Origin of the sequence: Wolbachia endosymbiont of Drosophila ananassae (genome assembly GCF_008033215.1) — a bacterium.
Taxonomy (GTDB): Bacteria; Pseudomonadota; Alphaproteobacteria; order Rickettsiales; family Anaplasmataceae; genus Wolbachia; species Wolbachia pipientis.
In genome coordinates this window covers 922,746-1,038,088 of the sequence record NZ_CP042904.1, presented here as the reverse complement: position 1 = coordinate 1,038,088, position 115,343 = coordinate 922,746, and the positions used below count along the sequence as shown (strand labels likewise).

Below are 115,343 nucleotides of genomic sequence, written 5' to 3'. Positions count from 1 at the left end.
TCTCTGCCTGATGACATATAAGAAAAGCAACATATGAATTTCCAGGAGACAAGTCAAGGTCAATATCTATTGTGTAGAGATGAATAAAATTTGCCAACAAACCTAAGAAAAATCCGTGACTCTCAAACTTTTGACTGCGATTTTGAATGTCATTTTGTAGGCTGCCTAGGTAACTACGATAGATTCGAGTTATGTATGGCAAAATTCCTTCATTTATTCCACGTTCTATATTTATTCTTTGGTTACTTGCTAGCACTTCCATAAAACTGAAAATCCCTTGCTGACCCGGTGCAACTTGCACAAAATTGACCAAATGACCAAGCTGTACTCTCTGATCTTGATTGAGTCATATACTTCCTATTTCCTTAACTGTCAACAAACTGCGTGGCGCAGGCGCATTAATCCCATTAAGCCTATTGCGTTCTATATGCCTAAGAAGGCTAATCTCAGACGCTGAATATTTAGCAAATCTATCTCTACCTTGAGAATCTTTTTCACGAATCACCTCGAATACTGTTGCAATCGCCTCTCCCTGACTCTTGCCCTTTCCATGCATGCATACTTTGTATTGCTCAAAATTTAGGTCTTCTTCCCTTAAATTTGGATTTTGCCCTCTAATCTCTCGCACTAGAGCATTTCTTTCCCTTGTACTGAACCTTAACCCATCACTATTAAGACGATCAGAAATACTGTAGCATCTGACAACTTGCTGTCCGTCACGATAAACAGCGACTTTTAGGTTCCCTGTATTTCTATTTCTACCACCTGTATCAATACCATGATTATCAAAACGAAAATACACTCTCTCATTTGCTTTTAAGATATTAGCATCATGAGCAGTAGCAAACATACTGAAAAAGAATACAGGAAGGAAACGTCCTGTACTTACATGATACAAGAAAAATGGACATTGATCTAAAAAGGATTCAAACTCTTGTCTAAAACCATCAAGATCTCCATCCACTAAACTTCTTATTAAAGACACAAAGCACCTCTCTATTTGCTAAGACCAGAAAAACCACTCACATTAATGAGTAGACTAGATTCTTCTTTTCTTATGAGAACCAGAAATACCACTCACACTAGGAGCTTCAAACTCAGACTGTGGGCCATCACCAGAACCATCAAGTGGCAAAGATACCTTAGATTGAGACCGCAAATTATTCCAAGGACCATCACCTACAGAAGGTAAAGTTACTTTCTCTAACTGAAGAAATAACTCTTCTGCAAACTTGCCGTAATCTACACCTTTCCTCTTTCCTTCCCTACCACATATTCTAAGATTTTCTATCATGACTTCTTTAAAAAGGTCAAACTTTTCAGGAAAGCAACCTTTGGCAAATGAAATCATATCTAATATTTCTTCTTTCTCTATTTTCCTATCGGGCTTACAAACATCTTCTCGTTTCCAATTAATGATTAATCCCCCAAGTACACTCTTTATAGGAACTGTATAATTAGAAGTATTAACAGAGGTCTCTCTGTATTCAGCAAAGCGTTCACATTTCCAAATCTCCATAATAAGGGATCTAGCTTGAACACTTAACTCAGGATTTTTCAACATCACATTTGAAAGTGAATAAAGAAAAAGTTCATAGTCTTGCTGTGAGAATATCTTGTCCGAACAGTCTCCTCCTGCTGAAACGCCTTTATAACACCAGCACTGTACCAAATCATGAACCGTATCAAAAAAACATGACTCTATTAATTCAGCAAGAAGGGAATATACTCCCTTATCTTTCTGCAATAATTTCTGTAAAAGAGTATCTTTATCGCCTATATTCCTTACACAAAAATCTAAAATAGGAGCGTCTTTCTTAACAGATTGAGGACGAGAAAGAGCAACAATAGCTTCTGTAAGCTTCTTCTCCTTATCTTTTTCCTCTAACTGATTATAAAAATACTCTACCCCTTCGCTCCACTTAAGTTTTACAGCACTGTCAAAACCTTCTACTGCATCATACTTCTTTAATTCCCCAGATTCTCTATCGATCCAGAAATCAAACACAGGACCATTTCTCTTCATGGATGATAGCAGAATGTTTCTTACATATTGATCACTGATCGGATTACCTTGACTATCTACCTCTTCTGAAGTAAATTGACCTCTAGAGAGTACAAACTGTTTGTTGAAAAAATCACCTATCTTGCCCGTTATACAGTACCTAGATGCCATACCATACCTTGGTAGTGGGTTATCGATTTCTCCTATTTTCTCTTCAGTCAATTTCTGACCTAAAACAGTATTATTTAACCTTGTACCTAACCAACAACCTTCATCTCGAAAAACATTATATAAGAATTCCAGCTTATCATCCTTAAAAAGTTTGATATACTCTATATAGGTCTCGACCCACCTTTTAATAGCTAACTTTCTTCCAGCCGCAATGTCACGATCTGTATGTTTTATCACATCTTGTAGCTTTTTAAGCACTTCAGCCTGACGTTTTGTTTCTATTGGCATTTAAACCTCCCTATATCATGAAAACAACGCTATGGTACTAAATTTGTAACTAAGTTACAACACCTAATTACTCCAGAAAGACCTATTTGATACCCAAACGTTCTGGTCAGGCCTAGAGAAATCTGTCTGGAATTATTGAGTATTTTCTAGAAATCTTAATTTGACAGCTAACACCAGGTTTTCTGGAGACTATAGGTGATGCACTTTTTCTATTTATATTCCCAAGAATAAGGTCAGTAGATATGTTGTTTTCCAGAAGAATATTAGTAAGATTAATTGGAGAAGTGCTTATGACTTTAACTAAGTGTGTTTTAACTTCGCCCTTAAGTTCTGTTCAGCAGTATCTGTTAGTGTTAGGTAAGGTTATGGTTGTAAATACAAAATCCGATCAGCAGAGGGCTGAAGATGATCTATATACTGTTTTGAGATTCAAAGAAAAAGGAGATTTTGAAAGACGGATAAGAGAACTGCTTGTTAACGATTATAAGAAACTTAAAAAACCACTGAGCAAACTCCTTGGTAAGTTAGAAAGTAAAATAAGGACTGATAAAGAGAATAACCAAGCAGCCAGAAACGTTTATGATCAAATCAAAAAATCTAAAACTAATGAAGATAAATTAAGTAATTTATTGAACTTTAAAAAACAGCTAAAAGCTTTCCTAAAAAATCAAGATGATTGTAGTATTGTGTTAAATGCGATTGACTCTGCAAGTGTTATCCCTGTTATTGAAGTTAATGGTGTGCATCCAAAAGATAGTGAGATCAAAAAGTTAAAAAAAGCTCAACCTCTCACCTCTAACAGACAAGACTTTGAAGAAGCTCTAGGATACATAGAATCACAAGAAAAAGTTATGGGAATTACATTAGAGGAAATTATGGAATACAAGCAACACTCTGTTAAGATTTTTCTACTGAACCGTGTTCATTCATGCAAAAATGGGCATTCTCAATTGCATCCTGATGTAAAAGAAGCTATAGCAATATTATCAAATGATAAGCTGAGAGCTTTCTACGATGAAGAAGTAAAGAAGAAGACGCTACAACCAATATTGTCCTACAAAGAATGTGAACAATTATATGATAAAATTAACTATGAAAAAAATGAATCTCGTATTATAATCGAAAGAGAAGAACTTGGAGAGAATGTTAGGAGGGTAATGGGAGTGAAGCGCTTTACGAATGAAAGCAGTAGAGAAGATCAGAAAAATGGTACTAGTCCAACAGGAACTTCTACAAATTATAGACAAGAGCAAGTTGCCTCTAGTGGTGATAGAACACTTTATAATAGTGATATACCTTCACTAGGTAGATCGATTAAGAGCAGCCGAAGTGCACTGTTTATGCCATTTGGAGCTTCTGTTGATACGAGTACCCCGATTAAACCTGCCAATCCATCTAACCTAGTTACCACTGGTGAGAATTATACTAGTAATGCAGATCTGAGTGATGAATTGAACGTAAGTGAAGTAACTAAAATTGTTGAACGAATGGAGCTATTATCCAATAGTTTAAAAAAAATCCAAGAAATTGTGGAAAAGCTGGGTAATACTACACTAAGTGAAGAAGTGATAGTTCATGAGAGACATTTCAAAAAGTTTATGGATTTTGTAGGAGAAATTCTCGTAAATATTGGTACAAGATTACCACAAAGTGATTCTAAAAGCATGTATCTTGAACAAAAATTGAAGGGATTGGAAAAGATGAATGAATCCTTAAATAACAGTGTTCAAGAGTTAGAGAAAAAAGTAGATAAACTTGAAAAAGAGAATAAAGATTTTCTAGCAGAAAATGATGAACTTAAGGAAAAACTTGCTACAGCGAAAGAAGAAAAGGAATTGCTATTTAATAAAAAAGAAAAGATGCAGGAAGTTATAAATGGGCTGAATGAGAACAATCAACGATTAATGCAAAAAATAAATGGGTTAGAAGATGATTATGAGTATTTGTTAAGAGCGGAAAAGACAAAAAGAGAAACCGAAGATTCGTGTATACAAGTGGAGGATGCAGATATACCGGAAGGAAAAGCTGAGTTATGTAAAGACTATGAAATTAAACTAGTAAAGCTGGAACAAGAGATAGATGCAAAAGGGAAACAATGTGAGGAATTGCTATTAGAAAATAGTATATTACGAGGAAATATAGAACGATTAAAGGAAGAGAATAAACGATTAGAAGGCATTGAAGAAAGCTTTAGTATCGATCCCTCACATTTTTGCTCTGTAAAAAATTTGCATGATGAGCTTATTCTAGCTAATGAACAGCCGGAAAATATTGATATATCAATCCAGGATGAGATGGATTCAAAAGTTGCCACTGAGTCTGTGGGTGTTAATGTAAAACAAGGTTATAGTAAAAGGACTAGCAACCTATCTCGAGTCTCTGAACAAAGTTCAGCAGTAAAATCTCAATTCTCAGAAGCAAGAGCTCAGAGTAGAAAGCAAATAATTTATGCCTCTGCTTCTCTTATATTATCTGGAGTATTTGCTGTTGGCACAAGTTTAACAATGTCTCATTTAGGAATATCTATTTCACTTGCTTTGACTGCATTAACTTTCCTTACATTGGGATGTTATTGTTCATATAAGGCAAGTACAACGCTTAGGAATATTGAACTTGATCGAACTTTTAAAATGGCTGATCATGAAGCTGTTTTTATGGTTCCCAGCTTATAACTATGTGGAAAAATATATTGTTTTACTCACCCCAAGAAAAGAGATAATGGGAAAGATAAAAAGGTCTATCAGTTCTCGGTGCGGCAGATTAATTTCTGACGGTGATATAGAGCATTACTTATTTCTCTAGAGAATAGGGAATTGGCGAATAGAGTTCTAGGTGTAGAAGGAGATATAGATGAAGAAAAGACCAGATTTAGTAGAAAAATATAAGGGCTTCTTTGTAAATGATAGTAAGGGAACAGCAAAGTAGTTATATTAAGGGACTGGTTTTATGTTCTGAACTCAGATTTTCGTTAGGTTATAAAAGAAGTAATATCGAGACCTTACTTTGAAATTCCAGATTATCAGAGTACTTTGCTCTTCTGAAGTGAGTGATGTTGGAATACCTCTGGATCGCAGTACTAATAACCAAAATTAAAGAGTAAATAGTTTATAATTTAAGTATTTATAATAGAGAAATTAGCATGTATCTAAATTTGAGCAGCAAATACCTTGAAATTACCATCAATTCAGTAAAATTGAAGAGTTTTAATGGTTTAATCATGTAAAGTATTCAATAAACTGCCGTTTTTAAATTTTATCAGACTCAGTTAAAAGAGTGGAGATTTTAATGATTTACCTCAAATCTAATTAAGAGTTAAAGTGAGAAGATGTTTTAGTTTTTTTGCACCTTCCTCTCTACTAATTAAGGCGTTCTTTTTATTTGCGGCTTTTCAGACGTACGATTCTGCTTAGCAACCAATCCGGTACTTCTCTACCCTTTTCCCACTTAGCAAACCTCATCTTTTCTTTTAGGTAGTACTCTCTGTAAGCTTTTACTGAATGACTAGACTTATATTGATCTGGTAACGCCTGTACAAAAGGCTTTATATCGGTTGATTGAAAAACAAGCAAATTCTTATTACTATCACACCAATCTATAACTTCTTCTGATCTATGTTTTCTTTTATATCGCCAAGTATACTCTTTGCACAGCTCCCTTCCGTATTTTATTAACCAGAAAAAGTTCCCTTTGGATTGTCTAGCCCATAGAGAACAAGGGTGGTTTTTGTGAGTAAGTTTATATGGAACTTCTATATTCTGGTCTGTGATGCTGACTAAAGGATTTGGCACTTTTAATGCTATTGAAAAAACATTACTCAGTAACTGAGCAGTTTCTAATAGCATTTTTACTATATGCTTATCACATAACATTTTTGCCGCAATCTCTGGGTTTTCATCTAGTACAAAGATGTTCATCTAAACATCCAAAGAGCTTAAGTCTTTAATTTCATTAGCTGTAAGACCAGTAGTTTGAGCTATGATATCAATAGAAACTCCTGCTTTAAGTAGATTCTTTGCAACTTCAATTTCCCTCTCTTTTCTGCCTTTTTCATGTCCGATGAGGATGCCTTTTGCAGTAGCATCATCAAGTTTTTGAGCAAGGACAGCCTGTTCATCAAGAATACGTTTTATTTCCTGTTCATAGGCAATAAATTCTTTTTCTGACCAGTTGAACCTATTTAGTTCTTCATAGGCCTTTTTAATTATTAGATCACTACCTATTATTTTTTCCAGCTCTTCTTCACTAGTCTCATCTGCATATTTAAAGAAGTAGACCCATTTCTCAACAATACTTGAAAGCTGATCTTCTTTGGTTTTTGGAAATTTAGGCAACTCAATAAATATAAAGTAAAAATCTTTTAGATCATGTTCATTAGTATCTTCATCGCGAATGGTATGCTTTGACTTATACTCAGACTTATCAGGAAATAAAATACAGTCTGCTATAGCAATAAAGATAATTTCCTTAAGGTCATGATATTGATCGCCTTTGTCAGCCTGTCTTGAATAGGCTTTAGCAGCATAGTATTGAGCACGTTTTTCAAAGCCCTTAGTTTTAGCGAGCTGGTTAGGTAAGGAAGTAGTATTGCTACTACTCCCTCCCTTAGAAACGCAGCATGCAGGTTTCCCCACACTACGCTTGAGCCCCTTATCTAAGTCCTTCTTTTCTCGAACCGGCTTGTCCTTCATGATTCCTCAGAAAACATCATTCTTAATGGTGACACCAACAGTAGAGAACCTTCTCTTGAGAAAGAGCTTGCTAACATTTTTGTTTGTTTCACTCTTTCATCAAAATACTTTTTCCATTTTAAGTCAAGTGGATTTGCATCCGCCCTGATTTTAACATGTCGTCTGATAGGTATATCAATCAACCTAAGCAGTCTTAAATACCTTATCTCTTTCGGTTTGTTCTTGCATATGGGTGCAGCAAAGACCCATTGGCGTTGTTTCATTACCTTGAAGTAACGATTCTTTATCCAACGTAATCCTTTACGAGGATGTCTTTTCTTTGCCCATTTCCATAGAGCACACATAATTTCATGGTCTATTTTGTTAAAAGCTCTTTTCGCACACACATGGCTGTAGTAATTTCCCCATCCCCTTAATAGGGAATTGAGCAACTTGATTAGTACGGCCTGAGTGTTCGCTATGTTTGCCTTTATCAATGTACGTGCTTTATTAAGAAGTTTCTTAATACTTTCTTTTGAAGGTTTTATAATTAACTTCTTATTATACCTGCGTACATTACAACCAAGAAAGTCAAACCCTGTTGTAATAGATGTAATTTTTGTTTTCTCTTCGGAAAGGATAAGACCTCTCTCCTGAAGAAAGGACGATACTAGAGGTTTTACTTCATTTTCCAGTACTTCACGTGTGATTCCTGAAATGATAAAGTCATCTGCGTACCTGATTACATTTACTCCACTTCTGATTTTGCTTCTTCTTTTACTGCCAAGTTTACCAAATTGACTTTCCAATGATTTTTCAAGTCCATTTAGGGCTAGATTTGCTAGTATTGGAGAGATGATACTACCTTGTGGGGTACCTGCAGTTGTGGAATACAGAGTTTTTGATTCTAGGAAGCCAGCTTTTAACCAGCTATGAAGAATTTTCTTCTCCATAGGAATATGCTTCATGAGCCATTCATGGTTAATGTTATCAAAACACCCTTTAATATCACCTTCGAGTATCCATTGTAGTTGGTTACGGCTTGCCAGTAACAAGTGACAAGCCACAGTAGCGTCTGCGCAGGATCTTTTTGGTCTAAAACCATAAGAGTGACGATCACTGATCGTTTCAGCTATCGGTTCCAAAGCAAACAAGTATAATGCTTGCATGGCTCTATCTTTTATCGTAGGGATTCCAAGAGGTCTTCTTTTGCCATTAGACTTACTGATGTATATCCGTTTTAGCGGAGAAGGTTTGTATCCTCTTTGTTTTAATAGCTTTATTCCTTGAAATTTTGTGTTGCAAGTTGACCATATTTGACGATCTACACCTGCTGTGTTTTTTCCTTGGTTTTCAGTTACTCTCTTAACCGCCAAAGCTTTGCCGCTAAAAGAGCGTGTGAGAAGGTGTTGTAAAGTTTTCACCTTACCCCATCTGCCTTGTTGGACAGCCTTAACAATACGCCTCTGTAGCCTCATAACAACTTTTTGGCATTTCTTCCAGGGTAACTGGTTCCATGCTTCGGAGTTATTGGTAGGTGCACTTACAGTTGTACTTGTAATCATCTGCTTTCCTACCTTAAGTGGTTAACAAAGTTTCTTGTCATGAGGGACCAAATGGAAGTCTGCTCGTTTTCACGCGAATTAATGTTACAAATTCTATCCATTTCGTTACAAAATGGCATTCGCTTTCTCCATTATCCTTTACCTGCACATCCATCAGCATTCCTTGCGGGTTGCCTGCCATATAGGCGAAAATACAGGCTTATCCTGTTCCTTTTGTCATACAATAGTGGGTTAGGTGGCTTCTCTATACCGGTGGAATTATTATTTGCGTACATCCAGAAATGAAAAATGTAACTCATCCACATTACCTTTTGGTCGGAGCTTATCAGCATCTTTAGCTCTTTAATCGTTACGATACTTATGAAGCTTCACTTACGTTCACCATACCACTAAGCCTAGCCCTCCAACCACATGATGCTTGTAGTTTATGCTTTCTCTCACGATTGAGCATCTTCTTTATCAAGAGGAGGTTCATTGTCCGCGTCGCTCGGCACCAACTGGTTACCCAATTCGCACTGATGCGTAGACTCAGATGGCAAAACATCTGGTTCAATAAGCTTTAGAATCCTTTCAGTTTCTTTCTGAATGAATTCCTCTCCTTTTAAACAATATGACCGAAGGCTTTCAGGTCGCACCATTTCTGCTATATATCTATTTCCGTGAGAATCCTTGCAGAGAACATCAACAATACTTTGTTTATCAGAGGCAACTTCGGGATCCATAATAGTGCTAAGAAACTCAACTTCTTGTATTGCATTTATCTCAGTAAACCCTAAAATATCGTTCAAAAAGTGGATCAGGATATTCTTATTTTTTTCCGTTCCAAAGATTTTTTTGAAACACAAATCATTGCGAGGATCGAGAAATTTTGAAAGAGCCATGGCAAAAATGCTTGAAAATATTAATAATTATACACTATTATTAACAATTATTCAACCATATTTTTGAAGATAGCTATAGCTAACACGTCATAACCGCCACGAACCGTCATACCGCGATTCATTCGCGGTATCTTAGCATAGATCCCGCTAACAAGTAGCGGGATGACGATTGTGTATCGTGCTTTGCTAAAAATCACAGAATGCAGTCTGGTTACAAATAAACTATTTTGACAGTTAATGGGGTCTAGTTTTGATGTATGGACTATCCAAAGAAAAGGGTGGTATCATAACTTCAAAAACTTTTATGCTTTCTTCATTCAGAAATTCATACTTACCCTGCATTATTCCTGACGGTACATTTAAGTATGTTCCACTTGTGTATTTAAATACCTCTCCAGATTTTATCACAGGTTGTTCTCCGATAACACCAACTCCGGCAATTTCATTTACTTTTCCCTTATAATCTATTATTTGCCAATGACGACTTAACAATTGAATAGTTGATTGGCTTTTGTTTTTTATCTTAACGTTATACATCCATACATAGCAATTTTCATAAGGAATGGATTGCTCTTCAATATAAATTGGTAAAACTGTAACTTCAACAAAGTTGGTAGTTAGTGTGTATTCTATCATTATAAAATATTCATGATAAGAAAATAGTATCTTAATTATATACTTTTTTCATAGATTTTTCAAGTATACTTTAATTAGGAAGTATCAATTTATAGTATGAATGAACCAGATGCGCTTAGCAAAAAAGTAATAGGAATAATAGGTGGTGGACAATTAGGTAAAATGACTGCTATCGCTGCAACAAAACTTGGACAAAAAACACATGTTTTTGCCAGTGCTAAAGACGATCCGGCTTGCTCTGTTGCTGATGATTTCACAATAGCAGATTTCTCTGATAAGAAAGCTCTTGAATCTTTTGCACAGAGTGTGGATTTAGTTACTATTGAGTCTGAAAATATTCCATGTAGTGCAATTGATATCGATGTAAATTTTTATCCGGGTAAAAAAGCGTTACACATTTCGCAGAACAGACTGAGAGAAAAGGATTTTATTAAAAACTTGGGTATAAAAACTGCTAACTATAAGAGTATACAAAATTATAATGAGCTACTGAAAAGCAGTAGAGCTTTTGGCTATCCAACAAGGCTGAAAACAACAGAAATGGGTTATGATGGAAAAGGGCAATATGTGCTTGAGAATGATTCTGAAGTGAAGCAATTTGCTTCCTTTGATTGGAATACAGAGTACATTCTTGAAGCAAGTGTTGATTTACTGAAAGAGGTTTCAATAGTCGTTGCAAGAGATAAAAACGGTAAAGTAGCTTTTTTTCCTATAGCAGAAAATTACCACGTTGATGGAATACTTGATACTTCAACAGTGCCAGCTAAAATAGATAGTAAATTAACTCAAGAGGTACAACGAGCTGCAAAGAAAATAGCAAATGCGCTTGATGTAATAGGAATTCTGGCTATTGAATTTTTTGTTACTAAGGATAACGAATTGTTAGTTAATGAACTAGCTCCCAGACCTCACAATTCTTGCCACTGGAGCTTGGATGCATGTAACGTTAGTCAATTTGAACAACTGGTTAGGATAATATGCGGGCTACCTATGCAGGAAGTAGTATTACGCTTTCCTTGTATGACGAAAAATATAATAGGTAATGATATATATGATTCTCATAAGTATTTGAGCAACGAAAAAGCTAGTTTAACCATATATGGGAAAAAAGAGGTTAGGGATAAGCGTAAAATGGGACATGTCAATATAGATTTAAGTTAACAGTTTTTCTACGTCATACCGCCACAACTGTACGAACATTGTGATATGATGAGATGTTACATAGTAAACGGTGTCATTCTAGCACCTCTTTTCCCGTCATCCCGCTGCTTGTTAGCGGGATCTCATTTCACTTTGTGAAGGTGTCATCCCAGCACCTCTTTTCCCGTCATTCCGCTGCTTGTTAGCGGGATCTCATTTTACTTTATGAGGGTGTCATCCGAGTAGCCCCTTTCTCGTCATCCCGCTGCTTGTTAGCGGGATCTCATTTCACTTTATGAAGGTGTCATCCGAGTAGCCTGACTACTTGGATCCAGGAATTTTATTAAGTTGGTAAGCATAAAAGTGGCTGATCTTATGTTAAAACACAACGTTCTTGATGAGATTACAGCAAGGCTGGATTCCAGCGTCAGCTACTTGAATGACAGCAGTCCTACGTCATGCCGCCGCGGTATCTCTAGATCCCGCTAACACGTAGCGGGATGACGGTTGTCGTTTAGCCATAAATGTTTAAGAAATTTACCAAACGAAAAAAAAGGCAAAAGAAGCCCCGTGGTTGGCTAGTTACTTACATTATACTTTCAAGTATGGCGTTTTTTTATTCTAAACGTTTAATAACCGCGATTCATCTGCTTTTAAGCCGCAACTAATCTAAATTATAAACATTAAGAAATTTACTAAACAGAAAAAAAGGCAAAGAAAACCTAGGGTAGCTAATTACTCACTATCCATTTTTTAAGTTGGCGTTTTTTGATGTTTTAAATGCTTTATAAGCGCATTTTAGCTTGTATAGCTAGAAATTTGATAAAGACATAAGGTGCACATAGTGCAAAAAATTAAACATGAGACGCCAAATACGTTGAGTTTTTTTGTCATTTAATCTGTACAGAGAAGATAAATAAATAGCTTCAGTTTCATGATAAGGGGGCTGGCGAAGGGTGTCAAGTAAGTTTTTTCGTTTCTATTTCCAATAAAAGTTTGTATGCAATAACACAGAAGCATGCACTGCTATTCCTTCATTTCTTCCAATATAACCTAATTTCTCTGCAGTGGTTGCTTTGATATTTACAAATTCATCATCAATTTCTAATGCTTTTGATATGAATTTCTTCATTTCTACTTTGTAAGGCGATATTTTAGGCTCTTCACAAACTATAGTAATATCTAAATTAGACACGCTGTACCCTTTTTCTTTTGCTTTTTTAGCAGCAAAGTCAAGAAAGTGAGATGAATTGCAATCTTTCCATTCAGAGGAACTAGGAGGAAAGTGCTCTCCTATGTCGCCATATCCCAGTGCTCCGAGTATTGCATCAACGATTGCATGTATTGCAACATCACCATCAGAGTGCGCTTCTATTGCCATGTTGTGTTCAATTTTCACACCGCAAATTTTTATAAAGCTTTCAGCACCATTTTGAACTTTAATGAACTTATGTATATCATAACCGGTTCCGACACGAAATTTTGGCTCTTCAAAAAGGAGTTTTGCCATATTGATATCTTCTTTTGTGGTTAACTTAAAATTGCTTTTTTCACCTTTAATAATCACAACGCGCTTTTTGTGCTCTATCATTAGCGATGAATCATCAGTAAATTCTTTGGTTGATTGGTGACATGATAATAGTTCTTTAAAGTTAAAAATTTGAGGAGTTTGTATGGCTCTAAGTTTTTCCCTTGAAATTGTAGATTCAATGAAATTATTACTTACCAATGACATAGTATCTTCAACATCTATTGCTGGAACTACTCCTGTATATTGATCATTAATCATGGACTGAGCCAAATTATCTATCAGAACATTTGACACAAAAGGCCTACAAGCATCGTGTATAACTACAAAATCTGGGTTAACTTTTTGTAAGCTTTCAAGCCCTAGTTTAACTGAACTTTGCCTGTTTTCTCCTCCATATATTGGACTTAGTAATTTAGTGTCTGTAATTAGTGATATAGCTTTCTCATAGAAGTTTTCATGGTCTCTATTAATTGCTATTCTTATGTGATCTATATATTGGTTAGTCAGAAATCTTTTAATTGTATGAAATAAAACAGATTTACCTACAAGTTCTGTATACTGCTTAGGAATCGTAGAACTGCATCTACTGCCTACTCCTGCTGCAACTATTAATGCTGCTATTTTGTATTTCTTAAGTCTGTTAGTGTGCATATTTATCATTTTCAGCGTAAGTGTATAGTAACAGGTTATTTACAGTTTTAAAAAAAGAGTGTATTATTTTAATTAAGATATAATATGATGCTAGAATGCACATTACTAAGTGTAATAAGGAAAATGAGATACACCTTATATTCTTTCATGGAATAGGGGATAACTATAAAAGTGCTCACAATTATGTACAAGGTTTAAATGGATCAAATAATAACCATGCACATAAATATCCAAGCGCATTTCAGAACTACATAACTTATGCTGCAGTTAGCTTTTTGTTCCTCGTGGCATCTGTATCAGCGCCCATTGCAATATTACTACTTATAAGCCCCATAACAGCTGGAGTAGTTGGTTTAGCAAGCTTAGCTGCTCTAACTTGCATTTTTTTATCCTTAATGCTTATTTTTATTCCCTTTATAAATAGAGATCAAAGTTTGCTTAAGCCCTCGATAGAAGAAATCAATAAATTAATGGACAAGGGTGTGAGGCCTGAAAACATTATACTTTTTGGCCATTCCTTTGGAGGAGCAGTTGCATCGGCAGTTTTGAAGCACTTTGCAGACAAAAACGTTAAACTTGGAGGTGTTATTTTTACTAGCACTTTCAGCTCTTTTCATACAGCAATAGAGCATTTTCCGATCCCTCAAGCAAAAATTTTAAGTATGTTGCCCCCATCCATTTTTAAAAAATTGCTAAAGGCTTTAGATCTAGATTTTGATTTAGTAAACGATATACGAAAGTTGCGAGATGAAGGAAAATTGAATACGCCAATAATAGTTATTAATAGCAAAGAAGATTACTTAGTACCACAGCCTGCACAATTGGCGCACGCAATAGAAAATGATGTATTGCTACGTGGAAAATTGATCAAGACTGTTAATTCGAAAAGGTGTGAAGATGATCCACATAACGGAGTTTTATCTAGTTGGGAATTGGGTGAAAATTTGACTGATCTAATACTTAATAAAATTGATAAAACAATGAATAGACAGTATTTACAATAAACTGTATATTTTTCAGTAAATTAGCTATGCTAAAAGCATGCAAAAACGTCATATAACTATTTGTTTTATACTGCTTTTTATAATAGGGATGTTATTCCTGATGCGTCCTATGATTTTTCCATGTTTAATATCTGTTGTTATTGCATATTTGTTTAATCCGCTAGTAGTTAAGTTTGAAAAGTATAGAATACCGCGTTCATGTTCTGTAATTTTTATAATACTTATTTTATTAATAGCTTTTATACTAGTCATAACATTTGTTTTACCTATTATATATGTTCAAATTACTTCAATATTAAATTTCTTAGTGAGTAAAGTGCCTTCATTAAAGCTTAAAGTAATCCCCTCTGTATTAGAATTTCTTAATATAAAAATCGAGGATAGCTTATTTGATCATTTATCTAAAAATCTAGCAGAAAATTACAGCAACTATGTATCTTATTTCATGAATGCTCTTGATATTGCTAGTAACTTTATAATCCAAGTGTTAAGTTCAAGCTTTAACACGGTATCATTAATGGTGATTACTCCTGTAGTGTTTTTCTATATATTACGTGATTGGCCTTTAATTATAGAAAAAGCTAGTAAATTAATCCCTATTCCTTACAGAGGAAAAATTGCAGATTATTTTTCCAAAGTGGATTTCATTATATCTAATTATCTAAAGGGGCAGGTAAATGTATGTATTGTCATGATGGTCTTTTACTCTGTGAGTCTGAGCATAATCGGATTGGAACACTCTATTGTTATTGGAATTTTATCAGGAATGTTAACGTTCATACCTTACGTAGGGCCATTATTATATACCATTATTGGGTTTTTGAGCGCCATCACTCAATTTAGTGGATGGTTTGAAAGTGCTGCCGTTTTGCTATTATTTGGTGTTGGACAATTAATAGATTCAAATATATTAGTTCCTTTATTAATAGGAAAAAAAGTTCATATACATCCAACTGTAATTATTCTGGGAATTACTATATGCGCTTCATATTTTGGATTTACAGGTATATTACTTTTTATTCCAATAATAGCAATGTTCAATGTATCAGTAGAATATGCAATCAATAAATATTTTAAAAGTGAGCTTTATAAAAACGGCTAACAGACCTTTTGCATAATCAATTTATGGTAAGAGGAGAAATGAGCCCAGAATACCTGACACATTTGAGGAGCGTAAGTAAATTTCTGCGCAAAAATTACTACCAGAAAGAGGTTACGTAAGAGGTTCAACGTGCAATTAAATTTATTTAACAACAATCAAGCTGATTATAGCCGGCAAAATTACATCATCTTAGATGAAAATAAGCACGTATATAATTCGGTAGTTAATGATTTATCTTGGAAATGTCTGATTCTTTTTGGACCTAAAAGCTCCGGTAAAACTCATCTTGCTCATATTTGGCAATCAATAAACGATGCAATCTTTATCAATGTGAATAACTTCGTAAGCGAGATTAGGTATAGCGATGCTTTTATTTTAGAAGACGTACAAAACATTAAAGATGAAGCAATGTTATTACATTGTTACAATTACATGAAAGAAAACGACAAGAGGCTGCTAATCACTTCTTCAATTTCACCAAAAAAGCTTAACTTCAAACTAAGAGATTTAAGTTCTCGAATATTATCAACTATCAGCGTAAAAATTTTGCCTGCAAGCGAGGAATTATTAAGAATTATGCTAATAAAACGATTTTCAGATAAACAGTTAAAAATTGATTTAAAAGTGATTAATTATATTTTAGCAAGAATAGAACGTTCTTTCTATAGCATTGATAAAATTATAGAAAAGATAGATAATGAATCTATAGGGTCAAATGTGACCGTTCCTTTTATTAGCACTTTATTAAAAAAAGATGCCATTTGATTTCTTCTTTTGTAAAGGTGTATATTAAAAATTTATTAACACCCATAACACTAACGTAATTGGAATCTCTATCTGTCCATGTTAGAATTATAATCAATGTTATGTTATAATAAATATAGATAGATACAGCTAAGAAGTATTCTATATTTATAGTAGAGCTCACTTTATAAGGTGTTTTTTATAGATTTAACGTTATAATTTAACTATGATAAGAGTAAGATTAAATTTAAGAAAAAGGTTAAAGCAAAAGTTTGTGATGTTCACTCTATTGATAAATGCTTTATTTGTCTCATATTTTCTCATAAGAAACACAGGGAACACTTCTAATCAAATTATAGCCAAAGAAATAAATATAGGAACTGATAATGAAAAATAAACAGTCGCAAAATAAAAAAGAAAATCTTTACATAACATATTACATAGATGCTTTAGCTTCAGAGAGGTTCGCTGCACAAAATACTCTGGAAAGTTATCGTTCGGATTTACACCAGTTTGAAGAATTTTTATTGGAAAGCGGCACTACCTTGGTTGGTGTAAACAAAACCAATATTAAAGATTATGTGAAATCTTTATGTACACAAAAAAAATATAAAAGTAGCTCTATATCAAGAAAAATATCCGCTATGAAAAATTTTTACAAGTGTCTATTTAATGACGGAATAATAGATTTTAATCCAGCGCCGGCTAATGATGCTGAATTAAAGAATCCAAAAGTTTCTCGTCCTTTGCCTAAGTATTTAAGTGTCGAAGAAATATTTTTGCTAATGGACACAGTGAGAAAATCAGCAAGCGAATCGAATAAAGAGATAAGCAGTAAAAGGCTATGTGCGATTTTAGATATCCTTTACTCTTCTGGAATGCGTGTTTCTGAACTAATTAGTATGAAATTATGTGAAGTGTCACATTTAATAAACAGTAATAACAAAGAATGCTATATAATAATAAAAGGAAAAAGTGGTAGAGAGAGGCAAATTCTTTTTAATGAACAAGCATTGCAGAGCCTTAGAAATTATTTATCAGTTCGTGATAATCTGATCTCTAAAGAAAAGGAATCCGATTGGCTATTCCCAGGTGATAAACCTAATAAACCAATTACAAGGCAGAGGGTCGGTCAATTAATGAAGGAGTTGGCAAGAAAATGCAATATTGATGAAAATAAGATCTCTCCACACGTGATTAGGCATTCTTTTGCTACCCATCTACTAAATAGCGGAGCAAATATTGTGTTGATACAGAAAGTTCTTGGCCATACTAACCTTTCTACAACACAAATATATACTCATATTGCTAACGAAAAGTTAAAGGACAAATTAGCTGATTCGCATCCTATTACTCAGATGATCAATAATTAAATTTATTGTTTTTAATTTGTAATAAAGTTAAATTTAAATAAATTTATGTGAGTTTGTGATTTCAAGTTTATTGTTTAATTTCTTTCTTATATTATGGGAGGTATTCTATACTTTCATTACTCTCCCTGTAATTTTCTTTTCTGAGTGTGTAATAACCATTTTCCTCGTCTGTTCGGTGAGAGTTGTATTATTCATGCTGCGTTTATTATGTGGCATTAAATATGAAGTGAGGGGAATGGAAAACATCCCTAAGCAACCTTTTATCATTGCATCTAAACACCAATCTCCATTTGAAACATTTATTTTTATACTACTATTTAGAAAAGCGGTTTTTATTTTAAAACGTGAATTGAAATGGATTCCATTCATTGGTTTGCATCTTATAGCGCTGAAAATGATTTTTATTAACCGTTCAGATGGTATCAGTTCTATACGCCATATAGTCAAACTAGCAAAAATGCGTATAAAAGAAAATAGAAGCATAATAATATTTCCTGAAGGTACAAGAACAACTATAAACCAAAATATAAAATATCAACCAGGTATTGCTGCTTTATATAGCGTATTATCTGTTCCTGTGTTACCGGTTGCTTTAAACACTGGTTTGTTTTGGCCAAAAAGCATACTTTCTCTGAGAAAGAATCCCGGAAAGGCAGTAATAGAAATATTGCCCCCAATATATCCTGGGTTAAACAAAAATGAATTCTTGCAAAGTTTAGAAAAAATTATTGAAGAGAGAAGCAGTAGATTAACCATAGGAAAAACTGATATTGCAAATTAACAAAAAAACTTTATAATTAAAAGAAAAGTACAGTATTTTAGGTATTAATATATGGCAAATCATAAGAGTGCTAAAAAAATGATAAAGGTAATAGCAAAGCGCACTTTAATAAATAAGATGCGGAAAAGTAAAACTCGCACCTCTATTAGAAAATTGGTTGATATAATCAAGTCTGGCGACAAAGAAAATGTTGTTCTGGCATTTCGGAATGCTGAATCTAATTTACACAAGTGTGTGAATAAAGGTGTTATTCATAGGAATACTGCTGCGCGTAAAATAAGTCGCTTAAATGCAAAAGTAAAAGCATTGATGACCGCTTAATACGGTTAATGTAAAGTTAACTGTATGAATATATACTCCTCAGTTTGTATATTCTGTATAAAATTTAAGTAGCTTAAGTGATGGATAAAAAAGTGCTATTAGAACTAAGTAATGGATTAAAAATCGAGCTACCTGTATTAAGCGGAACAACAGGTCCTGATGTGTTAAATATCAAGGATTTATATAAGATGACAGGATTATTCACTTACGATCCAGGGTTTGTTTCTACAGCTTCATGCTCTTCTACAATTACATTCATTGATGGAGATGAAGGAGTTCTTAAATATAGGGGACATAATATAGCTGATTTGGCAGAGAATAATAATTTTACTGCTGTGATTTATTTATTGCTCTATGGTGAATTACCCAGTTCAGAGCAACACAAAAAATTTCTTCTCAAAATACAAGAATCATCCAAAGTATCAGAGCAAGTTACAAATGTAATTAAAGCATTTCCAAAAACTGCTCACCCTATGTCAATCTTAGTTGCATGTTTTGCAAGTTTGTCAGCATCTTATCATGAAAAGCATGGCAACAATGTCAATGGTGAAGACCTAGATTTTGGAATTTCTGCAATAGCGCAAGTTTCCACAATTATTGCAATGATTTGTAGGCATAACAACAATCAGGAATTCATAAATGCTAACAATGAATTAAGTTACAGTGAAAATTTCTTAAAGATGATATTTGGCGATGCTGTTGATAATGATAAAAGCGCCCTTTTTGCAAAAGCTCTGGATAAAATATTTACTCTCCATGCTGATCATGAACAGAATGCTTCTACGGCGGCTGTCAGATTGGTGGGATCGGCTGGTTCTAATCTGTTTGCAAGCCTCTCTGCAGGAGTTGCTACACTTTGGGGACCAGCACATGGTGGAGCTAATGAGGCAGTTATAAATATGCTAAAAGAGATAGAGCAAAGTGGAGATATAGATAAATTCATCGAAAAAGCTAAAGATGATAAAGATCCATTTAAATTGATGGGATTTGGACATCGTGTTTATAAAAATTATGATCCGCGCGCGCGTATATTGAAAGGCGCTTGCCATGAGGTTCTAAGTAAACTAGAACAAAATAATGAACTGCTTAAAATTGCAAAAAAACTTGAAGAAATAGCTTTAAAGGATGAATATTTTATTGTGCGTAAGTTATATCCAAATGTTGATTTTTACTCAGGTATAATAATGAATGCTATCGATATTCCCTCAAATATGTTCACACCTATTTTTGCACTTGCAAGAACCACTGGTTGGGTTACTCAGTGGTATGAAATGATAAATGATAAAGAAACTAAGATCTGTAGACCAAGGCAACTCTATTTTGGTAAATAAATTTATTTTCACTTCATTAGACTTCTTGCATAACCCAAACTAAGTAGAAAAAAGATACCGTCTTGTTAGTCAACAAAAAAGTCATAAAAATTCTCCAAATTGCATAATAAAATCAAAAAATACTTCCAACTGTGTAGCAGTATACAGATTATAGTTAGTGGATATGTTGATAAGTAAATTAGTTACATATAAAACAGCAGAAATTTACTTATCAACATATCCACTAACCAACAACATTCAATAAATTTGTGTAAGATGCCATTTTACATAAGATGAATTAGAAGCATTTTTTGATTTTAAAGTACTAAACCTTCAGTTAACCTTTTAGCCCTATAGTTCTTGATATGATCTGGATCAAAGGCCTTTTTTGAACTTAAAACACCAAAAACTATATGAAGTAACTTACGCATTGCAGCACCAACTATGGCCATAGCATGCTTGCCTTTCTCTTTTAATCTTTCGCAAGAAGCCATAATGATAGGATTATGCTTTTTAGCTGCTATAGCAGGAAAGTACATTGCTTTACGTAATGTTCGTGAACCGGTTTTACTTAATCTGGGCTTGGCATGTACGGATGAGCCTGATGTTATATTTTGTGGTATAGTTCCAGCATATGCTGCCAATTGCCTAGCATTTATAAAGGCTTTTATACCAGGAATTTCAGCTAAAATAGCTATTGCTGTTTCCTCTCCTATTCCTGGAATAGTTAATAGGAGTTGAAAATCTTCCAACAATTCTTTGTGTTGTTTTAATAGTTCGCGTATGGAGTTTTTTATTGTTTCTATTTTTTGCTCTATGTTCATTGCAAGGTCTTCCCAAGCATTTGCAACTTCTTTAGGCAGTCTCTCTTTCTTTTCTAAATGATTATTTGCTAATGTTAACTCATCCTTTAACGCATTTGAGCAACGATAAAGATGTTTTAATTTTTTCTTTTCAGGAGAAGGTGGTGTCCAACGAGAAGGTTCCTGTCTTTGACAATAATCTGCAATAATCTCTGCATCAGTCTGGTCATTCTTTTGTCGTGTAAGCTTACTTTTTGCATAAAATCTTATGCAAGCTGGGTTTACAACACTAACGAAATATCCAGCGTTGTGGAGGAACTCAGCCAAAGCTTCGCTATAACAACCAGTGGATTCCATGCAAGCTTTTACTTCTTCTACGTTATGTTTTTGTAGAAAGTTCAGTAGACCTTGAAACCCAGTATCATCATTTTTAAATTTCCTTTTCCTAGTTTCACGCTTTCCTTTTTTACTTATGAATGAGAGAGAAACATCAAAGCGTTCTTTTGAAACATCTATACCTAAAAAGTTGTTGATCATATATAACTCCATATACTACTATTAAAAATGAAAAGTAAGGCTTACCTTGTGAATACAGAATTAGAACCATTTAGGCCTTTCTACGATACCGTCCAGCCTCTACTTTTGAGAAGGGAACTCTTTTCTTTTCTACAGATTTTATATCTAAGGAATCTTCCAGAGTTCTTCCCTTCTCCACCTAATGCTTAAGCTTAAAAACACTAGATGCTTTTTTCAAGATACAAGAAATTGTTGCAGAATTTTACAATGAACATCACATTAACGAAAGTGATTTAAAGACTCTGGAAAAGGGGAAAGATTTAGTAAATAAAATAAATAACATTAACTTACTGCAACAAAATGAAAAAAATGAGGAATTCAATATTAGAAAGACACTTGCTCAATCAATAAAAATGCCTTCCATAGAAAAACACAAGTTAGAACATTCAAAATAACCTTGGCGAAGTATGGCAAAATATACAACTTATGGATAGTCTATTTCATTTTAACTCCTGGCACGCTTTAGTAATACTATCACATCCAATTTCTAATTGTTCCTGAGAGGTTGCATAAGAAATTCTGATAAAATTTTCTAGACCAAATGCAATTCCTGGAACCACAGCAACCAAATGATCTCCCAGTAAGTATTCAGTAAAATCTAAATCATTATTTATTATCTTACCACTTTTTGTGCTTTTACTGAGCAATCCTTCACATGAGACAAATAAATAAAACGCACCTTGTGGAACAGACGCTGATAATCCCGGGGCAGAATTTAGCTCTTTCACCATAAAATCTCTACGACTCTTAAAAATCCTTGTTCTTTCTTTCAAAAAACTATGATCACCGTTTAATGCTGCTGCTGCTGCTGCTTGTGCTATCGAATTTGGATTAGAAGTGCTTTGAGACTGCAGCGTAGAGATAGCTTTTACCACATCACTTCTACCTGCAATATACCCTATTCTCCAGCCTGTCATTGCATAGGCTTTTGATACTCCATTGACTACAAAAACTCTATCATAAAGCTTCGGCTCAACCTGAGCGATAGTAAAAAACTTTTCGTCGTATATTATATGCTCATAAATATCATCTGTAACGACATTCATATGTGGATATTCAAGCAATATTTGTGCTATGTCTTTCAATTCATCACATGTGTACACAGCTCCTGCAGGGTTGTTCGGTGAGTTAAGAATTAACCATTTAGTTTTTTTAGTTATCCTGCTTTTCAATAATTCCGCTGTCAGTTTAAAATTTTGTTTGCATTCTACTACAACTGGCAAGCCGCCAAAAAGACTTACCATATCAACATATGAAACCCAATAAGGAGCTGGAATAATAACTTCATCTCCAGAGTTAATTGTTGCCATGAACAAATTGAATAACACCTGCTTAGCACCTGTACCAACACAGATTTGGTTAAGCGTGTACTCGAGGTTATTATCCTTTCTTAACTTATTAATTATTGCTTCTTTCAGCTCACGCGTTCCATCAACAGCAGTATATTTAGTCTTACCTTCACTTATTGCTTGAATAGCTGCTTTTTTTATATGATCTGGAGTATCAAAATCCGGTTCTCCTGCAGCTAAAACACAGATCTTTTTTCCTTCATTTTTCAACTTATTTGCCTTATCAGTTACAGCAATCGTAGGTGATGGTTTTATTAGGAACATTCTTTTTGCAAGGTCTGACATATTTTACTGAAGCTAAATTTAAATGATAAACCCCGTACAACAAAAAAGCTAGGAATTTTGTGTATTGTATTAGTAGCTTTTTACCAGGTTTACCAACGCAGCAATATTTTCAACTGGAGTATCAGGGAGTACTCCATGTCCGAGATTAAATATGAAGGGTAAATCTCTAAAGCAATCTATTATACGTTTTGCTTCTTTGATTGCTTCCGTTTTATTATAGGCTAAAAGATTAGGATCAAGGTTTCCTTGTAGAGGGATGTTTAGATTCGCTTTCGCCCATTTTATTGGAACATTATAATCTATACTTACTGCAGATACACCTGTTTGTTCGCAGTAATCTTTATAAAGATTTCCAGCAGACCTTGGAAAACCTATTATTGGAAAATCAGAAAATCTATCCTTTATTGCCAAGATAATTCTCTTTGTTGGTTCGATAACATATTCTTTAAACAATGGTTCCGATAACGCACCAGCATTACTGTCAAATAGCTGAATAACATCTGCTCCAAATTCTATCTGTTTAATTAGATAAATAATCGTTACTTCCGTTATTCGTTCAATTATTTCCTTCAAACACGAAGGATAAAAATTTAATACTTTGGAAAAAGTTTTGCTGCTCCCACCTTCTATGATGTATGAGGCTACTGTCCATGGTCCACCAGCAAATCCTATGAGAGATTTTTCTTTTGGTAATTGGCTTCTGACTTTTTTTATAGCGTTTAGAATTGGTAAGGTTTTAGTTTCAATTTCTTGTGGACCCTTCAATTCCTTAGGACTTTCCACGGGTTTTATTATTGGACCTACACCGCGTACGAAATTCACGTCACAACCCAAAACATCAGCTATTATTAAAATGTCTGAAAAAATTATCGCCGCATCCATGTCAAATCTTGTCACCGGCTGTAACGTCAATTCTGTCACTAAATCTGTGTTGTAGCATATCTCCATAAAATTATTCATATTTTCTACTGCTTTGCGGTACTCAGGAAGAGACCTGCCAGCCTGACGCATTAGCCAGATAGGCACTCTTCCACCCGGCTCATTTCTCTTAATAATTTTCGCTATTGTTGTTTTGCCGCTTTCCAATCTATTCTATTTATTCTTTTGTATATTAAAGTATAGTAATAATAATAGTTCTATCAATAACTTGTTACTAACTTAAAATTCAGTAAAAATTGGCGTTGTTCAACTTGTGGATAAATATGTGAGTAACTTTCGTATATTATTGATTTTCTGTTATGATTTATGTGTATAAGTAAGGTGTTTAGAGTGTCAGTAATTTTCTTTTATGGAAAATACTTTACCATCATGCATTGTTACACAACTATGTATATGTTGTTGAAAAAGTTGTTGATCAATTGTTGGTATTTTATATCAACAAATAATTCACAAATTAATTTGACATTATTCACATGCTTATTAAACATTTAATAACAGTTTTCTTGATAAATCTAATCTGAAAACGTTTTTGCCATTACAGGGAATAAATTGAGTAAAAAAAGAACCTTAGTAGAAAAAATAGCATATAGAATTTTTCTCTTCCTTTTCAAAAAAGCTTCTGTGTTGAAAAAGTGTGCGACTGAGGCATTAATGAAAGATCTGCCAGACCTTAATATATTTAATGGTCTATTAAAATTCCGCGATTGTGGTATAATGGATATAATGACTCCACGTACAGAGATATGCGCAGTAGACATTGAGTCAAGCGAGCGTGAAATAATAAAGAAGATAAAAAACACTTGCCACACTAAAATACCAATTTATAAAAATAACTTTGATAACGTAATAGGCTTTTTTTATGTAAAAGATGTTATTTTTAATAGGGATAAAAATTTTAATCTGAAACATATTATACAAAGCGTAATATTTGTTCCACCCTCGATGAAGACAACTAATCTTTTTGTTAGGATGAACTCTTCTAAATCATGCTTAGCTATCGTATTGGATGAATATGGTGGAACTGATGGTTTAATTTCAATGACTGATCTTATAGAGGAACTAATACCAAACATTGATAGTGAAAACGAAATAAATTCAGAATATACCATTACTGAATTGTCTCAAAATAAGTTTGAAGTATCAGCAAGGGCTCTTATAAAAGATATAGAAGAGGATCTAAAAATAGAATTACGTGACCCTGAAGAAGACTATGTTACACTTGGTGGTTTGATTCTTTCGATTGCTGGTAAAGTGCCTTCTGTAGATGAAGTCATTAAATATAAAAATGGTATGAAGTTTATCATCAAAGATGCAAATGAGCGCTACATTAATAAAATAGTACTAGACTTAAGTGATTACAAAAATTAGATTTGGTACCCCTTGTCGGGGAATGCCTTGACACGAAGAAAAAGTTGTAATAACCAAATATGCAACTCAAGTTATAGTTAAACCTATTTCCAGCAAATTATTTTCGCAAGTATAATGCATTTCAGTGTTATAGTACTCTAATAATAAAGAGGTCATATAGATATTAATATCTTTTGTATTTAAATTAGTGTCATTTTTTTTGATTAATTTGTCTACTAATGATTTGCTTATTGGTTTGTGTTCATTTAGAATTTTTATAGTTAATAGCATTTTATCTTCTGTTTGACTCAGTAAAACAGATACTAGTTCAACTTCCGCCACTGCACTGGCTATAGTTAGCACCATATTAGAAATTATCTTATTTATCTTTTCAATTAAATCTTCCTTATTTTTTGCAGAGTATACGTCTATTTTCCACGTAAGCTTTACTTTTTTTTTAATAAATAATTTTCGATATTAGATTTGGTCTTATCAAAGCTATAATTATCCATTGAAGAAGAATATGCCTGCTTCATAACTTTATGTTTATATATTAAATCATCGGAGCTTTCTTTAAGAAACAACAACGCTTCCTTCTGCGCATCAGCATCATTCTTATCTATTACTTCAAGCTCTTCTACGCCAAACGTTATTCCATTCATAGAGTTAGCAAAGTCATGAAGCAGCCGTCCTGATAGCAGTTCCGTTATTAACAGTATGTTTTTGGTATTTTCGTTCATTGGATAATTATAAATGATTTAAGTTACCCTATATTGGTAAGTATATAATAGTCAATTAAGAGAAAGTTTCGTTGCACTTTTTATATCAAGGCATTAATATAGTATTAACAATTTTAAAATTTATAAAAGGATTATGAATACTTATACCAGATCAGGAATAGATATTGAACTATATAATAAGTTAATAAAAGAAGTCAAGCCTATTGCTCAAGAAACTACTAGAGAAGAAGTAATCAGCGAAATAGGTTCATTTTCTGCGTTATTTGATTTTGCTGCACTAAGTAAGAAGTATGACCATCCAGTACTCGTTTCCTCAACTGATGGAGTAGGTACGAAACTGTTGATAGCTCAAGAAGTGAATAAACATGATACTATAGGTATAGATTTAGTTGCAATGTGTGTAAATGACTTACTTGCACAAGGAGCAACGCCTTTGTTTTTCCTTGATTACTTTGCAACAGGCGTTTTGACCAAAGATGTTTTATTATCTGTGGTTAAGGGCATTGCAGAGGGGTGCAAGCAAGCTAAAATAGCATTGGTTGGTGGGGAAACTGCAGAAATGCCTGGAATGTATGGTAATAATCACTATGACCTTGCAGGGTTTGTGGTTGGTGTAGTTGATCGAAAGCAAATTCTTCCAAACTGTAGTATGATGAAAGCAGGTGATTATATAGTTGGCTTAGAGTCAAGTGGAATTCACTCAAATGGGTTTTCTTTAGTGCGCCATGTTTTCAAAAGCTTAGGTATAAATTATAACGATACATCTCTATGGAATAATAAATCTTGGAGTGAAATACTACTTGAACCAACAAAAATATATGTTGATTCTTTGCTGCCTATCATGTCACAAGTAAAAGGTATTGCGCACATCACGGGTGGTGGTTTGGTAGACAATATTCCGCGAATTCTTCCAAAAAACTTATTTGCAAACATAGACATTAATTCCTGGAAATGGCCAGATATATTTTTATGGCTAACAAAGGAGGGTAAAATAGAGAAGAAAGAAATGCTAAAAACATTTAATTGTGGTATTGGTATGGTATTGATCGTAAGTTCTGAGAATATGCAAAACGTGAAAAATCATTTCCAAAAACGTGGAGAAAAAATTGAAATTATTGGAAAACTTGATGAGGCATGTAACCCTCCACTTGATAGAGTAGTATTTAGTTAACCTAACTTTACTGACAGTCTTTTTGCAACTTCTAGGTATGCTTCCTTTAAATCTCCTAAATTCAAACGAAAGACATCTTTATCTAGCTTTTTATAAGTATTTTTATCCCATAATCTGCAGTTATCAGGGCTAATTTCATCAGCTAAAACGATTTTAGTACTGTCATTTATTAATCTGCCAAATTCTAACTTGAGATCAACTAAATATATACTTGCATTTGAAAATAGGTGAACTAATATTTCGTTGATTTTTAAAGTTGTAGTTTTAACTTCATCCATTTCTTTGCTAGATAGCCAATCAAAATACAGTATGTGATTTTCACTTACCATTGGGTCGGCTAGGTCATCATTTTTGTAAAAAAAATCGATTATAGGAGATGCAAGCCTCTCACCTTCTTTGATATTAAAACGTTTGCAAAAGCTGCCAGCTGCGACATTTCTAACTACTACCTCAAGAGGTATTATCTTGAGTTTTTTGACTAGCTGTTCTCTTTCGTTTAGAGTTTTTATAAAGTGTGTGCTAATTTCTGCTTTCTCAAGCTTTTCCATGATAAAAGCACTAATATGATTATTAATTATTCCTTTGCTCTCAATAATTTCATATTTTTCCTTATTGAATGCTGTAACATCATCTTTAAAGTGCTGTATAACAGTTGATGAGTCTTCAGTTTCAATAATGGCTTTCGCTTTACCTTCGTATATCGTTTTATTCAGTGACATGTTTAATTTAACTATATATTATATCAATTTACTATTCTTAGAGTATAGCCCCAAATAACTTAAAATAAACCTTAATGGCATTCAATGTTACAATATTAACCATATTCCCAGAAATGTTCCCGGGGTTTTTGAACTATTCTCTTGCCGGAAAAGCGTTAGAAAAAAAAATATGGAACCTTGAAGTAATAAATATTCGTTCTTTTGCGAAAGATAAACATTCAACTGTGGATGATGTTCCATATGGAGGTGGAGCAGGAATGGTTATGCGTTCTGATGTAGTTGGTGATGCAGTAGATAGTATGCTCTCTGTTCATAAAAACACTAAGTTTATTTACATGACTCCATCTGGAACTAAGTTTAATCAGAATATTGCCAGAGAATTATTAGAGTTTCCTCATATAACAATATTGTGTGGTCGATTTGAAGGTATTGACCAAAGGATAATTGATGCGTATACTCCTTATGAGTTAAGTATTGGAGATTATATACTTTCAGGAGGTGAGCCAGCTGCAATGGTGGTTCTTGATGCATGCATTAGACTTCTTCCAGGTGTAGTAAATAATACCGATAGTATTACTGAAGAAAGTTTTAATTATGGTGGTGGTGTACTTGAATATCCTCAATATACTAGACCTGAGCAGTGGAAGGGATATAAAGTACCTGAGGTTTTGTTATCTGGCAATCACAAAAAAATAAGTGATTGGAGGCAGAAGCAGTCTCATGTTATAACAAAAAAGCGTAGGCCTGAATTATTGAGTGGAGAGATAAATGACAAATTTACTTAAAAAATTTAACGAACAGCAAATGCAAGTGTTAGCTAAAGAAATACCAGAATTTCGTCCTGGCGATGATTTGAAGGTCACTTTTAAAGTAGTTGACGGTACAAGTGAACGTATACAGATATTTGAAGGTGTATGTATATCAAAAAGGAACCGCGGGTTACATTCTTCTTTTGCAGTCAGAAAAGTGAGCCATGGAGAAAGTATAGTGTCTCAGTTTTTTGTTTATTCTCCTGCACTGGTTTCAGTGCAAGTGACAAGAAAAGGAAAGGTTCGTAGAGCAAAACTGTATTATCTGTGCAAACTATTTGGAAAAGCTGCAAGGATCAAAGAGCGTACTACTTATGTTAAAAAGAAATCTAAGTAGATACAATAGGGAGTGATGTCAATTGTGTCATCTCAGAACTCTCTCTTGTCATCTCAGTGCGTGACACACAACTGTACGAACATTGTGTTTGCCTCCCGCTGTGGTGTCATCCCAATGCTCCGACACTGGGATCCAGCATTCATTATTCTCCTTTTGGTTTGTGCTTTCATGGAAAATGTAAAAATTATTTGCAGGCAAAGCCTGCTGGATCCCAGTGTCAGCTACTTGCATGACAAAAAAGGGGAAAGTTTTTTCAAATCCTCGTGTAAAGAAAAGTAAATGAGTATAAAGAAAAAATTCCTTAAATTACTTCAGTCAAGGCGTGTACATGCTCGTATAAAAAGGAAAAATAAAAAGAACAGAGCGCTACGCTTTTGTTCTTTCACGGCACTAGTTATCTCACTTGGCTGTCCTGTGTGTATATTGTTGAGTATATTAGTTAACTCTTACAGTGCCTTAACAGTAACGAAAATTTTATTGCCAGTTGAAATAAATGCTGATCTTGCTTTGGCGAGTAATCCTAGTGACTTGCGGTATAAGTCCATTGGCTTACTCAACGATTCTTTACGTAAGGTGTTTGGAGGAACTGATTTTAAAGACGGTGACGAAATTTTAAGTCGTAATTCTTACAAAGAACTAGAGAAATTTTTTCGTAAGAAAGTAAAAGATAGTGGTGAATATGAGATCTGGTTTACCGCGTCAAGTATAATTAATTCAATAAATAAAGATAAATATTTGAATGATCGTTATGCTAAATTACTTGATTGGCTAAAAGAAAAGAGGAGAGTGAAAAAATTTTTTAATAAGTCTTTATTCCTTAAATCTGACTCTCGTGAACCTGAAAATGCAGGGATTTTAGGAGCGTTTATCGGTTCATTAATGACAATTATAGTGTGCCTAGCATTAGCATTACCAATAGGAATTATGTCGGGCATCTGTCTTTACGAATTTATGCCTAAAAATAGGCTAATGACTAATATTGTAGAAATTAGCATAAATAATCTTGCTGCAGTGCCTTCAATAATATTTGGTGTAGTGGGCTTAACTCTCTATCTTGGCATATTTGGGCTACCACGCTCTTCACCACTTGTTGGTGGAATGACTCTTTCATTTATGATGTTACCTAATATTATAATTGCAACAAAAAATGCCTTTGCGAATGTTCCTATTACGATAAAAGATGCAGCGTTTGCGCTCGGTGCACCTCACATCAAGGTGATATTAGATCACTCTTTACCGATTGCGTTACCAAGAATAATACATGGTACTGTGCTTGCAATTGCAAGGATTTTAGGTGAATCTTCTCCTTTACTTATGATGGGTATGGTGGCATTTATTGCTGATACACCTACGTCCTTTTTCGATCCGGCGACTGTTCTACCTGTGCAAATATACATATGGTCAAGCAATCCTGAAATTGCATTTGTTGAACTTGCTGCTATCGCAATTATAGCTTTATTATTGGTGTTATTTGCGTTAAATTTAGTAGCAAATTTTGTAAAAAGGAAATTCGAATTTTTTAATTTTTAGCAATTCATGAAAATCACAGTCCTATCTGGTTATGGCTTAAATTGCGAAAAAGAAACTGCATTTGCATTTATGGAATGCAGCAGAAAACTTGGTATTGGTAATATTGAAGTAAAAATCGTTCACATTAACGATATCATAGATAATCCAGGTGAACTGAAATTAAGCAATATACTTGCAATTCCAGGGGGTTTTTCCTATGGTGATGACACTGGTGCTGGTAATGCGTTTGCTTTACGTATTAAAAACAACTTGTTGGATGAGTTTCAAGAGTTTTTATCTCAGGACAAGCTGATTATAGGAATATGTAATGGTTGTCAGATATTAGTAAAATTAATTCCAGAGTTCTCTAATCTAGCTTTAATCCATAATGATATAGGCAATTACCAATGCCGCTGGATTAGAGTGAGAGTTAATCCGCAGAGTAATTCTGTTTGGCTACGGGGTCTGAGTGAACTATATCTCCCTATTGCTCATGGGGAAGGCAAATTTTTTATGGATCAAGATATTTTGAACCAATTGATTGAGAGCAATTCCACCGCATTACGTTACATTGATAAAAATGGCAACTATGCTAACCTACAATTTCCTTACAATCCGAATGGATCTACATACGACCTAGCAGCTTTATCAGATAAAAGTGGAAGAGTGCTAGCTTTAATGCCCCATCCAGAAAGGGGAATATTTTTTACCCAGCAAGATAATTGGTCCCTTGAAAAAGAAAAGAGCAAGCGTTTAGGTGTTGCTGTGCCAAAATATGGCGATGGAATGCTTATATTTGAAAATGCACTGAAGTATTTTTGTTAAAATTTATTGATAGGGATTTATGGTCGAAATTATCCCCTGATATTGCAAAAAACTTGCTTGACAAGCCTTGCCAGTCCCCTTATCATGAAACTGAAGCTATTTATTTATCTTCTCTGTACAGATTAAATGACAAAAAAACTCACGTATCTGGCGTCCCATGTTTAATTTTTTGCACTATGTGCATCTTATGTCTTTATAAAATTTCTAGGTTTTTACCTAATATAAGCTGAAATGCGCTTATAAAGCATTTAAAACATCAAAAAACGCCGATTTAAAAAATGGATAGTGAATAACTAGCTACCCTAGGGTTTCTTTTGCCTTTTTTTCTGTTTAGTAAATTTCTTAAACATTTATGACTAAAGGTTAGTTGCATTAAAAAGCAGCTAAATCGCGGTTATTAAGCGTTTAGAATAAAAAAACGCCATACTTGAAAGTATAATGTAAGTAATTAGCCAACCACGGGGCTTCTTTTGCCTTTTTTTTATTTGGTAAATTTCTTAATATTTATAGCTAAACGACAACCGTCATCCCGCTGCTTGTTAGCGGGATCTCTTGTTAGCGCCGCGGTGGTATGACGTAGGATTGTTGTCATTCCGCTACTTGTTAGCGGCTGAGATACCGCGAATGAATCGCGGTATGACGGTGTAGATGATGGTTAAGTAATTCGTCATCCCGCTGCTTGTTAGCGGGATCTAGAGATACCGCAACGTCTCACCTATAGCCTTCAGTGCTCCTTTTTTTGTCATCCCAGCGTCACGCGTTGGTTTCAACATTATATCATGAACTTTCTAAAATTCATTGAACTGTGCTTTCAAACGGTGGTGCCGGGGTGTGAGTATAATGATTATCAGTATATAAAAGTCATAGCAGACAGACTTGAAGCGGCAAATGTTGGCAAAATGAGGCGAATAATATTCAATATGCCTCCGCGTTCAATGAAGTCCCTGTGCATAAGCGTTGCGTGGCCCGCATGGATACTGGGAAATCAGCCAACTGCAAGAATAATAGTTGCAAGCTACTCTCGGCTGCTTAGCGAAAAGCACTCGCTCGATACAAGATGCATAATGCAGTCTAGTTGGTATAGAGAGCTGTTTCCAGAGGTAGAACTATCCAAAGATCAGAATACCAAATACAAATTTCAAACAGTGCAGAGAGGATACAGAATCGCAACGTCAGTTGGAGGGACGTTAACAGGTGAAGGTGGTGATTTCATCATCGTGGATGATCCACTGAGTCCCGCCCAAGCTTTGAGTGAAACGTTTAGAAAGCGTGCTACAAATTGGTTTGACCAGACTTTAGTAGCCAAGCTCAACAATAGAAAAAAAGGAGTAATTGTTCTTGTGATGCATAGGCTACATCAAGAAGATTTAACCGGGCACCTTCTCTCCAAACCGAAAAACATATGGAACCATACTTGTTTACCGATGATATCTGAAAATAAGGAGATTATCTATTCAATCAAAAAGCCAGCGCCTCCTTTTCTTGTTCCTGTCACCCGAGTAACTACAAATGAGTACAAAAGCTGGATTACAGCATCAAGTGCTAGAATGACACCACCCGTAATATTATACTCAAGAGAAGAAGGTCAGTTGCTATATCCCCTCGATGGAGGAAAAGAAGAAGTTGAGATGATAAAGGTTGAACTTGGAAGTTACGCTTTTGCTGCACAATATCAACAAAACCCTCTGCCACTTTCAAGTGGTATAATTAAACGAGAGTGGCTGAAGCGCTATAGAAATTTTTCTGATAGTCTCTCATATGTCACTCAGAGCTGGGACACTGCAGTTTCAACAAGCAGCATGAGCAACTTTAGCGTCTGCACCACCTGGACAAAAGTGGGCAATAAATTCTATTTACTCGATGTATATCGCGCAAAGCTTGAGTATCCAAAGCTTAAAGAGCAAGTTTTTTCCTTAGCAGCAAGATGGACGCCACACGCAATTTTAATCGAAGCAAAAACAAGTGGTCAGCAATTGGTGCAAGAGCTAAAGACAAACAGTGATTTACCAATTATCGAAATAGTACCACATGATGACAAACTCACTCGATTTTATCAAATTGTTCCGATTATAGAGTCTGGCAAGGTTTTTCTGCCGCACCAAGCAGTATGGCTGAACGATTTTGAGTATGAGATTTTAATGTTTCCTGAAACTCGACACGATGATCAAGTGGATAGTACCGTGCAATATTTGCAGTGGGTGAGAGATAGTAGCTCTAGGGTCGCAGCTTTACGGGCATTGTGATTTGAGTCTACCAGATCCAAGTAGTCAGCTACTTGCATGACACCCTGACAACCGTCATCCCGCTACGTGTTAGCGGGATCTAGAGATACCGCGAATGAATCGCGGTATGACGGTTCGTGGTGGTATGACAGTTCGTGGCGGTATGACGGTTCGCGGCAGCATGACGATAAGGTTTATACCTTGTCATTCCAGCGCGTGACGCTGGAATCCAGCCTTTATTATGCAGCCTGCTTGGTTAAAATTAAGTCTTCTGGATCCAAGTAGTCAGGGCACTGGGATGACAATTACCTTAACAATTTCAAAAGAAGCCTAGTGAGCTATCAGCTATGTGTAGCTAACATTCTGCACGTCCATAAAAAACAAACCTTCTTTTTCGTCTTGAACGCTAATAATAGCGTGAGTGTTAAAAGGTAAAGGATCATTTGTATGTCCATGGCCTACCCCTTTCATTGTAAATACAGGAAAGTTAACACTTTTTGCAAACCTTTCTTTTACAACTTCAACAAGGTTATCGTTATAGCAGTTAACGAAATCCCCAAAGATTACTGCATGTACTCCATCAAAGATGTGAGCTTGTTTTAGGTGATCTAAACTGCGCTCTATTGCGTATGGGTAGACTCTTATGTCCTCTAAAAATAGAATTTTACCTTTCGCATTTATTTGCCAAACAGTTCCTATACTGTTTTCAACTAAAGTCATATTACCACCGATGATTTTAGACTTTAATCTGCCATCTTTTAGTCTAATGCCATTATTTATCGTCTTTAGGTTATCAAATCTGATAGAATCCCGCTTGTTAAGAATTAACTCTTTCAATTTTTCAACAGAGCTTTCAGAAACGGAGTTATTTACTATCATTTCCAACATGGTGCCGTGAAGAGTTTGCCAATCATATTTAGCTTGTAGATGGATGTGCAAGGCAGTTATATCGCTATAGCCTATGAGGATCTTTTTGTTTTGAGCAATCCTTTCTTTTTTATCATTGGGTAACTTTTCTAGATAGGGAATTAACCGAGAAGCCCCTTCTCCTCCTCTGATACACCAGATTATTTTACTATCACCGGTTAGTGCACTAACCAAATCATTTGCTCTGAATTCATCAGAGTTGGAATAAAATGGATTATCATTACTATATATTTTCTCCGAAATATGGGGATTAAAATCCAAAGCTTCTACATATTCTTTTATGGTAGTCAGATCTGATTCTTTTCCCTTGGAGGAAGGAGCAATAATATCAACTTGGTCGATTGCATGAATACTTGTGTTAGCACATAAAGTGAGAATGAAATATAAAAGATAAACAATCATTAAAATATCTTATAAAACTCTTTTTTTAGTATATCATCCAATTCAGAGAGTGGAACTTTCACTCCTAGTTCTTCCATTGACGTGACGCCATAATCTTGCAGTCCACAAGGAATAATACCCTTATAATGAGAGAGGTCTGGAAAGACGTTAAGCGCTATGCCATGATAAGTTACCCATTTTCTTAAACGGATACCAAAAGCTGCAATTTTTTTTTCTACTCCATTGTTATTCACCCAAACACCTATTCTATCCTCTTTAAATTCTCCAAGTATATTAAATTGCTTTAAAACATTTATTATCCACTTACTTAGGTCTCTAATATATAGCTTTATGTCGCATTTATTTCTTTTTTTAAGGTTTAACATTAAATATATGATGCGCTGTCCTGGACCATGATATGTGTATTTGCCACCCCTGCCTGTTTTATATATAGGAAATAATTTTTCAACAACGTCGTCATCTGTTGCACTGATTCCTGCAGTATAAAGTGGAGGGTGCTGGAGTAGCCATACTAATTCGTCTGCTGAATTATTGTGAATTTGTTGAATTTTCTCTTCCATAGATTTTACGGCACAGTTATAATCAATAAGCTGATTAGATATTAGCCATTCTGTCATGTTCAATTTCTTTTCTTTTTAGTATAGCAGTGCGTTCTTTTCCTGTCATCCCAGTGTGTGACACTGGGCGCAGCCTTTCTTATTCCTAATATACTTAATACTAACTTCTGTGCTATTTCTCCTTAACAAACATAGTACATGACAAATGTTTAATTATTTGTCAACACAGGTCCTCTTTACGTATAGGCAACTTTTTTTATTGAAAAATTCAGAAAAATGTTGTATAATTATTAGTAGATTTTAGGTAAAATATATGGCAAACTCAAAATTTAGCATAACTTTCAACAACGAAATTTCAGAGTGTCTTGCTGGACTGGCTAAAATAAGAAATAAGTCCATTAAAGAACTAGCAGAGAAGCTAATACAAGAAGCAATTGAAAATGAGGAAGATAAAATACTAATTGAGCGTGCTGCTAGACGTAATGTTTCAGGTGTGAAGAAAATTAGAAGTGAGGATGTAGACTGGAATACAATATTATCTTCATAGAAAGCGTTCTTGAGAAAGACCTTCCAGCTCTTCCAAAAACAATAAGATTAAGGATCATAAATGCGATAAATAAGCGCCTTACAGTTGATCCCATTAACCTTGGTGAGCCATTATATTACAGATTTAAAGGACAAAGAAGATTAAGGGTAGGTGATTATCGCGTTATCTATTCCGTAAATATTATAAAATATGAAGTGGTTATCACAGAGATAGGACACAGAAAAGATATTTATAAGTAAGTACATCATATAAATATTAAATATATTTTTACTCCTTCCTGATTCATTTTCTACCTTAGGTGGCTTCGCTCAGCTCAAAAAAAAAGCTCATTCTTTTTGCTACCCCTTATTGTGCCTGCCATTTAACTACTGTGTAGAGATTGCTCTCAAACATAATGTTCGTACGTTAGTATATCCTTCCTGTGACACCAATTGATATAATTCTACCACAAATTCAATTTTTTAGGAGGCACATATGAATTTCAACATCTTTCAAAGAAAAAAAAGCGCAGTATTTACTAAATATTCTGCTTTGCAGCTAATGATGGAGCCAAGTTGGAGTAAGCGTGATTATGTAAGTTTTGCTGAGGAAGGTTACATAAAAAATGTTATTGCCTTTCGAGCAATCAATATGATTGCAAGTGCTGCATCTTCGGTACCTCTTACTCTCTGCCAGCTTACTGACCAGGGAAAATCGCAACTAAAAGCCCATCCATTACTGAAATTACTTTATTCTCCTAACCCAATGACATCAAAATCGGAATTTATTGAGGGGATTGTAACTTATCGGTTAGTTAACGGCAATTCTTATATATTGATGGTTGAGTCGCAGAACAATAGAAAACCACCAACAGAGCTTTATCTTCTGCGCCCAGATAGGGTTGAAATTGTTCCAGGGAGAAATAACGTTCCTTATATCTATCGTTATGCCATAAATAACAACAGTTATGACTTTAAAGTTGATAAACTAACTGGATGTTCAGCAGTGTTGCACTTAAAGACCTTTAATCCTTTGAATGATTGGTATGGGCTATCACCAATTGAGGCAGCTGCATATAGCATAGATCAGCATAATCAGGCGGGTGCTTGGAATCAAGCGATGTTGCAAAACGGAGCAAGACCAAGTGGTGCAATAGTTGTGAAATCAGCGAAAGATGGAAGTGGTGGAAGTTTAAGTCAAGAGCAGTACCAACGCTTAAAAGCGCAAATAAATGATCATTATTCAGGTTCTATAAATGCTGGAAGACCGATATTGCTTGAAGGAGGCTTGGAGTGGAAGGAAATGAGCTTATCACCAAGGGATATGGATTTTATTGAGTCCAAACACAGTTCAGCTCGTGATATTGCCCTGGCTTTTGGCGTTCCGCCGCAGTTGCTTGGCATACCAGGTGATAACACTTATAGCAATTTAGTCGAAGCACGCCTGTCCCTTTGGGAGCAGACGGTTTTACCAACGCTAGAAAATATTATCTGTCACCTGAATTCTTGGCTGATACCAAGATTTGGTGAAGATCTGTGCTTGTCGTATGACAAAGATACAATAGAAATTCTCATGGAAAAGAGACAAAAGTTGTGGAAATACGTAGAAAATGCAAGCTTTATGACACTCAATGAAAAAAGGGAAGCATTTGGCTTGCCACCACAGCCAGGTGGTGATAAATTGAGTTGAAGTTTTGATGTTTATTACTTATAGCTAAACTGACTTAGATTTATCGACAATTTGAAAAACCGTCATTCCGCTACTAGTTAGCGGAATCTATACCGCGAATGAATCGCGATATGACGTAGGGTTGCACTAGCTATAGCAACTTTGTCTGCGCAACCATTTTTTACCGCACCATTGAACAGATACGCTTGAAGATATCCGTTCAGATAAGTTTATTGTCCCCTAAACCGTACACGCCTAACGAGCTACCGCTAGAGCTTGTGAAAAATTCTCTATTTTTATTCCCTTTAATTTACTAGATAAATTATCTACAAGCAAATCTGATTTAGTACAGATCTGCTCTATTTTTTCAGGAGATAAAGAAGAATCTAATTGATTCGCTATACCAGACACTCCATTTAAAACTACTCCAGCACCATATGGTACATATGACACAGTATATATAGCACCTGACGTAAGATCTAGCAAATTCTGAGAAGCAGTGATCATCTTGTATCCTACTGTATTTTTATCTTTTTCTTTAATCTCCTCAAGTATCTTTGATGCACTACAGGGAATATAAGATATACCAGCTATACCATATGAAGCCCCATTTAAGGCGTACGATACAACTACCGTTGTTGCTGATAGTGCTTTGGCTCCATATTTTGCAGTATAAAGCAATGGCTTAAGGGCATAAGAAATAGTTTTACCTTGTAATTCAGATTCAAGCAACGAATTTAGTTCTTCTTGTGTTGCTGCACATTCAAAAAATTCTTCCTCATCAATTTCTGCAAGATCAATCTCCTCAAAACCCTCATCAATATCTACAAGAGTCACTGTTTCTTTTATAGGGCTAACTTCTACATCACTCTCATCAATTTCTGCAAGATCAATCTCCTCAAAACCCTCATCAATATCCACAGGAGTCACTGTTTCTTTTATAGGGCTAACTTCTACATCACTTCCAATAACACTTGAATTTTTGCCAAAAAGATTCGAAAACATACTAAACATTTTTTTTACCTACAACTTAACGCTCATATCAATATATTAACCTAATATTAACCAGGTGTCAAGCACATATGACTCTTATAAACAGATGTTAGTAAATCAACTATTTTTCTTGCCAACCAGAGCGGTGAAGATTTGGTCTACATCAAAACTCATCTTAGGACGCCAAATAGGGCCATCCAAATGCATATCGATATAGATTGGATTACTATAGTTTGGTGGTATGAAAAAGAACCTGAATATAGAAGCTAAAGCGAAGTTAGATAAGGTTAAATTAGAAGAGATTGACCCTGATGCTTGATCAATCCCGAACTGTAAACTAGTTGAACATATACCACTCTTAATACTTGCTTTTCCGCTAATATTTTCAAAAAATGTTTTACCATTATATATATCAATATAAGCAAGTGTGGAAATTTCAGATTTATTCTTACTGCTTAACAAATTAGTGATAAATGAATTGAAATCTACATTAGTAACTTCTATTCCTTGCGCTTGTAAGTTTACATCTCCTGATAAGTTACTAGCCCAATCATGAAAACTTTTTCCTTGAGTTTTGATTTCACCATTTAAGCTTACCTGACCATTTACATTGTCAATTCCTATAACCTTACCAATCTTTTTAGTGTCCAAATTTACAATAGAAAACCTTGTATTTATTGAGTCTGATCTTAAATAACCCTGAAAAAACACTTGCCCGTGTTCTAATACGTAACTTGCCTGCCTGATAGTGATAGTGTTGTTTCTCATTACCGCATCCAAATTAAAATCTTTCAAAACATTCTGCTTGGTTTTAAATTCTGCAGTATTGATTTGCACATTTGCATCAAAGCCTTCTTTGTCATCCAAAAAATCAAGCTGCTTTGTTGACCATTGAATTTGATCTATCTCATTTCTTGAATTTCTTTTCGTCTCTACTAAATTTGGTAATGTAATAATTTTTCCATTAAATTTACTGCCCGTAAGGTTAACATCTAATAAAGGTTTGGCGTATTTTTGATCTGCTAATATTTTTGCATTACCGGTAATATCGAAATCTTCTCCAGATAGTTTTATTTTATCTGCAACTAGCTTACCTTTTTCCATTTTCAGCAAAAAATCCAAATTTTTAATTTTCGTATCATTCAATGTAAGGTTATTAACACGGGCCTTTATATTTGCATCATACTGAAAATTTTTCAGCCATTGCATTTTAGGTAAACTGCTAAATAATGAATGATCATATTTATCTGCATCAAGATTATGCATGCTAAATTCACCATCGACCACACTGCGTTTTTTTGTGTGGCTTACTCTAATTGACCCTTGCAAGGATTCCTTATTATTTAGCAGTCTAATGTCTGAGATAGATAATATTCTTGGTGCAAGGTGCAGTTTAGAACTTAGTGTAAATTGATTTTTCTGGTTTTCTTTCATCTTTATAGAAGGGAAAAAACATGAAATGAATGACCCAAAATCATTTCCTTCGACTAATAAATCGCCGTTGAATTCAGATAGGACATTATTGTTTGAGATCTCTCCTGATAAGTAAGATATATTATTGATTCCAGGAAATTTAAGAAGCGTATTAACTTTTACTTTGCCATCAGTGGATTTTAGTACAGCACGGAAATTGTCCAATATTTTGTTTTGATATTGAATGTTAGAAGCTTCCATATTAAAATTTAAGCTCAAGTTCTTTGGCACAACTGCTCTAAAACATTCCAGAAGATCCTTCATATTCATTGTTCTTTGTGAATCATTTTGTATGGAATCTAAATCAACTTTACTGAAGCTAATATTGAAATTAGTGTGATTGCCTTTTCTATCATTTTGTATTGTACCACTGGCTTGCATGCTTTTGGAATCAATTTTTAAGTCAGTTGCCGTAAACTCACTTTCATTAAGACTTATATTGGATGATATCTTGATATTTTCGCTAGGAATAACATGAGAGAGAAAGCTAAGATTAATGATTTTTGCTAAATCACTCACAGAACCGGAACTATTATTAATCGTTAGTGTTAAATTACCCTGGAGTTCTTCTTGATTTCTATTACCTGTAAATAGCAAATTTACAAAATTTGATTCAACACTAATGTGTACATTCTTTTTTGTGATATCAACCTTTCCTGAAAAATCGTAATTATTGTCACCTACCTTTACTTTACCAGAGAATTGCCTGTTTTTTTTTACAGCAACCTCCTTTATGTTAACAATATCAGCGAAATCACTCTTAAAACTTACTTGGCTGTCTTTTATTACTATATCGACTGTGTTACCACTGGCTTTTGTATTTATAATATTAATTAAATTTTCTTTATTGCTTTTCATGCCAAACAATGTGATTGACTTTGGTTGCAACGAAAATAAAAACAACGATAGGAACGATGGTCTTATTTCAATTTTTCTTACACTAATTAAATCTGATAACTTTTGCTCTTTATTTTCGTTGTATTGTACATATACATTATAAATAGTGAGCTTTGGAGTAATGAGTGAAACTTCAACTTTCCCTCCAATATGCACTTTAGCATCATACGTCTTCTCCAACTCTTTTATGATATATTGCCTGTAGCCACTCCAATCCTTAAAAGTTGCAGCAACATGAAGAAGGACTAATACTAAAGAAATTGATAATATGGCGTATAAAGAAAGTTTCATAGTAGACCTCTCATTCCGGCATCTCTTCGTCTTGTCATCCCAGTGCCTATTCCTGTCATCCCAGCACCCACTCCTGTCATCCCAGTGCTTGACACTGGGATCCAGAAAATTTGATTAGACATTAAGTTGGTTAGCAAAAAAGTAGCTAATCTTATGTTAAAACACAACATTTTTGATGAGGTTGCATGAGAAGCTGGATCCAAGTAGTCAAGCACTGGGATGACACCCTTCCCGGTGGAAATTGCTTTCAAATCACAACACTCATACAGTTGTATGTGTGACACTGAAATCCAGTGTGACTTAAACAAGGTTTTCCAGATCATACAATCAACAAAATTTCTGGATCCCAGTGTCAAGCACTGGGATGACACCGTTTGCTGTTCCTTTAGCAAAAGATCTGGTTTATACATATTTCAAATTATTCAAACTTCCTCTAAAAGTTAAGTAAAGAGTACCAAAATAAACAATAACACTCAAAGCTATTAAAGTCGCTAAATAAACAATACGAGCCAACATTTTATCAAAAAATAATCCTGCCAACAAAGAATTAAAAATATAAAGGGCTATTGACATGACTGCCGTTGCTACAAAAATTTTCATGATATTTAACAATAACGCTTGGCTAACCTTATACATCTTATTTATTGTTAAATAACTAATTAATAGAATGGAGTTTATCCAAGTGGAAACGGAAGTAGCAATAGCAATCCCCGTATGCTGATACTTGTTCATTAACAAAAGGTTTAGCACTACATTAATTCCAAGACACATTAGCGAAAATATGGTTGGTATTTTCAGATTGCCTTTAGCAAAAAATGTAGGTAGCAATACTTTATTTATAATAAATGCAGGTAAAGAAAGAGAAAATGCTATTAAAGTGGGAACAGTTTGCTGCACTGCATAATGATCAAACCGGCCGTAAGAAAAAAGCGTAAGTAAAATTATGTCGGGAATAATGATAAAGGCAGCAGTTGTTGGCATAATTAACATTAATCCTATGTTGAGAGCCTTGTTCTGTATTTTGACTATATTTTCAGTATTATTCACCTGTTTTGAAATTAGAGGAAGAAGCACTGTACCAATTGCAGTACCGATTATTCCCTGCGGTAGTTGATTTAGTCTATCGGCATAATATATATAAGACACCGCATTTGGTATAAAACTTGCCATTATTGTATCAATCCATAAGCTTATTTGAGTTACACAATTGTTGATAATTGCAGGTATCACACGCTTAAAAAACAACCTTACTTCATTGCTTAATTCAAGGCTAAAAGAAAAAGCTGCCTTTAACTTGTATGCACTAAATAGTATCAAAAGTAGCTGGAAAATTCCTCCTATAAGAACAGCTATAGAAAGGTTGTGCGCTGGAGTTTTTACGTAAGGCACAAACAAACTGATGATTAAACAGAGATTCAAAACGATTGGTGCAATAGCTGTTGAAGCAAAATGCTGCTTTACTTGCAGCATTCCACCAATAAGTGATGCAATTGAAACAAAGATTATGTAGGGCATCATAATTCTTGATAAAGTAACAGTAAGGGTAAACTTACTTTGGTCAAATCCAGGAGCAAAAATTTGAATCATATAAGGGGAGAAAGTTTGCATGATAAGGCAAAAAATTACTAAGATAATAAACGTAATGGATATTACACTACTTGCAAAATTAAATGCCTTCTTATTATCATATGATTCTGTCGAGTATAACGGTATGAATGAGGTAGTGAACGCTCCTTCTGCAAAAAATGCTCGAAATAGATTGGCAAAGCGAAACGAAGAAAAAAATATGTCTGCAAGAGAGTTTGCACCAATAACTGTAGCAATCAATACATCTCTTATTAACCCTGAGATCCTTGAAATAGCCGTAAAAAAACTAAATGTGAAAATACTTTTAAACATACCACTACTTCATTAGTGTCAATACAATTAACTATAATGGTAAAAGTATCAATGAAAATATTTATTGGCTAAACTTAAAACCCTCTGCAAAAGGAGAGTTAAATAATCAATTGACTATTTGCGCTCTTATGTTAGAAATTTTATATCTTGGCGGGCGTAGCTCAGTTGGTAGAGCGTCAGTTTGTGGTACTGAATGTCGCCAGTTCGATCCTGGTCGCTCGCCCCACTAAAACCCGATAATTTGAAAAACCGTCATCCCGCTGCTTGTTAGCGGGATCTAGAGATACCGTGACGGTATGACGTGGGGTTAGCTATACATTAGCCACTGATGATTGAAATAGTTAATTACTGTAAAATTTGACATTAACCGCTAATAGTTAGAATATTAGTAGAGTAAGAATTACTCAAGAAGGCATGCATAAATATGATGTAGTAGTAGTAGGTGGTGGTCATGCAGGGTGCGAAGCGGCTGCTGCGGCAGCTCGCCTTGGTACAAACACGCTGCTTATAACTCATAAAATTTCAACTATAGGGGAAATGTCCTGCAATCCAGCAATCGGAGGAGTTGCAAAGGGTGTTGTAGTCAGGGAAGTTGACGCTCTTGATGGAATAATGGGAAGAGCAATCGACCGAGCAAGCATACACTCAGTCATTTTAAATAGCAGCAGAGGTGCGGCAGTGTGGGGACCACGTGCACAGGCAGATCGAAAATTATACAAGCAAGCAATACAGGAAATTATTCTAAATTATAACAATTTGACGGTAAAAGAAGAGTCAGTTGACGATTTCCTTATAGAGAGTAATAACAATGGAGAATTGTGCATTAAAGCTGTAATAACAAGCTCAGGGGAACATATACTAACAGGTAAAGTCGTTTTAACCACAGGAACTTTTCTGCAAGGTGTAATTCATATAGGAGAACAAACAACCCCTTCAGGGAGAATGGGAGATAAGCCTGCAGTAGAACTTGCAAATACGTTGAATAAATATGATTTTAGATTAGGTAGACTGCGTACCGGAACTCCACCAAGGCTTGATCGTGGCACTATAAATTGGTCAATATTGCAAGAACAAGTGGGTGATAATCCACCTGTGCCGTTTTCTTATCTCACAGAAAAAATTAACCAACCTCAGGTATCATGCTTTATTACCCATACTAATGAAAATACGCATAAAATAATTAGAGAAAATCTTCATAGGTCAGCTTCTTCGTATCTAAGTGACGTTGTTGCGCCAAGATACTGCCCATCCATTGAAGTTAAAGTGAAAAAATTCGCAGAAAAAAGTAGCCACCAAATATTTTTAGAACCAGAAGGCCTGGATGATGATACTGTATACCCGAACGGAATTTCAAATTCATTGCCCATTGAAGTGCAGCGTGAAATGATAAAGAGTATCAAGGGACTTGAAAATGCAGAAATACTAAGACCTGGATATGCAGTTGAGTATGACTATATTGACCCACGAGAGCTGTTTCATACTCTTGAAACCAAGAAAGTCAAAGGCCTATATTTTGCTGGCCAAATTAATGGCACCACTGGATATGAAGAAGCAGCAGGGCAAGGAATTATCGCCGGAATTAATGCAGCACTCTCTGCATTTGAAAAAAAAGAAAGCTTTGTTCTCCATCGTACAGATTCGTATATCGGTGTAATGATAGATGATCTAGTCACTAAAGGGGTGATCGAACCTTATAGATTATTTACCTCGCGTGCAGAATATAGGCTAGCTATCAGGTCAGACAATGCAGATAGAAGATTAACACAAAAAGGTTATGATATTTCCCTTGTTTCGCATGAGAGATACTCTGTTTTACAGAATAAACTTGAATCCATTAAGCAGCTTGAAGAGAAGTTAGGGAGTCTGACGATTACTCCTGAGCAGCTTAGGTCTTATGGTATCAAAATATCTTATGATGGGATAAGAAAAACGGCACTAGATTTACTTAGCTATCCAAACATCGACTGGAATAAATTACAAGAAATATGGCCGGAGTTAAGCAGCGTCACGCGCTGGAATGACAAAATGGGACACACCAAAGCGGATAATAGAGCTAAGAATGAAATATGCGAAGCGGTTGAAATTGAAGCAAAATACAAACCTTATCTAATAAGACAAGAAGCGGATATGAAGTTTTTACGAGAGGAAATTAACACTCAAATTCCAATTGATTTCAACTATTCACAAGTTAAAGGCCTGTCAAGTGAAGTAATAGAAAAGTTGCAGACGATAAAACCAGCGACGATTGGCATTGCAAAGCAAATACAAGGCATCACTCCCGCAGCGATAGTGAGCATATTAGTGTATTTGAGAAACAGGAAAACGAAAGTGGCTGCTAATTTTGTATGAGGTGTTCTATGTCAAAAATCGAAGAATTTCGTTCTTTTATGCACGAGATAAACGTTGATGCATTTATGTTGCATACTAAAGATGAATATTTAAATGAGTATTCAGAGGAGCTAACAAAGCTGTGTGGCTTTACAGGAACAAATGGGCTACTTATCGTTACAAAAGACAACAAGTGCCCATTTTTTACGGATGGACGCTATATCACACAAGCTCGCAATCAGCTCGATCGGGGCAATTTTCAAGTATATAATATACAAGAAGAGGATCCACGCGAATGGATAAAAGCAAACTTAACATCGACTGCCTCACTAGGTTATTATTTGCAATATTTTACCATAGAAGATATAAGAAAGTATGAGAATATCTGTAAATTAATACCCTGTTTAGCTGGAAAAAAAAGTGACTATCGAAAACAAGCAGTGGTTTTACATTCTATTGAACATGCTGGTGAAAGTAGTAAGGACAAATGTGAAAAAGTCGCTAAAAGTATAGATAAAGAAGCTGAAGCAGTGCTTTTAACTGATCCAAATTCAATTTCATGGTTATTAAATTTAAGAAACGAAAATGCTAAATATACTCCATGTATATTGGGTCGTGCTATATTGTATAAAAGCGGTAATGTTGATTTGTTTATTCAAGATAAAGAACATTCAACTATAGAAGCAAATTTAGGCAATCATATAAATATTTTTGATATTAGTGAGCTAGAAAATTCGCTGCACAAGCTAAATTCAATAGTCATGGATCCAAGCACAACTCCAATGAGTATCATGGCTGTAATAAAAGATAAACAGGTAGCTGAGAGAGAAGATCCTTGTCTAATTTATAAAGCAGCAAAAAACCAAACTGAAATAGCTGGGGCTATAAATGCGCATATCAGAGATGGAGTGGCAGTTACAAATTTTCTATATTGGCTTGAAAATAATGTTGGTACAGAACTTGAAGCTGAAGAAAAGATTTTAGAATACAGAAAAGAGCAGAATTTGTTTAAGCAACTAAGTTTTCCAACAATTTCAGCATTTAATGAGAATGGAGCAATAATTCACTATCGTGCAAGCAGTAAGACGAATAAAGTAATTCAGAAAGATGGACTGTATTTGATTGACTCTGGTGGCCAGTACCTTGACGGCACAACTGATGTGACAAAAACTGTAGCAATTGGCAATCCAACTGATGAACAAATAACCCACTATACAATAGTACTCAAAGCTCACATTGCTATAGCAAGTGTCATCTTTCCTCCTGGCACTACTGGTGGAGAATTGGATATATTAGCACGTACGCATTTATGGAAATTTGGAATGGACTATATGCATGGTACAGGGCATGGAGTAGGAAGTTACCTATCAGTACACGAAGGACCACAAGCAATATCAAAGGGAAATAAAGTGAAACTCACGCCAGGCATGATACTATCCAACGAACCTGGCTATTACATTCCGGGAGAGTATGGAATAAGGATTGAAAATCTGATGTATGTTGATAAACATAAAAATGGTTTCTTGGGATTTAAACAACTAACCTCTATTCCATATGATAGAAGGCTAATAAGTGTGCAAATGCTTACTAAGGATGAAATTGAATGGATAAATGGCTACCATCAATTTGTCTATAAAAACTTAGAAAATAGCGTCAAAGATAAGGAGTGGTTAAAGAAAGTATGTGACCCTTTATAAGCAAAGGAGCATTTTTTATTATTTAAAAAGTATTAATGCAATTGTGACAGGTATTTTGTATTGTTTTTAATTTTAAAATAATATATAATAAAGGACACGTATTTTTAGGTAGGTTATAATTATGATAGACAAAGGGCAAGAAGATGAATTTATGAAGCAGTATATGGATACTTGCAAAGAGCAAATAGAAAAATTAGCCAAGGATCCTGAATTGCTTAATCAGGCTTTAAAACCATTTATGCAAATGTCTCAGCAGCTTATGGCTGGCGGTATGTTAGAAGGGGCTATGCCTGGCATGATACCTGATTTGGGCAGTATGGATGTTAACAAGATGATTGCTCAGATGAAGGAAATGATTGACTACATAAGAGGTAACTATAAGGAACTAATGAAAGAGCGCAGCTCGCAGATTCAAGAGCTTAATGAATCCAGTAAAAAGCTAAGAGGCTTAGTTAAAAAATTGATAGAAAAGATCGAAAGTAAATAAATAACATCTGGATTTCTGTCATTCTATATACAACTTTCTAGTTGGACGGTAAGTCGAGGTCAATTATTGATGTCATGAAAGTAGCTGACACTGGTTCCTTTATGACGGCAGTGCCCAGAGGTGTCATCCCAGTGCTTGACACTGGGATCCAGTTCTTATTACCTGGTGTAAAGTTAAGTTTCCTGGATTCCAGTGTCAAGCACTGGAATGACAGCAATCCTACGTCATACCGCGATTCATTCGCGGTATCTTAGTATAGATTCCGCTAACAAGTAGCGGAATGACGGTTTTTCAAATCGTCGATGAACCTAAGTCACTTTAGCTATAGTATCGGGAACGTAATTGCACATTGGTTTTACAAATTTGAAAATTAGTGTTAGATAAAAATATAAACGCAAAAGGAAAAAAAATGATTGAACTTAGAGGTCCAGAAATTTGTGCAGGCGGAAATAAGAAAAATTTGATTGTTTTTTTACATGGTTGGGGCTCAAGTGGCGATAATTTCATTCACCTTGCTAAAGTTATGAGCAAGTTTTTACTGGGTTCATATTTTGCAGTACCCAATGCTCCGTTTGAAAGAGAAATAGGTGATGGTTATCAGTGGTTCAGCTTGGAAGATCGTAGTGAGGAAGCGCTATATAATGGAGTAAAAAATGCTACATCAATTGTAAATCATTTCATTGATACAAAATTAAAGGAGCTTAATTTAAAAGATACGCAACTTTCTTTAGTTGGATTTTCTCAAGGAGCAATGCTTGCAATACATACAGCTCTCACCCGCTCTCAATCCTGTGCATCAGTTGTTGCATACTCTGGTAGATTTCTTTCACCTTCAAAAACTGCACCAGAGATCAAGTCAAAACCTAACATATGTGTTATCCATGGTGATGCTGACGACGTGGTACCTTTTTCGTCCCTCGACTTAGCGGTTAAAGCTCTGAAAGAAAATGGAGTAAATGTTGAAGGACACCCAATTCATGCATTAGGGCATATTATTAATGAAGAGGGAATAAAATTAGGAGTAGAATTTATCAAGAAGAATTTTAAAAATTAATTTTCATGCACTTGTTTTGCTTTGGTTATGGATATGTAGCTAAATTTTTATCGAAAAAATTACTGAACTTAGGTTGGAAAGTCAGTGGCACATCAAGAAGTAAAAATATACAAGATGTAATCCTCTTTAATTATGAGAAAGTTAGTCAAGATCTGCTTAAAAGCGCAACGCACGTTTTAATTTCTATTCCTCCAGATGGCGATGATGTTGTGGAGAGATACGGTGATTGTCTGCAAAATGTAAAATGGCTTGGTTATTTGTCTGCAACTAGCGTCTATGGTGATCACTCTGGTAATTGGGTGGATGAGGAATCTGAAACAAGACCTATAGAAATCAGAGGAGAAAAGCGCCTTAAATCTGAAAAGAAGTGGCTAAATAGCAAACTGCCTGTACATATTTTTCGTTTAGCTGGAATATACGGTCCTGGTAGGAACGTGTTAATTGACTTGCAGCTTGGCAAAGCAAGAAATGTGAAAAAAGAAGGGCATTTTTTTTCTCGTATTCACGTTGAAGATATATCGAATATTTTATTTTCTTCCATGCAAAACATAAAACCTGGTGAAATATACAATTGTGCAGACGATTTACCCACTACACAATCTGAAGTGGTAATATATGCGACCAAACTTCTCAATGTTAGCCCTCCAGAACCAATTGAGTTACCAGATTATGCACAGAGTTTTTATTTAGGATCAAAGAGAGTAAGTAATGTTAAAATTAAAAAAGATCTTAATGTCTCTCTAATTTATCCTAACTACAAGGTGGGATTAGAGAGTTTGCACGTAAACAAAACTGAAATCACATCAGAATGATAGATAGGCTTATTGTCACTGCCATTAAGTTAAGGAAAGAATGGTTAAAAACTGAACTAAAAAGTCAGAAATAATTAAGGATTTATGACAAATGCTGAAACAGAATAGAGTAAACTTTAAAGCAGATAAACTCTGAAGTGTAAATTACTTAAGAAATAGTGACCTTACCCAGAAAAAGTGGAGAGAAAGAAAAGAGTTTTTTCGGGTAAAATAAAATTTTGGAGGATTAGAAATGGCAAGAGAATATACGGCAGAATTCAAATTGGAAGCTGTTAAGCTGGCAAATGAACAAAGAAAGGTAGGTCAACCAGTTGCAAAAGTAGCAAGAGATCTAGGAATAAGGGATAGTGTATTAGGAAAATGGATGAAGAAATATAACGAAAAAAAGTCAGCGGCAAATGCATTTCCAGATGTAGCACCTTATGACAAAGAGAGGTTTGATTTACAAAGCAAGAGTAACAAGGGAAAGAGACATTTAAAAAAAAGCCCTGGCCAGTCAAAAAGAGTAAAATATTTTTTTATATAGTAACTGCTATAAAGTACAGGAATTATGTAGGATTTTCTGCTAGTGGCTACTATAAGTGGACCACAAGAAAAATAAGCAGTAGAGAATCAGCAAATAAAGAGCTACTCGAAGCTATTCAAAAAATATATCAAGTTTCTAAATGTAGATATGGAGCTCCTAAAATTCATGCTGAATTGAAGGCTTTGGGTAAAAGTTGCAATTTGAAAACGGTGCAAAGTATTATGCAGAAAAATGACATCAGGGCTATACTGAGAAGAAAGTTTAAAATTAAAAAACAACAAACAGATAATAGAGCTGTAGCTCCCAATATACTAGATCAAAACTTTATTGTTGATCAACCAAATAAAGTATGGGATTACTTACATCAAAACCAAGGAGGGATGGCTATATTTGGCAGCAATAATTCTCACGTATGGTAGTTAATGAGTAGTGCAATAAATAAACAATTGGTTATGAACTCTTTATTAATGGCCATTAATAGGCGTAAACCTGTTAAAAATCTACTGCTGCACAGTGACCAAGGTTCACAATATACTGCGCAAGGGTATCAATATCTCTTAGCTGTAAAGAATATAGATGAGTAATAAAGGCTGTTGTTACGACAATTCTGTTGCAGAAAGCTTCTTTAGCTCATTGAAAAGAGAAATACTTATTGATACTTCACAACACTCTGCTCAACACACTAGAACTGCAATATTTGAATACATAGAAATTTTTTATAACAAACAACGTCACTATTAACTATTGCATTCCAGAACAATTTGATGCATCATTCTTTTTGTAAAAAACATTCCACACTTTCTCTCCACTTTTTCTGGGTAAGGTCAAATTTCTTCTACTAGGTTTTAATATTACATATGTGTACATCCCCATCATGAATGCTATTTTCGGTAAAATCTCTTACAACGCTCAAAAGCAGAAAAACAAAAACTTGATTTTCTCAGCTAAATAGTGGACCATCAAAAGCACGCATAAATATCTACAATGAAAGAAAAAACTTTCACAATCATCGATGGCTATGGTTTTCTTTTCAGAGCTTACTATGTACTACCTCATTTAATTACCACAACAGGAATGCCAATAGGTGGTGTATATGGCTTTCTGAATATGGTTCTTAAGTACATTGCCCATTCGGACTATTTAACTATAGCACTTGATGCAGGAAAAAAGAATTTTAGGCACGATTTATATCCTGAGTACAAAGCGAACAGAGTAACGCCTCCTGAGGATCTAACTCCACAGTTTACCATACTGAGGGAAGCGGTAGAAGCTTTTAACCTCAGCTATGAAGAGATTGAAGGTTATGAAGCAGATGATATAATCGCAACACTAGCTGCAAAATACGCCAACCACCAAGACTTTAAAGTGGTAGTCGTTTCATCAGATAAAGATTTGTTCCAGCTTTTGAATTACAATATTCTAATATTTGATCCTATTAAAAATATATACATAGATGAAAAACAAATAGTAGAAAAATTTGGTGTAAATTCAAACAAGCTTCTTGATTTATTTTCTCTAACTGGTGATGCATCTGATAACATTCCAGGCGTTCCAGGAATAGGCCCAAAAACTGCCACTAAATTATTAGATGAATTTGATTCATTGAATAATATTATAGAGAACATTGATAACATCGAGCAAACGAGGATTCGTAATATTCTTGCTGAACATAAGGAAAAAGCGCTAATTTCAAGAGAACTTTTATCACTATGCGAAAAAGTAGACCTTCAACATGATATTGCAAAATGTGAAGTTCGCCCTCCAAATATGGAAAAACTATTATCCTTTTTAAAGAAGTATGAATTCAATTCTTTAATAGGTAAAATGGAAAAGCTTTTTTCCTATAATGGGTCTAGCACAAAAGAGAAAATAGAATATAGTAGTGAAGAGTTAGAGAAATTTTTGGAGCATTGTAGATATGAAGGCAAAATTGCAATTCATTACCACCTTGAAAACAATGTATTAAGTCTATCTTATAGCGAAAGTAATATTTTTTATATAGAGCAAGACAGCATACAAGATGCACTTATTACAATTAACTCAACTTTACTCTCAAATGGAGTGCTTAAAATAATACATAACATTAAAGAGATCAGGAAAATCTTCCCTGCAACAGAGAAGATGTTAGATTCAGTTGATGATTTGATGATAATGTCGTATAGCTTGGATACAGGAAAACACGATCACAGTATTCCAAACATAGTTGCGCATAATTTGAGTGAAAATGCAGAAATTTTCTCGGCAAAAACTTTAATAGCAATTCATGAAAAGCTAAAGCAAAGGTTATTTCAGGAAAAATTGTTCACAATTTACGAGCGCTTCGATAAGCCACTTATGAAAGTAATATTTGATATGGAGAAAAATGGGATATTACTGAACATACAAAAATTACAGGAGCTGTCCGATAAATTTCAGCAGGTAATTGCCGTGCTTGAAGATGAGATATATAATTTGGCAGGAGAAAGATTTAATATTGCTTCGCCAAAACAATTAAGTGATGTTTTATTCAACAAAATGGGGCTTAATAAAAAGAAAAAGTCAAAAAAATCTGGATCGTATAGCACCAATTATGAAGTTCTAGAGGCACTCGAAGAAGAAGGGGTAGAAATCGCAAGTAAAATCTTAAATTGGCGACATTTAAGTAAATTAAAAGGCACCTACACTGATGCATTAATAAAGCAAGTTGATCCACTTGATGGTAGAATACACACAAGCTTTTCAACGACTGCAACTGCAACTGGAAGGCTGAGCTCCAGCAATCCTAATTTACAGAATATTCCTATCAGAAGCGAAGAGGGAAATCTTATCAGACAAGCATTTATTGCGCCAAAAGGGCATAAGATAATTTCTGCTGACTATTCACAAATAGAATTGAGACTCCTGGCACACGTTGCAAACGTTGCAGCATTTAAAGAAGCTTTTGCAAACGAACAAGATATTCACGATATCACCGCTAGGCAAGTTTTTGGAGTGCAAGAAATAGATGAGCAATTAAGACGCAAAGCAAAATCCATTAATTTTGGAATTATATATGGCATTAGCCCATTTGGTCTTGCAAAGCGGCTTGGAATTACCATTGCGGAGGCTGCTGAATACATTAATTACTATTTTTCCTGTTACCCAGAAATAAAGGTCTATATGGAAAAAGCAGTGTCTATCGCAAGATTGCATGGTTATGTAGAAACTTTGTTTGGCAGGAGATGCTTTGTGAGAGACATAAATAATACAATTCCTTATGTAAGACAATTTGCAGAAAGGGCAGCAATAAACGCACCACTGCAAGGCACCGCCGCTGATATAATAAAACGTGCGACGATTCAGCTTTTTGACCAATTAAAAGTAGGTAAAATAATCCTCCAGGTTCACGATGAACTACTGGTTGAAGTAGAAGACGAAAAGGTACAAGAAACAGCAAAACTTATGAAAGATATAATGGAAAATGCAATAGAAATTTCTGTACCACTTGAAGTAGAAATAAAAGTTGGCGACAACTGGGGTCTAAATTCCCTTAATTATGACTTAAACATCGTGAATTCTAGGAGTATAAATCATTTGAACTAATACGAAAAATATGTTAGAATAGAACATAGCAAATGCAAATAGGTCAGCCATGACAGGCCCACAAGTAAAAAGTTCAAAACCTCCAAAGTTACCTACTCAGGTAACTAACGAAGATGAGAAAATTTTTGAAAAAGAGGAACATCAGGTAATCCATGATGCCTTTATACAATTGCTAAAAAACAAAGTACAACCTAAAGAATTAAAGGAAGATGACGAGGCAGTACTCGCTTTCATGCTAAGTCAGAATCAAATTATATTCAATAATGTCAAGCTAGAAGATGTAGAACCACTCAGTGAAGAGAATTTTTCTCAGTTTTTACTTTCCGTATTTGAGAAAATTAGAGAGAAAAAATTAGCTAATGAGGAGAATCTCAAGAATGGTAAAATAAAAGAAGTAGTAGATGACTGTGTAGCTGATATACGCGGTACAGAAGCTAAAGATTCATCCATAAAGTTTGTATTGGAAATGCTGCTGCTGCTAATTGGAGGGATCAAAATAGACCCGAAAAATATTTCTGGCTCCTTTATGGATGGGATGAAAGAAAAAATACCATTCTTAGGTAAAGATAAAAAAGAAGAGGATGAACCACCACTCAGTGATGAAGAGATGGTAACAACGTTCTTAAGCAAGATCTTTTTTCCTGTCCTTCTTTCCACTATTCCAATGTTAATTTTTGGTCCTACTACACTCGGAGTAGTTCTTACTGCTATCGGCACAATATTTGCCATAAAAGGAGGAGTGGAGGTTCTTTTTTCAAATGACAAAAAAGGTACTTTGTATAACCCTCATTCACGGGATGAAAAGGAAAGAAAAGAATGGGGTAATGAAATTAGCGATGGCATCAATAAAATTTTAGGAACCCCAGTCGAGAAGGCTAAAGGGAGTGAGCAACCCATTTCTGTTTCTGAACAAATTTCCCAAGGAAAAGAAAAGAGTGAACAACAACCTGTTCCTGAGCAAATTTCCCAGAGAAACAACAGGGAAAACGAAAAGAGTGAGCAGCGCGATCAATCTTGGACAGGAAAGGAAAACAAACGAAGGGAAGAACCACAGAGCAGCAAAGGTAAGACTACTCAGGTTTGCTAAAAGTGAATTGTGTAAGAGATCTGCTATTATTCTATAGCACATACAACAGGAGTATGGTCAGACGGATTTTCTAGCTTACGCAATCTATCATCTATGTAGCATGTTTCCAATTTATCTACAGCTTGTGGTGATAACAGCATATAATCTATTCGCATTCCTTGATTATTTCTGAGTGAATTGCCTTGATAATGCCACCAAGTGAATTGTTGCAAATTTGGGTGAGATATTCTAAACGCATCTTTAAACCCAAGATTCAAGATCGCTCTTAACTTCTCACGTTCTCTTATATGAAAGCACACTTGGCCATTCAATAAGTTTGAATCAAAGACATCAATTTCATCCGGTGCAACATTATAATCGCCAGCTATAATAGTTAACTCTTCATTCTTTAACAAAGTGCTCATCCTTTCATATAGATTATCAAAAAACTTGAGTTTATATTCAAATGCTTGAGAGTCCGGGCTTTGACCGTTTGGAACGTATACACTTCCCACCCTTACCTTCTGATTATTGTGCTTTATTATGCACTCTATATAACGCGCTTCTTGATAACCTTCTACAATGTCAATTTTAAACTTTTCCAGTATTGGATATTTAGATAAAACACAAACGCCATTTCTTGCAACTTGTCCATAGATAGCATATTCATATCCTAACTTTTCTATCTCTGCATAAGGAAATTGCTCTTCCGTACATTTTATCTCTTGCAGCAAAACTATATCTATCTGACTATCAACTATAAAACTACAAAGTTGATTAACTCTTTTACGTATGGAGTTTACGTTCCAAGTTGCAATCTTTAGCATCAGCAATCCTTATTAATTATATCAATTAAACTCTCCCCAGTAGGCAACCTCGATGTTATAATTTTTTTCCACTTGATTAACTTTAAACTATCAGCAATGTTTTTACTCATGGTATATGCAACTGTATTATTCATCACATGAGATAGCCCACTTTTTAGAACTAATGAACAAAATACCCTTGCTGTCTGTGAGGAAAAAAAAGCAACGCTATCAATTTTACCATCCAACAGTAAATTTTTACACCTATTAGTTAGACTCCTTTTAATGATTGTTTTATAGAGTACAACTTCTCTTACGTTAAAATCTTCTTCAGATAATCTCTTTTTGAGGTCACATGATACTTCTTGTCCCCTTATATACAAGAACTTTATTGCGTTTGAATAATGAGCTTTTATGAATGATATCAGACCATCAACGTTGCTGTCTGCTGAGATTATATCAGAAAATCCCAAATTTTTTGCAGCCTGCATGGTTGAATTACCAACTGTAATAATCGGAAAGTCATCCTCTTTGCATATTTGACTAAAAGCCTTTACACTGTTTTTACTTGTAGATATCACAACGTCAAATTCGTACGCAGATATATCAGGATTTAAGTACTTTATTGTGAATACTGGTTCTATATAAACTTTGTATCCATACTTTCTCAATATATTTCTTGTATTGAACGAATCCAATAAAGGCCTCGTTAATAAAATAGACTTCATTCTGATTTATTTTACTACCAGTAAAATAGTACCCTTTATACACAAATTACTGAATAAAAACTTTTATTTTGATAGCTTGAGCAATTATTCAAGTAATTGATGTGGAAGTAGGAGTACTAAGAGCTCCTACCCCAATAAGCCCACAATTTCTGCTTACACTTTTTTGACGCTAATTACATCGAACTCTTTTGAATGGCTTCCTTCAGTGGAATTATATAGCTAATATTCCTGTATAAGTTAATACTTAAGCTTGTACTCTTGCAGTATTTGAAGAGAGATTCTCAAGGGCGTTTTTTGTCTGTGGTTCACTAATCATAGTTTGAACGATATTAGCTGCCATAATAACACAGCCTAGAATAAAAAAAGGCGTAGAAACAAAATAAATAACAGAAGACTCAAAAAGCGACATAGATGCAATACCTCCTATTAGAAATGAAGCACTGGATGCTATATCAAGATAGATCTTTGTTAACTTTTTTTGTCCTGGAGTGTTTTTTATGCCAGATTTCTTATTAAGATTCTGTTGTCGGGAATGATCATTTAGTGACCATATATTTAAAGCAAACGAAAGTGCACTGAATATAGTGCCGGCAATACTAAAATACAGACTTAAGACAGGAATATTCAAGACCAATGCCGCTATGTATCCAATGAAAGAGATAGTAGATAGTGTAGTAACTAAGCGTTTCGAGTAAGTTCGTACCTTCTTTCTGTAGGCTAACTTATCTTTTTCACCATACATAGCATAAATATTACCTAATATGTTATATTATAACATTAATTAATTCAATAAGCAATATGGAAGCTAAGAGTGCCCGAGAGAAGACTTGAACTTCCACAACTTAAAAAGTTACTAGCACCTGAAGCTAGCGCGTCTACCAATTCCGCCACCCGGGCTTTTTATAGTTTACTATGTTAAAGTTAAATAATATACTTAAACAATTTTTAGTTCAAAGGTAATGCCAAATCTAGATCAAATATTTTTTGCTCAAAACAATGTTAATATTAATAACGTATATAAAATAGTCAATAACGCTTTGAGCAATAGCGATGGTGGTGAGCTGTTTCTAGAATTTTGCCAGTCGGAGTCCCTGGTTTTTGAGGATAACATATTAAAACACATGGACTTGAATACTAGAAGGGGATTTGGTTTAAGGTCTTTTTGTGAAGATAGTACATCTTTCGTTTGTTCTTCTGAGATCAGCGAAAAAGAAATTAGTAATGCTGCTTCTATGGTAAAAAGCTCAGTGTCTTTAAACAAGACAAATTCAATAAATTTAAACGAAGAGACAAAAAGCCTATATTCGAGGATTAACCCTATAAATGAAATGGATCTGAATTCAAAGATTAAGCTACTCAATGAGGTTAATGAGTATGTAAGGTCCAAAAATAACTGCGTGAAGCAAGTAAAAATAACTCTAAGTGGAGAATGGCAAGTTGTACAAATAATAAAGGGTGATCACAGATTAAGCGATATCAGGCCTCTGGTACGTTTTAATGTGCTAGTCATTGTAGAAAAAGATGGCCGTACCGAAAGAGGTTCTGCAGGGCATGGTGGAAGGGACTCTTATAGTAAGTTTATTTCTGAGAAAAAGTGGAAAGAAGTTGCAAACCAAGCGTTAGAACAAGCACTGGTAAATCTTGAAGCAATTCCAACTCCAGCCGGAGAAATGACAGTCGTTTTAGGTCCAGGCTGGCCAGGAATATTGTTACACGAAGCCGTGGGTCATGGACTTGAGGGCGACTTCAATCGCAAAAAAGTCTCAGCATTTTCAAATTCTGTGGGTAAACAAGTAGCAGCTAGTGACATCACAGTAGTTGATGACGGAACTCTGCCCAATTTGCGCGGCTCTATCAGCGTAGACGATGAAGGCACTCCACCCAGTTATAATATATTGATAGAGGATGGGATCCTAAAAGGATACATGCAGGATCATATGAACGCTAAACTCATGGGTGTAAGCCCAACTGGTAATGGTAGAAGAGACAGTTATAAAGAAGTTATTATGCCGCGCATGACAAACACCTATATGTTGCCCGGAAAGTATACACCGAAGGAAATAATATCTAGCGTAAAGAAAGGTCTATATGCAGTAAATTTCGGTGGTGGGCAGGTTGATATAACGTCAGGAAAATTTGTTTTTTCATCTTCGGAAGCTTACCTAATAGAAAATGGCAAAATTACACAGCCAGTAAAAGGAGCAACACTAATTGGTGACGGTCCAACAGTGTTGAAAAAAGTATCTATGGTTGGTAATGACTTAAAGTTAGATCCTGGTGTTGGCACATGCTCGAAAGATGGACAAAATGTGCCCGTTGGAGTTGGTCAGCCGACACTCAAAGTCGACGCAATAACTGTTGGTGGAACTGAGATATAGATAAGGGCTAAAACGGATTCCAGCGCACGGCGCACAGCTGTACAAACATTATGATTTGGAAGCAATTGCCACCAATAGGGTGTCATCCCAGTGTCTGGGCACTGCCTTTGTGTTTGAGGCAAAACTGGCTATAACATTTAACACACTGCTTTCGCAAATAAATGTTCGTACAGTTATGTGTCAGCTACTTGGATGACACTTTTGTACTTGATGCAAGATTATATCTTGAAAAAATTAAGTTTTAATGCTATAAAATAATTGTAAATTTTGTCTCCGTGGTAGCTTTATGAATGTTGAAAGTAAAAAAATACACGATGCTAAAATAAAATTACCAATATTTCTTGATTATCAATCTACTACTAAAGTAGATCCCCGTGTTTTAGAGGTGATGATACCTTACTTTGGTGAGTTCAGCAATGCACACTCTCGCAGCCATTCATTTGGTTGGACTGCTGAAGAAGCAGTGGAAAAAGCAAGGAAACACATCGCTGATCTGGTGAACGCAGATAGCAAAGAAATTATCTTTACCTCAGGTGCAACTGAGTCAAATAATACGGCAATCAAGGGTGTTGCTCACTTTTATAAAAATAAAGGAAATCATATAATAACTGTCTGCACGGAGCATAAGTGTGTTCTGGATTCTTGTCGGCATCTGGAAAATGAAGGCTTTAAAGTTACATATTTGCCTGTTAAGCAAAACGGAATTATAGATTTATCAAAGCTTGAGGAAGCAATTACTGATCAAACAATCCTGGTTTCAGTGATGATGGTAAATAATGAAATCGGAGTAATTCAGCCTGTCAAAGAAATTGGTGTAATATGTAGAAAGCATAATATATTTTTCCACACAGATGCAGCTCAAAGCTTTGGAAAAGTTCCAATTGATGTTAATGAGATGTGCATTGATCTTATGAGTCTCTCTAGCCACAAAATTTATGGACCTATGGGAATAGGCGCATTATATGTACGTAGAAAGAATCCTCGTGTTAGGCTGATACCACTAATTAGTGGTGGTGGACAGGAAAGAGGCATGCGTTCTGGAACAGTTCCAACACCTCTTGCAGTTGGTTTTGGTGAAGCGGCACGTATTGCTAGAGAAGAAATGAAAAAAGAAACAACTAGAGTGGAAGAATTAAGGGATATTTTGTATAACAAGATAAAAGAAGCGTTTCCTGATATCGTTTTAAATGGTGATTATGAAAATAGAATTCCTGGCAACCTAAACTTGAGCTTTCCCTATATTGAGGGTGAGTCTCTCATCATGGCAATCAAGGATTTAGCAGTAAGTTCTGGTTCTGCGTGCACGTCTGCGTCTCTTGAGCCTTCCTATGTAGTACGGTCGCTAAATAATGGCCATGACCTTGAGCATTCATCAATTAGATTTGGCCTAGGCCGATTTACAACTAAAGAAGAAGTTTTGTATGCAGCAGATCTTGTTGCTAAAAATGTTGGCCGACTGAGAGAAATGAGCCCACTTTGGGAGATGGTACAAGAAGGAGTAGATTTGAACACCGTGAAATGGGACTCTCATTAAATGTATCCGTTCCAACTGCAAATGCACTTTGAAATTACTCTGTACCGTTCACACTTAATTCTTCAATCTCACTAATAGAAAGGCCAGTAAACTTGACAATAGTGTTGACATCAACATTATTAGCCAGCATTGCTTTTGCGACTTCAATTTTCCCTTCCTCTTTACCGATTTTGATGCCTCTTTCTTCGCCAATTTGGATGCCTTTTTCAGTAGCAAGGTCAAGTCTGTATTCAAGAATGGCTTCTTCTTTCCGTAGATCCATTATTCTTTCTTCATAAGCTACTAAATCTTTTTCATTCCAGCTAAACCTGTCTAATTCATCGTAGGCTAACTTTATTATTGGTGCTTTTTCTGCTATTTTCCTTAAGTCTTCTTCCGTAGTTTCATCTGCATATTTGAAGAAAAATAACCAACGATCCACTATGCTTTCTAGCTGTTCTTCCTTATTCTTAGGAAATTTAGGTAGTTCAATAAATACAAATTGAAAATCTTTTAAGTCATGCTCATTGGTTTTCTCATCTCTTATAGTGTGGCTGGATATATAATCAAGCTTATCAGGAAATAAATTACAATTAGAGATAGCAATAAAGAAAACCTTCTTTAAATCAATGTACTTACCAGATTTATCAGCTTGCCTTGAGTAAGCCTTAGCAGCATATAATTGAGCTCGTTTTTCGAAGCCTTTATCGCGAGTAAGCTGGTCAGGTAAGGAAGCAGTATTACTACTACCCCCTCCCTTAGAAACGCAGCATGCAGGTTTCCCCACACTACGCTTGAGCCCCTTATCTAAGTTCTTCTTTTCTAGAACCGGCTTGTCCTTCATGATTCCTCAGGAAACATCATTCTTAATGGTGACACCAACAGTAGAGAACCTTCTCTTGAGAAAGAGCTTGCTAACATTCTTGTTCGTTTCACTCTCTCATCAAAATACTTTTTCCATTTTAAGTCAAGGGGATTTGCATCCGCTCTGATTTTAACATGTCGTCTGATAGGTATATCAATCAGCTTAAGCAGTCTTAAATACCGTATCTCTTTTGGTTTGTTCTTGCATATGGGTGCAGCAAAGACCCATTGGCGTTGACCCATTACTTTGAAGTAACGATTCTTTATCCAACGTAATCCTTTACGAGGATGTCTTTTCTTTGCCCATTTCCATAAACTATGCCAAATTTCATTGTCGATCTTTCTAAACGCTTTTTTAGCACACACATGGTGATAGTAATTTCCCCATCCTCTCAGTAGAGAGTTGAGTGACTTAATTACTATAGCCTGAGTGTTCTCTATATTTGCTTTTATCAATGTACGTGCTTTATTAAGAAGTCTTTTAATACTTTCTTTCGAAGGTTTAATAATTAACTTCTTATTATATCTACGTACATTACAACCAAGAAAGTCAAACCCTGTTGTGATAGATGTAATCTTTGTCTTCTCTTCTGAAAGAATTAAACCTCGCTCATGAAGAAAAGATGATACTAAAGGCTTAACTTCATTTTCCAGTACTTCATGTGTGAAACCTGAAATAATAAAGTCGTCTGCGTATCTGATTACGTTCACTCCACTTCTGATTTTGTTTCTTCTTCTACTGCCGAGTTTACCAAATCGACTTTCCAATAACTTTTCAAGTCCGTTTAAGGCTAAATTGGCTAGTATTGGAGAAATTATACCACCTTGCGGGGTACCTGCAGTTGTGGGATACAGAGTTTTCGATTCTAGGAAGCCAGCTTTTAACCAACTATGCAGAATTTTCTTCTCCATAGGAATATGCTTCATAAGCCATTCATGATTAATGTTGTCAAAGCATCCTTTGATATCACCTTCAAGTATCCATTGTAGTTGATTACGACTTGCCAGTAACAAATGACAAGCTACTGTAGCATCTGCACAGGATCTTTTAGGCCTAAAGCCATAGGAGTGACGATCACTGATTGTTTCAGCTATCGGTTCCAGAGCAAACAGATATAATGCTTGCATGGCTCTATCTTTTATCGATGGTATTCCAAGAGGTCTTCTTTTGCCATTAGATTTACTGATATAAATCCGTTTTAGCGGAGAAGGTTTATATCCTCTTTGCTTTAACTGCTTTATTCCTTGAAATTTAGCATTGCAAGTTGACCATAATTGACGATCTACACCCGCTGTGTTTTTTCCTTGGTTTTCAGTTACTCTCTTAACAGCCAAAGCTTTTCCGCTAAAAGAGCGTGTGAGAAGATGTTGTAAAGCTTTTACCTTACCCCATCTTCCTTTTTGGACAGCCTTAACAATACGTCTTTGTAGCCTCACAATAACTTTCTGGCATTTCTTCCATGGCAACTGCTTCCATGCTTCAAAGCTTTCGGTAGATGCACTTACAGGTTTACTTGTAATCATCTGCTTTCCTACCTTAAGTGGTTAACAAAGTTTCTTGTCACGAGGGACCAAACGGAAGTCTGCTCGTTTTCACGCGAATTAATGTTACAAATTCTATCCATTTCGTTACAAAATGGCATTCGCTTTCTCCATTCTCCTTTACCTGCACTTCCATCAGCATTCCTTGCGGTTTGCTTGCCATGTAGGCGAAAATACAGGCTTACCCTGTTCCTTCTGTCATACAACAGTGGGTTAGGTGACTTCTCTATACCGGTGGAGTTATTATTTGCGTACATCTAGAAATGAGAAATGTAACTTATCCACATTACCTTTTTGGTTAGAGCTTATCAGCATCTTTAGCTCCTTCATAATTACGATACTTTGAAGTTTCACTTACGTTCACCATACCACTAGCCTAGCTCTCCAACCACATGATGCTTGTAGTTTATGCTCCTCTCACGATTGAGCATCTTCTTTTTCAAGAGGAGGTTCATTGTCCGCATCGCTTGGCACCAACCGGTTGCCCGATTCGCACTGATGCGTAGACTCAGATGGCAAAACATCTGGTTTAATAAGTTTTAGAATCCTTTCAGTTTCTTTCTGGAGGAATTCCTCTCCTTTTAAACAATATGACCGAAGACTTTCAGGTCGCACCATTTCAATCACATACCTGGCCCCACTAGAATCCCTGCAAAGAACATCAACTATACTTTGTTTATCAGATGCAATTTCAGGATCCATTATAGTACTGAGGAATTCCACTTCTTGTATAGTATTTATCTCAGTAAACCCTAAAATATCATTCAAAAAATGTATGAGAATATTCTTATTTTTTTCAGTGCCAAATATTTTTTTGAAGGTCAAATCCAGCTTAGGGTCGAGAAACTTAGATAAAGCCATAGCCAAAGTGCTTAAAAATATTAATAATTATACACTATTATTAACAATTATTCAACCATATTTTTGAAGATAGCTATGCCGCCGCGAACCGTCATACCGCCGCGGTATCTCTAGATCCCGCTAACAAGCAGCGGGATGACGAATTACTTAACCGTCATACCACCGCGAACCGTCATACCGCCGCGGTATCTCGGCATAGATTCCGCTAATTAGTAGCGGAATGACGATTGTGTATCGTGTTTTGCTAAAAATCACAGAATGCAGTCTGGTTACATTACTCTAGCTATACGCAACAACTTTACTTTCAACAATTTTGTGAGCAATAATACGACTTTCACAATCAATATTTATTATATCAGATAGTGAATTAATATCGGTATAACTACCAAAACTTTCCATTGTTGATTCCACTACCTCTACTATTTCCAAAAAGCCGATTCGTGACTTCAAAAATTCATTAACAGCTATTTCATTTGCAGCATTGAGCACAATACTGTTTGTTTGTGGAGTAGAAGAGTTTAACACTTCCATGCTAAGCTTTAGCACAGGGAAATGCTTATGGTCTGGCTCTTGAAAGGTCAATTTTCCTTGCTTTGTTAAATCTAATTTATAATTTAAAACTAATCTTTCTGGCCAAGATAGAGCATATGAAATAGGAATTGCCATGTCAGTTTCTGCAAGCACAGCAAAGTTGAACCCATCCTTATAAGTTACAATTCCATGTACTATTGACTCAGGATGCACTACTGCTTCAATTTTATCCGGGCTGATGTTAAACAAGTTATGTGCTTCTATTATCTCTAGTGCCTTATTCATCATTGTTGCGCTATCAACCGAGATTTTCTTTCCCATATTCCAAGTGGGGTGACTAAGCGCCTGATCTACCATGATATTTCTTAATTGCTCAAGGCTATAATTTAAGAATGGTCCACCAGAAGCAGTAAGTATGATCTTTTCTACGCATTTGTCGTCATTTTGCAAAATTTGAAAAATTGCATTGTGCTCAGAGTCAATAGGGATTATTTGTACATTTTTTTCTTTAGCTTTTTTGAGTAATAACTTTCCACCGCAAACAATGCTTTCTTTGTTTGCCAATGCAATGACTTTGGTACCGCTTTCTATAACCTCCATAACTGGCCCAAGGCCTGCAATGCCAACTATTGCAACAACTGAGAGATCAACAGGTATAGCAGCAACATTTGTAGCACCAATTGCTATTTTTACATCTGTACCAAGTAGACTTTCTTTCAAATCTTTGTAAAGTCTTTCATCGGAGATAGCAACATATTTTGCATTCAGCAGTTTTGCTTGGTGTGCCAGTAGAGCAAAGTTCGAATGGGCACTTAGTGCTTCCACTTGGTATTCTTCTTTTCTCTTTGAGAGCAAATCTACAGTCTTTTTTCCAACACTTCCTGTTGACCCTAAAACTGAAACCTTTTTCACTAAGACAAACTCATAACAATAGCAACTTTTCTTGCGAACCCAACTATTCAATAGTTTTTAAGCGTTTAACCAAGTTCATGCCCGTGGTCATCGCCAACAGATGGTGAAGGACCAGGTGAAAAAGATTGACCATGGTGATCACCTGCATCATGCATGTCTTGCAAACCATCAGCATTATGAGCTATTTCGTTATTGGCATGAGGGTAATCATCTGAGTGATGTCCATCATCACCATGAGCCATATCCATTCCTTCTGATGGCATATCTTCCCCACCTCCACCTGAAAAATATTCTGCAAGGCCTTCAAGAAATTTTATGCCAAACATATTACCTGACTTTCCAAACAATGTTACTAAACTACTGCCACTCACCAAACCTTCAAACACGTTACTATAAGCAGCAATTGCTCCTTCATGAAAGTTGAACAACCATTTCATTCCATCGACAACTGTTGAAACAGAGTCACTATGACCAAGACCAAAACCACTTTTCTCACCAGCAGCCTCTTGGTGTTGCTGCTGCGCTTGCCATTCTGCAATGTTTGGACCTTGAGCTTCACTCATAAATTTTTACTCTCAACCTTAAGCTATTATTTTATCACAAATATTGCAAAATATCAATAGAGCTTTTGAATATAGCTAATACAAACAATTTCTGTCATCCTATATATAGCTAAACTGACTTACGACAATTTGAAAAACTATCATTTTCCAGATGACAGATTTTAACAAAAGCGTTGCGGTAAAGCATCAAGGCGCCGAATGCCAAAAGTTTTAAAATAAATCCTGCCTAGCAGCTTATTTGCTCAGTTAAAGAACTCCCAATTATATTTGTCTTGCATAAATCAAGAAGAGATGGTGGTGTTTGTTTTGTGTTATGGTTTACAGAGATATCTTTAAATGTATCACAAATTGTTTGTGTTATGTTTTGTGTAAGACTTACTCTTTCTCCAATTACGTTTGCAATATGAATACTGTCCTCTATCAATTTTGCTAGTAAAGACAGATCATCTGAATTTGTTATTCCTTTTTTTCTTAAAAATTCTTCTATCTCCTCAGTTTCTGGTATTGCTGATAAGTCTTGTATTGTTAAATCTTGAATTTTTGCTAAAGATTCTGGTGTAATTTGCTGATACTTCTGTGCCACAAAAAGCTCTGTAAACTTTCTTTTCAGTATTTTTTCCCATCGTTCTTCTAGAGTGGTATGCAGACCTTCCTCAAATTCAAACAACGGAAAAAAAAGGATGATTATTACCTGTAATCTAAGTATATTACTTACATCTGAAAACAGGTTCCCTTTAAAAATAAGTAAGTTAGAAAGGTAGCGGTTTATTTTATCTCTTACTTTTGAGATAAATCTGCCATCAACTAAATGTTCAACTTTAGTGTCTTCTATGATGGGAAACATTAGTTCATACCTATCTTTTATCGCTTCTTTGAGGAAAATCTGAAACAGATTAACACTTTTAGAAAAAACTCTTTCTGCTCGCTGATTATTATGTATTCCACTTAATAGAGCATAATCTTGTGCACATCCACGAAACTCACTATTTATGAAACGTGGGCGAAATGTATAAAAAAGCTTGTCCTCTAGATCCATATCATTATTAAACATACTATTTTTTCGCAACGTCCACAACAAGTTAATGTGATTCAATATTTCTCTCACTTTATTACCATCAAATTTTTCATCTGAAAGCACCCGTAGTATTTCATTCCGAGAATTGAATAATTTACTATTTAAAAGTGCATGAGTTGCTTCGGGATCTTTTTCAAAAGCAACTATTAGATTATCTAAAATATTTTTATTTTTACTTTTATCACCCAAGCAATCAAAGAATGCTAAAACTTCGTCAACATTTGCACAGTTTTCATATAGCTCGGTACTGCAGATTTTTCTAAGGACTCCAATGGGGATGCCCCTGAACTTATAAAACAACCTATTGTTTGCTAACAATAAGTGCAGATTACTTATATCAGAAGCTGCTGTTTTAAGATCAAAAATTTCCCTTAATCCCAAAAAAGTGCTATAGCCATTGCATTCTAATGTATGTGGCAGAACATTGTTAATATCATCAATATGTTTTAAATTATCAATCATATTTTTATCTTCCAACATTGAAGTGAGGTTATCAAACTCGCGTTCACTCATCTCTTTACGCAAAAAATATTTGATTATTAGCATTAAACTAGATTGTGCGCCCAAGTTAGAAGATAAATTATCAATTAAATCCTTTTTTAGAAACAACTTTTTTAAATTGTCTTGCATTACCTTCTTACTGTAGTACCCATTGTACTCATGTCCAAGAAATATGGAGAGGTATTCAGCCATTTGCACAGCAAGTATTTGTTTGTTTCTAAAGGCATCAGACATGTTTTTTACTAAGTCATTATTATCAAACAAATCTATAACATTGGATAACCGCGAAATGCACATATATTTCGGGTTTCTCACTGAAGATTCATTTAACTTGAGCAGTGTTTTAAGTAATCCTATGTCAATATCATTAACTACTTTAATAAGCTTTTCATGTGTGTTATAAATTTCATACAGACGGCGTTCACCATAACTATCTTTTTGGATTAAAGGTTTTAAGTTACTTAGGCCTAAATAATCGAATATGATTTTTGATTTCTCTTTATCGGAAATCTTAGTAGTGACATCTGTCACAAACTCTAGGTGTGTTTCATAGAAATGGAAAGGTGTATCATCTTGTATACTAAAGTCGTTATCTTTAAGAAGTGCTACTAATAGTTTTCTATTACTATCTTTTATCTTAAAAAAAGTTTTAGAGTCTTTTATATATGCATAAAAATCCATATTATGGAATTGAGTAATAGATAAGCTAAAAACTCTACTAAACTTAATTCCTTCCTTAATTCGCAAAGACAAAAAGAACTCAGGAAAAAGTGTAATTTTTGCGACTGTCAACAAAGTACTAATTGATAAATGTAGCACTAGAGCTAGCATTGCACATGGCAAATATAGCACTACTAATGGAGCAATAATAATATACTTTAATGCTTTGTTTATACTTTCTGTATTCCAGATGTTAAAAACCAAGAGACTTAATGCTACAAATGGAGCTGCTGCTATAAAGAACAGTGCTATAAGTGGTAACATTATAGCTTGATATAAACGTTTTCTTATGTGCTTTACTGCCATTATAGTTTCGTAATTACTACTTCAATTAAACATACTTTAAGAATCGAGCTTTGTCAATTTTTATGTTAAACTGTTTAGTACTCACAATCTCGTTTGTGAACCTATAGCTATATATAACGAATGAATTTTTTTATATATTGGTTATTAGTATTTTGTATTTCCTGAACAGTTCCATGGGAAATGATCTCCCCTTCATATAATACTGCTATTTTATCAGCTATTTTAAATGCACTATGAATATCATGTGTAATCGTGATAATTGTAGGGTTAAGATCTCTAGATAATTTTATTATTATCTCGTTTACTATATCTGACATAATTGGGTCCAATCCTGAAGTTGGTTCATCCAAAATAATGATTTCTGGATTGTGTGCAATCGCCCTTGCAAGTGCCACTCTTTTTTTCATTCCACCTGATAGCTCTATTGGAAACATATCTGCTATGCTTTCCTCCAGTCCAACATCATTTAACTTCTCGATTGCTAGCTGTTTTGCCTCTTTTTTGCTGATATTAAAGCGCTTTTTATAATTAAAAGATATATTTTCCCACACTGTAACGTAGTCAAATAAAGCGGAATTTTGAAATAAAACCCCAAATTTATTTTTGCTTTTACTATTTATTTTAACAGACCCTGAGTCTGGAGCAAGCAAGCCGATAATTGTTTTTGTTAATACAGATTTGCCGCTTCCTGAGCCACCAAGTATGACTAATGATTCCCCTTTTAATATATCAAAATTTAGATCTTTTAGTACTGTCCTATCATCAAAAGATAAGCTTAAGTTCAATATTGATATTATGGGGTTACGCATGTATCAAAGTAATCATGTAGTTTGCTAAAATGATCAGTATGGACGATAAAACAACAGTTGATGTTGTAGCAACACCTACTCCTCGTGCACCTTCTTTGCAATGGTAACCGTAATAGCAGCTTGAGACAGAAATTATGGCGCCAAATACAGTTGCTTTTATTAGCCCAGTTATAAAATCATACGTATTAAAGAACTGAGCTGTGTGTTTAATGTATATATTTAAATTGTGGTTAAATTCGAAGACTGCAGTGATACATCCTCCAAATATTCCTATTAAATCTGCACATACTGTAAGTATGGGAAATACTATGATTGACGCTAAAATCCTTGGTGCAATTAAATATTTAAAAGGGTTGATGTTCAAGGTTGTAAGTGCATCTATTTGCTCGGTGATGCGCATTGTACCAATTTCTGCTGCAACTGATGATCCAACCTTTCCTACCATTATTAAGCTGATCAAAACTGGTCCTAACTCTTTAATGATAGTGATCGTAACAAGTTTGGGTATTATCTGTTCTTGGTTAATTAATGGGTCACTCAAGCTGCTTTGTAAAACTATCGCCGCTCCTATGAAAACTCCAGTGAGCCCAACAATTGGCAGAGAGAAAAAGCCTATCTCTATAATTTGTCTTGCTACGTTGCTAAAATAATATGGCGGCACAAGGCAGTGGTATAGAGATTGAATAAAAAATATGAATGCACTACCAAGCCTTAACAAAAAATTGATAAAGTACCTACCAATTATTCTAACACTATTTATATCAAAAAAGCTCACTTTGTATTCATTTTAGCTAGAGGTTAGTCTTACTGATTTTATTAAAATTTTTATTAACTTTATCGCAAAGTATAGCTGAGATATGTTTTAAGTTCGATATACTTGATGTTTTAATTTATAGCTAACCCAAGAAAGGTTTCCCTATGTCATACCGCAATTCATTCGCGGTATAGATTCCACTAACTGGTAGCGGAATGACGGTTTTTCAAATTGTAGAGCCACTTTAGCTATAGAACTCAATTACATAAGCAAACCTTACTTATTTTACTATCCCTGTTTACTTCCTGTAAAAAACATGTTACTAATGAATTGAATTTTGTAGTAGAATGGAGGAAGTTTTGGCAGTTCCAAAAAGAAAAAAGTCAAAGTCAAGGCGTAATATGCATCGTTCTCATCATGCTATTGAGCCTAAGAATGTTGTGGTATGTTCAACAACTGGGGAATTCATGTTGCCTCATAACGTAGCAGTTGATGGCAGTTACAAAGGAAAACGGGTTTTCATCAAGCAACAGGCAGAGTGACTATTATGATATGTTATCTACGGTCAATAATAATATAGTTATTGCACTTGACGCTATGGGGGGAGATTTTGCGCCTCTTTCCGTAATTCATGGTGCTGGTTTTTTTTTAGACAACCTTGTTGACCCAGGCATTAAAGTTTTTTTTCATATTTATGGAGATAAGGAAGAAGTATCTCCTTTGCTTTTGAAATATAAAAAAGTAAGTAACAATTCTGAATTTACTCATTGTTCTGACAATGTCCTTGCAAATGATAAGCCATCTTTTGCGCTGAGACATCGTAAAGACTCAAGTATGAAAGCTGCAATTGTTGCAGTGAAAGAAGGTAAAGCTTTCGGAGTGGTATCTTCAGGCAACACCGGAGCGTTGATGGCAATTTCCAGATTTGTTTTAGGAACATTACCAAATATTTATCGTCCTGCTATTGCCTCTATCTGTCCCACTAAGACAAAAAGCTTCGCTTTGCTTGACCTTGGTGCAAATGTTGATTGTAATGCCGACTCATTATTTCAATTTGCGTTAATGGGTAGTATATTTGCAAAAATAGCATTAAAAATTGACAATCCTGAAGTTGCTTTGCTAAATATCGGCACAGAAGAAGTTAAAGGTAATGACTCAGTGCGCGGCGCTTTTGAGTTGCTTAAAAACGCTCCAGGCATTAATTTCAAAGGGTATATAGAGGCAAGTGAATTTTTAGAGGGTAATATAGATGTGATTGTTGCTGATGGTTTTGTTGGCAATGTAATGCTCAAAACGGCTGAGGCAACCGCTAGTACCTTTATCAATCTAATAAAGCAGGAAGTATTCAATTCGTGGATAGCGAAAATGCTTGTTGGTATATTGTTAAAATCCAAACTAAATAAAGCTTTAACGCGTTTTAATCCCAAAATTAGAAGTGGAGCTATGTTTTTAGGGCTGAATGGTATCATCATTAAAAGTCATGGAAATTCTGATGCTATTTCTTTTGCCCATGCCATAAAATTTGCAGTAAATGCAATTAGTGAAAATTTAAATCAAAAGATAATTAACGGGGTAAGTCATATTGAATAAAAGTTTCATATTAAGCACTGGATCTTACCTACCAAGAAAAATGTTGAGTAACAACGAAATTGCATCGATAGTTGAGACGAGCGATGAATGGATAAGGCAGAGAACAGGAATAGTTCAAAGGCATATAGCAGATGAAGGAGAACTAACGTCAGATCTAGCTGTAAATGCAGCAAAAAGTGCTATAGAAAAAGCTAAAATTTCAGTAGATGAAATTGACTTGATTATAGTTGCTACAACAACTCCTGATAAAACTTTTCCTAGCTGTGCAACGATTGTACAAAGTAAGTTAAAATGTAAAAACGCATTTGCTTTTGATGTACAAGCAGCATGCTCTGGTTTTATATATGCAGTTACAGTTGCTGATTCGCTCATAAAATCTAACAATAGAATTAAATATGCATTGGTTATAGGTGCTGAAATAATGTCTAGGATTGTTGATTGGGAAGATAGGTCAACTTGTGTACTCTTTGGTGATGGTGCTGGTGCAGTGGTGATGAAATCAGAAATGGGTAGAAGCGGCATCATATCAACAAACTTATACTCTGACGGCAATGTGGACATACTATGTACGAACGGAGGGATATCCTCAACTGGTGATTCTGGAAAAATATGCATGAATGGAAGAGAAGTGTTTAAACATGCAGTGGATAAGTTAACAGCCTCAGTAGAGGAAACTCTGAAATGCAATAATTTGAAAATCACTGATATTGACTGGTTAATTCCCCATCAAGCAAACATTCGTATTATTGAAGCAGTAGTAAAGAAATTAGATTTTCCTATAGAGAAAGTGATTAATACCGTTGATAAGCATGCAAACACCTCAGCGGCATCAATTCCACTGGCCTTAGACTATGCAATACAAGAATCAAAAATAAAATCAGGAAATCTGGTACTGCTGATTTCAATAGGTGCAGGCCTGACCTGGGGTTCCGTGTTGCTGCACTATTAGACTTCCTGCATTACCTCCTGTCATCCAAGTACCCTCTTTGTCATTCCAGTGCCTCTTTCTCCTGTCATCCCAGTGCCCCCTTTTGTCATCCCAGTAGCCCCTTCGGTGTCATTCCAGTCTGGAATCCAGTTCTTATTGTACATTCACCTGGTGTAAAGTTAAGTTTCCTGGATCCCAGTGTCAGCTACTCGGATGACAAAAAAAGGAGCACTGGAATGACAGCAGTCCTACGTCATACCGCGATTCATTCGCGGTATCTCTAGATCCCGCTGGGATGACGGTTGTCGTTTAGCCATAAATATTTAAGAAATTTACCAAATAAAAAAAAAGGCAAAAGAAGCCCTGGGGTTATTATCCGCTTTAAAATATTGGCGTTTTTTATGTTTTAAACGCTTGACAAGCGAAATTCAGCTGCTTTTAATTGCAACTAACCTACGCTGCAAACGTTTAAGAAATTTACTAAGCAGAAAAAAAGACAAAGAATCCCCGAGTTAGCTAGTCTTTTACTATCTCTGTCGAGTATTGGCATTTTTTGATGTCTTGTAACGCTTTGTAAGCGCGTTCAGCTTATTTAGATAAAAATCTAGATGTAGATGAAGTTTTGTAAAGACATACAGTATCTATATACTGCAAAAAATTGAACATAAGACGCCGATACATTAAGTAATCCTTACCTTTTAATCTGCAGATTGGCGAAAGCAAATACAATAGCTTCATTTTCATGATAAGGGAGCTGGCGAGGTTTGTCAAGGAAGTTTTTCTTTCCCGTGAATTCCCTTTGAGGTTGAATATTGAAAGTTAACCGGAGAATTGTGGATTACTTTGTATATGTCATAACAAGCCATGGCACTCTCAGCAAAACCACTTAATATTAACTTTAGTTTGCCTGAATAAATAGCTATATCTCCGATTGCATATATCCTATCTCTACTGGTTTTAAGTGTAGCTGGGTCGACAACTATGCGGCTATGTTCTAACTGTATACCCCAATTGTTTATTGGACCAAGATTCATTGACAATCCAAAAAATGGCAGCAAAAAATCAGCGGATATTTCTTTTTCTTCCTTAGAGGCAATGTTTTTTACTATCACTGTGCTCAATTGCCCATTACCTCCTGCTAGTTCGTGTAATTGATATGGCACTACCAGTTCTATCTTTCCATCACTTTCAAGTGATTCTAATTTATTTCTAGTTTCAGGAGTGCAGCGAAATTCCTTTCTCCTATGTATCACATAAATTTTCTTCGCAACTTTAGAAAGTTCTACAGTCCAATCAGCCGCAGAATCACCCCCCCCTGCAATGACTATAGTTTTATCCTGAAAATCGGAAATTTTATTTACACTATAAAATACAGATTTATTTTCATATTCTAATATACCACTTAAGGGTGGACGGTTAGGTTCAAACATTCCATTACCTGCAGCAACAATAACAGCCTTACATTTTACCTCTGTACCTATGCTCGTTATGATAGTAAAGTTTTCACCTTCGTTATTTGAAATCTTTTCTACTTTTTGACTTAAATGGTAAATAGGCTTAAATGGCGAAGCTTGCTCCATTAGTTGCTCAATTAATTTTTGGGCAGTAATTACAGGATAACCAGGTATATCATATATTGGCTTTTCTGGGTAAAGAGCTGTGCATTGTCCTCCTGCTTGATCCAAAACATCTATTATATGACATCCCATATCAAGCATTCCCGCTTGAAAAGCAGTGAATATTCCAACAGGTCCTGCACCTATTATTACTATATCGGTTTTCATATTCAGATGGTGATCTATTTATAGATATTAGCTTTCTTTGCTAACAAGGTCAATTTACAAAGGGATGTATTTTTAAAAGATGTGGCTAGATTAGACAAGATTTCCAGCGTTATGAACCACATAGTCCAAATAAGCTCTAAAAATCAGCTAGCATAGCGAGATGCTGTGCGGACGGAATGGGATTCGAACCCATGGTACGCTCATCACGTACGTCAGTTTTCAAGACTGGTGCCTTAAACCGCTCGGCCATCCGTCCATTTCTTTTCTATCACAACATTTGATTTTAAGCAATCTATAAAAGCTTTACTTGCCCACGCAAAAGTTGCTAAACACACTACTCAATATTTCCTCAACATCAATAATTCCAATCACCGCACCAAGTTCAAATGCAGCAAGCCTCAAATCTTCAGATATCAACTCAATTGGATTATCGATATTAAAACGTTGTAAATGTTCCAGTGCTTTCTGCATGTGATTCCTATGTCTTTGCCGAGTAATCACAGGAGTGTCTCTATCATGCCCAAATTTTTCCTCTGCCTTCTCTTTTATGAGAGAGATCAATTTGTTTGTACCTATTCCCTTTAGAATAGAAACGGGTAAAAGATCTATGCCATTAATTTTTATATCGTGATTATTGATAACATCGTCAGCTTTGCTCAATACATAAATAGTATCGCTATTTACAACGTTGCAATTGATATTAGGACGCTGTTCAAAAGGAAATAGTTCTATTCTTAAATCAGCTTCAAAAGACCTCTTTTTCGCTCGACTTATACCTTCTAATTCTATTGGATCTGAACTTTCACGAATTCCAGCAGTATCAGAGAGAATGATTGGGTATCCGCCAATGTCAATATGAGCTTCAAGTATATCTCTTGTTGTGCCTGCATATTCAGAAACAATAGCAATATCACGCTTGGCTAAGAAATTAAACAGAGTTGATTTACCGACATTTGGTTCACCAGTTATTACAATATGTAAACCCTCACGCAACCTTTCGCCCCGTCTATTATCATTTAAATGCTCTTGTATCAATCGCACGAGAGATTGCACTTCATTATTAATTTTTTCCAACTCACTTTTTTCTGCCCAAATGTCCTCTGGAAAGTCTATATATGCTTCGATTTTGGATTGTATCGTTATCAATCTTTGCCTCCAATTGCTGTATAGTCTCTCCAATTCTCCTGATATCTGCTTAATCGCTTGTTTAGCTTGCATTTTCGTCTCAGCATCAATTAAGTCTGCAATCCCTTCTATTTGCGTTAAGTCAAATTTACCATTTAGAAAAGCCCTAAGTGAGAATTCTCCAGGCTTGGCCATAACGAAAACTTTTGATAATTCCTCCAAGATGATTTTTATAACTGCCTTGCTTCCATGCACTTGTAACTCTATAACATCCTCGCCAGTGAAACTGTTTGGAGCAGGGAAATAGATGATTATTCCATTATCTATCAATTGACTGGAATCATCATATAGATCAACTAAAGTAGCAAATCTTGGTTTAATTTCTTTCTTAATATGAAAATGATTTAAAGCTTTAAGCGCGTAATTGCCTGAAATTCTGATTACTGCAACTCCTGACTTACCAAATACGGTCGATAAAGCGAAAATAGTTTCATTTGTGTTTGTCATTATTTATATAAACTACTTAGCAATGTTATACTTAAGGAACCAAAATACCTAAAAAGTCACCCAGGTGAAAATATTTATTTTGAAAACTGATAATATGATTTATAATGACTGACACAAGTTTTAAATATTTTATGCTCAAGAAATTAGCTTGGTACTGGTCTTTTGTAGAGTTAATTAAAGGGTTTGTTATTACATTAAAATATATGTTTAAGCCAAAGGTTACTTTGAGGTATCCTATGGAGAAGGGCCCTTTAAGTCCAAGGTTTCGTGGTGAGCATGCGTTGCGTAGGTATCCAAACGGTGAAGAACGATGCATAGCTTGTAAATTATGTGAAGTTATCTGCCCTGCTCAAGCAATAGTTATTGAAGCAGAGGAAAGAGAAGACGGTAGTCGCCGCACCACGCGCTATGATATTGATATGACAAAATGCATATACTGCGGACTTTGCCAAGAGGCATGTCCAGTTGATGCAATTGTTGAAGGTCCTAACTTTGAATTTGCTACTGAAACAAGAGAGGAGCTAATGTACAATAAAGAAAAGTTATTGCGTAATGGTGAAGTTTGGGAAGACGCAATTGCACTCAGGTTAAAGAAGAATAGGCCTTATTATTAATGTTCAGAGCTTATAACCCTGTTATCCATTATGATTTAGGGGCAGTGCCCACTAGGGGTGGTGTCATCCCAGTAGCTGATACACAACTGTACGAACATTTGTTTGCGAGGGCAGTATGTTAAATGTTATAGCCTGTTTTGCCTCAAACACAAAGGTGTCATCCCAGTGCTTGACACTGGGATCCAGTAAAATTGATTGTGAACAAGCACACTATACAACATTTTCAATGAAATTACAAAAAAGCTGGATTCCAGTGTCAAGCACTGGGATGACAAAGAGAGGGTTAGACAAAAGGGTCGATAAATGATTAGGATTACTTTTTCAGCCGAACAAAAAGTAAAAGAATACAGTGGTAAAGTTACTGGCTTTGATATATTACAACCGGATGTTTTGAAAGAAGCAATTGCCTTTAAGGTAAATGGTGAGTTGCATGATCTCTCACGTGAAATTGAAGCTGATGCAGAGATAGAGGTGATACAACTGAGTGACGAAGCGGGTTTAGATATAATAAGGCATGATGCTGCTCACATAATGGCACAGGCAGTGAAAGAGCTATTTCCTAATACTCAGATTACTATCGGCCCAACAATTCAGGACGGTTTTTACTATGATTTTGCTACAGGTCGTACCTTCACTACGGACGATCTTACCGCAATAGAAAAGAAAATGAAAGAGATTGTAAAAAGTAACCACAGATTTGTTCGAGAAGTTTGGACTCGCAAGCAGGCAATTGATTTCTTTAGTGATATAGGCGAAAAATATAAGGTTGATATTATCTCATCCATACCAGAGGGTGAAAACCTAACTGTTTATAGGCAAGGTGATTTTATTGACCTATGTCGTGGTCCGCACTCACCATCAACCGGCAGAGTTAAAGCGTTTAAACTTATGAAAGTAGCGGGTGCATACTGGCGAGGTGATGCAAAGGGCCCAATGTTGCAGCGAATATATGGTACAGCATGGAGAAATAAGGATGAATTAAACGCTTACCTTGAGTGCCTCAAAGAAGCAGAAAAACGTGATCACCGCAAAATTGCTAAGGATATGGATTTATTTCACATTCAAGAGGAAGCTGTTGGGCAGGTTTTTTGGCATGAACAAGGATATATTCTATATAATGTTCTTGAGTCTTACATCAGAAAGAAGCTAATAAATAATGGCTATTTTGAGGTAAAAACTCCTATTTTAGTAAGCAAAGAGCTGTGGGAAAAATCTGGACATTGGGATAAGTTTCGTGAAAATATGTTTATTGTTGATGAATCTGAAAGCAAAAAGCTAGCAATAAAACCCATGAATTGCCCCTGTCATGTGCAGATTTTTAATTCTCACACCAGAAGCTATCGTGATTTACCGATACGTATGGCAGAATTTGGTACGTGTCATAGGAATGAAAGCTCAGGCTCATTGCACGGACTGATGCGAGTGCGTGGTTTTACGCAAGACGATGCACACATTTTTTGTATGGAAGAACAAGTGAATTCTGAGACTATAAAGTTTTGTGACCTTTTAAAAGAAGTATATTCAGAGCTTGGGTTCAATGAAATTTCTGTGAAATTTTCAGACCGTCCAGATGTTAGGGCAGGAGATGATGAAGTGTGGGATAGAGCTGAAAAAGCGCTGCTTGAAGCCGTTAAAGAAGCGGGCTTGAGTTATGAACTGAGCCCTGGTGAAGGTGCATTTTATGGTCCAAAGCTAGAGTTTGTTTTGAAAGATGCAATAGGCAGAAGCTGGCAATGTGGAACATTGCAAGTTGATTTCATTTTACCAGAACGTCTGGGAGCTTTTTATATAGGAGCAGATGGGCACAAGCATCACCCTGTCATGTTACATAGGGCAATTCTTGGGACTTTTGAGCGTTTTATTGGAATTTTGATAGAAAATTACGCAGGAAAATTTCCAGTTTGGCTTGCTCCAACGCAACTTGCTATTCTGACCATTACAAATGAGGCTGACGGTTACGCCACAAAAATCAGCAATGTCTTAAAAGAACAAGGTGTAAGAGTCAAGACTGATTTGACCAATGAAAAAATTAGTTATAAGATACGTTTGCATAGTCTAAACAAGGTTCCTATATTGTGGATTGTAGGCAAAAATGAAGTTACCAGTAAAACTGTGTCAGTGAGAAATTTAGGATCGGAAAGACAGGAGTCTTTTTCTTTGGAGAAGGCTATTGAATTGTTGTTAAAAAGTATTAATTTGAATTAAGGGAGTTAAAGTTTGCAAGTTAAAAAGAACAATAAAAACAGAATTAATGGATTCATCACAGCTAAGGAGGTACGCTTAGTTGATCACAGTGGTGAAATGATCGGAATCGTGCTAATAGAACGAGCTTTGGAGCTTGCACAGGGTGTTGGTTTAGACTTGGTGGAAATTGCACCTGATTCAACCCCTCCAGTATGTAAAATTCTGGATTATAGCAAGCAAAAGTATGATATAAAAAAGAAAGCAAGTGAAGCAAAAAAGAAACAAAAAACATTAACTATAAAAGAAATTAAACTGGGTCCTAATATTGGTGATCACGACTACGAAACAAAATTGCGTCAAGCAAGAGACTTACTTGTCCACGGACATAAAATTAAAGTCACAATGAGATTTAGAGGGAGAGAGCTTATAAACACTGAAGTTGGACTGGAAAAATTAGAACGGCTAATTCGAGACACTGAAGATATCGCAAAGGTAGAATTGGCACCTAAAAGAGAAGGGAATCAATATTTTTTAGCTCTGGTTGCTAAGTAGCAAAACGGCTTAAGAAGTATAAGTAAAGTTAAATTATCGCTCTCTCTTTGATAACATGGCGAAAATGTCTTATTAATCCTTGAATCGGCCAAGCTGCAGCATCGCCAAGCGCGCAAATTGTATGTCCTTCTATTTGAGTTGTAAGGTCAAGCAGCTTATCTATTTCATCAGGTTTAATATCTCCTGCCACCATCCTCTTCATAATCCTCCACATCCATCCAGTACCTTCACGGCATGGTGTGCATTGTCCACAGGACTCATGCATATAAAAGTGTGATAACCTCTCTATTGCAGCTATTATATCAGTTGATTTATCCATCACTATTACAGCAGCAGTACCAAGCCCTGATTGTGCAGTTCTTAATGAATCAAAATCCATTTCAATAGTATCGCATATAGATTTTGGAATTAATGGCGCTGAAGACCCACCAGGTATTACAGCAAGTAAATTATCCCAACCTCCTCGCACTCCACCTGCGTATTTTTCAATTAATTCACGTAATGGAATTCCGAGCTCTTCTTCAACATTACACGGGTTGTTTACATGTCCTGAAATACAAAAGACCTTGGTACCAGTATTATTTGGTTTACCAAGAGATGTAAACCATTCTCCTCCGCGATTTAGAATATCTGGAACCATGGCTATAGTTTCAACGTTGTTTATTGTGGTTGGGCAGCCAAAAAGTCCAACACCTGCGGGAAATGGAGGCTTCATGCGAGGAAAGCCCTTTTTTCCTTCAATTGATTCAAGTTGAGCTGTTTCTTCTCCACATATGTAAGCTCCTGCACCCCTATGGATAAACACATCAAGATCATAACCTGATTTGCAGGCATTTTTTCCAATTAAGTTTTCTTTATAGGCTTCCTCAAGTGCTTTTTTCAGAACTAAATATTCATTATAAAATTCACCCCTGATATAAATATACGCAACTGATGCGCTGATCGCTCTGCTGGCCAGGAGAATTCCCTCAAGTAACTTATGTGGCTCATATCGCAATATATCTCTATCTTTACATGTACCAGGTTCTGACTCATCTGCATTGACTACTAAATATGCTTTTGGGAGATTTTTGGGCATAAAGCTCCACTTAAGGCCGGTGGAAAATCCTGCACCCCCTCGACCTCTCAAGCCAGATTTCTTTACTTCATCAATGATTTTTTCTGATCCTAAATCCAGTAATTCCTTTGTTTTTTGCCAACCACCACGTTTTTTTGCACCCTCAAGTAGTGGAGTTTCTTTACCATTTAGGTTGGTGAATATTTTGTCTTGTTCTTTTAGCATGTTTTTCAAAATTTGTGAGTGATCCCGACGCGATTCGAACGCGTGACCCACTGATTAAAAGTCAGTTGCTCTACCGGCTGAGCTACGGGATCATTTCATTTTTCAGCTATACTAAACATCAATACAGTTTTTATCCGTTTTAATCAAACTAAAATTTTCATGTGTGGTTAAATGAATTATATAATATACTGCGTTAGTGATAATTTAGTTAAAAAATTTTTAAAGGAAAACTTCTTGTTAATTTTCAGTTCACAGATTTATTTGGATGGTGTGACGTATAACGCTAAGGAGACAAAAAAATAGAGAAGTGTGTACACCCTGCAGAATTTGTACACTATTTAGCAATAGCCTAATAGATAAATATTTCTTGCATTTCAGCCTGAGTGATTTATGCTTTAAGCAAGAATTACCTGGGGGTATAGCTCAGCTGGTAGAGCATCTGTTTTGCACGCAGAAGGTCAGCGGTTCGATCCCGCTTGCCTCCACCAGTCTATACAGCTCTAGCCGCCACAAAACCTGTCAAAGCAGCTTATTTTAATCTATGAGGATTTTATACTACTTCCCTGAAAATCTCTATTTCTTTTCGTAACTTTTCTCTACACAAGTAATGTTGGTTATTACAATTGTAATATATACTAATTTAACAATAAATTAATCAATAAATGTTAGAATACTAACAATTAATTTATTGGTAACGCCTATGAGTGGAAAAAAGCATGTTTTTAAGATGATACCTGGAAAAGAGGTGTTTAGAAAAACCCCGACTACAAGGATAAAGTGGCCTGAAGGTAATGATCCTACAATGCCTATTAAAAAAGTTGAGCTTGTATCGCTGGATGATAAAAACGATGTAGTACTAGGCTTATTGCCTATAAAACTTTGCAGCAGTTCTTGCCTAGACAGTTACATATGTCTGGAGGAAGAAAATGAAGGAAATCTGGTAGCCAAAGATTATAAAAGTGATTCTAACTTAGATTATGTAAAAGGTAACCATACATTTGTATATTACGGTAATGAGTTGGCTAAGTTATCATATACAAGAGAGCTTGTGCAGCCTTTCAAAACTATGTGTAGCAGTTCTATTAAATCAAAAAAATTGGAATACAAATATGTAACATGGGAAGATTCAGATACTGGCAACAATAAATATTATTTTTCAGACGAGGCAGGAAATATAATCGATTCACCTGACAATGAGGTATTACAAGACATTATGTTATACTACGGTGAGAGACATATAAGAGATGTGCTACTGTTGCTATCAAACGCGTTTACTAAAGTTTTTATTCAGGGCCTAACAGACGGCCAACTAAAAACTCTTGCCAATACTCTTAGTAACGAGCAACTACAAAAAATCATTCCTGAACTGAGCTCAAGCCAGTTGCAGGCCTTAGCAGAGAACTTAACAGATGAACAACTCCAAGCTTTAGTGGATCATCTAACCAATCACCAGCTAAAAACCCTCGCTCAGGAACTAAATCCAGAAAAGTTACAAATAATTGTTCCTATTTTAAATGATACTCAGCTTGAAGCTCTAGTGAGAAAATTAAATTCAGAGCAAGTAAAAGAAATTTTACCTCACTTAAAAGTGGATCAGTTCAAAGCACTTATTAAAACTTTAAATGACGAGCAATTTACAGTGCTTGCAAAAGACTTGGCTGAGCACCACTTGACGATACTCTCCAAAGAATTAGAAGGTGATCAGTTGAAAGCTTTAGTAAATAGTCTGCAAGAAGACCAACTGAAAGACTTAGTTAATAAGCTTGATCCTGAGAAACTCGAAGCAATTGCTCAGGATTTAACTGATTCTAATAGGATCCAGATTATCATTAAGTCTTTAGTTGATAATCCAGAAAAACTTCAAGCTTTTGCTCGCAATATGTCTAATGAGCAGTTTAAAGAACTTTTGGATAACATAGGCGCAGAAGAGCTTAAAGATATTATTCACAAGCTGCCTTATGAAAAGGTGACAGCTGTGATTGGTGATCTTGGCAGTAAAGATCAATCTAAAGCTATTATTGATGCATTAAAAGGGGAACTTGACGAGCAGAGTAAACAGAACAAGGAAATGATTGAGATGCTCAAGCAAATCAAGGACGATATGCCAGAAATCGGACAGGCCTCAGACTTCACAATAGTAGACATTAATAATGACTCACTGTTATTTGTATAGTAGTGATTTATAAAGATAAGTAGTTTTTTATAGGAGGTAACTATTATGAGTAAAAATACAGAATTATATTCTAGTGAAGAAGTTGAATCAAATAATACATTACAACTTCCGAAGCCGGCGTTTAATAAACCAAATTTTGCAATACCAGAAATAAAGAAGATTACTACTAAAAGCGCACCGGATGGAATTGATATAACTAAGGTTATGGAAGAAAAAGAGATTAATGCTATACCGACAATCACGGTAAGCGTTAAGAATCTTAAAAATTTTTATGATGGTCTGATGAAAAGTATTAATAAATATAACGATGATGTAAGTGATGTGATGACAAGCGGCATAGTAGAACCACTGTCATCAACTATAGAAAACATAGGCACAAAGACAAGCGAGATAGACGCTAAACTTAAAGATCTTCAGGCTAGACTTGATGATATACCAGAGATTGGAGAAGCTCCTTCATTACTCCATATTACTGGCGGAGAGAACGGATTGCTTTAATAAAAAAGGTAATAGCTTGCTAGCAGGCTGTTGCTTTCTTTCACATACCATTTCAAGGTAACTAGTTAGTTTCAAAGTTCTAATTTTTTATAGGAGTTAGCATGAATAATAGTAAACAAGAAAGCAAAAACGAACTTAAAGTAATAAGCAAAATAGAAGTTAACGCCAAACCTAAAGGTTATGATGAAACAGTTGCGCGAAATCCAGCGCAGCTTGGTTATGTCCACAAAGCTTTAGATAAATTAATCGCAGAGCTGAACACGAAATTCGTTCCTGAATTGGATGATGTATTGCATAACAATAGCAACTCTATCAGTCAATTAAATGACATGCTAACAGAAGAAAGGAGTAAGCTTGACGAGCTAATAAAAGAAATTAACGATTTAAAATCTTCGCTAGAACCGCCACCAATGGATGCTCCTGAATTCATATAAGAAAAAAAGTAATAGCCCAGTGGGCTGTTACTCTCTCTACATATCGTTTCAATACAGCTGAATTAGGGAATCTGTTTTAAAACTTTCGGCATATAGTTCTCATCATGTTTTGCAAACACTGTATCTGCAAGAAAAGTACTATTATCAAACATTTTACCTTGCACAACAACACCACTTTTTTCTGAAAACATTGGTGGAAGTATCCCTTGATATTTTACCACAACGCTTTTGTTAAAATCTGTCATTTGAAAAATTACTTCACTTTCGCTCCGTATCACGCTATTTTCAACAACCATTCCACCAACACGGATTAGTTTTTGACTATTTTGTAAAACTATTGCCTCACTTACTGTATAGAAAAATGAGATGTTTTCTTTGAGCGTTGTTAAAATAAAAAAGACTATGCAGCTTAAAAAGCAGAAAATTCCTGAAGTTATAAGTAATCGCTTATGTTTCTTCTTCATTATTATCTTTCAGGCTTTCTAGAATTTTTTTACTTTTAATATAGCAAGAAATGGTAAGAATCAGTTCTCCGGTAATCAATGTAAGACTAATAAGGTAAGCAAAAATCACATACGTGTTCATAATATATCGTTAATAAATAACTCACCTGCATCAAAATAAATTAAGCTTTCATCCTTTTGCTGCAACACCAATTTACCACTTTTATCTATATCAGCAAAAATTCCTTCATACAATTTGTCAGCTAACTTTACACTGATTTGCTCATTCATTTTGAATGCTTTTTTTAACCACATTTCTCTTATAGCATAAAACCCATCAAATAGCCATTGCTTTCTTAGCTTATTAAAATTTATTATTAATTCCTTTAACAGATCTATGTTAGACACAGACTCACCGTAATTGCTAATGCACGTTGTTCCTGGAAGTGGTGCATGACTGACATTAATTCCAATTCCTACAATAAGCCAATTCGAATTGGATCTTTTTTCAAGCAATATTCCACTTATTTTCTTGCCATCAATAAGGACATCATTTGGCCACTTATACTGGAGATTTAGACCATTTATAAATGACAGTATAGTATTTCCAACAGTAAGAGCAGTAACAAAAGTCAATTCTGTTAATTTGCTAACATCCGCAATTTTATTCACCAAACCCTTCTCTGTCATCCCAATGCCCTCTGATGTCATCCCAGTGCTTGACACTGGGATCCATTCTTCTTTTTTTCTAGATTCCAGCGTCACGCGCTGGAATGACACCGAAAGCTGGCTTTCATTCAGATAATCGTTAAAGAGGTTTATTACCAAACTTGCATAAAAATTACCCTCGGGAGAAATCCAACTTTTTCCGGTACGCCCTCTACCCTCTGTTTGTTTGTCGGCAATAATAGCGGTTTCATTTGATATTCCTTTATCAATTAAATCCAACGCTTCTTTATTAGTGCTTGAAACTTCTTTGTAATGATGAATATGAAAACCCTCAGGGATCACCTTGTCAGTCCTTTAGTTCAATGAGTGAGTAAAACGTACAAGAAAAGAACGAGGTTGATCAGTGAAGCCACTGAAGTAATAATGAATAGACCCTTAGAATAAGCAACCTTATTACCACTAGCTTTATCAAAATACATAACTTTCATGATATTTAAATAATAGTAGCATGATATCACACTCGCTATTACAAGGATCAAGGACAGGCTGATAAAGCCAGAATTTATTAAACTTTTGAATATAAAAAATTTAGCGATAAAACCTGCAAGTGGAGGTATTCCCGACATCGAGAGTAACAGCACAGAAAGATGAAATGCTACAATTGGGCGTTTCTTCCCTATACCAGATAAATTTGCAATATCACAATCGTCATCGTCAATTTGTACAAGATATGAGAATAGCCCTATGCTTGTGATGATATATATCACCAGATACATTAAGGCACTATCTGTTCCTGCTTGTGTAAAAATAGAAAGTGAAGCAAATATAAAACCAATGTGACCAATTGAACTGTAAGCAAGCAGCCTTTTTAAGTTTTGCTGACGCAAGGCCCCAAAAGCTGAGATAAGCACAGACAATGCTGAAACGTATAAGAAAATAGGCTGAACATAACTTTTTACATTTACTAACTCTTCATTCATCAATCGAATTAAAAATGTTACAAGTGCAGCTTTTGGAGCTGTAGAAAAAAACGCAGTTACTATGGTAGGTGCACCTTGATAGACATCTGGAGCCCACATATGAAAAGGAACAATAGCAAGCTTGAAACACAAACCAATTAGGACAAAGACTAACCCAAAAACTATTCCATAAGTTATCTGGTGGTTTTGCAAGAATGAACTGAGCTCAGAGAAATTGACTTGTCCTGTATATCCATAAAGCAGCGACATTCCATATAGCATAATGCAGGAAGATAACGCACTGAGTGTAAAATATTTCACTCCTGCTTCGCATGAATAAGCTGAATCTTTATTAAAGCTCGCAAGAACATACAAAGATATACTCATCAACTCAAAAGCTAAATAGAAAGAAATTAAGCTATTTGCTGAAACTAAAGTTATCATGCCAAATAGCGCAAAAAGAATCAGTATTGAAAATTCATATTTATAGTCATATTTTGATAAATTCAGCATCAAAAGTATTAAAATTCCTGTGCTGAGAATTAACCCTTGGGCTGACCTGATGTATAAATTGAGTTTTAACAACGAATTAAAGAGAAAAATTTCATTGTTTTCTGCCGAAATAATTAAAATAATCAAAGTTACCACTGTGCAGCCAAGTGCTAGTAAATTGATAGTGCGGCGGTTAAATATAATCCCAAGCAGCAGCAACACTAACGAGGAGATAATAGAGAACGTTTCCGGCAATATCTGTATATAATTCATAGCGCATTATATTTGACTAACAAATTTGCCATACATGGCTTCAAATAATTCAGTGCAAGGGTTGGGTAGAATCCAAGCAAAATAACAAACACTGCAAGCAGAATTAAGACAGAAAATTCTATGCTATCCAAGCGGTTATTTAATAATTTAGAATAGCTAACCCCCCATATTATTTGCTTACATAAATTCAGCATATAAACTGCGCTTAAAATAGTGCCAAGTGCGATAAATCCTGTAAAAAACCCTAGGCTCTTAAACATTCCAACCATAGCCAAAAACTCACCTGCGAACCCAGATGTTCCAGGTAGCCCTATTGAAGCTATTGAAAATAAAATGAACATAAAACCAAATTTTGGCATTGTGTTTACTATGCCAAAATATTTTGCAATCTCCAAAGTTCCAGTTCGAGTATATAGCATTCCAACACATAAAAATAAAGCAGCAGAGATAAGGCCATGACTGATCATTTGAAATATGCTACCCAGTACTCCTTCCTCACAAAATGAAAAGAGGCCAGCAGTAACGATCCCCATATGTGCTATTGAAGAATAAGCTATTAACTTCTTTATATCATCTTGAGCAAACGCAACTAGAGAAGCATATATCACCGCAATAATGCTCAGCACAACAACGAAATTTGAAAAATATAAACTTGCCTGAGGAAGCATTGGAATAGAAAACCTTAAAAATCCATATCCCCCCATTTTAATAAGCAAGCCAGCTAAAATCACAGATCCAGAAGTTGGTGATTGCACATGCGCATCAGGAAGCCAAGTGTGAAATGGAAACATCGGTACTTTTATTGCAAAAGAAATAAAAAATGCAATCCACAGCAATGACTGCACTTCAAGATCAAGGTTTGGCACTAATGTAGCTAATTTTTGTATATTAAACGTCCCAAAAGTGCTATAGATGTACACCAATCCAAGTAAAAATAATAATGAGCCAGTTAATGTATAAAGAAACAACTTAAACGTTGCATATACCCTGTGTTTTCCTCCCCAAATGCCAATAATAAAGAACATTGGTATTAAAACAGCTTCAAAAAACACATAAAAGCTTATAGCATTCAGTGAAACGAAAAAACCGACTACAAAACTCTCAAGCAGTAGAAATAATGCCATATATGGCCTAAGGGTTGTATAACTCATTTTGCAGTTGTAGAGTATACAAATTACAAACAAGAAAGTTGTAAGCAGAAGGAAAAGCAACGATATACCATCTATCCCTATTCCAACATTTCTAATTGGGTAGCTGACAAACTGAAAGTCCGCATCGTTATAATCAAATTCTATACAAGCTACAATGCTAAGCAAAAATGGAAGTACAGCAAAAAATAGAGCAAGGAATCTTAAGTGTATAGATTGATGATTAATCCTGATTAAGGATAAAATCAACGCTCCTATCAGTGGAAGCAAGAATATACTAAGTAACAACACCTTCTATTTAATTCCAATAATATATAAAGCACCGATTATTAAAGTAACAAACATAATAAATGCATAATCAAATATATAACCAGTTTGTAACTTTATAGAACTTTTTGAACATTCATTAACCAACCTTACAATACCATTTGGCCCAAATGAATCAATAGCCTTAACATCAAACTTCCATAGAAGCCTAGATATAAACCTTATCGGTGCAATGATAACAAACTCATACACCTCATCAAAGTACCATTTATTCTGCAAAAACTTAAGTAAAAATTTACTCTTAATTTGCCTAATTACTTGATATTGGTAAATTAGGTACGCAAGTGCTATTCCACTTAGGCTTGCTAAGGTTGGCAGTAGTTTTATAAAGAAATTATGAACTCCATGCTCATCAATAACTACTAAACTTGATTTCCAAAACGCATTACTAGTTATGTTCAAAATATTTGCTCCCCACACTCCAGAAAATACCGAACCAAAAGCAAGTATCAGTAATGGTATAAGCATAATCTTTGGTGCCTCATGTATATTAATTTTACTTTGTTTTTGGCTGTGGAACACAAGAAGCAATAACCTCCAAGAGTAAAACGCTGTGAAGAATGCAACAACTAAGCTTATTACAAAAGCAAAGCTATCCGTGCTATAAGCATGTTCAATTATCAAATCCTTTGAGTAAAAACCTGCAAATGGAAATATTCCAGAAAGCGCAAGAGACCCAATCCACATGAGAGTGTAAGTGCAAGGGATTTTCTTCCAGCAATTTCCCATTTTCTGAATGTTTTGCTCATGATGCATTGCATGAATTACATTGCCAGCACCAAGAAATAGTAGAGCTTTAAAAAAAGCGTGGGTCATTAAATGAAAAATAGCAACATTGTAAGCAGAAAGCCCACATGCCATGAACATATAACCAAGTTGACTGCAGGTTGAATAAGCAATTATTTTCTTTATATCGTTCTGAGTAATTGCAACGGTGGCTGCAAAAAAAGCAGTGAGTGCTCCAACGATAACTATTAATTCTCGTGCCACATTTGATAACTCAAACAATGGAGAACACTTTGCTACTAAAAATATACCTGCTGTTACCATCGTTGCTGCGTGAATAAGTGCAGAAACAGGAGTTGGCCCTTCCATTGCATCTGGCAACCAAACATGTAAACCAAGCTGTGCAGATTTACCCATACAGCCAATAAAAAGTAATATGCATATTATATGAGTTACTTTGAATTCACAGCAGAATGCTCTAATGTTCTGCGTGCCAAGAAGATCAGCTGTGTCAAAAACTTCAGTAAATTTCAAAGAGTGAAATGTATAATAAATAAGAAAGATCCCAATCAATAGTGCAAAGTCTCCTACCCTATTCACAACAAATGCTTTAATTGCTGCATTATTTGCAGAATATTTTTGGAACCAAAATCCTATGAGTAAATAAGAACACAGGCCAACTCCTTCCCAGCCAAAAAAAAGCTGCACGAAATTATCGCTTACAACCAGCACAATCATGCAAAACGTAAATAGCGATAGGTAAGAAAAAAACCTCGACTTCCCCTTATCATGCTCCATATAACCGATAGAGTAGAGATGTACTACCAGTGAAACGGTGGTAATAACAATCAGCATTAAGGATGAGAGAGCATCCACACTAATTGCCCAATTTACTTTTAAGATGCTCAATGAAAACAAAGGAAATAAACTCAAGTGATAATTTTCAGAGAAGGTGAGAAAAACATACCAAGATAAAACTGCAGATATTCCAATCCCTGCCGTTGTAACTAACTGACTAAAAACATCTCTTCTAAAAAGTGCTGCAAATAGCGAACCAAAAAGTGGCAAAAATACTATTAATTTCAGTATATACGTCATACTTTCATTCTTTCATTAAATTTGCTTGTTCAACGTCTATATTGCCACGGCTTCTATAATATACAACCAATATCGCAAGCCCAACTCCTGACTCTGCTGCTGCAACAGTCAACACAAACATCACAAAAATTTGCCCAACTATATCATTCATAAAGGCAGAAAAAGCAACTAGATTGATGTTGATTGCCAGCAATAATATTTCTATTGATAACAGTATGTTGATTATGCTCTTACGGTTAATGAAAATACCGCACACCCCAATAGTGAACAAAACAGCAGCAACTATCAGAAAATGATTTAATCCTATTTCCATTCTACTCCTTTTCCAAATTTAGCCTTAACCAATTTTACAGATGAAGATTGCGTCAATTGCTTTAAAACATTCTGTCTTTTAATTCCTTTTTTCTTGTCTTGCAAAGTAAGAGCAATTGCACCGACAATTGCAACAAGCAGCAGAATACCAGAAAGATGAAAAGCGTACATGTAGTCAGTATACAGCAAATTACCAATAGCTTTCACGTTATTAGTATTATAGTTTATAACATTACTTATATTCAGCGTTGAGCTGCGGATTACAAAGCTGATGACTAGAAAAAACACAACACATAATATAGCACCAAGAGTGAAATGCTTTGCAAAACCCTGGCGCAACCTTATGTAGTCAATATCGAGCATCATAACTACAAAGAGGAATAACACTGCAACCGCGCCGATGTATACTATCAGCACCATCATAGCAATGAATTCAGCTCCAAGGAGAATAAAAAGCACTGCAGAGTTAACGAAGGTGAAAATTAAAAATAATACTGCATGCACAGGATTTCTTACGCTAATCACACAAACAGCAGATAAAATGCTCAAAATCGAAAAAAAATAAAAGAAAAAAGGCATTGATACTTTAATTGCAACAATAGTTACTAATTTAAAGTGACTATTGTTGTAAAGTCAATATTATATTAAACGTTTGAAAACATTGTACTACAAAGCTCCAGCTCCATTTTAAATTATTATACAGAGCGCTTTCTAAGTGCTTAATCAATACACTAAACCCTTAATTTATCCTTGATTATTTTAATTTATCAATATATAATATGTGTATGTTAGTAATTAATGGCGGCTCAAAATGTACAACATATTTGGTTATTTTCAAAGTAATAACACTTGTAATACACAAAGTGGTAAATTAAATAGAGAAAGTTATCAGTACACTACAAGAGATTATGTGACAATTTACTTTAATAACATACCAGCCAGTTTAGGTAGATCATTGAGAGAATTTAAAGAAAAAGCGTATGGATTTGTGTATGATATCGGAGCTTGGTTGAAAGAAACATATGAAAATCTCACTGAACGACCTGCAACGCATAATCACTATACCCCAAAAGAAAAACCCCTTGTTGAAGAAATAGAAATGAAGGAACTAAATTGTACATATAAGCCATTCCAAACTCCACCTATTCACCCAACAACTGGTGCCAATACCTCAAATCAAGTTGTTGTTACTCGACATACACCTGAAACTACTAAAACAAAATAGATGTAAAACCTACGTTTAAATATATAGTACTTGAGTGAAGCATTCTTTAACTGTTCTATTCAATAAAACCTTTACAATATTTCAATCATAGGTTTAACTTTACGAAGTTATAATCTATAGGGCTACGATGAACGATTATCTCTCACTGCTAAATCCAGAACAACAATCAGCTGTAACTAACATAGATGGACCGGTTTTAATATTGGCAGGAGCCGGAACCGGAAAAACAAGAACGATTACTTCAAGAATAGCACACATAATTAGAAATGGTCACGCTTATTCTGATGAAATATTAGCTGTTACATTCACAAATAAAGCAGCAAATGAGATGGTATCAAGGGTACTTGAGCTAACGGGCACAAACATACCATGGCTTGGCACTTTCCATGCAATTGCAGCAAAAATTTTGCGCCTGCACGCAGAAATTGTGGGCTTAAACCCCAATTTTACAATCATTGGTGTGGATGACCAATTACAGGTAATAAAAAATATTATCAATGAAATAAATCCTGATTACCTATCAGAAAAATGTAAGACCATTATGAATATTATTCAGCAATGGAAAGAGAAGTGCTTATTGCCATCTGAAGTGGAAGATATTCAATCATTTAGGCCAGTATATGTAACTGCACTCAAGGTCTATCACCAGTATCAGGAAAGGTTGAGATTCCTTAACTCTGTCGATTTTGGTGACTTATTGCTATATAACATACAACTCTTTAATCAAAAGACCGAAGTTCTGTCCTACTACCAAAACAAGTTTAAATATGTCATGGTAGATGAATATCAAGATACAAATGCGATACAATATCTTTGGCTAAAATACCTTGCAAAAGAGCACTCAAATATTTGCTGTGTAGGAGATGATGACCAGTCGATATATAGTTGGCGTGGTGCAGAAGTTGAAAATATTTTGAAGTTTTCTGATGATTTTAAAAATGCAAAAACCGTTAAACTAGAGTGTAACTACAGGTCAACATCCCACATACTTGCAACTGCGTCATATGTTATCAATCACAATAAGACTCGCTTAGAAAAAAAATTGTGGACAACAAACATTGAAGGGGAAAAGGTAAATCTAATAAAATTATGGGACGGAAAAGCTGAAGCAAGGTTCATAAGCGAACAGATATTAAAGCTCAATAAATACAGATTTAGTGACATTGCAGTGCTGGTAAGGGCCACTTTTCAAACTAGAGTTCTCGAAGAGTATTTTATAAAATATTCAATTCCCTACAAGATTATAAGTGGCGTAAAATTCTACGAACGTCAGGAAGTCAGGGATATAATTGCATATTTAAGACTCGTTACAAACAATAACGATGACTTAGCTTTCGAAAGGATCGTAAACCGGCCAAAAAGAAGCATAGGAGCTACAACTCTAAAGAAAATATACACGACTGCTCAGGATAACAAAATTTCTTTTTTTGAGGCAGCAAAAATATTAGTTAATAGTAATCAAGTAACCGAAAGAATTAAACTCTCACTAAATGATTTTTTAAATAAAATTAAAGCTTGGGAAGAAATAGTAAGCGTAAAACCACTGCATGAATTCGTTAAAATCGTAGCAAACCAATCAGGGTATATTGAAATGCTTGAAAATGAGGAGGTAACAGGCTTAGCACGAATAGAAAATGTCAAGGAGCTCATCTCATCTTTAAAAAATTTCGATAATGCCACAACTTTCTTGGAGCACATAAGTTTGGTGATGGAAGTGGATAATATGAATAACGATGACACCGTATATGTTATGACTCTTCATGCAGCCAAAGGACTTGAATTCCCGTGCGTGTTTCTACCTGGTTGGGAAGAGGGATTATTTCCTCATCAAAGATCTTTTGATGACAAAAGTGGTAAAGCTTTAGAAGAAGAAAGGAGACTCGCATATGTTGGCATAACCAGAGCCAAAGAAAGGTTAATCATTTCATGTGCAGATAGGAGGGAAATTAACAACCAGTGGCAACCGATGCGCACTTCTCGGTTCATTAAAGAATTGCCAAGAGAAAATGTTGAGGTAATTAAAAGCAACATTGCCTACTGTTGAAGCTATAATTGCAGATAAACATATCTTACAAATCTGAATTACTTTAACTATATGTTTCTCCTGGCAAAAATTCTGTAACCGTTCACACTTAATTCTTCAATCTCATACCAATTTCTATTACATAACAAACAAATAGACAATAGGAGTGAGAAGGTTATACTAAGGCAGTATAATGATGGAGTTTTGGAATGGCATTGGTATCAGGTTGCAATTTTAGCTTACATTGTGCCAATCTTTCTTCAATTGCTGCTCGCATAAATTCTGCCTGTCTTTTAGTTGTATTAAATAAGACTTGACCTGACACTTTAAAAAAGTAAGTTAAAAATAAAGGAGTGTTAGATATGAGTACAATACAGACAAAAATATTAAAACCAAAGCTAGAGAACTAGCAAAACAACTAGGAAATGTGTCTCAAGCATGCAAAGTGATGGGATACTCAAGAGATACATTTTATCGCTTTAAGGAGTTATATGAAAATGGAGGAGAGGAAGCATTACATGAAATAAGTAAGAAAAAACCGCTATTAGCAAACAGAGTTTCCGACGATATAGAAAGAGCAGTGATTGGTATAGCAACAGAATTTCCAGCATATGGGCAAGAAAGAGCTGCAAATGAACTGAGAAAAAGAGGTATAATAATTTCTCAGGGAGGAGTAAGGTCTGTATGGCTAAGAAATGACCTTGAAACTCTCAAAAAGAGACTTAAAGCACTAGAGACAAAAGTAGCTCAAGACGGAATCATTTTAACTGAAGAACAACTTGCAGCTTTAGAAAAAGTGAAAGAACAAAGGGAAGCTCATGGTGAAATTGAGACGCAACATCCAGGTTATTTGGGTTCTCAAGATACCTATTATGTGGGCAATATCAAAGGTATAGGGCGCATTTATCAGCAAACTTTTGTTGATACTTATTCCAGAGTTGCAATGGTTAAACTTTACACGGACAGAACAGCTATTACAGCTGCAGATCTTCTCAACGATAGAGTTATTCCATTTTTTGATGAGCAGAAAATTCCATTATTACGCATTTTAACTGATAGGGGTACGGAGTACTGTGGCAAGCCCGAAAATCACGCTTATCAGCTTTATTTGGGCATAGAAAACATCGATCATTCTAGAACTAAAGCCAACTCTCCACAGACTAATGGCATATGTGAAAGGTTTCATAGAACCATGCAAGATGAGTGTTAGAGGTTGTCCGGAAACAAGTAAAAGGCTATAATATCTGAAATTTTAGTACGGGGTAAAGATGAGAAAAAAGTATCCAACAGATCTAAGCGAAAGGGAATGGGCAAGAATAGAAAAACACTTCAGAGTATCATACAAGAAAGGAGGAAGGCCGCCAAAGTATAGCAAAAGAGAAATATTAGAAGCAATTTTCTATGTATTGCGTACAGGGTGTCAATGGCGGTATTTACCAAATGATTTTCCGCTATGGAAGACTGTGTATGAGCAGTTCAGGCAATGGAAGAAGCAGGGAATTTTTGAGAAAATGAATTATGAAATTACAAAATATAGTAGAAGAAAAATAGGAAGGAATGAGCAGCCGAGTGCCTGTATAGTAGATAGTCAATCTGTAAAGACTACAGAAAAGGGGGGATCAAAGGCTATGATGGAAGTAAAAAAGTAAAGGGTAGAAAAAGGCATATAATTACAGACACTCAGGGTTTTATACTAGGTTGTTACGTAGGCGCTGCTAACGAAAATGATAGAGATGGTATTAAAATAGCATTAAACAATATGAGAACAAAATATACTAAAGTTAAAAAAATGTGGGCTGACATGGGATACCAAGGAAGAAATTTAAAGAATCACATAAAGGAAGAATATGACATAGATATTGAAATTGTTAAAAGGCCTCCATGTAGATTTTGGGTGCACAAAGATACGCCACCTGAGCTACTACCAACAAGAGAACAAGGGTTTAAAGTACAGCCAAGAAGATGGGTTGTAGAAAGGACTTTTGCTTGGGTTAATAGGAATAGAAGGCTATCGAAGGAGTATGATTTACTCACAACATCCACTGAGAATTTCATATACCTAGCTATGAGTAGGGTTATGTTAAAGAGGGAATATGCTTGAATTTACTAGTTTCCGGACAACCTCTTACAATATCATCTTTAGAAAGAAAATCTACAGTTCTTTGGAAGATCTACAGATTGATGTTGATCATTGGTTGCGTTCTTATAATGAGACAAGACCTCACTCGGGTAAATATTGCTATGGCAAAACGCCTATGCAAACTTTTCTTGATAGCAAATATATTGCTTTTCAGAAAAATATTAGTAGCATTACACAAGAGCCTGATATTAGTTTTGACTACCTCAATTCTTCTGTCAGTTAATTCTTGTCTGTCAGATCAAATCTTGTCTTTTACATTTTAGTTCTGCAGTGCACTATCGCATCATCCACATATCTTTCAAATGGTACTGTTGGGTGATTTTGTTTCATCCATATATCAAATGCATGGTGCATAAATATGTTTGAAATGATTGGGCTTATTGAACCTCCTTGCGGAACTCCTTTTTTCCCTAACTACCTTACTGCCATCTGCTTGCTGAATAGGGGATTTCATCCACCTTTCAACATACAGTATGACCCATTTGCAGTCTGTGTGCTTCTTGATAGCCTGCAGTGCTAAATTGTGGTCCAGATTGTCGAAAAATCCTGTAACATCAACAGCTTTCTTGGTAATCGTATCCTGTCTCCAATAAACAGCGGTTTTGCTATGTATCCTTGATCAGCAAAAAACTTACGTAAAGTTGGAGCCTTGTATTTAGCTTGAGTGAAAAGATTTAGAGCACCATCACGATCTTGAACACTTGCACTATGAACATCAGCCGCAATAATTAAGCCCACTGTATCTACAACAATATGACGTTTTCTACCCTTTATTTTTTTTTCAGCATCATATCCTCTGGATCCCCTTTTTGAGTGGTTTTTACTGATTGACTGTCAATTATTCCTACTGAAGGTGTTTCATTTTTACCAAACATTTTTCTTACCTCTTTTACTAGCATATTATGTATTTTTTCCAATTTGCCATTACTACGTCACCTGAGAAAATAGTCATACACCGTCTTCCATGGAGGAAAATCTTTCGGCAGCATTCTCCATTGACAACCACCTCTCATTATATACCTTATTGCATTAATAATTGTTCTGATATTGTGCTTTCTTGGCCTCCCTATCTTTCCTTGTGCAACATGTGGCTCCAAAATTTCCCATTCCTTATCACTTATATCACTTGGATACAATTTTCCCTCCTATTTTTTACTTACACTATCATATTTTTTTCCTCATTCCTTTTCAAGACATACTCTTAGACAACTGGACGTCGAGCCTATCCTAGTGTTGCATATCAAGCTCATACTCAGTATGTAAATCTTTGACCAAAGCTACAACGTATTCTTTTTGAACAATTATACTGATTTTGATTTCGGATGTTGTGATAGCAAGTATTTCTATCTTTTTTTCGCTTAAAACCTTGAGTGTACGGTGCATCACTTCAGTGTTAGACATAACACCAATACCAATTATTGAAATTTTAGCTACATTATCGTTTATAGCATAATTTTCATTCTTATTCAGTAACTTTTCCATTAAATCAATATCAAATTTGGAGATAACAAAACTTGACCCATGTACCATATCAATTTTAACGTTTGCCCCTACTATATCTCTTAAAGTACGCAAGTTATTTGCAAGGTTAGTGAAAGTTACAAGAGCTTCATTAGTGCTATAAGTTATTCCAGTAATTAAGTATCTCTCTAGTACATCCCTTTTGTGTAGCACTGTGGTGCCTTCTACTTCCTTAAAAGTGGATAGCACTTGCACTTTAATGTTATGTTTCATTGCAAGTTGTACTGAACGATTATGCAGTATTTTAGCACCAGATGACGACATTTCCAACATTTCATCGTAAGAGATAAATTTGAGCTTGCGTGCCTTTGGAACAATTCTCGGGTCTGCTGTATATATTCCATCAATATCAGTAAAAATTTCGCAAGTTCTAACACCAAAGGCTACCGTGAAGGCAACTGCTGATATATCAGAGCCTCCTCTTCCAAAAGTAGTGATTCTATCATCATTTATACCCTGAAAACCAGCGATGATCGCAGCAGTATAACCCTCAGCAAAAGATCTTTTCACACGGTCAATCTTTATTGTTTTTATTTTAGACTCAGAATAAAAATCATCAGTTACAATTGGTAACTGCCAAGCAAGCCACGATTTAGCATTAACTCCGATCGATTGGAGAGTGATAGCTAATAGACCGCAAGAAATTTGTTCTCCTGCTGAAAGCATAACGTCATACTCTGATAACTCTTGTCTGCAACTTAAATTTGAGATTTGCCTAGCCTGAAAAGCCATTTGGTCAGTAAATCCTGCAACAGCAGATACAACAACGATTACATTACAACCTTTCTCAATATCGTTTTTTATCAAATTTGCAACTCGGTTTAAATCAGTTAGCGAAGTCCCACCAAATTTTTTTATGATTATTTTGTCCATAGTTACAATATAACTCTCTTCTGAAGAAAAATATAGTTTTTGTAGAGATAGCAGCTTGCAAGCCATTCAGAAAAGGGAAGACAAAGCTATAGCTAACGCGTCATACCACGATTCATTCCATAGCTGTACGAACATTCATTTTTGAAGGTAAATTGCACAGCAAATGGTGTCATCCCAGTGCCTAGACACTGGGATCCAGAAGACTTAATTTCAACCAAGTGGCTGCATAATAAAGGCTGGATTCCAGTGCCAAGCACTGGAATGACACCCTCCCTTGTGGAAATTGCTCTCAAATCACAATGTTCGTACAGCTATGGATTCATTCGCGGTATAGATTCCGCTAACTAGTAGCGGAATGACGAATTTGTTGTTTTAAAATTGTCAGTAAATCTAAGTCAGTTTAGCTATATAGCACGAACTAAACCACTAAGCAGCAGAAGACCTTGCATGACCTCCAAAAAATGCTTTTACTCTTTCAAGATAAGTAGGTGGTTCTGCAGGGATTTCTATTTCATCTATTTTAGAATATATTGCCGCGTCTACGACTTCATCCGTTATTAACTCCCTTAACCTTTGTTTTATCTGCCCTCTCTGAATATGCTCCCCATAGTCGTTATAAAACTTTACATATAATTCCTTAAACACAAATTCTTTTATAGCATCTCTTGTATAAGAAATGCCGTCCTTTACTTCATCACTCACGTTGCTCAAATCCACTTCAGAACTTGGTGAATACAAATCATCAAAATTTTCTTTCAAAACTTTTATCTTATAGTAATGCTTATCCACATATCTCTCAAAAAATCTTTTAGTAGTATACCTAGCCAACTCTCCTATTTGCCAAGGCTCTAGTTGAGCTGCAAAGTTGTTTTCTGCTTCAAGGCCATTTAATGCATAAATAATGCGGAGAAGCATTCCAGGACCACATTGGCGGTTACTTTCATCAAAGCGAACCAGTAATATAGATTTCAATAGTTCTACGTCTGAATTTTGCTTTCTTGCCGCAATTAAAACTAAATTTATAGCCTGTGTCAATGTCAATCCGGTTTTTGAATCTACCCAATTTACCCACTCCCCAGTTTCATAACCATCCAATCTTAGATAAGGTTCTATCATTCGTTTTTGCTGACTTGTTAAACCGCTTATATAACTTTTAAACTCTTCATCTAACTCATTTGATGGTGCCCCATATTTTTCCTTTAATTCTTTAGCACATTTAATGGTGCTTTCTTCAAAACTTCTAGTATGAACACTTTGACTACCAGTGCCCACATCACTTACATTAAACAAAAAGCTTAGCTGCTTTACATTCAAACCCAAAGGTGAAAAGAGTTTTACTGATGGATATTTTATTAACTCAAGAAGTGCTACTGGAATTAGCAGTGCATAATTTAACAATAATAAACCAAAATTAAATATAAGAAACTCACGTAGAGCTGATACCTTTGATGCAATGTACAAAAATGGAAGCTGTAGGTAATATATCAAGTGTATACTGAAGAATAAGATTTTGTCCTTTAATTTTATTGTTGGATCTTTATAAACCTCAAACAACATGCTATTGCTATCAATATTGTTGTTTTTAAAGGAGGTATAGTTGTTTATGATCTTCTCTTGCAAGGGAAGAAGCATTTTATTCAGGCAAATAAACGCAGCAATAACAATAAAACCTGTAGCCAAAAATGCTAGTGCAGGGCTAGAAGTGCTTGTAGATAAATAGGCATAAAGACCATCAACAATTAAGTTTTTGTATAATCTTTCAAAGGGACGAACTAGAATCGGGTCAAGGATATAGTTAACAAGAAGATTTAAATAATACACGAGAAACAAAAGTGCAATCAAAAATGCAATAATACTACAAACAACCAAAAATGCTTTTAATCTCGGATTCATAACCCCCTCTTAATAATCTGTTAATATAATCTATTTTAGGAATAAATTGAAAAAAATGCAAGTTTTTATGTTAAAAGATCAATTGAAATTTCTGAGTTTAGGGTATATTGTTAATCTATTTAGATAAGAATTATTGTGTCAAATAAAATAGATTTTTGGGCTATTTTTGCCTTAGTGATTAGCAGCCAAATTGGCTCTGGAATTTTTATGCTTCCAATTAGCCTTGCTCCATATGGCATGTATAGCCTTATAAGCTGGATAATATCAGGGCTTGGTGCTATATCTCTTGCTTTAGTTTTTGCCTCACTCTGCGCAAAATTTCCGGAAACGGGTGGCCCTCACGTCTATGTAAAGCATGCTTTTGGCCCTGCTGCAGCTTTTTTTGTTGGTTGGACGTATTGGGTGATCTCATGGGTTAGCACAACAGCCGTAATAGTTGTGGGTGTTGGTTATCTTACACCATTTTTCCATGAAGATATTCAAAACGTACATCTGTTTTTAGAGATGTTATTACTTACAATTATTACACTAATAAATTTTAGAGGAGTAGCTACTGCTGGACGTGTTGAGTTTTTATTGACGGTGATAAAAATTTCTGTATTGCTTGTAATACCTATAGCAGCATTGTTTTTTTTTGATAGAAATAACTTCATCATAAGTGAAGAAATATCAAATCTTACAACATCGCAGATTCTTGCCCGTTCTACACTTATTACTCTATGGGGTTTTATTGGAGTTGAATTGGCAACAGCACCTGCAGGGTCAGTTGATAATCCAGCTAGAACAATACCAAGAGCAGTGGTACTTGGAACAATCTCTGTTGCTGTTGTGTATTTTATCAACAATCTTGCAATTATGGGATTAATAAATGGCAATGATTTAGCAAGTTCAAGAGCACCATATGTTGACGCAATAAAAATTATGGCCTCTGGCAATTGGCACTTGATTATTTCTATAACTGCGTTCATTTTTTGTGTTGGTACTTTAAACGCTTGGGTACTAGCTAGTGGACAAGTGGCCCTTGGCCTTGCAAAAGATAAACTGATGCCACAGTTTTTTGCTCAAAGAAACAAGCACGGTTCTCCTTTCTGGGGCATAACAACTAGCTCAGTTGGAACTGCAACTTTACTAATCCTCACTTCAAGCAACAATTTTGCTAAGCAGATCACATCAATTATCGACTTTTCTGTAGTTTCATTTTTATTTGTTTACCTTGCATGCAGTCTTGCTTTTCTCAAAGTTATTGTGCAAGAAAAGAGTTGTTACAAATTTTTAATTGGCAGTATAGCAACAACCTTTTGCTGCTGGGTAATATTTGAAACTTCTGTGAATACCTTGCTGATCGCAAGCTTATTCACTGCAAGTGGCGTACCTCTTTATTTATTTTGGTATCGCAGAGTTTCTGTATAGCAAATGTTATGTATCTGTTCAGCAGAGTGGCAAAATAAGGTAGACGAGAAAAGACAACTATAGGAAGAAATGGGTGTCATGCCAGTGCGTGACACTGGCATCCAGTTCTTTCGCGCAGTTCCATCAAAAACGTTGTAAAGGATTAATCGCTTTCGTGTTTACCAACTTAGTGCCCAATCTGGATCCCAGATACTGTCTCTGCTGTCAAACAAATTATCCAACAAAATTACAATTAAATGGTTGATTCTTTTTAAGAATACCAAAAAAGACATGCATTAATTTTCGCATTAACGCAAGAACTATGACTTTTGGACATTTGCCTTTACTTGCTAGACGCTGACAAAACTTTTGAAAATGATTATTATGGTTTTTGACTACTATAGCTGGCATATAAAGAGCTTTTCGAATACGCTCAGATCCTATTTTGCATATGCAACTTCTCTTACTTACTGACGATCCCGATTGATAATGTCCTGGCAGCAAAAGCTGTAAATTGTTTAGCATTGTCAAAGTTATCAACTGATGGCATTTCTGCGACAACAGCAACAGCAGTAAGATATCCTATACCTTTTATAGTCTTAAGGTTTTCCACCATATTTTTTAGATGTGGATAGTTATTTATATGCTCATTAATTTCTTTTTCGAGAACAATAATTTGCTCCTCTATTGCCAAAATTACTTTAGATATAGCTTCTTTGCAACTGGAATGCATATTTTTGTTTTCCAAGCGATTTGTCTGTTGCACCTTATCATCTTTTAGCGATTGCATGCAACGCCCTCAAATGCCTCATTTCAGGTGCAATGGGCTTCCAAAGAGCAGGTTTGTTGGCGATACAAAATCTAGCTATCATAGCTGCATCTGATTTATCTGTCTTATTTCTGAGCAGCTCACTTTTGCCAAAAGCTTTCTGGGTTTACTATACTGACATTATGTCCTAAATCGTGCATAAAAGTAGCCAAATCTTCTCCATACCAACTAGTTGCTTCAAGACATAAATGAGTAAGATTTGCTCCATGGCCATTGCACCAAACTACAAGTTTTGCAAAACCATCTTGATTATTTTGAAAGACTTTGTGTCGTTTTTTACTGTCCACTAACAAACAAACATCAAATTTCTTTTTTGAAATATCCACACCCAAAATAGCATTTACTTGCATAAAATTGCCTCCAAGACTATAAATAAACTGAGAGTTTAGACTAACCTTGTAATACGGGATATAATTCCAAAAGATACTGTTCAGTCTTTAACTCTATGGGAGGGAAGCAAAATCTGGCTTAATGGCATTAGTGTCGCATCAGCTTCACCCTCCCTGTGAGGTATTTTAGCTCTAATGCCTCACATCATAAAGATACAAGTGTCACGCACTGGGATGACAAGAAAGGGAGCACTGGAATTTTTGTTTCAATATTTGTACATGAGCCATGCATCTGAACAGATACAATGTTATAACTAGAGATAATTTTTAAATGATTGATATTTATGAACTACGACTTTTCTTGTTGTCCACTTGTTCAACATTACCCTTCTCAAGTTTACTATCTACTTCTTTTGTGTGTTCATCATCTATACTAGTTTCATCTTTTATCTTACTAGGGTAATCTTCCTGCGATTTTTTATATGCTTCCATGTTGTCATATATAGGGTTACTGATGATTTCTATTTTTTCAGGTGTGAAAATCCTTGCTAAAAATCTCCTTATTATTGGTATTGACCTTAAGAAATCTCTTAGCTTTGAAGATTCTTGTCTTTTGTTTAGAGACTGTTGGTCTATTTTAGAGGTTTTTACACCATACTTTTTATCATCAAAATTTATTGTAGGCTTTCTTTTATTCGAAAGAACACTTTGGGCCTTTGATCCATTGGTTCCTTCAGGCCCTTGAGGTGTAGAAATTGCAGGTTTAACCTTAGTTTCATCGTATTCCTTACTCATCTTTCATTTCATTATGTAATATTACTAATATTGCATAATAATAGCTAAATTACAATTAATTGCAAGGTAAAAATATTAAAACAATTGTAAATTTTGTCAGTAAAAATATAATAGAACTTTGAAATTAGAGGTTCATCTATATGGGATACAAAATTGCTGTTATTGGAGCAACCGGAAGAGTAGGGCGTGAGGTATTAAGCACGCTTGCTGAATTTCAAGATGAGGCGATAGATTGCGTTATTGCACTTGCATCGAAAAAATCAGAAGGGAAGAAGGTGAGCTTTGGTGACAAAGAGTTAACAGTTTTATGCCTTGAGGATTATGACTTCGTTGGAACTAATGTAGCCATTTTCTGTGCTGGATCTCATGTTTCTGAAGAGTATGTACCAATTGCAACACAGGCTGGATGCATCGTGATAGATAACAGTTCCCATTTTAGAATGAAAGAGGGTGTGCCACTCATTATTCCAGAGATTAATAAAGAAAAAATTATGGAATATAAAAACCACAACATAATATCCAATCCAAACTGTACTACAATACAGATGCTGCTAGTACTACATCTATTACACCAAAAAGCAAAAATAAAGAGAATCGTTGCTTCAACTTATCAATCAACTTCTGGTGCAGGCAAAGCAGCAATGGATGAGCTCTATGACCAGACAAAAAAAATCTTTATGAACGAAGCTAAAAAACCCAAGATATTCTCTAAGCAAATAGCATTCAATTGCATTCCCCATGTAGGAGAATTCATGGAAAATGGTTCTACAGAAGAGGAATGGAAAATGCAAGAGGAGACAAAAAAAATTTTAGAGGAAGATATAAAAGTTACTGCAACTTGTGTAAGGGTACCCGTCTTTATCGGTCACGCTATGGCAGTAAATGTGGAATTTGATCAACATATCACTGAAGAACAAGCTCGTGAAGTGCTAAGTGAAGCCGAAGATAGTGGAGTTTTAGTGTACAACAGGCGTGAAGATAGTGAATACATAACTCAAATTGATGTTGTACAGGAGAATGCTGTATATGTATCGCGTATTAGAAGAGACAATACTGTTGAGCACGGATTAAATATGTGGATAGTGGCTGACAACCTGCGCAAAGGCGCAGCATTAAATATAGTGCAGATTCTTGAGATTTTGATAAGAGAGCATTTGTCAATCAAGTGCATATAGAGCGCACGTACGTTGTAATTCGAAGGAAATTTGTATACCACATGGCAGCGCGTGACGCTGGAATGGCTTTGTTGCATCGCTACTTATGAAAGGCTAACTATAATTAGGATTATAAGCAACTTATTGAAAATCTTGTTTTTTTGCAATCAATCTGATCAAATTTAAGAATAGTAATTTGTTATTTATATTAATAAATTTAATTCTATTGAAAATAGCTAAAGCATTGAAATTCTTGAATTTTAGCCGGATTAGTGAGTGGTAGTGAAATTTCTTTTACTCAAATTTAGGTATTCACTGACCGTTCTTGTTATAAATACCAGAATAATAAGCTACTGATATTCTCCACCTTTTTTATCTTTAATCCATCATAGCTAGCGATGCAACAAAGCCGGCTGGATTCCAGTGTCAAGCACTGGAATGACACCATTTGCTGTGCAGTTTACCTTCAAAAATGAATGTTCGTACAGCTATGGAATAAATCGCGGTATGACGGTTCGCAGCGGTATAGTAACTCGTCACCCCGCTACTTGTTAGCGGCTGAGATACCGCGGCGGTATGACGTAGAAGCTATACTTTTATACTCACCAACTCAGTATCCAATCTGGATCCAAGTAGTCAAGCTATTCGGATGACACCCTCATAAAGTGAAATGAGATCCCGCTAACACGTAGCGGGATGACGAGAAAGGGGCTACTCGGATGACACCCTCATAAAGTGAAATGAGATCCCGCTAACACGTAGCGGGATGACGGGAAAAGAGGTACTGGGAGACATCCTTCCTGGTAGACCCAAATCACAATGTTCGCACAGTTGTGCGTCACGCGCTGCCGAACACTGTATGGTTATACAAGAAAAATTAAGGCTTAAAAGGAAACTTAAGCAGCTAATAGGACCTAAGCCTTCTTAATAAAACATAAAAAGCTCCTTTACCACCATGTTTTTTCGTAGCTTGCTGGTAGTATAGAACCATATGCTGGATTTTAGTATCATTTAACCACTTATTTAAGTTATTCTTTATAGTGTCTGTTTTATTTGTTGCACTGCCGTATCCCGTAATTACCAATAAACATCTATTCCCTGCTCGATAATTTTTGATAATAAAATCTATCAATTTACAGTAAGCATCCTCTATATTATAGCCATGCAAATCGAGCTTGTCGCTTATAAAATATTTACCCCTATCAACTTTTGATTTTGTGTTTTGGTCAAGACAAAATGATGAGTTACCATTATTGGTATTAAGAAAATTCCCTTGTAAGTCGGAGGTACCTTTATCAACCATAGACTTTATATTTACTTTATGATCAACTTTCAAAGTAACTTTTCCACATTTTATTGGCTTAACATTTTTTTGCCAATCCAACTCATCGTCCGACATAAACGCATTAATCGAATTGTATAATTTTACAACAATATTCAAACATAGTAAAATGTTGCTTATTCTATAAAAACCAGATTTTCGATAATACGATGAAATCGTCAAAAACTAATGAGAATTTTTGGCTGTATGGAAAGCACACCTGCATGTCAGCACTGAAGAATAAAAATAGGCGGTGTATAGAACTGTTAGCAACAGAAAATTTCTATAGAGAGCACAAAAAAGAAATTAGGCAATGTGTAGACAGTAAGGGCATTAAAGTTCGATTAGTAGAAAGCAAAATACTTAATGACGTTTTACCCAAAGGTGCTAACCATCAGGGAATTGCTTTAAATGTTGCCCCTATTCTTTATAACTTAAGCATTGAAGAAATAGCTGAAAGCTCGAACGATAGCTCTACTATAGTCATTTTAGATCAAGTCACTGACACGCACAATATTGGGTCGATTTTAAGAACTTCAGCTTGTTTTAATGTCGACGCATTGGTTTTACCACATAACCATTCACCAAGTGAAAATGCATCTATTGCAAAAGCAGCAAGTGGAGCATTGGATATTGTCCCACTAATATACGTTACAAATATAGTAAAAACTATGCAGTATTTAAAAAAGGTCGGTTACTGGTGTTATGGGTTTGATTGCAATACTAAAGAAAATATAGATGAAATAAAGAGTTTTGAGAAAAAAAGAGTAATTATTTTTGGTTCTGAAGAGAAAGGGGTACGAAGACTAGTTAAAGAAAACTGTGATTATCTTTTAAAAATACCAATGTCAAATGCAATTAACAGTTTAAATGTTTCAAATGCAGCAGCAATAGGCCTATATTCTATTTATATTAAAACAAATGCCAGCGCATAGCTGTTTATAATAAAAACACTTGATAAAAATATGGTTTTATATTATAATGTGTTAAGTAATGGATAAAAGGAGTTATATTATGTCTTACATGAGAAATGAACAGGATATTCGCTCTCAAGGCGTTTATTATAGTGCTGGGCTTAGAAGTTACCTAACTAAAGTATATAACTACATGGCTTTAGCTTTGGGCGTCACAGGGCTTGTTGCATTTTTAACAGTATTTTCTGGTCTTTTTCAAGTAATTTATTCTAATCCCGTTCTATCGCTTGTGGTAATGTTATCTCCGGTTGCATTGGTGTTCTACATGTCTTATAGAATTCAACACCTAAGTGCTCAGTCTGCCGTTACTATATTTTTCTCGTTCTCAGTGTTAATGGGGCTTTCCTTATCTTATATTTTTATAGTTTATACTGCAGAAAATATAGCAAGAGCGTTTTTCATTACATCAATTATGTTTGGCTCTATGGCTTTATATGGTAATACCACAAAAAGAGATCTTACAAGTATGGGCTCTTTCTTGATTATGGGAGTCTTGGGGATAATTATAGCATCCATAGTAAATTTATTCCTTGGAAGTAGTCCTCTCTACTTTGCAATATCGTTCATATCAGTAATAGTCTTTACCTTAATGACTGCATATGATGCTCAAAGAATCAAGGACGTTTATTATAAACATAATGACGGATCAGAAGTTGCTACTACTAAATTGGCAATACTCGGTGCAACTAATCTTTATTTTGACTTTATTAATATATTTCTCAATCTACTCAGGTTACTTAACTTGTTCAACAATAGGGATTAGATGTTTTCCTTTTTAAGGAAAGGCAGTAAGAATTCTATAGTTTTCTTTCTAATATCTCTAGTTGTATTGATGTTATGTCTTGCATATGCATCGGTGCCTCTATATAGCATTTTTTGTAAAGCTACTGGGTATGGTGGCACAATAAGAAAAGTAACTAACACAACAACAAATATAACTAACCAAAAGATCAGGGTCCATTTCAATGCTGATATAATGTCCGATCTACCTTGGGAGTTTAAATCAGAAACTAACTACTTTGACGTAAACATAGGAGAACAAAGTTTAGCGTTTTATTACGCAAAAAATCTATCTGATCAGCCTTCATTTGGTATGGCAGTATATAACGTTACGCCTTTCAAAGCAGGTAAGTATTTCAACAAAGTTGCATGTTTTTGCTTTGAAGAACAAATGTTGCTAGCAAAACAAAAAGCAGCTATGCCCGTATCTTTCTATATAGATCCTGAGATAATGCTTGATAACAACACAAAAGATTTGAGCGAAATAACACTATCATACACATTTTTTAAGCTTAAGTAATAAACTTTTTCCTATTGTCACCCAAGCAGCGTGAGCTATAGCTAAACTGACTTAGATTTACCGACAATTTGAAAAACTGTCATTCCGCTACCCGTTAGCGGGATCTATGCTTTGAGATACCGCGAATGAATCGCGGTATGACGTGTTGAAACAATCCGATAAGGTAAACCTCGTCATCCCGCTACTTGTTAGCGGGATCTCCGCGGCGGTATGACGTGTTAGCTATAGAAGGAGTGCGTTGTTATTCAAATAATGATTATGCAACAGATCTGTTGAATTGAGCAGGAGTTCTTATTTGCTTTTTGCGCACCGACTACTTGTGTCTCAGTGCTTGGTGTTATCAATTCCCATCCTTCATTCTTTGCTTCACAAGCATTCCAATATTGAGCCAATTCCTTATTATTTTTTACAGAATCTGGCATTTTTTCATGAGGTTTTTTTTCCAATGTATGCTTAATTAGAATCTTACAGCAATCTTTGCATTCAATTGACTTCTCTGCATCATATAATTCAGTAACACAATCTAAAGCGGTATTTCCACCGTAGTGTTCATGTGGGCTATCACTTACCCCCGCTTCTATGAGAGCCTTTAACACATCTGGAGAACGCGTCAAAGCGCAGGCATGTAAATATCCTTTCTCATTTTGCACGTTAGCCCCTGCTTTTATTAAAACTTGCGCTAGATTTGGTAAAGCGTGAGGCTTGTGATTAATAGCAATAGAAAAAAGACTATCTACTGGAAAGCCATCATAGTCTTTCAAATCAAATTTGTGATTAATATCAAAACCTTTTTTTTCCCAAGAAGCATATAAATATTCATAATAGTTTTCTTTGCTTGAAGTTCGCATTCCACTTTCTAGCCTTTCTTTTATTTTTTTTATTATATTACTAGTATCTAAATCGTTATCTTCATCCACTTTGTACAACACATTATACAAAACACTATAAAGCCAAGTTTCTCTATTCATTATAATTTATACCTTAAAACTATTAATATACACTTATGTAGTATATAAACTCTAAATAACATTTTGCAAAATATTAATTGTTAGATAACATAATCAAAGTTTTTATCTTACATTCACCATGGTTAGAGCTATACAAATAAAAAAAACTGGGGGACCAGAAGTATTAGAATTTGTAGATAAGAGTGTAGGTGAGCCAAAAGGCGAGGAAGTCTTAGTGCGTCACACAACTATCGGCTTAAATCGTTATGATTTAGAGCACAGAAAAGGTACACGCAAAATTAAAAATTTACCATCAGTGCTTGGAGTGGAAGCAGTGGGAGTTATTGAAAAGCTTGGTAAAAAAATCAGTGATGGGTTGAAGGTCGGAGATAGAGTTGGATATTGCACAGCTCCTCCAGGGGCATATTGTGAAAAGCGCATTATACACCAGAAATATCTGATAAAAATTCCAGATGACATATCTGATGAAGTTGCTGCTGCAGTGCTGTTTAAAGGTATGACAGCTCACTATTTAGTTAATCAATCTTATAAAGTTAGGCCTGGTGCTTTCGTGCTAGTTCATGGGGCTAATGGTGGCTTAGGACAAATAATATGCCAATGGGCAAAGGATAAAAAAGGTGTAGTGATAGGTTCTGTAAGCTCTGATGAAAAAATGAAGATAGCTTTACAAAGTGGCTGCACATACGCAATAAACTACAATGATAAAGACTTCGTTTCTAAAATTATGGAGATTACGCAAAACAGAGGAGTAGGTGCAGTATATGACCCCATAGGTTACGCTACAAGCAAGCTCTCTTTTGAATCTTTAGGCAGGTTCGGCATATACGTTTCCTATGGGCAGATATCAGGTAACGCTCCTATTAGTTTTTCTTTACTTAGTTCACGTTCATTATTTGCAACTGGAACCTTAATATATCATTATAAGCATGATAGATTCACATTAGTGCTTACCACAATGGAAATCTTCGAGATGATAAGAAAAAAACTTTTAACTGTACGGATCAATAAAAAATATAAATTTGATGAAATAATTCAAGCACATCGTGATATGGAAAATAGAAAAACGAGTGGGTTAAATATTATTAAAATCTCTCAAATAAATTAATAGTTAAAATTAACCATTCATTAAATTATATCAACTAGAATTTCACATATTTAATTCTCCTTTTGGGGGAATTAAAAGCATATAGCTAAACTGACTTAGATTTACCGACAACCGTCATCCCGCTACGTGTTAGCGGAATCTGTAAAAGACAAGATTTGATCTGACAGACAAGAATTAACTGACAGAAGAATTGAGGTAGTCAAAACTAATATCAGGCTCTTGTGTAATGCTACTAATATTTTTCTGAAAAGCAATATATTTGCTATCAAGAAAAGTTTGCATAGGCGTTTTGCCATAGCAATATTTACCCGAGTGAGGTCTTGTCTCATTATAAGAACGCAACCAATGATCAACATCAATCTGTAGATCTTCCAAAGAACTGTAGATTTTCTTTCTAAAGATGATATTGTAACACTCATCTTGCATGGTTCTATGAAACCTTTCACATATGCCATTAGTCTGTGGAGAGTTGGCTTTAGTTCTAGAATGATCGATGTTTTCTATGCCCAAATAAAGCTGATAAGCGTGATTTTCGGGCTTGCCACAGTACTCCGTACCCCTATCAGTTAAAATGCGTAATAATGGAATTTTCTGCTCATCAAAAAATGGAATAACTCTATCGTTGAGAAGATCTGCAGCTGTAATAGCTGTTCTGTCCGTGTAAAGTTTAACCATTGCAACTCTGGAATAAGTATCAACAAAAGTTTGCTGATAAATGCGCCCTATACCTTTGATATTGCCCACATAATAGGTATCTTGAGAACCCAAATAACCTGGATGTTGCGTCTCAATTTCACCATGAGCTTCCCTTTGTTCTTTCACTTTTTCTAAAGCTGCAAGTTGTTCTTCAGTTAAAATGATTCCGTCTTGAGCTACTTTTGTCTCTAGTGCTTTAAGTCTCTTTTTGAGAGTTTCAAGGTCATTTCTTAGCCATACAGACCTTACTCCTCCCTGAGAAATTATTATACCTCTTTTTCTCAGTTCATTTGCAGCTCTTTCTTGCCCATATGCTGGAAATTCTGTTGCTATACCAATCACTGCTCTTTCTATATCGTCGGAAACTCTGTTTGCTAATAGCGGTTTTTTCTTACTTATTTCATGTAATGCTTCCTCTCCTCCATTTTCATATAACTCCTTAAAGCGATAAAATGTATCTCTTGAGTATCCCATCACTTTGCATGCTTGAGACACATTTCCTAGTTGTTTTGCTAGTTCTCTAGCTTTGGTTTTAATATTTTTGTCTGTATTGTACTCATATCTAACACTCCTTTATTTTTATTATTTTTAACTTACTTTTTTAAAGTGTCAGGTCAAGTCTTATTTAATACATCTAAATCCGATAGAGCATTGTTGGCACACCATCAAAAGTTGCCTCAGACCTCTAATGCATCAATGTACAGACTTACACCTTTTAGTTGGTAATACCATTTTAGACGTTTATCATTCGTTTTAGAAAATACTATAGTTGAAATAGCGCAGTTACTCACCCCATAAATTTGGTGCTCTCTTTCAATCAAAGGTGTCTTGCTGCTTGAAATGTTTTCTTTGTAAAAATTTGGCTTATCTTTATATCATCTCATTCAAACAGCATTAACATAACTTATGCCTTTTTTGGATGTAGAAATTTTCTAGGAATTGTCTTTTTGAATTCTATGGTATTTTGTTTAACATTGAAACAAGAGGCCAGTGTCACGCACTGGCATGACACCCATTTGTTCCTATAGTTGTCTTTTCTCGTCTACCTTATTTTGCCACTCTGCTGAACAGATACATAAAGAAAGTGGAAAATTGGACATTCTCAACTCGGCTCCTGCAGATTAAAAATTAAGTTGAATAAAAATTGGATTTGACGCAGTTTTTTCCCATAGTTTAAGAAATTAAAAGTTTAACGATTAGAATTATAATTACAAACCACAATAAAAAATAGACTTTTCCATTTGATTTATTTTTAATTTGGATGTTTTCTAATTTTTTATCAGCTATTAGGTTCAATTTTTCTATAAGGCTAAATATCCCTTGGATTGTTTTTACAGGATAAGAACTTCTAATTTTTTCCCTATACCCTATTTTACTTTCATGTTGACTGCTTATCCACGCTTCAACTACTTTCCACATATTGATTTCTGGGTAGATCTTTCTACATGTCCCTTCCAGTAAAATCATAGTTTTCTGCAGCAATAACAATTGTGTTTGAACTTTCATATCAAAATCACCAGTTATTTTTAATAGCTGAGCAAGTAAACTAGCAAATGAAATCTTCTGTATAGGCTGCCCAATAATGGGTTCACCTATTGCCCTGCAAGCTGTGACAAAATTTCTATGCTGTGATGAAACGTAACCAGCTTTAAAGTGCATTTTTGCAACGTGATCATAATCCCGATTTAAAAAGCCTTTGAGTATCTCTATAACGTAATAGCATGTCTCACGATCTATTCTACCCATGATTCCACAATCCAGAGCAATAATATTGTTATTACTATCAACCATTAGATTTCCAGGATGCATATCAGCATGAAAAAAACAATCCCTGTATACCTGATTACAAAACGATTCTATAAGATTGATAGCTATTTGCTTATGATTATTCAGTTTTTCAACTTCGTATATTGGCGTTGCTTCTATCCATTCTAATGTTAAAACCTTTTTTGCAGTTCTATTCCAATCTATTTCAGGTACATAAAAACCTCTGTCATTTTTTGTGTTTTCCTTTAGTTCCGAAGAGTGAGCAGCTTCAAAACGTAGATCTAACTCTAATCGGCAAATTTCAGCAAAAGTTTTAACTAATTCAATTGGCCTCAGCCTTTTTGATTGTTCGCTAAATTTTTCTGCAATTTCTGCAAGCCAAGAAAGCATTTTTATATCTCTTGAGAATGTTTTCTCAATATTTGGCCTTAAAACCTTCACAGCAACTTCCTTACCCTCAGTTGTAACCGCTCTATGCACCTGAGAAATCGATGCTGCTGCAATTGGCTTTTCAGAAAAGCTTGAAAAAATGTCGCTCAATTTACAATTAAACTCACTTTCTATAGTTTTAACTGCTATTTTATGTGAAAATGATGGCAATCTATCACATATCAATAACAAGTTATTTGTTATATCTTCATTTAAAACATCAGTACGTGATGAGATAGACTGCCCAAACTTAATGAACACCGGACCTAATTTTTCAAGAGCACACTTTAGCTTGTGGCCTTGTATTTTATTTATTGATTTTTTTGATGGTGGAAGTAAATAAGGTAATATATTGTAACGCGTCAGCACCGTAGTTATGTGCAGAAGACGCAGAATATTTTGAATCATTTCGCTGCGTAACTGCTAAATATTTCATTTAGGGTTCTATTTTTCATAATCTCATCAGGCTTGCCTTGGCAATAGATAGTATTATTTATACAAATTATGTAATCTGAGGATGGTAGAGCAGAGTTAAGATCATGAGAAGTCATAAGAATCGATACCAATCGTTTTTTTGCTATTTTATTTATAATATCATAAAATTTAGCCCGCGCGTTAATATCCATTGCACTAACTGGTTCATCTAGAATGATCAAGTCAGGCTCTGCAATTAAACAACGTGCAAGTAGCAATAATTGTGTTTGCCCTGCAGAAATTTCTAACACTTGATTCTTCAAAATGTTACCGATACCAACCAACTCTATCGTTTCTGTAATAATGGATTGATTTTTCTTTAGTCTTTTCAAGGAGCTATTTAAAAGGAAATATTCAACTGTTATTGGCATCAAATTACTAATACTAAAATTTTGCGGCATATAGCCAATTTTTATGTTGTCAGCAAATACGATATTACCGGTACAGCTTTTATTTATGCCAGCAATTGCTTTCACTAAAGAGGTTTTACCTCCACCATTTGGACCAAGTATTGTAATTATGTCTCCTCTTTCCATGAACATATTGATATTGTCAAGGATTCTTTTACCATCATATGCGAGAGCAAGATTTTCTATTTTTAGAACACGATTATTGACATTATTCAATTTATTGACAAAATTTAACTTCTTCTCAACGTTTATATGAGACATTTACTGACTTTTTTTCTATTACTTTCATTTACACTATACTATAATATCGCCTTTTCATCCAATTTAAAAGTTGTAGCTACAATCAAACCTATCCACTCACTTGTAGCTTCTATTACAGAAGGGATTTTAGAACCGGAATTGCTTGGCTATGCAACATCTGCGCATAATTATATATTAAAGCCATCTGATGCGAGTAATTTAGAATCAAGTGACGTTATATTTTATGTTGACGATAACTTAGAGACGTTTGTTCAAACTTTCGCCAAAAATAATAAAGAACTAGTGCAATTGTCAAAGGCAATCAACCTACTTCCTACTCGGCCACATTCATTTTCTAGAAAAATTACTCACATTAAAGATGAAAAAGATTTACACATTTGGCTGAGTCCCGAAAATGCAAAGAGCATGATACTTTCTGTAAGTGCAACATTGTCTAACATAGATAAAGAAAATTCCCATCGATACAACTCTAATGCAACAAAAGCTATAAAAAAAATAGACCAAGAAGTAAAAGAAATTATGAAAGAACTGAATGATTTTAAAAATCAAAAATATATCGTCACTCACGATGCTTATCAATATTTTGAAAAATATTTTGGTTTAAATCACCCAAGTGCCATTCTTTCCATAGAAGAGGATTCTTACATAGGTATGAGGAGTTTAATGAAGCTAAAAAAGATAATGAAGGAAGAAAACGTTAAATGTATATTTGCTCATTCACAGGAAGACAGCATAAAGCCTAATGCTCTTTCTAATGACGCAAAAATGGTAGTTCTTGATCCTATTGGATCAGACATAGAGCCTGGAAAAGATGCATATCTAGCTATAATCAATAACATTGCACAAAATTTTAAGTCTTGTTTTGTTGAGTAATAAGTTCCCTTTTAGCTTACTGTTTTATTGTTCTGCATTTATTTGTCCTTTACATATTATGCAGGTTTAGAATTATGCTTTATTCTTACGTTTATGTCTTGGCCCAATACAATCAATAAGTTAAGCAAGTATTCTAAGGAGAACCCTTCGATTTTTGACCTATTGATTTGAGATAATTTAGGTTGATCAATCTTTAGAGCGTTTGCTGCTTTTTTCTGTGTTGTGTACTTCTTACTTATTAATTGTGCAATGACCTTTATTAATTTCAGTTTTGTATCTTTCACATCCCCCAACTCTACTATTATAGGATAACTTAATTGTAAATTTTGCATAATAATAAAATCCCTTATAAAAAAATTACTTTAGTTTTTCTTCTTTAAATAATACATGCCTTCTGACTACTGGGTCATACTTCCTAAACTCCAGTTTTTTGGTAAGCTTTTTTGGATTACGCTTTTTTACATAAAAATAACCTGTTGATTTTTCTTCACCAGTTTTTGTTGTCTTGATTGCAGTGCTAACTAACTTAACGAGCAAAGAAGCATTTTTTTTCGCCATACTTATAATGATATAATAAATTCTATGCGAGTTTATTACGCAAAACACTAAAAGTCAACCGAATAATGCAGATCGTAAAATTCTTGACAA

General features: G+C 35.1%; 109 protein-coding genes, 5 tRNA genes and 8 pseudogenes (1 of these 122 only partly in view). 57 read left to right on the top strand and 65 right to left on the bottom strand.

Annotated elements, in window-relative coordinates:
* Positions 1-964: pseudogene (gene cifB / locus EA652_RS05085) on the bottom strand (cytoplasmic incompatibility factor CifB); it reaches 2,537 nt to the left of the window's first position.
* Positions 965-1,039: 75 nt separating this feature from the next.
* Positions 1,040-2,464 carry a cytoplasmic incompatibility factor CifA gene (cifA, locus tag EA652_RS05080; RefSeq protein ID WP_103412384.1) on the bottom strand — a complete coding sequence of 475 codons (1,425 nt, stop codon included), beginning with the start codon at positions 2,462-2,464 and terminating at the stop codon, positions 1,040-1,042.
* Between the two features lie 242 nt (positions 2,465-2,706).
* Between cifA and EA652_RS05075 the strand changes: the two genes are divergently transcribed.
* Complete coding sequence (locus EA652_RS05075; protein WP_012673190.1) at positions 2,707-5,136, top strand: TomO hydrophobic C-terminal domain-containing protein; 2,430 nt, start codon at positions 2,707-2,709, stop codon at positions 5,134-5,136.
* 702 nt (positions 5,137-5,838) lie between these two features.
* On the opposite strand, the gene EA652_RS05070 is transcribed toward EA652_RS05075, so the two are convergent.
* The 6 genes and pseudogenes from EA652_RS05070 to apaG all read right to left on the bottom strand — a co-directional run bounded on the left by EA652_RS05070 (position 5,839) and on the right by apaG (position 10,213).
* Complete coding sequence (locus EA652_RS05070; RefSeq protein ID WP_010082266.1) at positions 5,839-6,378, bottom strand: pyrimidine dimer DNA glycosylase/endonuclease V; 540 nt, start codon at positions 6,376-6,378, stop codon at positions 5,839-5,841.
* Positions 6,379-7,152 (bottom strand): Rpn family recombination-promoting nuclease/putative transposase, encoded by a 774-nt coding sequence (locus EA652_RS05065; RefSeq protein WP_007550849.1) that lies wholly within the window; start codon positions 7,150-7,152, stop codon positions 6,379-6,381.
* A complete protein-coding gene (gene ltrA, locus EA652_RS05060; protein WP_006280223.1) occupies positions 7,149-8,696 on the bottom strand; it encodes a group II intron reverse transcriptase/maturase in 1,548 nt (515 codons plus the stop codon). Before ltrA (EA652_RS05060) ends, EA652_RS05065 begins: the two co-directional genes overlap by 4 nt.
* Positions 8,697-8,733: 37 nt before the next feature.
* The gene (locus tag EA652_RS07050; protein WP_173862902.1) at positions 8,734-8,877 is read right to left on the bottom strand and encodes a hypothetical protein; all 144 of its coding nucleotides are present in this window, start codon (positions 8,875-8,877) and stop codon (positions 8,734-8,736) included.
* Positions 8,878-9,331: 454 nt separating this feature from the next.
* Positions 9,332-9,577: pseudogene (locus EA652_RS07485) on the bottom strand (PD-(D/E)XK nuclease family transposase); the annotation flags it as partial.
* A gap of 234 nt (positions 9,578-9,811) precedes the next feature.
* Complete coding sequence (gene apaG, locus EA652_RS05045) at positions 9,812-10,213, bottom strand: Co2+/Mg2+ efflux protein ApaG (protein ID WP_007549064.1); 402 nt, start codon at positions 10,211-10,213, stop codon at positions 9,812-9,814.
* Positions 10,214-10,309: 96 nt separating this feature from the next.
* Here apaG and EA652_RS05040 point away from each other — a divergent pair, with 96 nt between their 5' ends.
* Positions 10,310-11,374 (top strand): 5-(carboxyamino)imidazole ribonucleotide synthase, encoded by a 1,065-nt coding sequence (locus EA652_RS05040; RefSeq protein WP_007549063.1) that lies wholly within the window; start codon positions 10,310-10,312, stop codon positions 11,372-11,374.
* Between the two features lie 958 nt (positions 11,375-12,332).
* Here the strand turns inward: EA652_RS05040 and EA652_RS05035 are convergent.
* Positions 12,333-13,544 carry a bifunctional 2-C-methyl-D-erythritol 4-phosphate cytidylyltransferase/2-C-methyl-D-erythritol 2,4-cyclodiphosphate synthase gene (locus EA652_RS05035; protein ID WP_007549062.1) on the bottom strand — a complete coding sequence of 404 codons (1,212 nt, stop codon included), beginning with the start codon at positions 13,542-13,544 and terminating at the stop codon, positions 12,333-12,335.
* A gap of 86 nt (positions 13,545-13,630) precedes the next feature.
* Here EA652_RS05035 and EA652_RS05030 point away from each other — a divergent pair, with 86 nt between their 5' ends.
* The 8 genes from EA652_RS05030 (at position 13,631) to EA652_RS05000 (ending at position 20,191) form a co-directional block, all read left to right on the top strand.
* The gene (locus EA652_RS05030) at positions 13,631-14,539 is read left to right on the top strand and encodes a PGAP1-like alpha/beta domain-containing protein (protein ID WP_007549060.1); all 909 of its coding nucleotides are present in this window, start codon (positions 13,631-13,633) and stop codon (positions 14,537-14,539) included.
* Between the two features lie 37 nt (positions 14,540-14,576).
* Positions 14,577-15,641 carry an AI-2E family transporter gene (locus tag EA652_RS05025; RefSeq protein WP_007549059.1) on the top strand — a complete coding sequence of 355 codons (1,065 nt, stop codon included), beginning with the start codon at positions 14,577-14,579 and terminating at the stop codon, positions 15,639-15,641.
* 129 nt (positions 15,642-15,770) lie between these two features.
* A complete protein-coding gene (locus EA652_RS05020) occupies positions 15,771-16,406 on the top strand; it encodes a DnaA ATPase domain-containing protein (protein WP_006280257.1) in 636 nt (211 codons plus the stop codon).
* Positions 16,407-16,611: 205 nt separating this feature from the next.
* Positions 16,612-16,782 (top strand): hypothetical protein, encoded by a 171-nt coding sequence (locus EA652_RS06980; protein WP_007549057.1) that lies wholly within the window; start codon positions 16,612-16,614, stop codon positions 16,780-16,782.
* Positions 16,772-17,758 (top strand): tyrosine recombinase, encoded by a 987-nt coding sequence (locus EA652_RS05015; RefSeq protein WP_006280258.1) that lies wholly within the window; start codon positions 16,772-16,774, stop codon positions 17,756-17,758. Before EA652_RS06980 ends, EA652_RS05015 begins: the two co-directional genes overlap by 11 nt.
* Before the next feature lie 244 nt (positions 17,759-18,002).
* On the top strand, positions 18,003-18,539 hold the full coding sequence (locus EA652_RS05010; protein ID WP_369689570.1) for a lysophospholipid acyltransferase family protein: 537 nt from the start codon (positions 18,003-18,005) through the stop codon (positions 18,537-18,539).
* A gap of 51 nt (positions 18,540-18,590) precedes the next feature.
* A complete protein-coding gene (gene rpsT, locus EA652_RS05005) occupies positions 18,591-18,860 on the top strand; it encodes a 30S ribosomal protein S20 (RefSeq protein WP_012673338.1) in 270 nt (89 codons plus the stop codon).
* An 80-nt stretch (positions 18,861-18,940) separates the two neighbouring features.
* Positions 18,941-20,191 (top strand): citrate synthase, encoded by a 1,251-nt coding sequence (locus tag EA652_RS05000; RefSeq protein WP_012673337.1) that lies wholly within the window; start codon positions 18,941-18,943, stop codon positions 20,189-20,191.
* A gap of 296 nt (positions 20,192-20,487) precedes the next feature.
* Here EA652_RS05000 and EA652_RS04995 read toward each other — a convergent pair whose 3' ends face one another.
* Entirely contained in the window at positions 20,488-21,510 is a 1,023-nt protein-coding gene (locus EA652_RS04995) for an IS110-like element ISWen2 family transposase (protein ID WP_007548332.1), read from the bottom strand.
* 215 nt (positions 21,511-21,725) lie between these two features.
* On the opposite strand from EA652_RS04995, the pseudogene EA652_RS07480 reads away from it, so the two are divergent.
* Positions 21,726-21,944, top strand: a pseudogene (locus tag EA652_RS07480) (hypothetical protein); the annotation flags it as partial.
* A gap of 45 nt (positions 21,945-21,989) precedes the next feature.
* Here the strand turns inward: EA652_RS07480 and EA652_RS04985 are convergent.
* Entirely contained in the window at positions 21,990-23,183 is a 1,194-nt protein-coding gene (locus EA652_RS04985; protein ID WP_012673336.1) for a pyridoxal phosphate-dependent aminotransferase, read from the bottom strand.
* 69 nt (positions 23,184-23,252) lie between these two features.
* Positions 23,253-24,269 carry a uroporphyrinogen decarboxylase gene (gene hemE / locus EA652_RS04980; protein WP_012673335.1) on the bottom strand — a complete coding sequence of 339 codons (1,017 nt, stop codon included), beginning with the start codon at positions 24,267-24,269 and terminating at the stop codon, positions 23,253-23,255.
* A 402-nt stretch (positions 24,270-24,671) separates the two neighbouring features.
* Here hemE and EA652_RS04975 point away from each other — a divergent pair, with 402 nt between their 5' ends.
* Complete coding sequence (locus EA652_RS04975; RefSeq protein WP_007549273.1) at positions 24,672-25,490, top strand: transporter associated domain-containing protein; 819 nt, start codon at positions 24,672-24,674, stop codon at positions 25,488-25,490.
* A gap of 66 nt (positions 25,491-25,556) precedes the next feature.
* Here EA652_RS04975 and EA652_RS04970 read toward each other — a convergent pair whose 3' ends face one another.
* On the bottom strand, positions 25,557-25,901 hold the full coding sequence (locus tag EA652_RS04970; RefSeq protein WP_238514274.1) for a hypothetical protein: 345 nt from the start codon (positions 25,899-25,901) through the stop codon (positions 25,557-25,559).
* 14 nt (positions 25,902-25,915) lie between these two features.
* Positions 25,916-26,209 (bottom strand): hypothetical protein, encoded by a 294-nt coding sequence (locus EA652_RS04965; RefSeq protein ID WP_006280049.1) that lies wholly within the window; start codon positions 26,207-26,209, stop codon positions 25,916-25,918.
* A gap of 133 nt (positions 26,210-26,342) precedes the next feature.
* On the opposite strand from EA652_RS04965, the gene purM reads away from it, so the two are divergent.
* Positions 26,343-27,380: a phosphoribosylformylglycinamidine cyclo-ligase gene (purM, locus tag EA652_RS04960; protein WP_007549277.1), complete on the top strand. Its 1,038-nt coding sequence runs from the start codon at positions 26,343-26,345 to the stop codon at positions 27,378-27,380.
* On the opposite strand, the gene purC is transcribed toward purM, so the two are convergent.
* The gene (purC, locus tag EA652_RS04955) at positions 27,377-28,099 is read right to left on the bottom strand and encodes a phosphoribosylaminoimidazolesuccinocarboxamide synthase (protein WP_007549278.1); all 723 of its coding nucleotides are present in this window, start codon (positions 28,097-28,099) and stop codon (positions 27,377-27,379) included. The genes purM and purC overlap by 4 nt on opposite strands.
* A gap of 74 nt (positions 28,100-28,173) precedes the next feature.
* Between purC and trmD the strand changes: the two genes are divergently transcribed.
* Both trmD and rplS read left to right on the top strand, forming a co-directional pair.
* Positions 28,174-28,884, top strand: a complete 711-nt coding sequence (trmD, locus tag EA652_RS04950) for a tRNA (guanosine(37)-N1)-methyltransferase TrmD (RefSeq protein ID WP_007549279.1) — start codon at positions 28,174-28,176, stop codon at positions 28,882-28,884.
* The gene (gene rplS, locus EA652_RS04945) at positions 28,868-29,245 is read left to right on the top strand and encodes a 50S ribosomal protein L19 (protein WP_006279489.1); all 378 of its coding nucleotides are present in this window, start codon (positions 28,868-28,870) and stop codon (positions 29,243-29,245) included. The genes trmD and rplS overlap by 17 nt, the downstream gene beginning before the upstream one ends.
* 48 nt (positions 29,246-29,293) lie before the next feature.
* Here rplS and EA652_RS04940 read toward each other — a convergent pair whose 3' ends face one another.
* Complete coding sequence (locus tag EA652_RS04940) at positions 29,294-29,476, bottom strand: hypothetical protein (protein ID WP_039964172.1); 183 nt, start codon at positions 29,474-29,476, stop codon at positions 29,294-29,296.
* Positions 29,477-29,524: 48 nt separating this feature from the next.
* On the opposite strand from EA652_RS04940, the gene pstA reads away from it, so the two are divergent.
* The 3 genes from pstA (at position 29,525) to terL (ending at position 33,822) form a co-directional block, all read left to right on the top strand.
* Positions 29,525-30,775, top strand: a complete 1,251-nt coding sequence (pstA, locus tag EA652_RS04935) for a phosphate ABC transporter permease PstA (RefSeq protein WP_007549491.1) — start codon at positions 29,525-29,527, stop codon at positions 30,773-30,775.
* A gap of 6 nt (positions 30,776-30,781) precedes the next feature.
* Positions 30,782-31,579, top strand: coding sequence for a phosphoribosylformylglycinamidine synthase subunit PurQ (locus EA652_RS04930; RefSeq protein WP_006280324.1), 798 nt, complete (start codon positions 30,782-30,784; stop codon positions 31,577-31,579).
* Positions 31,580-32,358: 779 nt separating this feature from the next.
* Complete coding sequence (gene terL, locus EA652_RS04920; protein WP_121721691.1) at positions 32,359-33,822, top strand: phage terminase large subunit; 1,464 nt, start codon at positions 32,359-32,361, stop codon at positions 33,820-33,822.
* A 324-nt stretch (positions 33,823-34,146) separates the two neighbouring features.
* Here the strand turns inward: terL and EA652_RS04915 are convergent, their stop codons facing one another.
* A complete protein-coding gene (locus EA652_RS04915; RefSeq protein ID WP_007549259.1) occupies positions 34,147-35,130 on the bottom strand; it encodes an LD-carboxypeptidase in 984 nt (327 codons plus the stop codon).
* Positions 35,130-35,747 carry a lipoyl(octanoyl) transferase LipB gene (gene lipB / locus EA652_RS04910; RefSeq protein WP_007549260.1) on the bottom strand — a complete coding sequence of 206 codons (618 nt, stop codon included), beginning with the start codon at positions 35,745-35,747 and terminating at the stop codon, positions 35,130-35,132. The genes EA652_RS04915 and lipB overlap by 1 nt, the downstream gene beginning before the upstream one ends.
* 253 nt (positions 35,748-36,000) lie before the next feature.
* Here lipB and EA652_RS04905 point away from each other — a divergent pair, with 253 nt between their 5' ends.
* From EA652_RS04905 to EA652_RS04895, 3 genes are all read left to right on the top strand, one after another.
* Positions 36,001-36,234, top strand: a complete 234-nt coding sequence (locus tag EA652_RS04905) for a DUF6290 family protein (RefSeq protein WP_012673333.1) — start codon at positions 36,001-36,003, stop codon at positions 36,232-36,234.
* Positions 36,210-36,473 carry a type II toxin-antitoxin system RelE family toxin gene (locus tag EA652_RS04900; RefSeq protein WP_080717643.1) on the top strand — a complete coding sequence of 88 codons (264 nt, stop codon included), beginning with the start codon at positions 36,210-36,212 and terminating at the stop codon, positions 36,471-36,473. Before EA652_RS04905 ends, EA652_RS04900 begins: the two co-directional genes overlap by 25 nt.
* 235 nt (positions 36,474-36,708) lie before the next feature.
* Positions 36,709-37,902, top strand: coding sequence for a phage portal protein (locus tag EA652_RS04895; protein ID WP_007549262.1), 1,194 nt, complete (start codon positions 36,709-36,711; stop codon positions 37,900-37,902).
* A gap of 234 nt (positions 37,903-38,136) precedes the next feature.
* Here EA652_RS04895 and EA652_RS04890 read toward each other — a convergent pair whose 3' ends face one another.
* The 4 genes from EA652_RS04890 to murJ form a co-directional block, all read right to left on the bottom strand.
* On the bottom strand, positions 38,137-38,895 hold the full coding sequence (locus EA652_RS04890) for a hypothetical protein (RefSeq protein WP_039963943.1): 759 nt from the start codon (positions 38,893-38,895) through the stop codon (positions 38,137-38,139).
* Positions 38,896-38,991: 96 nt separating this feature from the next.
* Complete coding sequence (locus EA652_RS04885) at positions 38,992-41,535, bottom strand: AsmA family protein (protein WP_007548930.1); 2,544 nt, start codon at positions 41,533-41,535, stop codon at positions 38,992-38,994.
* Complete coding sequence (locus tag EA652_RS04880) at positions 41,532-41,945, bottom strand: WPE palindromic element domain-containing protein (RefSeq protein ID WP_084741758.1); 414 nt, start codon at positions 41,943-41,945, stop codon at positions 41,532-41,534. The genes EA652_RS04885 and EA652_RS04880 overlap by 4 nt, the downstream gene beginning before the upstream one ends.
* Entirely contained in the window at positions 41,938-43,434 is a 1,497-nt protein-coding gene (murJ, locus tag EA652_RS04875; RefSeq protein WP_006280233.1) for a murein biosynthesis integral membrane protein MurJ, read from the bottom strand. The genes EA652_RS04880 and murJ overlap by 8 nt, the downstream gene beginning before the upstream one ends.
* Positions 43,435-43,584: 150 nt before the next feature.
* Here murJ and EA652_RS04870 point away from each other — a divergent pair.
* From EA652_RS04870 to EA652_RS04815, 10 genes and pseudogenes are all read left to right on the top strand, one after another.
* Positions 43,585-43,660: transfer RNA gene (locus EA652_RS04870), tRNA-His, on the top strand.
* Between the two features lie 188 nt (positions 43,661-43,848).
* Complete coding sequence (gene mnmG / locus EA652_RS04865; RefSeq protein WP_007548926.1) at positions 43,849-45,783, top strand: tRNA uridine-5-carboxymethylaminomethyl(34) synthesis enzyme MnmG; 1,935 nt, start codon at positions 43,849-43,851, stop codon at positions 45,781-45,783.
* Between the two features lie 8 nt (positions 45,784-45,791).
* The gene (locus tag EA652_RS04860) at positions 45,792-47,459 is read left to right on the top strand and encodes an aminopeptidase P family protein (protein ID WP_007549330.1); all 1,668 of its coding nucleotides are present in this window, start codon (positions 45,792-45,794) and stop codon (positions 47,457-47,459) included.
* A gap of 121 nt (positions 47,460-47,580) precedes the next feature.
* The gene (locus tag EA652_RS04855; protein WP_012673332.1) at positions 47,581-47,946 is read left to right on the top strand and encodes a hypothetical protein; all 366 of its coding nucleotides are present in this window, start codon (positions 47,581-47,583) and stop codon (positions 47,944-47,946) included.
* A gap of 74 nt (positions 47,947-48,020) precedes the next feature.
* Positions 48,021-48,200 (top strand): hypothetical protein, encoded by a 180-nt coding sequence (locus tag EA652_RS04850; protein WP_167376004.1) that lies wholly within the window; start codon positions 48,021-48,023, stop codon positions 48,198-48,200.
* Positions 48,201-48,355: 155 nt separating this feature from the next.
* A complete protein-coding gene (locus EA652_RS04845; protein ID WP_006280463.1) occupies positions 48,356-49,000 on the top strand; it encodes an alpha/beta hydrolase in 645 nt (214 codons plus the stop codon).
* A 5-nt stretch (positions 49,001-49,005) separates the two neighbouring features.
* Positions 49,006-49,812, top strand: coding sequence for an SDR family oxidoreductase (locus EA652_RS04840; RefSeq protein WP_006280462.1), 807 nt, complete (start codon positions 49,006-49,008; stop codon positions 49,810-49,812).
* 232 nt (positions 49,813-50,044) lie between these two features.
* A pseudogene (locus EA652_RS07665) lies at positions 50,045-51,122 on the top strand (IS3 family transposase).
* A gap of 200 nt (positions 51,123-51,322) precedes the next feature.
* Positions 51,323-53,899, top strand: a complete 2,577-nt coding sequence (polA, locus tag EA652_RS04820) for a DNA polymerase I (RefSeq protein ID WP_012673331.1) — start codon at positions 51,323-51,325, stop codon at positions 53,897-53,899.
* Positions 53,900-53,948: 49 nt separating this feature from the next.
* On the top strand, positions 53,949-54,986 hold the full coding sequence (locus EA652_RS04815) for a hypothetical protein (RefSeq protein WP_012673330.1): 1,038 nt from the start codon (positions 53,949-53,951) through the stop codon (positions 54,984-54,986).
* 26 nt (positions 54,987-55,012) lie between these two features.
* On the opposite strand, the gene EA652_RS04810 is transcribed toward EA652_RS04815, so the two are convergent.
* From EA652_RS04810 to EA652_RS04795, 4 genes are all read right to left on the bottom strand, one after another.
* Positions 55,013-55,792, bottom strand: coding sequence for an exodeoxyribonuclease III (locus EA652_RS04810; protein WP_006280373.1), 780 nt, complete (start codon positions 55,790-55,792; stop codon positions 55,013-55,015).
* Positions 55,792-56,499, bottom strand: a complete 708-nt coding sequence (locus EA652_RS04805) for a uroporphyrinogen-III synthase (protein ID WP_006280372.1) — start codon at positions 56,497-56,499, stop codon at positions 55,792-55,794. The genes EA652_RS04810 and EA652_RS04805 overlap by 1 nt, the downstream gene beginning before the upstream one ends.
* Positions 56,500-56,743: 244 nt before the next feature.
* Positions 56,744-57,241 (bottom strand): hypothetical protein, encoded by a 498-nt coding sequence (locus EA652_RS04800; RefSeq protein ID WP_012673329.1) that lies wholly within the window; start codon positions 57,239-57,241, stop codon positions 56,744-56,746.
* Positions 57,242-57,311: 70 nt separating this feature from the next.
* Positions 57,312-57,396, bottom strand: a tRNA-Leu gene (locus EA652_RS04795).
* Between the two features lie 62 nt (positions 57,397-57,458).
* On the opposite strand from EA652_RS04795, the gene tldD reads away from it, so the two are divergent.
* From tldD to EA652_RS04785, 3 genes are all read left to right on the top strand, one after another.
* On the top strand, positions 57,459-58,877 hold the full coding sequence (gene tldD, locus EA652_RS04790; RefSeq protein ID WP_012673328.1) for a metalloprotease TldD: 1,419 nt from the start codon (positions 57,459-57,461) through the stop codon (positions 58,875-58,877).
* 55 nt (positions 58,878-58,932) lie between these two features.
* Positions 58,933-59,073 (top strand): hypothetical protein, encoded by a 141-nt coding sequence (locus tag EA652_RS06970; protein ID WP_153296798.1) that lies wholly within the window; start codon positions 58,933-58,935, stop codon positions 59,071-59,073.
* A gap of 90 nt (positions 59,074-59,163) precedes the next feature.
* Positions 59,164-60,411: an IscS subfamily cysteine desulfurase gene (locus tag EA652_RS04785; protein ID WP_006280131.1), complete on the top strand. Its 1,248-nt coding sequence runs from the start codon at positions 59,164-59,166 to the stop codon at positions 60,409-60,411.
* 34 nt (positions 60,412-60,445) lie between these two features.
* Here the strand turns inward: EA652_RS04785 and EA652_RS04780 are convergent, their stop codons facing one another.
* The 9 genes and pseudogenes from EA652_RS04780 to EA652_RS04740 all read right to left on the bottom strand — a co-directional run bounded on the left by EA652_RS04780 (position 60,446) and on the right by EA652_RS04740 (position 69,849).
* Positions 60,446-61,234 carry an Rpn family recombination-promoting nuclease/putative transposase gene (locus tag EA652_RS04780; RefSeq protein ID WP_006280130.1) on the bottom strand — a complete coding sequence of 263 codons (789 nt, stop codon included), beginning with the start codon at positions 61,232-61,234 and terminating at the stop codon, positions 60,446-60,448.
* Positions 61,231-62,778 (bottom strand): group II intron reverse transcriptase/maturase, encoded by a 1,548-nt coding sequence (ltrA, locus tag EA652_RS04775; RefSeq protein WP_007548398.1) that lies wholly within the window; start codon positions 62,776-62,778, stop codon positions 61,231-61,233. Before ltrA (EA652_RS04775) ends, EA652_RS04780 begins: the two co-directional genes overlap by 4 nt.
* Before the next feature lie 37 nt (positions 62,779-62,815).
* On the bottom strand, positions 62,816-62,959 hold the full coding sequence (locus tag EA652_RS07045; RefSeq protein ID WP_019236827.1) for a hypothetical protein: 144 nt from the start codon (positions 62,957-62,959) through the stop codon (positions 62,816-62,818).
* Between the two features lie 452 nt (positions 62,960-63,411).
* A pseudogene (locus EA652_RS07475) lies at positions 63,412-63,657 on the bottom strand (PD-(D/E)XK nuclease family transposase); the annotation flags it as partial.
* 279 nt (positions 63,658-63,936) lie between these two features.
* The gene (gene dxr / locus EA652_RS04760; RefSeq protein WP_007548967.1) at positions 63,937-65,100 is read right to left on the bottom strand and encodes a 1-deoxy-D-xylulose-5-phosphate reductoisomerase; all 1,164 of its coding nucleotides are present in this window, start codon (positions 65,098-65,100) and stop codon (positions 63,937-63,939) included.
* A 65-nt stretch (positions 65,101-65,165) separates the two neighbouring features.
* On the bottom strand, positions 65,166-65,663 hold the full coding sequence (locus EA652_RS04755; RefSeq protein ID WP_007548965.1) for a hypothetical protein: 498 nt from the start codon (positions 65,661-65,663) through the stop codon (positions 65,166-65,168).
* 226 nt (positions 65,664-65,889) lie between these two features.
* Complete coding sequence (locus EA652_RS04750; RefSeq protein ID WP_007548963.1) at positions 65,890-68,265, bottom strand: hypothetical protein; 2,376 nt, start codon at positions 68,263-68,265, stop codon at positions 65,890-65,892.
* Between the two features lie 107 nt (positions 68,266-68,372).
* The gene (locus EA652_RS04745) at positions 68,373-69,074 is read right to left on the bottom strand and encodes an ABC transporter ATP-binding protein (RefSeq protein WP_007548961.1); all 702 of its coding nucleotides are present in this window, start codon (positions 69,072-69,074) and stop codon (positions 68,373-68,375) included.
* On the bottom strand, positions 69,067-69,849 hold the full coding sequence (locus EA652_RS04740; protein ID WP_006280452.1) for an MlaE family ABC transporter permease: 783 nt from the start codon (positions 69,847-69,849) through the stop codon (positions 69,067-69,069). The genes EA652_RS04745 and EA652_RS04740 overlap by 8 nt, the downstream gene beginning before the upstream one ends.
* Before the next feature lie 338 nt (positions 69,850-70,187).
* Between EA652_RS04740 and rpmF the strand changes: the two genes are divergently transcribed.
* The 3 genes from rpmF to EA652_RS04725 are packed head-to-tail and all read left to right on the top strand — an operon-like array spanning position 70,188 to position 72,367.
* Positions 70,188-70,370, top strand: a complete 183-nt coding sequence (gene rpmF, locus EA652_RS04735) for a 50S ribosomal protein L32 (protein WP_010962967.1) — start codon at positions 70,188-70,190, stop codon at positions 70,368-70,370.
* Positions 70,371-70,380: 10 nt separating this feature from the next.
* Positions 70,381-71,418, top strand: coding sequence for a phosphate acyltransferase PlsX (plsX, locus tag EA652_RS04730; RefSeq protein ID WP_007548959.1), 1,038 nt, complete (start codon positions 70,381-70,383; stop codon positions 71,416-71,418).
* Positions 71,411-72,367 carry a beta-ketoacyl-ACP synthase III gene (locus EA652_RS04725; RefSeq protein WP_010962965.1) on the top strand — a complete coding sequence of 319 codons (957 nt, stop codon included), beginning with the start codon at positions 71,411-71,413 and terminating at the stop codon, positions 72,365-72,367. The genes plsX and EA652_RS04725 overlap by 8 nt, the downstream gene beginning before the upstream one ends.
* A 20-nt stretch (positions 72,368-72,387) precedes the next feature.
* On the opposite strand, the gene EA652_RS07315 is transcribed toward EA652_RS04725, so the two are convergent.
* From EA652_RS07315 to mnmE, 4 genes are all read right to left on the bottom strand, one after another.
* Positions 72,388-72,510, bottom strand: a complete 123-nt coding sequence (locus EA652_RS07315) for a hypothetical protein (RefSeq protein ID WP_255317430.1) — start codon at positions 72,508-72,510, stop codon at positions 72,388-72,390.
* Positions 72,511-73,113: 603 nt separating this feature from the next.
* Entirely contained in the window at positions 73,114-74,130 is a 1,017-nt protein-coding gene (locus EA652_RS04715; RefSeq protein ID WP_012673326.1) for an NAD(P)/FAD-dependent oxidoreductase, read from the bottom strand.
* Between the two features lie 168 nt (positions 74,131-74,298).
* Positions 74,299-74,386: transfer RNA gene (locus tag EA652_RS04710), tRNA-Ser, on the bottom strand.
* Between the two features lie 47 nt (positions 74,387-74,433).
* Positions 74,434-75,762, bottom strand: coding sequence for a tRNA uridine-5-carboxymethylaminomethyl(34) synthesis GTPase MnmE (gene mnmE / locus EA652_RS04705; RefSeq protein WP_012673325.1), 1,329 nt, complete (start codon positions 75,760-75,762; stop codon positions 74,434-74,436).
* Positions 75,763-75,893: 131 nt separating this feature from the next.
* On the opposite strand from mnmE, the gene nuoI reads away from it, so the two are divergent.
* The 4 genes from nuoI (at position 75,894) to infC (ending at position 79,112) form a co-directional block, all read left to right on the top strand.
* Positions 75,894-76,376 carry an NADH-quinone oxidoreductase subunit NuoI gene (nuoI, locus tag EA652_RS04700; protein WP_038199316.1) on the top strand — a complete coding sequence of 161 codons (483 nt, stop codon included), beginning with the start codon at positions 75,894-75,896 and terminating at the stop codon, positions 76,374-76,376.
* Between the two features lie 115 nt (positions 76,377-76,491).
* Positions 76,492-76,683: a hypothetical protein gene (locus tag EA652_RS04695; protein ID WP_007550132.1), complete on the top strand. Its 192-nt coding sequence runs from the start codon at positions 76,492-76,494 to the stop codon at positions 76,681-76,683.
* Positions 76,680-78,581 (top strand): threonine--tRNA ligase, encoded by a 1,902-nt coding sequence (gene thrS, locus EA652_RS04690; RefSeq protein ID WP_012673323.1) that lies wholly within the window; start codon positions 76,680-76,682, stop codon positions 78,579-78,581. The genes EA652_RS04695 and thrS overlap by 4 nt, the downstream gene beginning before the upstream one ends.
* Before the next feature lie 12 nt (positions 78,582-78,593).
* A complete protein-coding gene (gene infC / locus EA652_RS04685; protein WP_012673322.1) occupies positions 78,594-79,112 on the top strand; it encodes a translation initiation factor IF-3 in 519 nt (172 codons plus the stop codon).
* Between the two features lie 28 nt (positions 79,113-79,140).
* On the opposite strand, the gene nuoF is transcribed toward infC, so the two are convergent.
* Both nuoF and EA652_RS04675 read right to left on the bottom strand, forming a co-directional pair.
* Positions 79,141-80,394 carry an NADH-quinone oxidoreductase subunit NuoF gene (gene nuoF / locus EA652_RS04680; RefSeq protein ID WP_012673321.1) on the bottom strand — a complete coding sequence of 418 codons (1,254 nt, stop codon included), beginning with the start codon at positions 80,392-80,394 and terminating at the stop codon, positions 79,141-79,143.
* Between the two features lie 19 nt (positions 80,395-80,413).
* Positions 80,414-80,486: transfer RNA gene (locus EA652_RS04675), tRNA-Lys, on the bottom strand.
* A gap of 320 nt (positions 80,487-80,806) precedes the next feature.
* Between EA652_RS04675 and EA652_RS04670 the strand changes: the two genes are divergently transcribed.
* The 4 genes from EA652_RS04670 to EA652_RS04655 all read left to right on the top strand — a co-directional run bounded on the left by EA652_RS04670 (position 80,807) and on the right by EA652_RS04655 (position 83,499).
* Positions 80,807-80,882 (top strand) — tRNA-Ala (locus EA652_RS04670).
* A gap of 212 nt (positions 80,883-81,094) precedes the next feature.
* On the top strand, positions 81,095-82,567 hold the full coding sequence (locus EA652_RS04665) for a magnesium transporter MgtE N-terminal domain-containing protein (RefSeq protein WP_012673320.1): 1,473 nt from the start codon (positions 81,095-81,097) through the stop codon (positions 82,565-82,567).
* 45 nt (positions 82,568-82,612) lie between these two features.
* Positions 82,613-83,065, top strand: a complete 453-nt coding sequence (locus EA652_RS04660) for a hypothetical protein (protein WP_012673319.1) — start codon at positions 82,613-82,615, stop codon at positions 83,063-83,065.
* A gap of 101 nt (positions 83,066-83,166) precedes the next feature.
* Positions 83,167-83,499 carry a hypothetical protein gene (locus tag EA652_RS04655; RefSeq protein ID WP_012673318.1) on the top strand — a complete coding sequence of 111 codons (333 nt, stop codon included), beginning with the start codon at positions 83,167-83,169 and terminating at the stop codon, positions 83,497-83,499.
* A gap of 62 nt (positions 83,500-83,561) precedes the next feature.
* Here EA652_RS04655 and ccmE read toward each other — a convergent pair whose 3' ends face one another.
* Genes ccmE through EA652_RS04620 form a run of 8 tightly spaced genes read right to left on the bottom strand, consistent with a single transcriptional unit; the run spans position 83,562 to position 90,525 of the window.
* Entirely contained in the window at positions 83,562-83,963 is a 402-nt protein-coding gene (gene ccmE / locus EA652_RS04650) for a cytochrome c maturation protein CcmE (RefSeq protein WP_012673317.1), read from the bottom strand.
* Positions 83,947-84,084, bottom strand: coding sequence for a CcmD-like small membrane protein (locus tag EA652_RS07660; protein WP_006012903.1), 138 nt, complete (start codon positions 84,082-84,084; stop codon positions 83,947-83,949). Before EA652_RS07660 ends, ccmE begins: the two co-directional genes overlap by 17 nt.
* Complete coding sequence (locus tag EA652_RS04645) at positions 84,081-84,953, bottom strand: biotin--[acetyl-CoA-carboxylase] ligase (RefSeq protein ID WP_012673316.1); 873 nt, start codon at positions 84,951-84,953, stop codon at positions 84,081-84,083. The genes EA652_RS07660 and EA652_RS04645 overlap by 4 nt, the downstream gene beginning before the upstream one ends.
* Positions 84,954-84,970: 17 nt before the next feature.
* A complete protein-coding gene (locus EA652_RS04640) occupies positions 84,971-86,335 on the bottom strand; it encodes an NADH-quinone oxidoreductase subunit N (protein ID WP_012673315.1) in 1,365 nt (454 codons plus the stop codon).
* Positions 86,332-87,774 (bottom strand): complex I subunit 4 family protein, encoded by a 1,443-nt coding sequence (locus EA652_RS04635; RefSeq protein ID WP_006280320.1) that lies wholly within the window; start codon positions 87,772-87,774, stop codon positions 86,332-86,334. Before EA652_RS04635 ends, EA652_RS04640 begins: the two co-directional genes overlap by 4 nt.
* Positions 87,775-87,777: 3 nt before the next feature.
* A complete protein-coding gene (gene nuoL / locus EA652_RS04630) occupies positions 87,778-89,634 on the bottom strand; it encodes an NADH-quinone oxidoreductase subunit L (protein WP_012673314.1) in 1,857 nt (618 codons plus the stop codon).
* 4 nt (positions 89,635-89,638) lie between these two features.
* Entirely contained in the window at positions 89,639-89,947 is a 309-nt protein-coding gene (nuoK, locus tag EA652_RS04625; protein ID WP_006012916.1) for an NADH-quinone oxidoreductase subunit NuoK, read from the bottom strand.
* Complete coding sequence (locus EA652_RS04620; RefSeq protein WP_006280212.1) at positions 89,938-90,525, bottom strand: NADH-quinone oxidoreductase subunit J; 588 nt, start codon at positions 90,523-90,525, stop codon at positions 89,938-89,940. Before EA652_RS04620 ends, nuoK begins: the two co-directional genes overlap by 10 nt.
* A gap of 232 nt (positions 90,526-90,757) precedes the next feature.
* Between EA652_RS04620 and EA652_RS04615 the strand changes: the two genes are divergently transcribed.
* From EA652_RS04615 to EA652_RS04595, 5 genes and pseudogenes are all read left to right on the top strand, one after another.
* Positions 90,758-91,171 carry a WD_0964 family protein gene (locus tag EA652_RS04615; protein ID WP_012673313.1) on the top strand — a complete coding sequence of 138 codons (414 nt, stop codon included), beginning with the start codon at positions 90,758-90,760 and terminating at the stop codon, positions 91,169-91,171.
* A 127-nt stretch (positions 91,172-91,298) separates the two neighbouring features.
* Positions 91,299-93,215, top strand: a complete 1,917-nt coding sequence (locus EA652_RS04610; RefSeq protein ID WP_006280211.1) for an ATP-dependent helicase — start codon at positions 91,299-91,301, stop codon at positions 93,213-93,215.
* A gap of 364 nt (positions 93,216-93,579) precedes the next feature.
* A pseudogene (locus EA652_RS04605) lies at positions 93,580-94,398 on the top strand (IS481-like element ISWpi2 family transposase); the annotation flags it as partial.
* A gap of 64 nt (positions 94,399-94,462) precedes the next feature.
* Positions 94,463-95,295 (top strand): IS5-like element ISWpi1 family transposase gene (locus tag EA652_RS04600; protein WP_094189578.1). Its coding sequence is split into 2 segments (ribosomal slippage): positions 94,463-94,832 and positions 94,832-95,295, totalling 834 coding nucleotides; the frame shifts between segments, so codons are not numbered across the junction.
* 25 nt (positions 95,296-95,320) lie between these two features.
* A pseudogene (locus EA652_RS04595) lies at positions 95,321-95,557 on the top strand (integrase core domain-containing protein); the annotation flags it as partial.
* 29 nt (positions 95,558-95,586) lie between these two features.
* Here EA652_RS04595 and EA652_RS07165 read toward each other — a convergent pair.
* The 7 genes from EA652_RS07165 to EA652_RS04565 form a co-directional block, all read right to left on the bottom strand.
* Complete coding sequence (locus EA652_RS07165; protein ID WP_238514231.1) at positions 95,587-95,688, bottom strand: hypothetical protein; 102 nt, start codon at positions 95,686-95,688, stop codon at positions 95,587-95,589.
* Between the two features lie 162 nt (positions 95,689-95,850).
* Positions 95,851-96,087, bottom strand: a complete 237-nt coding sequence (locus tag EA652_RS07470; protein WP_238513961.1) for a hypothetical protein — start codon at positions 96,085-96,087, stop codon at positions 95,851-95,853.
* Positions 96,088-96,104: 17 nt separating this feature from the next.
* Positions 96,105-96,233, bottom strand: a complete 129-nt coding sequence (locus EA652_RS07310; protein ID WP_255317429.1) for a hypothetical protein — start codon at positions 96,231-96,233, stop codon at positions 96,105-96,107.
* A 33-nt stretch (positions 96,234-96,266) separates the two neighbouring features.
* On the bottom strand, positions 96,267-96,470 hold the full coding sequence (locus EA652_RS04580; protein WP_007549940.1) for an IS5 family transposase: 204 nt from the start codon (positions 96,468-96,470) through the stop codon (positions 96,267-96,269).
* Positions 96,471-96,561: 91 nt separating this feature from the next.
* Positions 96,562-97,728, bottom strand: coding sequence for an aspartate kinase (locus EA652_RS04575; RefSeq protein WP_041582659.1), 1,167 nt, complete (start codon positions 97,726-97,728; stop codon positions 96,562-96,564).
* 92 nt (positions 97,729-97,820) lie between these two features.
* Positions 97,821-98,021 (bottom strand): hypothetical protein, encoded by a 201-nt coding sequence (locus EA652_RS07560; protein ID WP_010962949.1) that lies wholly within the window; start codon positions 98,019-98,021, stop codon positions 97,821-97,823.
* 133 nt (positions 98,022-98,154) lie between these two features.
* Positions 98,155-99,621 (bottom strand): hypothetical protein, encoded by a 1,467-nt coding sequence (locus EA652_RS04565; protein WP_006280466.1) that lies wholly within the window; start codon positions 99,619-99,621, stop codon positions 98,155-98,157.
* Positions 99,622-99,756: 135 nt separating this feature from the next.
* Here EA652_RS04565 and EA652_RS04560 point away from each other — a divergent pair, with 135 nt between their 5' ends.
* A complete protein-coding gene (locus EA652_RS04560; protein ID WP_012673311.1) occupies positions 99,757-101,031 on the top strand; it encodes an APC family permease in 1,275 nt (424 codons plus the stop codon).
* 213 nt (positions 101,032-101,244) lie between these two features.
* Here EA652_RS04560 and EA652_RS07655 read toward each other — a convergent pair.
* Both EA652_RS07655 and EA652_RS04540 read right to left on the bottom strand, forming a co-directional pair.
* Positions 101,245-102,189: pseudogene (locus tag EA652_RS07655) on the bottom strand (IS110 family transposase).
* Between the two features lie 321 nt (positions 102,190-102,510).
* Positions 102,511-102,963: a hypothetical protein gene (locus tag EA652_RS04540; RefSeq protein WP_012673310.1), complete on the bottom strand. Its 453-nt coding sequence runs from the start codon at positions 102,961-102,963 to the stop codon at positions 102,511-102,513.
* A 140-nt stretch (positions 102,964-103,103) separates the two neighbouring features.
* Between EA652_RS04540 and EA652_RS04535 the strand changes: the two genes are divergently transcribed.
* Positions 103,104-104,138, top strand: a complete 1,035-nt coding sequence (locus EA652_RS04535) for an aspartate-semialdehyde dehydrogenase (RefSeq protein ID WP_012673309.1) — start codon at positions 103,104-103,106, stop codon at positions 104,136-104,138.
* A gap of 883 nt (positions 104,139-105,021) precedes the next feature.
* Here the strand turns inward: EA652_RS04535 and EA652_RS04530 are convergent.
* Positions 105,022-105,516, bottom strand: a complete 495-nt coding sequence (locus tag EA652_RS04530) for a Smr/MutS family protein (RefSeq protein ID WP_012673308.1) — start codon at positions 105,514-105,516, stop codon at positions 105,022-105,024.
* A 92-nt stretch (positions 105,517-105,608) separates the two neighbouring features.
* Between EA652_RS04530 and rlmB the strand changes: the two genes are divergently transcribed.
* The 3 genes from rlmB (at position 105,609) to EA652_RS04515 (ending at position 107,712) form a co-directional block, all read left to right on the top strand.
* A complete protein-coding gene (gene rlmB / locus EA652_RS04525; RefSeq protein WP_012673307.1) occupies positions 105,609-106,373 on the top strand; it encodes a 23S rRNA (guanosine(2251)-2'-O)-methyltransferase RlmB in 765 nt (254 codons plus the stop codon).
* Between the two features lie 79 nt (positions 106,374-106,452).
* Entirely contained in the window at positions 106,453-107,175 is a 723-nt protein-coding gene (locus tag EA652_RS04520) for a Bax inhibitor-1/YccA family protein (protein ID WP_006280412.1), read from the top strand.
* Positions 107,176-107,712 carry a cytochrome c oxidase assembly protein gene (locus EA652_RS04515; RefSeq protein WP_006280411.1) on the top strand — a complete coding sequence of 179 codons (537 nt, stop codon included), beginning with the start codon at positions 107,176-107,178 and terminating at the stop codon, positions 107,710-107,712.
* Between the two features lie 245 nt (positions 107,713-107,957).
* Here EA652_RS04515 and EA652_RS04510 read toward each other — a convergent pair whose 3' ends face one another.
* A complete protein-coding gene (locus EA652_RS04510) occupies positions 107,958-108,680 on the bottom strand; it encodes a hypothetical protein (protein ID WP_007549209.1) in 723 nt (240 codons plus the stop codon).
* Between the two features lie 118 nt (positions 108,681-108,798).
* Between EA652_RS04510 and EA652_RS04505 the strand changes: the two genes are divergently transcribed.
* Positions 108,799-109,785 (top strand): quinone oxidoreductase family protein, encoded by a 987-nt coding sequence (locus EA652_RS04505; protein ID WP_012673306.1) that lies wholly within the window; start codon positions 108,799-108,801, stop codon positions 109,783-109,785.
* A gap of 174 nt (positions 109,786-109,959) precedes the next feature.
* Here EA652_RS04505 and EA652_RS04500 read toward each other — a convergent pair whose 3' ends face one another.
* From EA652_RS04500 to EA652_RS04485, 3 genes are all read right to left on the bottom strand, one after another.
* Entirely contained in the window at positions 109,960-111,018 is a 1,059-nt protein-coding gene (locus EA652_RS04500; RefSeq protein WP_094189589.1) for an IS481-like element ISWpi2 family transposase, read from the bottom strand.
* A 636-nt stretch (positions 111,019-111,654) separates the two neighbouring features.
* Entirely contained in the window at positions 111,655-113,085 is a 1,431-nt protein-coding gene (ubiB, locus tag EA652_RS04490) for a 2-polyprenylphenol 6-hydroxylase (protein ID WP_012673305.1), read from the bottom strand.
* Positions 113,082-113,822, bottom strand: a complete 741-nt coding sequence (locus tag EA652_RS04485) for a metal ABC transporter ATP-binding protein (RefSeq protein WP_012673304.1) — start codon at positions 113,820-113,822, stop codon at positions 113,082-113,084. The genes ubiB and EA652_RS04485 overlap by 4 nt, the downstream gene beginning before the upstream one ends.
* On the opposite strand from EA652_RS04485, the gene EA652_RS04480 reads away from it, so the two are divergent.
* On the top strand, positions 113,814-114,695 hold the full coding sequence (locus EA652_RS04480) for a zinc ABC transporter substrate-binding protein (RefSeq protein ID WP_012673303.1): 882 nt from the start codon (positions 113,814-113,816) through the stop codon (positions 114,693-114,695). The genes EA652_RS04485 and EA652_RS04480 overlap by 9 nt on opposite strands.
* Before the next feature lie 56 nt (positions 114,696-114,751).
* Here EA652_RS04480 and EA652_RS04475 read toward each other — a convergent pair whose 3' ends face one another.
* The gene (locus tag EA652_RS04475; RefSeq protein ID WP_121721674.1) at positions 114,752-115,027 is read right to left on the bottom strand and encodes a helix-turn-helix domain-containing protein; all 276 of its coding nucleotides are present in this window, start codon (positions 115,025-115,027) and stop codon (positions 114,752-114,754) included.
* 25 nt (positions 115,028-115,052) lie between these two features.
* Positions 115,053-115,253, bottom strand: coding sequence for a 50S ribosomal protein L33 (gene rpmG / locus EA652_RS04470; RefSeq protein ID WP_015589280.1), 201 nt, complete (start codon positions 115,251-115,253; stop codon positions 115,053-115,055).
* Positions 115,254-115,343 lie beyond the last annotated feature (90 nt).

Coding starts and splice junctions, on each gene's coding strand:
- mnmE (WP_012673325.1), bottom strand. CDS start 75,762: ATGACAAACACAAATGAAACTATTTTCGCTTTATCGACCGTATTTGGT.
- EA652_RS04785 (WP_006280131.1), top strand. CDS start 59,164: ATGAATGTTGAAAGTAAAAAAATACACGATGCTAAAATAAAATTACCA.
- EA652_RS04655 (WP_012673318.1), top strand. CDS start 83,167: ATGAATAATAGTAAACAAGAAAGCAAAAACGAACTTAAAGTAATAAGC.
- EA652_RS04845 (WP_006280463.1), top strand. CDS start 48,356: ATGATTGAACTTAGAGGTCCAGAAATTTGTGCAGGCGGAAATAAGAAA.
- EA652_RS05015 (WP_006280258.1), top strand. CDS start 16,772: ATGAAAAATAAACAGTCGCAAAATAAAAAAGAAAATCTTTACATAACA.
- purC (WP_007549278.1), bottom strand. CDS start 28,099: ATGTCACTGAATAAAACGATATACGAAGGTAAAGCGAAAGCCATTATT.
- EA652_RS04520 (WP_006280412.1), top strand. CDS start 106,453: ATGTCTTACATGAGAAATGAACAGGATATTCGCTCTCAAGGCGTTTAT.
- EA652_RS04985 (WP_012673336.1), bottom strand. CDS start 23,183: ATGTCAGACCTTGCAAAAAGAATGTTCCTAATAAAACCATCACCTACG.
- EA652_RS04890 (WP_039963943.1), bottom strand. CDS start 38,895: ATGTTTAGTATGTTTTCGAATCTTTTTGGCAAAAATTCAAGTGTTATT.
- rplS (WP_006279489.1), top strand. CDS start 28,868: ATGACAAATTTACTTAAAAAATTTAACGAACAGCAAATGCAAGTGTTA.
- purM (WP_007549277.1), top strand. CDS start 26,343: ATGAATACTTATACCAGATCAGGAATAGATATTGAACTATATAATAAG.
- EA652_RS05065 (WP_007550849.1), bottom strand. CDS start 7,152: ATGAAGGACAAGCCGGTTCGAGAAAAGAAGGACTTAGATAAGGGGCTC.
- rlmB (WP_012673307.1), top strand. CDS start 105,609: ATGAAATCGTCAAAAACTAATGAGAATTTTTGGCTGTATGGAAAGCAC.
- EA652_RS04640 (WP_012673315.1), bottom strand. CDS start 86,335: ATGAATTATATACAGATATTGCCGGAAACGTTCTCTATTATCTCCTCG.
- mnmG (WP_007548926.1), top strand. CDS start 43,849: ATGCATAAATATGATGTAGTAGTAGTAGGTGGTGGTCATGCAGGGTGC.
- EA652_RS04805 (WP_006280372.1), bottom strand. CDS start 56,499: ATGAAGTCTATTTTATTAACGAGGCCTTTATTGGATTCGTTCAATACA.
- EA652_RS04850 (WP_167376004.1), top strand. CDS start 48,021: ATGAAAGTAGCTGACACTGGTTCCTTTATGACGGCAGTGCCCAGAGGT.
- tldD (WP_012673328.1), top strand. CDS start 57,459: ATGCCAAATCTAGATCAAATATTTTTTGCTCAAAACAATGTTAATATT.
- EA652_RS05070 (WP_010082266.1), bottom strand. CDS start 6,378: ATGAACATCTTTGTACTAGATGAAAACCCAGAGATTGCGGCAAAAATG.
- EA652_RS04930 (WP_006280324.1), top strand. CDS start 30,782: ATGAAAATCACAGTCCTATCTGGTTATGGCTTAAATTGCGAAAAAGAA.
- EA652_RS04885 (WP_007548930.1), bottom strand. CDS start 41,535: ATGAAACTTTCTTTATACGCCATATTATCAATTTCTTTAGTATTAGTC.
- ltrA (WP_007548398.1), bottom strand. CDS start 62,778: ATGATTACAAGTAAACCTGTAAGTGCATCTACCGAAAGCTTTGAAGCA.
- EA652_RS04475 (WP_121721674.1), bottom strand. CDS start 115,027: ATGCAAAATTTACAATTAAGTTATCCTATAATAGTAGAGTTGGGGGAT.
- EA652_RS07310 (WP_255317429.1), bottom strand. CDS start 96,233: ATGCTAGTAAAAGAGGTAAGAAAAATGTTTGGTAAAAATGAAACACCT.
- EA652_RS07165 (WP_238514231.1), bottom strand. CDS start 95,688: ATGCACCATGCATTTGATATATGGATGAAACAAAATCACCCAACAGTA.
- EA652_RS04810 (WP_006280373.1), bottom strand. CDS start 55,792: ATGCTAAAGATTGCAACTTGGAACGTAAACTCCATACGTAAAAGAGTT.
- EA652_RS05025 (WP_007549059.1), top strand. CDS start 14,577: ATGCAAAAACGTCATATAACTATTTGTTTTATACTGCTTTTTATAATA.
- nuoF (WP_012673321.1), bottom strand. CDS start 80,394: ATGCTAAAAGAACAAGACAAAATATTCACCAACCTAAATGGTAAAGAA.
- EA652_RS04940 (WP_039964172.1), bottom strand. CDS start 29,476: ATGCAAGTAGCTGACACTGGGATCCAGCAGGCTTTGCCTGCAAATAAT.
- ccmE (WP_012673317.1), bottom strand. CDS start 83,963: ATGAAGAAGAAACATAAGCGATTACTTATAACTTCAGGAATTTTCTGC.
- thrS (WP_012673323.1), top strand. CDS start 76,680: ATGATTAGGATTACTTTTTCAGCCGAACAAAAAGTAAAAGAATACAGT.
- trmD (WP_007549279.1), top strand. CDS start 28,174: ATGGCATTCAATGTTACAATATTAACCATATTCCCAGAAATGTTCCCG.
- nuoI (WP_038199316.1), top strand. CDS start 75,894: ATGCTCAAGAAATTAGCTTGGTACTGGTCTTTTGTAGAGTTAATTAAA.
- EA652_RS04615 (WP_012673313.1), top strand. CDS start 90,758: ATGTACAACATATTTGGTTATTTTCAAAGTAATAACACTTGTAATACA.
- ltrA (WP_006280223.1), bottom strand. CDS start 8,696: ATGATTACAAGTACAACTGTAAGTGCACCTACCAATAACTCCGAAGCA.
- EA652_RS04540 (WP_012673310.1), bottom strand. CDS start 102,963: ATGAGTAAGGAATACGATGAAACTAAGGTTAAACCTGCAATTTCTACA.
- EA652_RS04660 (WP_012673319.1), top strand. CDS start 82,613: ATGAGTAAAAATACAGAATTATATTCTAGTGAAGAAGTTGAATCAAAT.
- rpmG (WP_015589280.1), bottom strand. CDS start 115,253: ATGGCGAAAAAAAATGCTTCTTTGCTCGTTAAGTTAGTTAGCACTGCA.
- EA652_RS06980 (WP_007549057.1), top strand. CDS start 16,612: ATGATAAGAGTAAGATTAAATTTAAGAAAAAGGTTAAAGCAAAAGTTT.
- apaG (WP_007549064.1), bottom strand. CDS start 10,213: ATGATAGAATACACACTAACTACCAACTTTGTTGAAGTTACAGTTTTA.
- EA652_RS04530 (WP_012673308.1), bottom strand. CDS start 105,516: ATGTCGGACGATGAGTTGGATTGGCAAAAAAATGTTAAGCCAATAAAA.
- EA652_RS04695 (WP_007550132.1), top strand. CDS start 76,492: ATGTTAAATGTTATAGCCTGTTTTGCCTCAAACACAAAGGTGTCATCC.
- EA652_RS04895 (WP_007549262.1), top strand. CDS start 36,709: ATGAATTTCAACATCTTTCAAAGAAAAAAAAGCGCAGTATTTACTAAA.
- EA652_RS04565 (WP_006280466.1), bottom strand. CDS start 99,621: ATGAATCCGAGATTAAAAGCATTTTTGGTTGTTTGTAGTATTATTGCA.
- polA (WP_012673331.1), top strand. CDS start 51,323: ATGAAAGAAAAAACTTTCACAATCATCGATGGCTATGGTTTTCTTTTC.
- murJ (WP_006280233.1), bottom strand. CDS start 43,434: ATGTTTAAAAGTATTTTCACATTTAGTTTTTTTACGGCTATTTCAAGG.
- EA652_RS07050 (WP_173862902.1), bottom strand. CDS start 8,877: ATGGCAGGCAACCCGCAAGGAATGCTGATGGATGTGCAGGTAAAGGAT.
- EA652_RS04815 (WP_012673330.1), top strand. CDS start 53,949: ATGACAGGCCCACAAGTAAAAAGTTCAAAACCTCCAAAGTTACCTACT.
- EA652_RS05000 (WP_012673337.1), top strand. CDS start 18,941: ATGGATAAAAAAGTGCTATTAGAACTAAGTAATGGATTAAAAATCGAG.
- EA652_RS05040 (WP_007549063.1), top strand. CDS start 10,310: ATGAATGAACCAGATGCGCTTAGCAAAAAAGTAATAGGAATAATAGGT.
- lipB (WP_007549260.1), bottom strand. CDS start 35,747: ATGACAGAATGGCTAATATCTAATCAGCTTATTGATTATAACTGTGCC.
- EA652_RS05075 (WP_012673190.1), top strand. CDS start 2,707: ATGTTGTTTTCCAGAAGAATATTAGTAAGATTAATTGGAGAAGTGCTT.
- EA652_RS04485 (WP_012673304.1), bottom strand. CDS start 113,822: ATGTCTCATATAAACGTTGAGAAGAAGTTAAATTTTGTCAATAAATTG.
- rpsT (WP_012673338.1), top strand. CDS start 18,591: ATGGCAAATCATAAGAGTGCTAAAAAAATGATAAAGGTAATAGCAAAG.
- EA652_RS04905 (WP_012673333.1), top strand. CDS start 36,001: ATGGCAAACTCAAAATTTAGCATAACTTTCAACAACGAAATTTCAGAG.
- EA652_RS04610 (WP_006280211.1), top strand. CDS start 91,299: ATGAACGATTATCTCTCACTGCTAAATCCAGAACAACAATCAGCTGTA.
- EA652_RS04995 (WP_007548332.1), bottom strand. CDS start 21,510: ATGATCAACAACTTTTTAGGTATAGATGTTTCAAAAGAACGCTTTGAT.
- EA652_RS04965 (WP_006280049.1), bottom strand. CDS start 26,209: ATGAACGAAAATACCAAAAACATACTGTTAATAACGGAACTGCTATCA.
- EA652_RS04800 (WP_012673329.1), bottom strand. CDS start 57,241: ATGTATGGTGAAAAAGATAAGTTAGCCTACAGAAAGAAGGTACGAACT.
- EA652_RS04855 (WP_012673332.1), top strand. CDS start 47,581: ATGATAGACAAAGGGCAAGAAGATGAATTTATGAAGCAGTATATGGAT.
- cifA (WP_103412384.1), bottom strand. CDS start 2,464: ATGCCAATAGAAACAAAACGTCAGGCTGAAGTGCTTAAAAAGCTACAA.
- EA652_RS04715 (WP_012673326.1), bottom strand. CDS start 74,130: ATGAAAACCGATATAGTAATAATAGGTGCAGGACCTGTTGGAATATTC.
- EA652_RS07660 (WP_006012903.1), bottom strand. CDS start 84,084: ATGAACACGTATGTGATTTTTGCTTACCTTATTAGTCTTACATTGATT.
- EA652_RS04750 (WP_007548963.1), bottom strand. CDS start 68,265: ATGGCAGTAAAGCACATAAGAAAACGTTTATATCAAGCTATAATGTTA.
- EA652_RS04620 (WP_006280212.1), bottom strand. CDS start 90,525: ATGCCTTTTTTCTTTTATTTTTTTTCGATTTTGAGCATTTTATCTGCT.
- EA652_RS04480 (WP_012673303.1), top strand. CDS start 113,814: ATGAGACATTTACTGACTTTTTTTCTATTACTTTCATTTACACTATAC.
- EA652_RS04780 (WP_006280130.1), bottom strand. CDS start 61,234: ATGAAGGACAAGCCGGTTCTAGAAAAGAAGAACTTAGATAAGGGGCTC.
- EA652_RS04880 (WP_084741758.1), bottom strand. CDS start 41,945: ATGTATAAACCAGATCTTTTGCTAAAGGAACAGCAAACGGTGTCATCC.
- EA652_RS04840 (WP_006280462.1), top strand. CDS start 49,006: ATGCACTTGTTTTGCTTTGGTTATGGATATGTAGCTAAATTTTTATCG.
- EA652_RS04510 (WP_007549209.1), bottom strand. CDS start 108,680: ATGAATAGAGAAACTTGGCTTTATAGTGTTTTGTATAATGTGTTGTAC.
- nuoK (WP_006012916.1), bottom strand. CDS start 89,947: ATGGAAATAGGATTAAATCATTTTCTGATAGTTGCTGCTGTTTTGTTC.
- EA652_RS04535 (WP_012673309.1), top strand. CDS start 103,104: ATGGGATACAAAATTGCTGTTATTGGAGCAACCGGAAGAGTAGGGCGT.
- terL (WP_121721691.1), top strand. CDS start 32,359: ATGAACTTTCTAAAATTCATTGAACTGTGCTTTCAAACGGTGGTGCCG.
- pstA (WP_007549491.1), top strand. CDS start 29,525: ATGAGTATAAAGAAAAAATTCCTTAAATTACTTCAGTCAAGGCGTGTA.
- EA652_RS04665 (WP_012673320.1), top strand. CDS start 81,095: ATGAGTGGAAAAAAGCATGTTTTTAAGATGATACCTGGAAAAGAGGTG.
- EA652_RS05035 (WP_007549062.1), bottom strand. CDS start 13,544: ATGATAAATATGCACACTAACAGACTTAAGAAATACAAAATAGCAGCA.
- EA652_RS04505 (WP_012673306.1), top strand. CDS start 108,799: ATGGTTAGAGCTATACAAATAAAAAAAACTGGGGGACCAGAAGTATTA.
- EA652_RS04755 (WP_007548965.1), bottom strand. CDS start 65,663: ATGAGTGAAGCTCAAGGTCCAAACATTGCAGAATGGCAAGCGCAGCAG.
- plsX (WP_007548959.1), top strand. CDS start 70,381: ATGTTATCTACGGTCAATAATAATATAGTTATTGCACTTGACGCTATG.
- nuoL (WP_012673314.1), bottom strand. CDS start 89,634: ATGACGTATATACTGAAATTAATAGTATTTTTGCCACTTTTTGGTTCG.
- EA652_RS05030 (WP_007549060.1), top strand. CDS start 13,631: ATGCACATTACTAAGTGTAATAAGGAAAATGAGATACACCTTATATTC.
- EA652_RS04745 (WP_007548961.1), bottom strand. CDS start 69,074: ATGCGTAACCCCATAATATCAATATTGAACTTAAGCTTATCTTTTGAT.
- EA652_RS04915 (WP_007549259.1), bottom strand. CDS start 35,130: ATGATTGTTTATCTTTTATATTTCATTCTCACTTTATGTGCTAACACA.
- EA652_RS04575 (WP_041582659.1), bottom strand. CDS start 97,728: ATGGACAAAATAATCATAAAAAAATTTGGTGGGACTTCGCTAACTGAT.
- EA652_RS04515 (WP_006280411.1), top strand. CDS start 107,176: ATGTTTTCCTTTTTAAGGAAAGGCAGTAAGAATTCTATAGTTTTCTTT.
- EA652_RS07045 (WP_019236827.1), bottom strand. CDS start 62,959: ATGGCAAGCAAACCGCAAGGAATGCTGATGGAAGTGCAGGTAAAGGAG.
- EA652_RS07315 (WP_255317430.1), bottom strand. CDS start 72,510: ATGTACAATAAGAACTGGATTCCAGACTGGAATGACACCGAAGGGGCT.
- ubiB (WP_012673305.1), bottom strand. CDS start 113,085: ATGATTCAAAATATTCTGCGTCTTCTGCACATAACTACGGTGCTGACG.
- EA652_RS04860 (WP_007549330.1), top strand. CDS start 45,792: ATGTCAAAAATCGAAGAATTTCGTTCTTTTATGCACGAGATAAACGTT.